This window comes from Enterococcus silesiacus (genome assembly GCF_001886225.1).
Classification (GTDB): Bacteria; Bacillota; Bacilli; order Lactobacillales; family Enterococcaceae; genus Enterococcus_L; species Enterococcus_L silesiacus.
Genome location: NZ_JXLC01000001.1, coordinates 173,015 through 259,589, shown reverse-complemented (window position 1 = coordinate 259,589; position 86,575 = coordinate 173,015). Strand labels below are relative to the sequence as shown.

The 86,575-nt window shown below is 37.7% G+C and carries 78 protein-coding genes and 2 tRNA genes; 53 read left to right on the top strand and 27 right to left on the bottom strand.

What is annotated here, in order from left to right; genetic code table 11:
- Positions 1 to 59 precede the first annotated feature (59 nt).
- The 7 genes from RV15_RS01170 to gor all read left to right on the top strand — a co-directional run bounded on the left by RV15_RS01170 (position 60) and on the right by gor (position 7,612).
- Positions 60 to 133: transfer RNA gene (locus tag RV15_RS01170), tRNA-Arg, on the top strand.
- An 84-nt stretch (positions 134 to 217) separates the two neighbouring features.
- Positions 218 to 291, top strand: a tRNA-Pro gene (locus RV15_RS01165).
- A 161-nt stretch (positions 292 to 452) separates the two neighbouring features.
- Positions 453 to 920 (top strand): CtsR family transcriptional regulator, encoded by a 468-nt coding sequence (locus RV15_RS01160; protein ID WP_071876220.1) that lies wholly within the window; start codon positions 453 to 455, stop codon positions 918 to 920.
- Between the two features lie 4 nt (positions 921 to 924).
- On the top strand, positions 925 to 3,414 hold the full coding sequence (locus RV15_RS01155; RefSeq protein ID WP_071876219.1) for an ATP-dependent Clp protease ATP-binding subunit: 2,490 nt from the start codon (positions 925 to 927) through the stop codon (positions 3,412 to 3,414).
- Between the two features lie 602 nt (positions 3,415 to 4,016).
- Positions 4,017 to 4,937 (top strand): peptidase U32 family protein, encoded by a 921-nt coding sequence (locus tag RV15_RS01150; protein WP_071876218.1) that lies wholly within the window; start codon positions 4,017 to 4,019, stop codon positions 4,935 to 4,937.
- A 14-nt stretch (positions 4,938 to 4,951) separates the two neighbouring features.
- Positions 4,952 to 6,193 (top strand): peptidase U32 family protein, encoded by a 1,242-nt coding sequence (locus RV15_RS01145; RefSeq protein ID WP_071876217.1) that lies wholly within the window; start codon positions 4,952 to 4,954, stop codon positions 6,191 to 6,193.
- 66 nt (positions 6,194 to 6,259) lie between these two features.
- On the top strand, positions 6,260 to 7,612 hold the full coding sequence (gene gor, locus RV15_RS01140; protein ID WP_071876216.1) for a glutathione-disulfide reductase: 1,353 nt from the start codon (positions 6,260 to 6,262) through the stop codon (positions 7,610 to 7,612).
- A 39-nt stretch (positions 7,613 to 7,651) separates the two neighbouring features.
- On the opposite strand, the gene RV15_RS01135 is transcribed toward gor, so the two are convergent.
- The 4 genes from RV15_RS01135 to RV15_RS01120 form a co-directional block, all read right to left on the bottom strand.
- Positions 7,652 to 8,638, bottom strand: coding sequence for a polyprenyl synthetase family protein (locus RV15_RS01135; protein ID WP_071876215.1), 987 nt, complete (start codon positions 8,636 to 8,638; stop codon positions 7,652 to 7,654).
- 38 nt (positions 8,639 to 8,676) lie between these two features.
- Positions 8,677 to 9,237 (bottom strand): Gx transporter family protein, encoded by a 561-nt coding sequence (locus RV15_RS01130; protein ID WP_071876214.1) that lies wholly within the window; start codon positions 9,235 to 9,237, stop codon positions 8,677 to 8,679.
- A 15-nt stretch (positions 9,238 to 9,252) separates the two neighbouring features.
- Positions 9,253 to 9,657: a NusG domain II-containing protein gene (locus tag RV15_RS01125; protein ID WP_071876213.1), complete on the bottom strand. Its 405-nt coding sequence runs from the start codon at positions 9,655 to 9,657 to the stop codon at positions 9,253 to 9,255.
- Positions 9,658 to 9,765: 108 nt separating this feature from the next.
- Positions 9,766 to 11,673, bottom strand: coding sequence for an NAD(P)/FAD-dependent oxidoreductase (locus RV15_RS01120; RefSeq protein WP_071876212.1), 1,908 nt, complete (start codon positions 11,671 to 11,673; stop codon positions 9,766 to 9,768).
- 266 nt (positions 11,674 to 11,939) lie between these two features.
- Between RV15_RS01120 and pplA the strand changes: the two genes are divergently transcribed.
- The 4 genes from pplA to menA all read left to right on the top strand — a co-directional run bounded on the left by pplA (position 11,940) and on the right by menA (position 15,239).
- A complete protein-coding gene (gene pplA / locus RV15_RS01115) occupies positions 11,940 to 12,869 on the top strand; it encodes an extracellular electron transfer flavoprotein PplA (RefSeq protein ID WP_071876211.1) in 930 nt (309 codons plus the stop codon).
- 118 nt (positions 12,870 to 12,987) lie between these two features.
- Positions 12,988 to 13,122, top strand: a complete 135-nt coding sequence (locus RV15_RS19030) for a hypothetical protein (RefSeq protein WP_281246815.1) — start codon at positions 12,988 to 12,990, stop codon at positions 13,120 to 13,122.
- Positions 13,123 to 13,194: 72 nt separating this feature from the next.
- Entirely contained in the window at positions 13,195 to 14,274 is a 1,080-nt protein-coding gene (locus tag RV15_RS01110; protein ID WP_071876210.1) for an FAD:protein FMN transferase, read from the top strand.
- A gap of 11 nt (positions 14,275 to 14,285) precedes the next feature.
- Positions 14,286 to 15,239, top strand: coding sequence for a 1,4-dihydroxy-2-naphthoate polyprenyltransferase (menA, locus tag RV15_RS01105; protein WP_071876209.1), 954 nt, complete (start codon positions 14,286 to 14,288; stop codon positions 15,237 to 15,239).
- Between the two features lie 83 nt (positions 15,240 to 15,322).
- Here menA and RV15_RS01100 read toward each other — a convergent pair whose 3' ends face one another.
- Positions 15,323 to 16,300: an LPXTG cell wall anchor domain-containing protein gene (locus tag RV15_RS01100; RefSeq protein WP_071876208.1), complete on the bottom strand. Its 978-nt coding sequence runs from the start codon at positions 16,298 to 16,300 to the stop codon at positions 15,323 to 15,325.
- Between the two features lie 132 nt (positions 16,301 to 16,432).
- Entirely contained in the window at positions 16,433 to 17,419 is a 987-nt protein-coding gene (locus RV15_RS01095; RefSeq protein ID WP_071876207.1) for a biotin--[acetyl-CoA-carboxylase] ligase, read from the bottom strand.
- Between the two features lie 184 nt (positions 17,420 to 17,603).
- Between RV15_RS01095 and RV15_RS01090 the strand changes: the two genes are divergently transcribed.
- Complete coding sequence (locus RV15_RS01090; RefSeq protein WP_071876206.1) at positions 17,604 to 17,816, top strand: zinc ribbon domain-containing protein; 213 nt, start codon at positions 17,604 to 17,606, stop codon at positions 17,814 to 17,816.
- Positions 17,817 to 17,886: 70 nt separating this feature from the next.
- On the opposite strand, the gene RV15_RS01085 is transcribed toward RV15_RS01090, so the two are convergent.
- The 3 genes from RV15_RS01085 to RV15_RS01075 form a co-directional block, all read right to left on the bottom strand.
- On the bottom strand, positions 17,887 to 18,690 hold the full coding sequence (locus tag RV15_RS01085; protein WP_071876205.1) for an ABC transporter ATP-binding protein: 804 nt from the start codon (positions 18,688 to 18,690) through the stop codon (positions 17,887 to 17,889).
- Positions 18,690 to 19,640 carry an ABC transporter permease gene (locus RV15_RS01080; protein WP_071876204.1) on the bottom strand — a complete coding sequence of 317 codons (951 nt, stop codon included), beginning with the start codon at positions 19,638 to 19,640 and terminating at the stop codon, positions 18,690 to 18,692. Before RV15_RS01080 ends, RV15_RS01085 begins: the two co-directional genes overlap by 1 nt.
- A gap of 81 nt (positions 19,641 to 19,721) precedes the next feature.
- A complete protein-coding gene (locus tag RV15_RS01075; RefSeq protein WP_071876203.1) occupies positions 19,722 to 20,699 on the bottom strand; it encodes an ABC transporter substrate-binding protein in 978 nt (325 codons plus the stop codon).
- A gap of 512 nt (positions 20,700 to 21,211) precedes the next feature.
- On the opposite strand from RV15_RS01075, the gene RV15_RS01070 reads away from it, so the two are divergent.
- The 3 genes from RV15_RS01070 (at position 21,212) to rpoC (ending at position 29,558) form a co-directional block, all read left to right on the top strand.
- On the top strand, positions 21,212 to 21,784 hold the full coding sequence (locus tag RV15_RS01070) for a hypothetical protein (RefSeq protein ID WP_071876202.1): 573 nt from the start codon (positions 21,212 to 21,214) through the stop codon (positions 21,782 to 21,784).
- A gap of 364 nt (positions 21,785 to 22,148) precedes the next feature.
- On the top strand, positions 22,149 to 25,766 hold the full coding sequence (rpoB, locus tag RV15_RS01060) for a DNA-directed RNA polymerase subunit beta (RefSeq protein WP_083429056.1): 3,618 nt from the start codon (positions 22,149 to 22,151) through the stop codon (positions 25,764 to 25,766).
- A gap of 138 nt (positions 25,767 to 25,904) precedes the next feature.
- The gene (gene rpoC, locus RV15_RS01055; protein WP_071876199.1) at positions 25,905 to 29,558 is read left to right on the top strand and encodes a DNA-directed RNA polymerase subunit beta'; all 3,654 of its coding nucleotides are present in this window, start codon (positions 25,905 to 25,907) and stop codon (positions 29,556 to 29,558) included.
- Positions 29,559 to 29,605: 47 nt separating this feature from the next.
- On the opposite strand, the gene RV15_RS01050 is transcribed toward rpoC, so the two are convergent.
- The gene (locus RV15_RS01050; protein ID WP_071876198.1) at positions 29,606 to 30,325 is read right to left on the bottom strand and encodes a glucosamine-6-phosphate deaminase; all 720 of its coding nucleotides are present in this window, start codon (positions 30,323 to 30,325) and stop codon (positions 29,606 to 29,608) included.
- A 135-nt stretch (positions 30,326 to 30,460) separates the two neighbouring features.
- Here RV15_RS01050 and msrA point away from each other — a divergent pair, with 135 nt between their 5' ends.
- A complete protein-coding gene (gene msrA, locus RV15_RS01045; RefSeq protein ID WP_071876197.1) occupies positions 30,461 to 30,994 on the top strand; it encodes a peptide-methionine (S)-S-oxide reductase MsrA in 534 nt (177 codons plus the stop codon).
- Between the two features lie 44 nt (positions 30,995 to 31,038).
- Here the strand turns inward: msrA and RV15_RS01040 are convergent, their stop codons facing one another.
- A complete protein-coding gene (locus tag RV15_RS01040) occupies positions 31,039 to 31,725 on the bottom strand; it encodes a prepilin peptidase (protein WP_071876196.1) in 687 nt (228 codons plus the stop codon).
- A 101-nt stretch (positions 31,726 to 31,826) separates the two neighbouring features.
- Between RV15_RS01040 and RV15_RS01035 the strand changes: the two genes are divergently transcribed.
- The 3 genes from RV15_RS01035 to RV15_RS01025 all read left to right on the top strand — a co-directional run bounded on the left by RV15_RS01035 (position 31,827) and on the right by RV15_RS01025 (position 34,767).
- Positions 31,827 to 33,356 (top strand): gluconokinase, encoded by a 1,530-nt coding sequence (locus RV15_RS01035; protein ID WP_071876195.1) that lies wholly within the window; start codon positions 31,827 to 31,829, stop codon positions 33,354 to 33,356.
- 62 nt (positions 33,357 to 33,418) lie between these two features.
- Positions 33,419 to 34,156 carry a DUF5105 domain-containing protein gene (locus RV15_RS01030; protein WP_071876194.1) on the top strand — a complete coding sequence of 246 codons (738 nt, stop codon included), beginning with the start codon at positions 33,419 to 33,421 and terminating at the stop codon, positions 34,154 to 34,156.
- 122 nt (positions 34,157 to 34,278) lie between these two features.
- A complete protein-coding gene (locus tag RV15_RS01025; protein ID WP_010762221.1) occupies positions 34,279 to 34,767 on the top strand; it encodes a Dps family protein in 489 nt (162 codons plus the stop codon).
- Positions 34,768 to 34,820: 53 nt separating this feature from the next.
- On the opposite strand, the gene argH is transcribed toward RV15_RS01025, so the two are convergent.
- Positions 34,821 to 36,206: an argininosuccinate lyase gene (gene argH / locus RV15_RS01020; RefSeq protein ID WP_071876193.1), complete on the bottom strand. Its 1,386-nt coding sequence runs from the start codon at positions 36,204 to 36,206 to the stop codon at positions 34,821 to 34,823.
- 290 nt (positions 36,207 to 36,496) lie between these two features.
- The gene (locus RV15_RS01015) at positions 36,497 to 37,699 is read right to left on the bottom strand and encodes an argininosuccinate synthase (protein WP_071876192.1); all 1,203 of its coding nucleotides are present in this window, start codon (positions 37,697 to 37,699) and stop codon (positions 36,497 to 36,499) included.
- Between the two features lie 364 nt (positions 37,700 to 38,063).
- On the opposite strand from RV15_RS01015, the gene rplM reads away from it, so the two are divergent.
- The 7 genes from rplM to RV15_RS00980 all read left to right on the top strand — a co-directional run bounded on the left by rplM (position 38,064) and on the right by RV15_RS00980 (position 42,476).
- Entirely contained in the window at positions 38,064 to 38,510 is a 447-nt protein-coding gene (gene rplM / locus RV15_RS01010; protein ID WP_303393681.1) for a 50S ribosomal protein L13, read from the top strand.
- A 13-nt stretch (positions 38,511 to 38,523) separates the two neighbouring features.
- Positions 38,524 to 38,916, top strand: a complete 393-nt coding sequence (gene rpsI, locus RV15_RS01005) for a 30S ribosomal protein S9 (protein WP_010762225.1) — start codon at positions 38,524 to 38,526, stop codon at positions 38,914 to 38,916.
- Positions 38,917 to 39,423: 507 nt separating this feature from the next.
- Positions 39,424 to 39,708 carry a hypothetical protein gene (locus tag RV15_RS01000; RefSeq protein ID WP_071876191.1) on the top strand — a complete coding sequence of 95 codons (285 nt, stop codon included), beginning with the start codon at positions 39,424 to 39,426 and terminating at the stop codon, positions 39,706 to 39,708.
- 10 nt (positions 39,709 to 39,718) lie between these two features.
- On the top strand, positions 39,719 to 40,078 hold the full coding sequence (locus RV15_RS00995; protein WP_071876190.1) for a hypothetical protein: 360 nt from the start codon (positions 39,719 to 39,721) through the stop codon (positions 40,076 to 40,078).
- Positions 40,062 to 41,330 (top strand): T7SS effector LXG polymorphic toxin, encoded by a 1,269-nt coding sequence (locus RV15_RS00990; RefSeq protein ID WP_071876189.1) that lies wholly within the window; start codon positions 40,062 to 40,064, stop codon positions 41,328 to 41,330. Before RV15_RS00995 ends, RV15_RS00990 begins: the two co-directional genes overlap by 17 nt.
- A 17-nt stretch (positions 41,331 to 41,347) precedes the next feature.
- Entirely contained in the window at positions 41,348 to 41,779 is a 432-nt protein-coding gene (locus RV15_RS00985) for a hypothetical protein (RefSeq protein ID WP_071876188.1), read from the top strand.
- Positions 41,772 to 42,476 (top strand): hypothetical protein, encoded by a 705-nt coding sequence (locus RV15_RS00980; RefSeq protein ID WP_071876187.1) that lies wholly within the window; start codon positions 41,772 to 41,774, stop codon positions 42,474 to 42,476. The genes RV15_RS00985 and RV15_RS00980 overlap by 8 nt, the downstream gene beginning before the upstream one ends.
- A gap of 374 nt (positions 42,477 to 42,850) precedes the next feature.
- Here the strand turns inward: RV15_RS00980 and RV15_RS00975 are convergent, their stop codons facing one another.
- The 5 genes from RV15_RS00975 to RV15_RS00955 form a co-directional block, all read right to left on the bottom strand.
- On the bottom strand, positions 42,851 to 44,176 hold the full coding sequence (locus RV15_RS00975; protein ID WP_071876186.1) for an MATE family efflux transporter: 1,326 nt from the start codon (positions 44,174 to 44,176) through the stop codon (positions 42,851 to 42,853).
- A gap of 292 nt (positions 44,177 to 44,468) precedes the next feature.
- Positions 44,469 to 45,302, bottom strand: a complete 834-nt coding sequence (locus tag RV15_RS00970) for an alpha/beta hydrolase (RefSeq protein WP_071876185.1) — start codon at positions 45,300 to 45,302, stop codon at positions 44,469 to 44,471.
- Positions 45,302 to 46,522, bottom strand: coding sequence for an MFS transporter (locus RV15_RS00965; protein ID WP_071876184.1), 1,221 nt, complete (start codon positions 46,520 to 46,522; stop codon positions 45,302 to 45,304). Before RV15_RS00965 ends, RV15_RS00970 begins: the two co-directional genes overlap by 1 nt.
- A gap of 93 nt (positions 46,523 to 46,615) precedes the next feature.
- The gene (locus RV15_RS00960) at positions 46,616 to 47,485 is read right to left on the bottom strand and encodes an AraC family transcriptional regulator (protein WP_071876183.1); all 870 of its coding nucleotides are present in this window, start codon (positions 47,483 to 47,485) and stop codon (positions 46,616 to 46,618) included.
- A gap of 12 nt (positions 47,486 to 47,497) precedes the next feature.
- The gene (locus RV15_RS00955) at positions 47,498 to 48,577 is read right to left on the bottom strand and encodes a helix-turn-helix domain-containing protein (RefSeq protein ID WP_245791176.1); all 1,080 of its coding nucleotides are present in this window, start codon (positions 48,575 to 48,577) and stop codon (positions 47,498 to 47,500) included.
- 151 nt (positions 48,578 to 48,728) lie between these two features.
- Here RV15_RS00955 and RV15_RS00950 point away from each other — a divergent pair, with 151 nt between their 5' ends.
- From RV15_RS00950 to RV15_RS18830, 4 genes are all read left to right on the top strand, one after another.
- A complete protein-coding gene (locus tag RV15_RS00950; protein WP_071876181.1) occupies positions 48,729 to 49,646 on the top strand; it encodes an ROK family protein in 918 nt (305 codons plus the stop codon).
- 26 nt (positions 49,647 to 49,672) lie between these two features.
- A complete protein-coding gene (locus tag RV15_RS00945; RefSeq protein ID WP_071876180.1) occupies positions 49,673 to 50,782 on the top strand; it encodes an alpha/beta hydrolase in 1,110 nt (369 codons plus the stop codon).
- Between the two features lie 3 nt (positions 50,783 to 50,785).
- Complete coding sequence (locus RV15_RS00940) at positions 50,786 to 51,595, top strand: phosphatase PAP2 family protein (RefSeq protein WP_071876179.1); 810 nt, start codon at positions 50,786 to 50,788, stop codon at positions 51,593 to 51,595.
- A 149-nt stretch (positions 51,596 to 51,744) separates the two neighbouring features.
- A complete protein-coding gene (locus RV15_RS18830) occupies positions 51,745 to 52,446 on the top strand; it encodes a DUF6287 domain-containing protein (RefSeq protein WP_245791175.1) in 702 nt (233 codons plus the stop codon).
- Between the two features lie 162 nt (positions 52,447 to 52,608).
- On the opposite strand, the gene RV15_RS00930 is transcribed toward RV15_RS18830, so the two are convergent.
- The 4 genes from RV15_RS00930 to RV15_RS00915 form a co-directional block, all read right to left on the bottom strand.
- On the bottom strand, positions 52,609 to 53,592 hold the full coding sequence (locus tag RV15_RS00930; RefSeq protein ID WP_071876178.1) for a tRNA dihydrouridine synthase: 984 nt from the start codon (positions 53,590 to 53,592) through the stop codon (positions 52,609 to 52,611).
- 133 nt (positions 53,593 to 53,725) lie between these two features.
- Positions 53,726 to 54,652, bottom strand: a complete 927-nt coding sequence (locus RV15_RS00925; RefSeq protein ID WP_071876177.1) for a dimethylarginine dimethylaminohydrolase family protein — start codon at positions 54,650 to 54,652, stop codon at positions 53,726 to 53,728.
- A 21-nt stretch (positions 54,653 to 54,673) separates the two neighbouring features.
- On the bottom strand, positions 54,674 to 55,576 hold the full coding sequence (locus RV15_RS00920; protein ID WP_071876176.1) for a cation transporter: 903 nt from the start codon (positions 55,574 to 55,576) through the stop codon (positions 54,674 to 54,676).
- Positions 55,577 to 55,585: 9 nt separating this feature from the next.
- On the bottom strand, positions 55,586 to 56,005 hold the full coding sequence (locus RV15_RS00915; RefSeq protein ID WP_071876175.1) for a MarR family winged helix-turn-helix transcriptional regulator: 420 nt from the start codon (positions 56,003 to 56,005) through the stop codon (positions 55,586 to 55,588).
- Between the two features lie 211 nt (positions 56,006 to 56,216).
- Here RV15_RS00915 and RV15_RS00910 point away from each other — a divergent pair, with 211 nt between their 5' ends.
- The 5 genes from RV15_RS00910 to RV15_RS00890 all read left to right on the top strand — a co-directional run bounded on the left by RV15_RS00910 (position 56,217) and on the right by RV15_RS00890 (position 59,587).
- Positions 56,217 to 56,642, top strand: coding sequence for a MarR family winged helix-turn-helix transcriptional regulator (locus RV15_RS00910; protein ID WP_071876174.1), 426 nt, complete (start codon positions 56,217 to 56,219; stop codon positions 56,640 to 56,642).
- Positions 56,643 to 56,676: 34 nt separating this feature from the next.
- Positions 56,677 to 57,756 carry an LLM class flavin-dependent oxidoreductase gene (locus RV15_RS00905; RefSeq protein WP_071876173.1) on the top strand — a complete coding sequence of 360 codons (1,080 nt, stop codon included), beginning with the start codon at positions 56,677 to 56,679 and terminating at the stop codon, positions 57,754 to 57,756.
- Between the two features lie 11 nt (positions 57,757 to 57,767).
- Positions 57,768 to 58,334, top strand: a complete 567-nt coding sequence (locus RV15_RS00900) for an NADPH-dependent FMN reductase (RefSeq protein WP_071876172.1) — start codon at positions 57,768 to 57,770, stop codon at positions 58,332 to 58,334.
- Between the two features lie 161 nt (positions 58,335 to 58,495).
- Positions 58,496 to 59,086 (top strand): bis(5'-nucleosyl)-tetraphosphatase (symmetrical) YqeK, encoded by a 591-nt coding sequence (gene yqeK, locus RV15_RS00895; protein ID WP_083429054.1) that lies wholly within the window; start codon positions 58,496 to 58,498, stop codon positions 59,084 to 59,086.
- A 129-nt stretch (positions 59,087 to 59,215) separates the two neighbouring features.
- Complete coding sequence (locus RV15_RS00890) at positions 59,216 to 59,587, top strand: arsenic metallochaperone ArsD family protein (RefSeq protein ID WP_139242950.1); 372 nt, start codon at positions 59,216 to 59,218, stop codon at positions 59,585 to 59,587.
- A 326-nt stretch (positions 59,588 to 59,913) separates the two neighbouring features.
- Here the strand turns inward: RV15_RS00890 and RV15_RS00885 are convergent, their stop codons facing one another.
- From RV15_RS00885 to RV15_RS00875, 3 genes are all read right to left on the bottom strand, one after another.
- Positions 59,914 to 60,276 (bottom strand): winged helix-turn-helix transcriptional regulator, encoded by a 363-nt coding sequence (locus RV15_RS00885; protein ID WP_071876170.1) that lies wholly within the window; start codon positions 60,274 to 60,276, stop codon positions 59,914 to 59,916.
- 73 nt (positions 60,277 to 60,349) lie between these two features.
- Entirely contained in the window at positions 60,350 to 60,898 is a 549-nt protein-coding gene (locus RV15_RS00880; RefSeq protein ID WP_245791173.1) for a YbhB/YbcL family Raf kinase inhibitor-like protein, read from the bottom strand.
- Positions 60,899 to 60,950: 52 nt separating this feature from the next.
- On the bottom strand, positions 60,951 to 61,760 hold the full coding sequence (locus RV15_RS00875; protein WP_071876168.1) for a hypothetical protein: 810 nt from the start codon (positions 61,758 to 61,760) through the stop codon (positions 60,951 to 60,953).
- Positions 61,761 to 62,248: 488 nt separating this feature from the next.
- Here RV15_RS00875 and RV15_RS00870 point away from each other — a divergent pair, with 488 nt between their 5' ends.
- The 4 genes from RV15_RS00870 to RV15_RS00855 all read left to right on the top strand — a co-directional run bounded on the left by RV15_RS00870 (position 62,249) and on the right by RV15_RS00855 (position 68,061).
- Positions 62,249 to 64,000, top strand: a complete 1,752-nt coding sequence (locus RV15_RS00870; RefSeq protein WP_071876167.1) for a DUF2264 domain-containing protein — start codon at positions 62,249 to 62,251, stop codon at positions 63,998 to 64,000.
- Positions 63,987 to 64,814, top strand: coding sequence for a hypothetical protein (locus tag RV15_RS00865; protein WP_071876166.1), 828 nt, complete (start codon positions 63,987 to 63,989; stop codon positions 64,812 to 64,814). The genes RV15_RS00870 and RV15_RS00865 overlap by 14 nt, the downstream gene beginning before the upstream one ends.
- A gap of 280 nt (positions 64,815 to 65,094) precedes the next feature.
- The gene (locus RV15_RS00860) at positions 65,095 to 66,258 is read left to right on the top strand and encodes a glycoside hydrolase family 88 protein (RefSeq protein WP_071876165.1); all 1,164 of its coding nucleotides are present in this window, start codon (positions 65,095 to 65,097) and stop codon (positions 66,256 to 66,258) included.
- Positions 66,259 to 66,270: 12 nt separating this feature from the next.
- Positions 66,271 to 68,061, top strand: a complete 1,791-nt coding sequence (locus RV15_RS00855; protein WP_071876164.1) for a glycoside hydrolase family 35 protein — start codon at positions 66,271 to 66,273, stop codon at positions 68,059 to 68,061.
- A gap of 78 nt (positions 68,062 to 68,139) precedes the next feature.
- Here RV15_RS00855 and RV15_RS00850 read toward each other — a convergent pair whose 3' ends face one another.
- On the bottom strand, positions 68,140 to 68,847 hold the full coding sequence (locus tag RV15_RS00850; RefSeq protein ID WP_071876163.1) for a GntR family transcriptional regulator: 708 nt from the start codon (positions 68,845 to 68,847) through the stop codon (positions 68,140 to 68,142).
- 234 nt (positions 68,848 to 69,081) lie between these two features.
- On the opposite strand from RV15_RS00850, the gene RV15_RS18495 reads away from it, so the two are divergent.
- The 11 genes from RV15_RS18495 (at position 69,082) to RV15_RS00790 (ending at position 80,765) form a co-directional block, all read left to right on the top strand.
- Positions 69,082 to 70,008, top strand: a complete 927-nt coding sequence (locus RV15_RS18495; protein ID WP_139242949.1) for a PTS sugar transporter subunit IIAB — start codon at positions 69,082 to 69,084, stop codon at positions 70,006 to 70,008.
- A gap of 413 nt (positions 70,009 to 70,421) precedes the next feature.
- Positions 70,422 to 71,213 carry a PTS mannose/fructose/sorbose/N-acetylgalactosamine transporter subunit IIC gene (locus RV15_RS00835; protein WP_071876162.1) on the top strand — a complete coding sequence of 264 codons (792 nt, stop codon included), beginning with the start codon at positions 70,422 to 70,424 and terminating at the stop codon, positions 71,211 to 71,213.
- Complete coding sequence (locus RV15_RS00830) at positions 71,206 to 72,006, top strand: PTS system mannose/fructose/sorbose family transporter subunit IID (protein WP_139242948.1); 801 nt, start codon at positions 71,206 to 71,208, stop codon at positions 72,004 to 72,006. The genes RV15_RS00835 and RV15_RS00830 overlap by 8 nt, the downstream gene beginning before the upstream one ends.
- A gap of 24 nt (positions 72,007 to 72,030) precedes the next feature.
- Positions 72,031 to 72,675, top strand: coding sequence for a bifunctional 4-hydroxy-2-oxoglutarate aldolase/2-dehydro-3-deoxy-phosphogluconate aldolase (locus RV15_RS00825; RefSeq protein WP_071876160.1), 645 nt, complete (start codon positions 72,031 to 72,033; stop codon positions 72,673 to 72,675).
- A 4-nt stretch (positions 72,676 to 72,679) separates the two neighbouring features.
- Positions 72,680 to 73,687, top strand: coding sequence for a sugar kinase (locus RV15_RS00820; protein ID WP_071876159.1), 1,008 nt, complete (start codon positions 72,680 to 72,682; stop codon positions 73,685 to 73,687).
- Positions 73,688 to 73,700: 13 nt separating this feature from the next.
- On the top strand, positions 73,701 to 74,543 hold the full coding sequence (kduI, locus tag RV15_RS00815) for a 5-dehydro-4-deoxy-D-glucuronate isomerase (RefSeq protein ID WP_071876158.1): 843 nt from the start codon (positions 73,701 to 73,703) through the stop codon (positions 74,541 to 74,543).
- Between the two features lie 15 nt (positions 74,544 to 74,558).
- A complete protein-coding gene (locus tag RV15_RS00810) occupies positions 74,559 to 75,362 on the top strand; it encodes a gluconate 5-dehydrogenase (RefSeq protein ID WP_071876157.1) in 804 nt (267 codons plus the stop codon).
- Positions 75,363 to 75,484: 122 nt separating this feature from the next.
- Positions 75,485 to 78,505 (top strand): hyaluronate lyase HylB, encoded by a 3,021-nt coding sequence (hylB, locus tag RV15_RS00805; RefSeq protein WP_071876234.1) that lies wholly within the window; start codon positions 75,485 to 75,487, stop codon positions 78,503 to 78,505.
- 177 nt (positions 78,506 to 78,682) lie between these two features.
- On the top strand, positions 78,683 to 79,105 hold the full coding sequence (locus tag RV15_RS00800) for an Rrf2 family transcriptional regulator (RefSeq protein WP_071876156.1): 423 nt from the start codon (positions 78,683 to 78,685) through the stop codon (positions 79,103 to 79,105).
- Positions 79,106 to 79,175: 70 nt separating this feature from the next.
- Positions 79,176 to 79,799, top strand: coding sequence for an NAD(P)-dependent oxidoreductase (locus tag RV15_RS00795; protein WP_071876155.1), 624 nt, complete (start codon positions 79,176 to 79,178; stop codon positions 79,797 to 79,799).
- Positions 79,800 to 79,976: 177 nt separating this feature from the next.
- The gene (locus RV15_RS00790) at positions 79,977 to 80,765 is read left to right on the top strand and encodes a TraX family protein (protein ID WP_071876154.1); all 789 of its coding nucleotides are present in this window, start codon (positions 79,977 to 79,979) and stop codon (positions 80,763 to 80,765) included.
- 62 nt (positions 80,766 to 80,827) lie between these two features.
- On the opposite strand, the gene RV15_RS00785 is transcribed toward RV15_RS00790, so the two are convergent.
- A complete protein-coding gene (locus RV15_RS00785; RefSeq protein WP_071876153.1) occupies positions 80,828 to 82,003 on the bottom strand; it encodes a hypothetical protein in 1,176 nt (391 codons plus the stop codon).
- A 184-nt stretch (positions 82,004 to 82,187) separates the two neighbouring features.
- Between RV15_RS00785 and RV15_RS00780 the strand changes: the two genes are divergently transcribed.
- From RV15_RS00780 to rny, 3 genes are all read left to right on the top strand, one after another.
- Positions 82,188 to 83,435: a competence/damage-inducible protein A gene (locus tag RV15_RS00780; protein ID WP_071876152.1), complete on the top strand. Its 1,248-nt coding sequence runs from the start codon at positions 82,188 to 82,190 to the stop codon at positions 83,433 to 83,435.
- Positions 83,436 to 83,542: 107 nt separating this feature from the next.
- On the top strand, positions 83,543 to 84,592 hold the full coding sequence (recA, locus tag RV15_RS00775) for a recombinase RecA (protein WP_071876151.1): 1,050 nt from the start codon (positions 83,543 to 83,545) through the stop codon (positions 84,590 to 84,592).
- 276 nt (positions 84,593 to 84,868) lie between these two features.
- A complete protein-coding gene (rny, locus tag RV15_RS00770) occupies positions 84,869 to 86,425 on the top strand; it encodes a ribonuclease Y (protein ID WP_071876150.1) in 1,557 nt (518 codons plus the stop codon).
- Positions 86,426 to 86,575: the final 150 nt, after the last annotated feature.

The following is an 86,575-nucleotide window of genomic DNA, read 5'->3' as shown; positions in this document are numbered from 1 at the left end:
CAGAATAGATGTTGGCAAGTACGAAGCAGATAAGATATCTGACTTTGATCCTTGTTTTAGCACCCATAGCTCAACTGGATAGAGTGCTTGACTACGAATCAAGAGGTTAGGGGTTCGACTCCCTTTGGGTGCATAGTTGAAATATTGACTGCGCTTTAGAAGGTAATGAAGTATTAGTTCCTTTTAAACGTTTAGTCTTTTTTTATTATTATAGCTACGGGAAGTAGCTCAGCTTGGTAGAGCACTTGGTTTGGGACCAAGGGGTCGCAGGTTCGAATCCTGTCTTCCCGATTTAAAGAACAGAGCAAATGCTCTGTTCTTTTTTCTTCTACTATTTAAATCTAAGAATAAATATTTATCTTTTCTTATCAAATCAGGCATTCCTCTTTATTAAACAGTTGAAGTTATGTATAATTAAGGTCAGTATTAGTCAAGGGAAAAGGATGAGTGTGATGAGTAATCAAAATACTTCAGATTTAATAGAAGCATATCTAAAGAAGATTCTTGAAGAAAGCAGTAAGATTGAGATTCGCAGAGCTGAAATGGCTCATTTGTTCAATTGTGTTCCTTCCCAGATTAATTATGTTATCAATACTCGTTTTACGATTCAACGAGGTTATTCGGTTGAGAGTAAGCGTGGAGGCGGTGGATATATTCGGATTGCCAAAGTACAAATTTCTGATAGTGATCAATTATTAAAACAAATTGCTCAGTTCACGGGTAATGAACTTTCAGAAAAAGATGCGTTGATTTTTGTACAGAAGTTATATGAAGAAGAAGTCATCACTAAAAGAGAAGGAAATCTGATGTTGTCTGTTCTTGGAAAATCAGTTTTAGGCAAAGCAGGATCAAATGAAGATTATTTACGTGCTCAATTGATGCATTCATTTTTAGAACGTTTGAGTTACGAGGAGGAATGATAATATGGATGAATTATTTACAGAAAGTGCCAAGGCGGTATTAGCTATTGCACAAGAAGAAGCAAAATATTTTAGGCATCAATCCGTGGGCTCAGAACATTTATTGTTAGCACTAGTTTTAGAGCCAAATGGAATTGCTGGGAAGTCATTACGCCAGTTGAACGCAGATAAAAATGATATTCGTGAAGAAATCGAACACTTAACTGGCTATGGAACTGTTAAGGCTTATCCTAAAGGTGCGTATTTACCTTATTCCCCTCGTGCAAAACAAATATTTGCTTATGCAGGTGATGAGGCAAAACGTTTAGGCGCACCAAATATTGGAACGGAACATATCTTATTAGGATTATTAAGAGATGAAGATATATTAGCTTCACGTATTTTATTGAATTTAGGTTTAAGTTTATCTAAGATGCGTCAGTTGCTGATGAAGAAAATAGGTATTACTGATCCGCAAATGAGTGGAAATGTAGGACGTCGTCGCAATAATCAAGCTCAAAAAGCTGCGCCGAAAGGAACACCAACGTTAGATTCATTAGCACGTGATTTAACGAAATTAGCCCGTGAAAAAGATCTTGATCCAGTTGTGGGACGTTCACAAGAGGTTAGACGTTTGATTCAAATTCTAAGTCGCCGTACAAAAAATAATCCAGTTTTAGTTGGCGAGCCTGGTGTCGGTAAAACGGCAATCGCTGAAGGTTTGGCACAAAAAATTGTGAACGGTGAAGTGCCTGAAGATATGCAGGAAAAACGCTTGATGATGTTAGATATGGGCGCTTTGGTAGCTGGTACTAAATATCGTGGAGAGTTTGAGGATCGATTAAAGAAAGTTATTGATGAAATATATCAAGATGGTGAAGTGATTTTGTTTATCGATGAATTGCATACCTTAATTGGTGCTGGCGGTGCTGAAGGGGCAATTGATGCATCGAATATTTTAAAACCAGCACTTGCAAGAGGAGAACTGCAAACAATCGGTGCAACAACTTTGGATGAGTATCAAAAATATATCGAAAAAGATTCTGCTTTGGAACGCCGTTTTGCCCGTGTGCAAGTTGATGAACCAACACCAGAAGAAGCCGAAGAAATTTTAAAAGGACTCCGTTCTCGTTATGAAGAACATCATGGTGTGGAAATCACAGATGACGCTCTGCATGCAGCAGTTCAATTATCTGTTCGTTATATCAATTCACGTCAATTACCGGATAAAGCCATCGATTTGATGGATGAGTCTTCAGCTAAAGTTCGTTTAGATTTAGCCGACGAACCTTCCGAAATTAATAATTTACGTGTTGAAATTGCTCGTTTAGTTCAAGAAAAAGAAGAAGCAATCCAATCGCAGTCATTTGAAAGCGCAGCGAGATTGCGTCAAAAAGAGAAAAAGCTAGTGCGTAAATTGGAAAATATTTTACTGTTAGAAGAAAAAGAAGCTTCAGGTTACGCTAATCGTGTAACAGAAGAAGATGTTGCTAACGTCGTTTCACAATGGACAGGCGTGCCGTTACAGCAGTTAGAGAAAAAAGAAAGCGAACGGTTACTTGAATTAGAAAGTATCTTACATCATCGAGTAGTTGGACAAGATGATGCCGTTCAAGCTGTATCACGTGCAATTCGTAGAGCCCGTAGTGGCTTGAAAGATCCAGACAGACCAATTGGTTCATTTATGTTCTTAGGACCGACAGGTGTAGGTAAGACAGAGCTTGCTAAAGCTTTAGCTGAAACAATGTTTGGTAGTGAAGATGCACTGGTTCGAGTGGATATGTCTGAATTTATGGAAAAATACAGCACCAGTCGTTTGATTGGTTCACCTCCAGGTTATGTGGGTTATGAAGAAGGTGGCCAATTGACTGAAAAAATTCGTCAAAAACCGTACTCTGTTATTTTATTAGATGAAGTAGAAAAAGCCCATCCAGATGTGTTCAATATCTTGTTACAAGTATTAGACGATGGACACTTAACTGATTCTAAAGGACGTAAAGTTGATTTTAGAAATACTATTTTGATCATGACATCAAATATTGGTGCAACTGCCATTCGTGATGAGAAGAATGTTGGCTTCAACGTACAAGACCTGACAAAAGATTACGGGGCAATGCAAAAACGAATCTTGGAAGAGTTGAAAAAAGCCTTCCGTCCAGAATTCTTGAATCGTGTGGATGAAACAGTCGTTTTCCGTTCATTGGACCAAGAAGAAATCCATGAAATCGTGAAAATCATGAGTAAATCCATCATGCAACGTTTGAGAGAGCAAGATGTGAACGTGAAAATCACTGCAGCTGCCATAGAAGTGATTGGAAAAGTTGGTTTTGATCCGGAATATGGTGCACGTCCAATCCGTAGAGCTTTACAAAAAGAAGTAGAGGATCGCTTAAGTGAAGCATTACTTTCTGGTCAGATCCATCTTGGGGATAAGGTAACGATTGGGGCAAGTAAGGGCAAGATAACTCTGAATGTCAAATCACCTAAACCAGAACAAGTATTACAAACAATTTAAGTCTAAATCAATAATTCGCTGTGCAAAACGAATCTGTTTTGTACAGCTTTTTTATTTTAATAAAAACTGAACTTGAGTAGGATTTTTGTGAAAAATAGGTGTTAAAATAAAGAGAGACTATTGGAAAGTTTGTGAACCTGTGCTACTATAAAACAGTTGTTAGAAGACTGTGTGGAAAGGCTCAAAGCATTATTTTTAATTGATATTGTTGGATACTGAACAAGTTAGTCTAGCTTTACGGGTTAGCCTTTCGGAAAAAAAGGTAAAATATGTCTGTGGCAAAAAATACCACATTCCATATTTCCTATTTTTCAGTCAAGGCTAAACGAAATTGCTACGCTTTTAAAATTATCCAGCTTCATGAACCAGCGTCTCGGAAAAAAGATAAAATTAGTCTGTGACTAAGACCGTCACATTCAAATTTTCCTATTTTTCGGTCGATGCTAAATGGGTTCATTCAGCTTTTAAATTATCTAGCTCCATGGGCTAGCTCTTCGGAAAAAAGATAAATATGGATGGTGGCAAAAAACACCACATTCCATATTTCCTATTTTTCAGTCAGAGCTGAACAAGCCCATTCAGCTTTTAAAGGAGGATACAAAATGATTGAACTTATTGCAACTGCTGAGTCTGTTGAACAGGCCGAGGCATTATTAGCAGTAGGGGTAGACACTTTATACATCGGAGAAGAGGCATTCGGGTTACGCTTGCCAGTATCGTTTTCTCGTGAGGAACAACGGGCTATTACCGAAAAAGCGCATGCAGCTGGTAAAAAAGTAACTGTCGCATTAAATGGGATCATGCATCCAGAAAAAATGAAGAAAGTCCCTGAATATTTGGCATTTTTAGAAGAAATTAACGTGGACCAGGTGACGGTCGGTGATCCTGGCGTTGTATTTGTGATGCAACGTGATGGAATCGATATTCCCTACATCTATGATGGAGAGACTTTGGTGACTAGTTCTCGCCAAATCAACTTTTGGGCCAAACGTGGAGCAATCGGTGCTATCTTAGCGCGTGAAGTGCCTTTTGAAGAAATGAAAGCAATGCAGGACAATTTGATGGTTCCAGCTGAAGTGCTTGTTTATGGAGCTACCTGTATTCATCAATCAAAACGACCATTATTGCAAAATTACTACAATTTTACTAAAAACGATGAATCAGCTAGTAGAGAACGTGGGCTGTTTATATCTGAACCTAAAAAAGAAGAAACCCATTACTCGATTTATGAAGATAGTCATGGCACACATATATTTGCGGACAATGATGTAAATTTAATTGGCGAACTAGATAAGCTTCATGAGCACAATTACGCAAAATGGAAACTTGATGGCATTTATACACCGGGGGAAAACTTTGTGAAAGTCGCTAAATTGTTCGTAGAAGCTAGAGAAAAACTAGAATCAGGTATTTGGTCCAGTGAGCAAGCACAAAAAGCAATTGAACAAATTGAGACCCTTCACCCAGAAAATCGTGGGTTAGATATCGGATTCTTTGATTTGGATCCAGACGAGATAAAATAAGGAGAAAAAAACACATGACAAACGAACGAACATTGAAGCGTCCTGAGGTCTTAGCACCAGCAGGGACGCTAGAAAAACTAAAAACAGCCATTCATTACGGTGCAGATGCAGTATATATTGGTGGAAATGCTTATGGGTTACGCAGCCGAGCAGGTAATTTCACAAAAGAAGATATGATCGAAGGCGTAGCATTCGCTAATGAGCATGGAGCAAAAGTTTATGTAGCAGCAAATATGGTCACTCATGAAGGCAATCAAGAAGGAGCAGGAGACTTTTTCAGAGAAATTCGCGATGTTGGTATTTCTGCAGTAATCGTTTCTGATCCGGCCTTGATTGAAATTTGTGCAGCAGAAGCGCCGGGCTTGCCGATCCATTTGTCTACACAAGCGTCAGCTACCAATTATGAAACATTAGAATTTTGGAAAAATGAGGGGCTGGAACGTGTTGTTTTAGCACGTGAAGTATCGATGGACGAAGTAGCAGAAATCCGTAAAAATACAGATGTTGAAATCGAAGCATTTATCCACGGAGCAATGTGTATTTCTTATTCTGGTAGATGCACGTTATCTAACCACATGTCGATGCGGGATGCGAACCGCGGCGGTTGTTCACAATCTTGCCGCTGGAAATATGAGCTTTATGATTTGCCTTTTGGCGCTGAACGTACAAACTTGACAGATAAAGGTGAAGTTGAAGAAGAATTTTCAATGAGTGCAGTCGATATGGCGATGATCCAGCATATTCCTGAGCTGATTCAAAACGGTGTTGATAGCTTTAAAATCGAAGGACGGATGAAATCTATTCATTATGTTTCAACTGTAGCAAATGTGTACAAAAAAGCAGTAGATACCTATATGGAAGATCCTGAAAATTATGAATGCAAACAAGAATGGATCGATGAACTCTGGAAAGTGGCACAAAGAGAACTTTCAACTGGTTTTTATTATCATGTACCGACAGACGAAGAACAATTATTTGGAGAACGTCGTAAAATTCCTCAATATAAGTTTATTGGGGAAGTGATGGCGTATGATCCTGAGACAAAAGTTGCAACAATTCGCCAGAGAAATCATTTTAGTGTAGGTGATGAAATTGAATTTTATGGTCCTGGGTTCAATCACTTCCATCAAACAGTAGAAGTTATGTATAATGAAGAGGGCGAATCGATCGATCGGGCACCAAATCCAATGATGATTTTAACGATGCCGGTTGTAGAACCAGTAGCAGTTGGCGATATGATTCGTAAGAAGAAATAAATAATTTGAGTGAGGGATTGGCTTTTAATAGCTTATCCCTTTCATTGCAGAAAGGATAAGTGAATAATGGTAAAACAATATGATTATATTGTAATTGGAGGCGGTAGTGGCGGAATTGCTTCTGCTAATCGTGCAGGTATGCATGGGGCTAAGGTTTTATTGATTGAAGCCGCAGATATTGGCGGAACGTGTGTCAATGTTGGCTGTGTGCCTAAAAAAGTAATGTGGCAAGCAAGTTCAATGATGGAAATGATGAAGCGTGATACAGAAGGATATGGATTTGACGTAGATGTGAAAGCATTTAGTTTTAACAAACTCGTTCAAAATCGTGAAACCTACATCAGTAACTTACATGCAGCCTATCACCGCGGATTAGATAGTAACAAAGTAGAAGTTTTATCTGAATATGCAACATTTATTGATGATCACACAATCGAAGCAGGTGGCGAAATTTACACAGCACCACATATTTTGATTGCGACTGGCGGACGTCCCAAAAAGTTGGGCATTCCTGGTGAAGAATATGCGATAGATTCTAATGGCTTTTTTGCTTTAGAAGAACTGCCGAAGCGAGTTGTATTTGTCGGTGCAGGTTATATAGCGGCCGAACTTGCTGGAACGATCCATGGTTTAGGTGCTGAAACGCATTGGGCATTTAGAAAAGAGCGTCCATTACGAGAATTTGATGAAATGCTTTCTGAAAAAGTCGTTGAGCATTATATTGAAGATGGTATGCATGTTTATCCGCATTCAACACCTCGTTCGATTGAGAAGTTTGAATCTGGAGAGCTAATGATCACCTTTGAAAATGGGACTAAAATTACAGCGGATAGTATTGTGTTTGGAACTGGACGACAACCTAATACTGATACTTTAGGTTTAGAAAATACTCATATTGAGTTAACAGATAAAGGCTACGTAAAAGTTGATAAATTCCAAAATACAACGCAATCTGGCGTATATGCTGTTGGCGATGTCATCGGTAAAATAGATTTGACTCCTGTGGCCATTGCAGCAGGAAGAAGGCTATCAGAACGTTTATTCAATGGGAAAGAAAACGAGCACTTGGACTATGAAACAATTCCTACTGTGGTCTTTACACATCCGCCAGTTGCGACAGTCGGATTAACTGAAGCTGCCGCAGAAGAAAAATATGGCGATGAGAATATCAAGATTTATCAATCAAGTTTTACGCCAATGTATTTTGCACTAGGAGAATATCGTCAAAAGTGCGATATGAAATTAGTGTGTGTTGGTGAAGAGGAGAAAATCGTTGGACTTCACGGGATCGGTTTAGGTGTGGATGAAATGCTGCAAGGATTTGCAGTAGCTATCAAAATGGGCGCTACGAAGAAGGACTTTGATAATACAGTAGCGATTCATCCGACAGGATCAGAAGAATTTGTAACAATGAGATAAAAAATAAGGATAAAACGCTAGCCGTTTTATCCTTATTTTTTAATTTGTGCGAGCAAGGATTGCTTGTGTGATCACGAGCAACTGATTTTTAGCATCTGTAGATGTTTCAGGCAACTTGTTGATCCCTTTTAACGCTTGTTGGGTATACTTTTCAGCAAGTTTTTGTGCTTTAGCAACTCCGTTGAAGGAGTGGACAAGTTCATAGACTTTATTTGTTTCGGTATCTGTTAGCGCCTCGCCTTTTTCAAGATAAGGAAGTAAAGCCTCACGTCCTTCTTCTAAAGCATATAAGAGCGGCAGTGAATAGATACCTTGTCGGACATCCTCTAACACTGGTTTGCCGATTTGTTCAGGTGTTTGTGTGTAATCTAAAACATCATCGATAATTTGAAAGGCAATACCAATATTTTCTCCGATTTTCCCGCAGTTTTTAGCAAAACGTTCTGAAGTTCCACTTTCGTAAGCTCCTACAAAACAGCTAAGTGAAAAAAGTTCAGCCGTTTTTCCAGAAATATTTTCAAGGTATTGATTGATCGTCATCTCAAGATTGTAGCGGTTATCCATTTGGCCTAATTCACCGCTCAATATTTTTTCCATACTTCTGGAATTCAGCTGGATACTTTTTAAAGAAGAAGAGTAGTCAGCTAATAGTTTAAAACAGCTGACAAACAAATAGTCACCAGCGTAGACAGCGGTACTATTGCCAAATTGAGAACGAATCGTAGGTAGACTGCGTCTGATATCTGCATCATCTACAATATCATCATGAATCAAAGTTGCGGTATGCAATAATTCAATAGCAGCAGCTAACGCAACAGCTTTTTTTGGCTCTCTTTTTTCTCCGAATTGTGAAAATAAAAGTTGATACGCTGGCCGTAAAAGTTTGCCGCCGGAATGAATCATCGATAAGACAGCCTCTTCAACGTCTTTGTTTTTTAAATTGACACTATTTTCCATCAGCATTAGCGTGTTGTTCAATTCTTTAGCTAATTCAGGATATGTTTTCCACATTGGATGAATGTTCATAAAATGACTCCTTTATTATACTCGGTCAGACTAAAATGTTACTGAAAATATTGGCTCCATTTTTGGTTTGAGGTACGCTCATAATTTAATTGAAACTGCTGCATAGTGCGCACATGACGCAATAGATAATTGGCAGTGATACCTATAGCAGTACCAGAAAGAATACCGAAAAAAGATAGAAATGGTAGATAGGACATCATTAACCAGGATTGGGAAAAGAAGCACATGGCTAGTAACTGACCTACATTATGTAAAAAACCACCGGCTGCACTGATTCCGATAATACTGACACGCTTTGGACCTAACTGTTTGAGTGTAAGCATGCCAAAATAACTAAGGAAAGCACCGCAGACACTAAAAGCTAAAGTCATGATTGTTCCACCCAAAAAAGTAGTTAGCGCCAAACGCATACAAACTAAAAGAAAACTTTCTCTTTTTCTCATTGTAAAAATAGCGATGATCGTAATTAAATTTGCTAGGCCTAATTTGGTACCAGGGGCAAATGAGAAGGGAGAAGGAATCATATTTTCAATCAAGCCTAAAACAAGGCCTTGGGCTACCAACATGGATATATAGATATCTTTTTGTGTTTTACTCATAGTTTTCGGCTTTGTTTAATAAATTAAACTGCCATCCTCACTCCCATCAGAAGCTTCAATTATGATAAATAAATTGTGGGGCAGACAAGCAATCGGCGTTTCACCCGCTTTTGATTTCCAGCCTTGTTGGACACAGATCTGATCACCGCAGTTTGTTTCTACGATCCGAATTTTATCACCTTTTACCTCAATTAAATTATAATCACCATCAGAAGCTTCGTATTTATATGTATAGGTTGGTCCGTCTTCAACTAGATCAAAGACTTTGATTACTTCTCCATCTACTTTCAATACGGCTGTGTTCCCAGGTTGATGGCTAAAAACAACAAGGGGCAAGAAAGAACTGATGATCAATAGTAGAATAATGGCGATATCCCATGGTCTTAAATAACTTTTATTAATAAATTCTTTAAAATCCAACTCTTTCCTCTCCTTTGTAGTTTTTAGTTTAATATATTCTATCATAATGAGAAAAGAAAGTTCTAGGAGTAAACCTAGAACTCTCTTAGATTTTTACTATAAACGTAATTATTTACTGCCGTATCTAGATTTAGGTGTACCATACCACCATTTACCTAATGTACGTTGTACCCAAGGGATAACCCAGCGGTCTAAACCAAGTGCACGTCCAGAGCCGTTCATTAAAGCAAAGGCTACGAAGATAAACCAAATATTTACCCAGTAGAACATACCTGATAGACAGAAAGCAATCGTTAAACCAATTGTAGCGGCACTACTTAACCAAGTGAATAATCCAGCGATCAAGGCTAAAGCGATCAACACTTCAACGATCGTCATGAATTTTTGCATGAACAAAGCAACTTCTTGGTTTGGCATCATGAATTTCATCACACTTTCAAACCACTTAGGCATATGATCGAAGACTTGCATTGGTTCTTCACCATAAGCATAGCTTAAACCAAATTGAGCGGCTTTAGCTGTTGTTTCAGTCGCTTCGGCTCCGCCACCTGCTGCAGATGCACCTGTTGTTACCTGTTCTTGTAACCATGGGAATGGGAATGCTACTTTATCAGTGAACCATGAACCATCACCAAACCAAGTACTTGGTTTTAAGTAATCGCCAGTTCCGACAATTTTCTTCATAGATTCGACTAACCAAACCATACCATAGAATACACGTAATGGAACACTCCATAAAACATTACCATAACGAGATGAATGTCCGCGTGTTACGTTGCGGTCATCTTTAATATGGAAGAACTCATGCATAATATATTGGAACATGTAATAACCAGAACGGATATCAAAGAAATATTTCAAGTTAACGATGTGTTTCATAATGATTGCTAAGAAACCGCTAAGATGAATTTTATCAAATAAGTTTGCCACGCCCCATTTAGCGCCGACAGAAACCATGAATCCTTGATAATTTCCTTTAAATTTGTGTTTTTCACTGCCTTTGATGTCAGCTACAATATTTGCAGCAGCTGTGTGACCAGTTTGTTCAGCAGCTTGAACGATTTGTGGTGTTGGTGTTTCAGGGAATTCTTCGTAATACACCAAGTCACCAACGATATAAATGTTTTTATCTTCATATCCTTTGGCTTGCATAAATTCATTTGCAATCAAACGATTGCCACGAGCTGATTCTAAACCGAAGTCAGCAGCATCAGAAGTTGCTTTAACACCAGCAGTCCAGATCAATGTGTGCGTTGGAACTGTCGAACCATCTTTTAATTTGATATGATCTGCAGCTACTTCAACGATCGGTGCATTAAGCAATAATTTCACATTTTTCTTCTCTAAATAACGTTCAGCTTTGGCTGCGTCATTACGAGATAACATGTTTAAGATTGTCGGCATTGCTTCAACGACCATTAATGTAAATTCATTAGGGTCAAGTTTGAAGTCTTTTGCAAGACGATCTTTCCAGTCGATCAGTTCGCCGACCATTTCGATACCAGTAAATCCTGAACCACAGACAACAAATGTCAGCATTGCTTTACGAACTTCTGGATCAGGTTCGATTGCTGCTTTTTCAACTGTTTCCAAGATATGTTCACGAATTTTCAGAGAGTTTTCAAAAGACCACAGAGTAAATCCATGTTCTTTAACTCCAGGGGTACCAAAGTCATTTGGTTCGCCACCCATACCGATGATCAATTGGTCAAATTCATAAGAACCTAACTTCGTTTGAACGACTTTTTTGTCTTTGTCGATACCAGTTACAGTGTCTGTTACAAGAGTAACGTTCTTTTTGCGTGAGAATAAACGTTGCAGGTCATATTGGATCGCAGAAGGTTCAACACGTCCTCCAGCTACTTCATGCAACTCAGTCATCATGGTGTGGTAAGAATGACGATCAATTAAAGTAATCTCAACGTCAGAATCTTTTTTCAATTTTTTTGCTAAAAATTTAGTAGCTGAAACTCCAGCATAACCAGCTCCCACAACGACAATTTTTTGCTTTGTCATTGATAATCCGCTCCTTAAAAAAATAAAATAGAAAATGATAATAATTACACAATCGATTTCATTATATAGCGATTTATAGGTTTTGTCTAATAACAATTCTTAAATATAGGAAATAAATTTTTATTATTAAAAAAGCGTGAAAAATGGGTAAAATTTTGTCTTTCTTTTATAACTTTAATTGACATACTTGTAATTTTCTATAGAATGTAAATTATATCACAAACAAATTTTGTGGAATGTTTAAGAAAAGGAAAAGGTGAACAAAAATGAAAATGAACAAAATTGTAAAGGGCTTCACAGCTATCGCACTGTCATCTCTTTTATTAGCAGCATGTGGATCAGATCAAAAGAAAGATACAGCAAAATCATCTGACTCAAGCACTGCAACATCAAAAACAGCTGAATCTTCTAAAGCAACAGAAAAAGAAGCGGGTGCAGATTTACAAGATGGTACGTATAAATTAGAAGAAAAAAATGAATCAAACGGTTACCGTGCAACATTTGAAATGACTGTTAAAGACGGTAAAATCACTGAATCTAACTATGACAATATCAATGCTGATGGCAAATCAAAAGCAGATGATAAAGACTACAACAAAAATATGAAAGACAAATCAGGTGTAGGTCCAGATGAATACATCAAAGAATTAAACGAGTCTTTTGTTAAAGCACAAAGCGCTGACGGTGTAGAAGTTGTAACTGGTGCGACTCACTCTAGTGAATCATTCCAAAACTATGCACAACAATTGATCCAAGCGGCTCAAGCTGGAGACACTAAAACAATCGAAATCGACAATGGTGCTGACCTTAAAGATGGTACGTATTCATTGAAAGAAAAAAATAATTCAAATGGCTACCACACTGAATTTTCAATCGTTGTTAAAGATGGCAAAGTAACTGAATCTAACTACGATAACGTGAATGATGAAGGCAAATCTAAAAAAGATGACGCTGACTACAACAAAAACATGAAAGACAAATCAGGCGTAGGTCCAGCTGAATACATTAAAACATTGAACGAAGAATTAGTTAAAGCAATGAATGAAGAAGACGGCTCAGCTGCAAATGTTGAAGTAGTAACAGGCGCAACTCACAGCTCTCACTCATTCGTAATGTATGCAGAACAACTAGTTAATGCTGCTGAAAAAGGCAGCACTGACGAAATCGTTGTAGACAACATCGTAATGAAAAAATAATTTTTCACATAAATAAAACAAAAAATATATACGTGCAGAATTCAGAGAGATCTCTGAATTCTGCTTTTTGCTGTGAATCACCACGACTGGCTCTGCCAGAGTGGATGATGAACAGTACTTGGCGACCAGAGGGAGAGAAGTAACCGTGCAAAGAATCACCACGACTGGCTCTGCCAGAGTGGATGATGAACAGTACTTGGCGACCGAAGGGAGAAAAGTGACCATTTTTACTAAATCACCTCACAAAAAATAGAAAACCCTTCCCATTCACGAAAAAAAGCGCTACTATAAATAAGACAATTTTCTATGTAGAAAGAGGGATATGATGAAAAACAAAAAATCATTAGTTATCTTAATAGCTGTACTATTTTTAGTCATTTTAGCAGGATGCAACTCCAAAGCGAAAACAGAAGAGTCAAAAATTAATAAGGAGCCTTACACAGATCAACAATCACTGCTAGGGACCTACGTGCAAGTAAGAATATATGACGACGGTAAAAAAGATGTGCTAGAAAAAGCTTTTGCCAGAGTCAAAGAATTAGGCAACAAAATCACGGTTAATGAAAAAGGATCAGAGGTCGATGAAATTAACGAACAGGCAGGAATCAAACCAGTCAAAGTTTCCGATGATATTTATCCATTACTGAAACGTGCATATGAGTACAGCGAGGATTCTGCTGGCGGTTTTGATATGGCCATTGGACCAATCACACAATTATGGCATATTGGCTTTGATGATGCCCGCAAACCTTCACAAGAAGAAATCGACCAAGCTTTAAAATTAGTTGATTACCATAAAGTGAAACTAAATGATGAAGATCAAACAGTCTATCTTGAAGAAAAAGGTATGCAGCTTGATTTAGGGGCGATTGCCAAAGGGTTTATCACGGATGAAGTCGTTAAAGTGTTAAAAGACAACGGTGTAACGACTGCAATCGTCGATTTAGGCGGAAATGTTTATGTGCTGGGGCATAGTCCTCGTGGCAAGGATATGGATTGGAATGTAGGAATCCAAGATCCAAACAAAGCACGTAATACAGTGGTTGGAACGGTCCAAGAGAGTAATAAAACCTTGGTAACTTCCGGCATCTATGAGCGCTTTTTAGAAGTAGATGGAAAAAGCTATCATCATTTATTCGATCCGAAAACGGGTTATCCTTTTGACAATGATATTGCTGGTGTAACGGTAATCACAAATAAATCGATCGATGGAGATGGGCTATCAACAGCGGTCTTTGCTATGGGCGTCAAAAAAGGCTTAGAATATGCTGAAGGGCTGAAAGATGTTGATGTGATTTTTGTTACTAAAGATGATCAGGTATTTGTGAGTAAAGATATTGAAAAAGTTTTTGAGTTAGGAAAAGATTCAGGTTACACGATGGGTGATCGTAAAGACCTGAAATAAGGAGAACGGATATGTCGTTGAAAGTATTTTTGCAAGTTGTGGAAATTCAGACGAAATTAGCGAGTCTATTTCCCTTTGCAGTTGGGGTACTATTTTCTATTGCGTACTTTAATCAGTTTCAAATAGGGTACACAGTATTGTTTTTTATTGGGATGCTGGTTTTTGATATGGCAACAACTGCAATCAATAATTATATGGATTTTAAAAAAGCCAAGTCTGAAGTGTATAAATATGAAGAGAATATTATAGGTAGTTCTGGAATCGCACCAACACTCGTTAGAAATATGATTTTTGGAATGATTGCTTTTTCAGCAGTTATTGGTATCTTTTTAACGGTCAAAACGGGTTGGCTATTCTTAGTGATGGGCGGTGTGTGCTGTTTTATTGGTATATTTTACACATTTGGGCCGATTCCGCTTTCTCGAATGCCTTTAGGTGAAGTGTTTAGTGGATTTACCATGGGACTGGGAATTTTTGCGATGACGATTTATTTAAATGTTCAAGAAAATCGCCCATTTTACTTATTGTTGGATTGGCAGCGAGGAACATTTGCTTTGACAGGGAATTTGTGGGCAGTACTCGCAATTATTTGGGCCTCTTTACCGATGGTCTTTACGATTGCGAATATCATGCTGGCAAATAATTTGAGAGATTTAGATACAGATATTGAAAATCATCGTTATACGTTGGTTTACTACATTGGTCGGGAGCATGGAGTGGTTTTATTCCAAATGTTGATGCTAGCGTGCTACGCAGTTGTTTTACTTGGATTACCGTTTGGCGTATATCGCTGGCCGATTTTGACCGTTTTTGTATCATTACCAGTTGTTTGGAAAAATCTTCAGCTATTCAAAAAAGAATTGCCACAGCCTAAAAGCTTTGGTTATTCGATAAAAAACTTGATGGCATTTAACGGAAGTTATTTAGTAGGTTTATTGCTAACGATTATTTTAGAAAAAATATAAATAAAAAGAAGGAAGCAGTAACCAACAACGACTCTGCTTTCTTCTTTTTTTACGATCTATTTTAACAACCCTTTTTTCAAAAACTACTTTTTATCCTTTTTACTTTTAATAAATAGAAATAGCACAGCTAGTAAAATAATAGCAATTCCGGCAATTGAAAAGTAAACATTTTTCTTTTCTCCTGTGTTTGGGAATAAGCCCTTTTTCTGCTCTTCTTTTTTCTCGGGAGCGGACTCTGAACTTTTAACAGGTGTAGATGTGTCTGTTGTTGCAGATGCACCAGCAAATGTTTTATCGTTTAATGTGTAGACAGGTGAATAGTCGCTAGTTTCACTGTTAAAAGCAAAGAAACTGTAATTGTCTTGGTAAGGAAGTGTAAAGTAACCTTCAGCATCTGTTGAAACAGGATTATTTAGATCAACAAATTGATAAAATCCTGTTATGTTTGCAGGTACTGAATTATAGCTAGCAGTATTGTCTCCGTAGATAAGAACGTTACTTGCTGGCACGCCATCTACTGATAATACTTTTCCTTTAACTTGTTTGTTATCAGAATCGTAAGAAATAAACTGGATATTGTAAGCTGGTGCAGTTTTTACTACCGTATACGCCATATTTAGAGTGACTTCTTGTTTTTCTCCTTCATCTTCTTCCCAAGGATAAAGCATGAAACTAACCTTGACTAAATTTTTTCCTAAATTTTTTGTTGAAGCATCTTCTAACAGTTTGAGATCTCTAAAGGCAGCACCGTGATAACCTCCATCTTGGTAGAGCATTTCAGCCGTCACTTTTTCTCCTTGAAATACAACGAGTGTTGTGTTGATAAGATCACCATACATATTTCCAATTGTGTTGGATGTTTCAGAGGAACTTGAATCTAAAGTGGAAGAAGAACTACTGTCTACAGTTTTTTCATTATTTTTTTCTGTATCCTGTGTTGAAGCTGAGGTTGAAGAGCTTTCAACTTTTGAATCTTCAGTCGTAGATAGTGTTTCCTCAGCAAAGCTTGTGATTGGTAGAGCAAACGATAATGCAACCAAACAAAAAACTATTTTTTTCATAAATATTCTCCTTTTGTAATATTTGTATCATTCGCAATACAAATGTAACGTAAGTGAAATATTTAGCAAATAGTTGTAAGAAAAAATTCTTTTTTCTTAAGGAATTCTTAATAACTTTGTTTGGCAAGTGGTTTAAATCGTCGGATTTATGTTACTCAGGCTGATTTCTCCTGAAGAGAGTACTTTTTCTGTTTTGTCATGAAGTTGAACTATCAATTCGCCATGATCGTTGATAGCTGTGGCGATTCCTTCATAGTCGGTTCCCGCTTGTGTAAATGAAACTGTCTTGCCAAGTACAAAAGATTTTTGGCGGTATTCTTCTAAGAAAGCTTGTTCAGGGATTTGATTTAGTATAGTGTAAAATTGATTCCAAATTGCTCCAATCAATTCGTTTCTTGTAACAGTTGGTTCAGCTTCTGGAAATAGAGAGGTCGCTTTTTCTCTTATGTCCTTAGGGAATTCATTTTGTTTCACAGAAAAATTAATACCCATGCCGATAATAACATTTGAGATTTGCCCAGATTCAACATCACTCATGGCTTCTGATAAAATACCGCAGACTTTTTTTCCGTTGAGATAGATGTCGTTGACCCATTTAATCTCGGTTTGGACCTTGATCAAATCATCCATTGCACGAGTGATTGCGACAGCCATGATTACAGTATATTGCGCCATTTCCTCGAAATTTTGATTAGGCCTTAATAGCATGCTCATGTAGATACCGCTGCCAGCTTTTGAAAAGAAAGGACGGCCAAATCGTCCTTTTGGGGCTTCTTGGATATCTGCTACGATCAATGTGTTATTTGGTTCACCGTTGATTGCTGCTAGCTTAGCGTCTTTCATTGTAGACTCTGAGGAGTTTAAAACCGTGATTGAAAGATTAGGCGTTGCCGGCTCTAAAGCCAAACGAATCCCCTCTGCGGATAAAACATCTGATTTATCATAGCAGTATCCTTTGTTGCGGCTGCTGGAAATAATGTGTCCTTCTTTTTTTAATTCATTGATTGCTTTCCAAATGGCAGTTCGAGATAAAGAAAGTTTCTGCGCCATTTCTTCACCTGAAATAAACGCTGGTGCTTGTTTCATTAATAAGGTTAACACCTGGCTTTTTGTAGACATAACATCCGCTCCTTTATAGTAATTTCATTGTAGCTGATGAATAGAGCGAGGGTCAACCACAATACGACTGGAAGAGGAGGGGAAAATCCTTCTTAGGATGTATGATTTCTTTTGAGAAACTTGTTATACTTGTGTGGTAGGAATGAACGATGATCGTTAGAATTAGAGAGATGGAGTGGGAAATATGGAAAAGCAACAATACGTTTGTGATAAATGTGGCAACATGCATTATATATCAGATCAGTTTCAAGCCACAGGAGGAAACTTTTCAAAGATCTTTGATATTCAAAATAAAAAATTTATCACAGTCAGCTGTACGAGATGCGGATTTACGGAATTATACCGTGGGCAAACATCAGATGGTTGGAATGTTTTAGACTTTTTAATGGGTGGTTAATAACTGCTTAAATAAATGAAAAGAAGGTGAGGCAAAAGTATTTTTTACTTTTGCCTCACCTTCTTTGTGTTTAAACTAATAATAGTTGATCGTCTTTTAATTCAGCGCCGCTATTTTGATGGAACATTTCCATCAATTCATTAACAGTTAAATCTTTTTTCTGATCAGCAGGTACATCTACCACGACTTGCCCTTGATGAAGCATGATCAGGCGATTGCCGTAACGAATCGCATCTTCCATGTCATGTGTCACCATAAATGCGGTTAAATTTTGTTCCTGAATCAATTTTTCAGTCAGTTCCATGACCGTGATCGATGTTTTAGGGTCAAGTGCTGCGGTATGTTCGTCTAATAAAATCAACTCGGGACGAATCAAGGTAGCCATGAGTAACGTGATTGCCTGACGTTGTCCACCAGATAACAAACCGATTTCCGCGCCTAGACGATTCTCTAGTCCTAAATTCAAACTAGCTAATTGTTCTTTGAAGAAACTACGGTCATTTTTGCGAACACCATTTCCTAAACCACGTTTTTTCCCTCGTTTCATGGCTAGAGCCATGTTTTCTTCTACAGTTAAACGAACAGCAGTCCCCATCTTAGGATCTTGGAACACGCGGCTGATTTGTTTTGAGCGGGCGACAACACGTTGCTTGGTGATATCTTTGTTATTTAAGGTTAGGTGACCTTCTTCAATAGGTAAAGTACCAGCTATGCTATTGAGTAAAGTAGACTTTCCGGCACCATTACCGCCGATGATCGTAATGAATTCACCTTGGTTGATCGTCAAATCAATGCCTTTTAGCACATGATTTTCGTTGACTGTGCCGCGTTCGAAATAGTGATGTAAGTTTTTAATTGTTAGTACAGGCTGCATCAATTTATCCCTCCTTTACGTTTTCTTAGTTTAGAAAAGCCTAATTTTTTTTGAATCAGTGGTGAAGATAGACAGATGACTAAAATGATTGCTGAAAATAATTTTAAATCAGCTGGATCAACACGCAGTTCTAAGACACAGGCAAGAATAAAGCGGTAAAGAATGGCTCCGATCACGATCGTGATTAGGCGTAGGCCAAGTGATTTATTTTTAAAGAGAACTTCTGCGATGATGATTGAAGCAAGTCCGATCACGATCGTTCCGATACCAGAATTCAAATCAGCGAAGTTGTTGTTTTGAACAAGTAAAGCACCGGATAAAGCAATACAACCGTTAGAAAGCATATAGCCAATAATTTTCATATTGTCCGTTTTGATCCCGTTGGCTTCACTCATATCAAGGTTGTCTCCAGTTGCCCGTGTTGCTAATCCAATTTCTGTTTTAAAGAATAAGACAAGTAGGACGATGACTAACAGTACGATGATCAAACCAACGAGGATAGTACTGTTGATTTTAGTCAATCCTAGTGACTGAGCATGAGAGAAAATCGAATCGGTACCGATCAAAGAAATATTTGGAGCGCCCATGATACGTGAGTTGATGCTATAAAGACCCGTCATAGTGATGATCCCTGCTAACAAAGCGGGGATTTTTAATTTTGTGTGTAAAAGTCCGGACACAAGACCTGCCAACATACCAGCAATAAAAGCAATGATCAATGCCACGATCGGCGCTATCATATAATGAATGTCAAATAAGGACTGGAGCGGTGTGGGCCAAGTAGTAGGATCTTTTGCTAAAATAACTGCGGCTACAGCGCCACCTAAAGGAAAGCTCCCTTCAGTGGTCAAGTCCGCAATATCTAAAATACGGTAAGTGAGAAAGACTCCAATGGCGAGTAAGGACCAAAGAAGACCTTGAGAGGTTGAGGATAGTAATATGTCTAACAATAAAATCAGCTTCTTTCAATAATATTTATGTAGAGGTTGAGAAAAAAGTGAGTTACTTTTTTCTCAACGTTTATTTAGGAATTAAGGTGCCTTGATAGCATCAGGATCGATATCTAGTGCTTGTGCCATCTCTTTGTTTACGAACAGCTCTAAATCTTTCGCTTTTTCAACAGGCATGTCCTCTGGTTTTGCTTCGCCTTTTAGAATTTTTGCGGCCATTGCGCCAGTTTGTTTACCTAGTGATTTATAATCGATTCCCACAGTTGCTAGACCGCCTTCTTCGACTTGTTCAATCGAACCTGCGATAACAGGAGTTTTGTGTTCTTTCGCTACCTCACCGATAACAGCCGCCGCAGAAGCAAACGTATTGTCTGTTGGGATATAGATTGCGTCAACATCTTTCGCTAAACTTGTAGTAACCTGTTGCACATCGTTTGTTGAATTAGCTGTCAGAACTTTGGTTTTGACCCCGGCCTCTTTCAACGCTTTTTCAGCCATATCTGCTTGGATTTTAGAATTTGCTTCACCAGCGTTATACATAATACCGACTGTTTTTGCATCGGGGACGATCGTCAATAATAAATCAATCTGTTTATCGATCGGTACAATATCGGTTGTTCCAGTTACGTTACCGCCAGGCTTTTCATCGGATTGAACTAATTTAGCGCTGACTAAGTCAGTAACGGCTGTAACTAAAATTGGAATATCAGTTGTTTCATTCAATAATGATTGAGCAGCAGGTGTTGCGATACCTAATAACAAGTCTGGTTTTTCTTTGACCAATTTTTCGCTCATGCTTTTTAGTTGAGCTTGATCATTTTGGGCATTGCTGTATTCGATTGTTAGGTTTTCGCCATCTTTGAAGCCATTATCTGCTAAACCTTCTTTAAAGCCTTCAAAAGCAGCATCTAATGAGCCGTGTTGGACGGGCTGTAAAACACCGATTTTCTTGTTGTCACTGTTTGATCCATCGTTTGCTTCTTTGCTATTGCCGCACGCGCCAAGTGTTAATAGTGCGACTGCTGATATAATACTTAGTCCTACTAGTTTCTTTTTCATCTTGATTCCTCCAATTATAGTTGATAAAACAAAAAATCCATTCAGACAATATGCCTAAATGGATTGATAAAAGTCGTAGGTAAACACTTCTTTATTCGCCACTTAGGATTGTCTACGTGGCTGTTTGTTCAATACAAAGCGCTCTAGCCATCATAGATACAAAAACAGGTTTTTGCTGTTTGTACCCACGATTGCATGAATACAAAACTATCTAAAGTAGCTAAAGTAAGCTTTATTCAGTTGTGGGTTGATTGAGTGTGTCATAAAAATCCCTCCGCAAATTGAATTGTGTTTAGTATAAAGGAAAGATGAGTCTGCTGTCAACAGATTATTTTAAATTTTCTGAACATTTGTATAATAGAGTTAAAGGAAAATGCATAAAGGTAGAAAAACTTTGTGATTTTTTTAAGTTGATGCGGATAAAATACGTAACGATGGATATCTTTGTGAAATTTTATGGGTTCATGATATTATTTAATTAAAGTAAATAGTCAATAATTAGGAGGATGTATATGATTTCGAAAAAATTGATCACATTAGGAACACTAGCAGCAACAGTATTGGTATTAGGTGCATGTAATAGTGATAATAAAGCTTCTAAAGATAGCTCATCTGATAGTAAAACAGAAACATCAATGAGCTCAAGTGTTGATGCAGTAAGTGGAGCTTCCATCAGCGATAAACCAGAAGTAATCGAAAAAGCGTTGAGCAAAGATGGAAACTGGATCGTTGCTGCAACAGCAGATCTGACTTTTGATAAAGATGTGACTGTTTCCGGTGAGTTCCACGACAAAGGCGAAAAATCAGGTGACATTTATAGAAAATTAGCATTATACGCACAAGACTCCGATAAAAAAGTTACGGCTGAATATACAGTAACCGTTCCTCAATTGATCGTTGAAACAGAAAACTTCAATATTGTTAACGGAACTGTTAAAGGAGATATCTTGGTTAAAGCGAATGGCTTTGTTTTAAACGGAACAAAAGTTGATGGTAAGGTAACGTTTGAAAAAGAAGAATACAAAACTTCTGCAACTCTTGACAAAGAAGGCGCTGAAGTAACTGGTGACGTGACTGTTCAGTAGACTTGTTGCGTCAAAAAAGGAAGGAGACACTCAATTTTTATTGAGTGTCTTTTTTGAAGAGTTTGAGTCTTTTTAAATGCCCAAAAACCCTTGACTTTTACTATAGAAGGTAGTACAATATATAGATGCAAAAACTATCTGAAAAATGACAAAGCAGGAGCGAAATATTGTCCGTTCCGGTTTTTAATAGGGAAACAAAAGTAGAAACGCACGAGAAATTTTCAAGAGCACATTCTATTTTTGGTTTTTTTTTGCCTAAAAACTGCAAAAAATGCTCAATATTACAGATATTTAATATTTGTAATGTTAAAGAAATATTTTCGGTTAGTGTTTTGATAGACTTTTAATTAGAGGAGTGAAGAGCTTGGCTGGACACGTAGTAAAATACGGAAAACACCGCGAACGTAGAAGTTTCGCCCGGATCAGTGAAGTGTTGGAATTACCCAACTTGATCGAGATTCAAACAGACTCTTACCAATGGTTTTTAGATGAAGGACTAAGAGAAATGTTTGAGGACATTTTACCGATCGACGATTTTCAAGGGAATTTATCTTTGGAATTTGTGGATTATGAATTAAAAGAACCTAAGTATACGGTAGAAGAAGCGCGCGCGCATGACGCAAACTATTCTGCACCGCTACATGTTACTCTACGATTGACAAACCGTGAATCTGGAGAAATCAAATCACAAGAAGTATTCTTCGGTGATTTCCCTCTAATGACTGAAATGGGAACATTTATCATCAATGGTGCAGAACGAGTTATCGTTTCTCAATTAGTACGTTCACCAGGTGTTTATTTCCATGGAAAAGTAGATAAAAATGGTAAAGAAGGCTTTGGCTCAACAGTGATCCCTAACCGTGGCGCATGGTTAGAAATGGAAACTGACGCAAAAGACATCTCTTACGTACGTATCGACCGTACACGTAAAATTCCTTTGACTGTATTAGTTCGTGCTTTAGGTTTTGGCTCTGATGATACAATTTTTGAAATTTTCGGTGAAACACTAAGCTTACGTAATACAATCGAAAAAGATTTACACAAAAATGCGAGCGATTCTCGTACCGAAGAAGGCTTAAAAGACATCTATGAGCGTCTACGACCTGGCGAACCAAAAACAGCTGACAGTTCTCGTAACTTGCTAAACGCTCGTTTCTTCGATCCAAAACGCTATGACTTAGCGAACGTTGGTCGTTACAAAGTCAACAAAAAATTAGATTTAAAAACACGTCTATTGAACCTAACTTTAGGAGAAACCTTGATCGATGCTGAAACTGGCGAAATCATTGTTGAAAAAGGAACGGTATTAACTCACCAAGTAATGGAAACCTTAGGTGAACATATCGATAATGGCTTAAATAGCGTAACGTATTACCCAAGTGAAGATGGTGTGGTTACTGAACCAATGACGGTTCAAGTAATCAAAGTTCTTTCTCCAAAAGATCCAGAACGCATCGTTAACGTAATCGGTAATGGCTACCCAGATACAAGTGTGAAGACTGTTCGTCCTGCGGATGTCGTAGCTTCAATGAGTTATTTCTTTAACTTACAAGAAGACATCGGTAACGTAGATGATATCGATCACTTAGGTAACCGTCGTATTCGTTCAGTTGGTGAATTACTACAAAACCAATTCCGTATCGGTTTAGCTCGTATGGAACGTGTGGTTCGTGAAAGAATGTCGATCCAAGACACTGAAACATTGACACCACAACAATTGATCAATATTCGTCCTGTTGTTGCAAGTATCAAAGAATTCTTTGGTTCTTCTCAGTTATCACAGTTCATGGATCAAACAAATCCTCTAGGTGAGTTGACACACAAACGTCGTCTATCTGCCTTAGGACCTGGTGGTTTGACTCGTGACCGTGCCGGCTATGAAGTTCGAGATGTTCACTATTCCCATTATGGTCGTATGTGTCCGATCGAAACCCCTGAGGGACCAAATATTGGGTTGATCAATAGCTTGTCAAGTTATGCCAAAGTTAACAAATTTGGGTTTATCGAAACACCTTATCGTCGTGTTGATCGTGCAACAGGAAAAGTAACCGATCAAGTGGATTACTTAACTGCTGACACAGAGGATCACTACATCGTAGCGCAAGCAAACTCACGCTTAAATGAAGATGGCTCATTCGCTGAAGAATTAGTAATGGCTCGTCTGCAAAGTGAGAACCTTGAAGTAACGATCGATAGAGTCGATTACATGGACGTTTCACCTAAACAGGTAGTTGCAGTTGCGACTGCATGTATTCCTTTCTTGGAAAACGATGACTCCAACCGTGCCTTGATGGGTGCCAACATGCAACGTCAAGCCGTGCCTTTGATCCAACCTCGTTCACCACTTGTGGGAACGGGTATGGAATACAAATCAGCACATGACTCAGGTGCCGCTTTACTATGTAAACATGATGGTGTCGTTGAATATGTGGATGCATCAGAAGTACGCGTTCGCCGTGACAATGGCGCATTAGATAAATATATGGTCACAAAATTCCGTCGTTCAAATTCAGGAACAAGTTACAACCAACGTCCAATCGTTCTTTTAGGCGAAAAAGTTGAAAAAGGCGATACACTAGCAGATGGACCTTCTATGGAAGAAGGCGAAATGGCGTTAGGACAAAACGTCCTTGTCGGATTCATGACATGGGAAGGGTATAACTACGAGGATGCGATCATCATGAGCCGTCGTTTGGTGAAAGATGATGTCTATACTTCTATCCATATTGAAGAATATGAATCAGAAGCTCGTGATACAAAATTAGGGCCTGAAGAAATCACGCGTGAAATTCCAAACGTCGGGGAAGATGCGTTGAAAGATCTTGACGAAATGGGCATTATCCGTATTGGTGCTGAAGTCAAAGATGGCGACCTATTAGTAGGTAAAGTAACGCCTAAAGGGGTAACTGAGTTATCTGCTGAAGAACGTTTACTACATGCAATCTTTGGTGAAAAAGCGCGTGAAGTTCGTGATACATCGCTACGTGTACCTCACGGTGGCGGCGGGATCGTTCATGATGTGAAAATCTTTACTCGTGAAGCCGGAGACGAATTATCTCCAGGCGTAAACATGTTAGTTCGTGTATATATTGTTCAAAAACGTAAAATCAACGAAGGCGATAAAATGGCCGGACGTCACGGTAATAAAGGGGTTGTATCCCGCATTATGCCGGAAGAAGATATGCCATTCTTACCAGACGGTACACCAATTGATGTCATGTTGAACCCACTAGGGGTACCATCACGTATGAATATCGGACAAGTACTAGAATTACACTTGGGTATGGCTGCTCGTCAGTTAGGTATCCACATTGCAACACCAGTATTCGATGGCGCCAATGATGATGACGTTTGGGAAACAGTTCGTGAAGCGGGTATGGCTCGTGATGCGAAAACAGTTCTTTATGACGGACGTACGGGTGAACCATTTGATAACCGTATCTCTGTTGGTGTGATGTACATGATCAAATTGGCCCACATGGTTGATGATAAATTACATGCCCGTTCTATTGGACCATACTCACTTGTTACCCAACAACCACTTGGAGGTAAAGCTCAATTTGGTGGACAACGTTTTGGGGAAATGGAAGTATGGGCACTGGAAGCATACGGTGCAGCTTACACATTACAAGAAATCTTAACGTACAAATCTGATGACGTAGTTGGTCGTGTGAAAACATACGAAGCAATCGTTAAGGGTGAACCAATTCCAAAACCAGGCGTGCCAGAATCATTCCGCGTATTGGTGAAAGAATTACAATCACTTGGATTAGATATGCGCGTATTGGACATTGAAGAACAAGAAATCGAATTGCGTGATATGGACGATGATGATGATGACTTGATCACCGTTGATGCCCTAACAAAATTCGCAGAACAACAATCAGCGAAACAATTAGAAAAAGAAGCAGCGGAAGCAAAAGAAGCAGCTGATGCAGTGCTTGAACAAGAAATAGAAACTGCTGAAGATACAAAAGACTAATTGTTTTACATTTTGTATAAAGTGCCAATGAAATCCGTTAGTTATGGGCTAGAAAGATCAACATGATTTTTTCTAGTTCAAAACTACGGTGAATAGCTCATTCAGCTTTTCTAACTAATTGAATGGAGGGAATCCCTTTTGATCGATGTAAATAAATTCGAAAGTATGCAAATAGGTTTAGCTTCTCCAGAAAAGATCAGAAGCTGGTCTTACGGTGAAGTAAAGAAACCCGAAACGATTAACTACCGTACGTTAAAACCTGAACGTGAAGGTTTGTTCTGTGAACGTATTTTCGGCCCAACTAAAGACTGGGAATGTGCGTGTGGAAAATATAAACGTATTCGTTATAAAGGTATCGTTTGTGACCGTTGTGGTGTAGAGGTAACTCGTTCTAAAGTGCGTCGTGAACGTATGGGACATATCGAGTTAGCAGCACCTGTTTCACATATCTGGTATTTCAAAGGTATTCCATCTCGTATGGGTCTTGTTTTAGACATGAGTCCACGTGCTCTGGAAGAGATCATTTACTTTGCGTCATACGTAGTAATTGATGCCGGAGATACATCTTTAGAGAAAAAACAATTATTAACAGAGCGTGAATACCGCGATAAACGTGATCAATATGGTCAAGGGTTTACTGCAGCAATGGGTGCAGAAGCGGTTAAACAATTATTAGACAATGTTGATCTTGATGGCGAAGTTGCTGGTTTGAAAGAAGATTTGAAAACAGCATCTGGTCAAAAAAGAACACGTGCGATCCGTCGTTTGGATATTTTAGAAGCATTCCGTGCTTCAGGAAATCAACCAAGCTGGATGGTTATGGATGTTATTCCTGTAATCCCACCAGATTTGCGCCCAATGGTTCAACTAGAAGGTGGACGTTTTGCGACAAGTGATTTGAATGACTTATACCGTCGTGTAATCAACCGTAACAATCGTTTGAAACGTTTATTAGACTTAAATGCGCCAAACATCATTGTTCAAAATGAAAAACGTATGCTGCAAGAAGCCGTCGATGCGTTGATTGATAATGGTCGTCGTGGCCGTCCTGTTACAGGACCAGGTAACCGTCCATTGAAATCTCTTTCTCATATGTTAAAAGGGAAACAAGGTCGTTTCCGTCAAAACTTATTGGGTAAACGTGTGGATTACTCTGGTCGTTCAGTTATCGTCGTAGGACCTAACCTTAAAATGTACCAATGTGGTTTGCCAAAAGAAATGGCGATTGAATTATTTAAACCATTTGTGATGCGTGAATTAGTTCAACGTGAAATTGCAACAAACATCAAAAACGCAAAACGTAAAATCGAACGCGGCGAAGATGAAGTTTGGGATATCTTAGAAGAAGTCATTCAAGAGCATCCAGTATTGCTTAACCGAGCACCTACACTACACAGACTTGGTATCCAAGCCTTTGAACCAGTGTTAGTTGAAGGTCGTGCAATTCGTCTTCACCCATTAGTCTGTGAAGCCTACAATGCCGATTTCGATGGAGACCAAATGGCCGTTCACGTTCCATTGAACGAAGAAGCGCAAGCAGAAGCGCGTATGCTGATGTTAGCTGCTCAAAACATTTTGAATCCAAAAGATGGTAAACCAGTTGTAACACCTTCTCAAGATATGGTCTTAGGGAACTATTACCTAACAATGGAAGAAGACGGACGTGAAGGGGAAGGTATGATCTTCCGCGACATGAACGAAGCTGTGTTAGCATGGCGTAATGGATATGTGCATTTACACTCACGTATCGGTGTTCAAACTACTCTACTTGGCGACAAACCGTTTACGGATTGGCAAAAAGAACGCATTTTGATCACAACTGTAGGTAAGATCATCTTTAATGAAATCATGCCTGTAGAATTCCCTTACTTGAATGAACCAACCGACTACAACTTAACGGTGCAAACACCTGACAAGTATTTTGTAGAAGCTGGTACTGATATTCCTGCTCACATTAAAGAACAAGAATTAGTCTTACCGTTCAAGAAGAAAAACTTAGGAAATATCATTGCTGAAGTCTTCAAGAGATTCCATATCACTGAAACTTCTAAGATGCTTGATAGAATGAAGGACTTAGGGTATAAACATTCTACTCATGCGGGTATGACCGTTGGTATCGCTGATATCATGGTATTGCATGAGAAACAAGAAATCATTGATGATGCCCATAAACAAGTCGAAAATATCACGAAACAATTCCGTCGTGGTCTGATTACAGATGACGAACGTTATGAACGTGTTATTGCTGTTTGGAACAAAGCCAAAGATGAGATCCAACAAAAACTGATCGAAAGTATGGATGCTAAAAACCCAATCTTCATGATGTCAGATTCTGGGGCCCGTGGTAACATCTCCAACTTTACTCAGCTTGCTGGTATGCGTGGTCTGATGGCTGCTCCGAACGGACGTATCATGGAACTGCCGATCATCTCGAACTTCCGTGAAGGTCTTTCTGTCTTAGAAATGTTTATCTCTACCCATGGCGCTCGTAAAGGGATGACCGATACAGCCTTGAAGACAGCCGATTCAGGTTACTTGACTCGTCGTTTAGTTGATGTGGCGCAAGATGTTATTATTCGTGAAGACGATTGTGGAACTGACCGTGGTCTAGTAATCCAATCTATTCGTGAAGGTAATGAAATCATCGAGCCTTTAGAAGAACGTCTACTTGGACGTTACACTCGTAAAGCGGTTATGCATCCTGAAACAGGCAACGTGATTATCGGTGAAGATCAACTGATTTCAGAAGATCTTGCAAGAGAAATCATTGATGCTGGTGTTGAAACAGTAACGATTCGTTCCGTATTTACATGTAATACAAAACATGGTGTATGTAAACACTGTTACGGACGTAACTTAGCAACTGGTTCAGGTGTTGAAGTTGGTGAAGCAGTTGGTACAATTGCCGCTCAATCAATCGGAGAGCCCGGCACTCAATTAACAATGCGTACGTTCCATACAGGTGGGGTTGCCGGAGACGATATTACTCAGGGTCTACCTCGTGTCCAAGAAATTTTTGAAGCACGTAATCCTAAAGGACAAGCAGTTATCACAGAAGTTACCGGTGAAGTGATCGATATTTCTGAAGATCCTGCAACACGTCAAAAAGAAGTAACAATTAAAGGGAAAACAGATACACGTACGTATACAGTTCCTTATACAGCTCGTATGAAAGTTGCTGAAGGCGATACGATCCATCGTGGTGAACCATTGACAGAAGGTTCGATCGACCCTAAACAATTATTACAAGTTCGCGATGTTTTATCTGTTGAAAACTACCTATTACGTGAAGTACAACGTGTTTACCGTATGCAAGGGGTAGAAATTGGTGATAAACATATTGAAGTAATGGTTCGTCAAATGCTTCGTAAAGTTCGTGTCATGGATCCAGGTGACACTGAAATCTTACCAGGTACATTATTAGATATCGCTGAATTTAAAGATCGTAACTACGACACATTAGTAGCCGGTGGCGTTCCAGCAACAAGCCGTCCAGTCTTACTAGGAATCACAAAAGCATCATTAGAAACAAACAGTTTCTTATCTGCTGCATCATTCCAAGAAACGACTCGTGTGTTAACAGATGCTGCGATTCGTGGCAAAAAAGACCCATTACTTGGTTTGAAAGAAAATGTTATCATCGGTAAGATCATCCCAGCTGGTACTGGTATGGCTCGTTACCGTAACATGGAACCAAAAGAAGTTGGCGTAGCAAGCGAAAATGTCTACAGTATCTCTGATATTGAAGCACAAATGGCTGCTGAAGATGCTTTGAATGAGTTGAATAAATAGTTAAACAGAAAAAGGCTTGAAATCATTTGATTTCAAGCCTTTTTTGCTTAGTAAAGCTCTGAAGCAGCTTCTTGATCTAGTACGATCGTTAAGTTAGGATGTGTTTGTAGTAAAGAAGCTGGTACTTCATTTGTAACTGGACCAAAGAAAGCACGTTTGATGATTGCCGCTTTCTTCTTGCCAGTGGCAAAAAGCACAATTTCTTTGGCCTGCATCACACTTTTTGGTCCCATAGTGACGTAAAAGTCTGGGCGTTCATTTTCATCGCCGCCGACTTCACTTAATAAGATCTCTTTCATATTTTCAGTAGCATCTTCTCCTACATAAGAAGTTAAATCTTCAAATTTTGTTGTTCTAGGAAGATTTCCGCAATAATGACCATCCGCCCCGATGCCTAGTAAAATCAAGTCTAGTCCACCATCTTGTTCAATCCTTTTATCCTGATTTTTGTAGTTTTTTTCGTTTAAAGGATGAATCTGGCTCTCAGGAATTTCTGCTGGTTTAAAGAAGAGATTATTGAGATTTGTCATTGTTACACCATAGCCTTTTTTCTGTTTGAACGGGATCTCATCGAAGTTGTAATAATGAACATTATCGAGATAAGATTTGTTTTTTACATCGGAAACTAAGTATTCATACATTTTAATTGGTGTTGAGCCAGCGGTTATTGCTAAGTTTACTCGTTTTTGTTGGTACATTTTTCCTAACAGGATATTTGCAGCAACCCGACTCATTTTTTCGTAGTTTTCTTCAATGATGATTTTCATTTTTTGTACATCTCCTTCTTTTTGTTCAATTTACCATATGGGAACCATCCCATGTCAAAGGATTTTTATAGGCAAATCAATATCATTATTTTTTTATTCGGCTTATGATAAGGAAAAAGAAGAGGTGAAGTAATAATGGAACATAATTATGAAACAGCAATTTTTGCTGGTGGTTGTTTTTGGTGCATGGTCAAGCCGTTTGACACTCAACCAGGTATTATTTCAGTGGTGTCTGGCTATACAGGTGGACATGTTGAAAATCCAACCTATGAACAGGTTACAACTGGATTGACGGGCCATACAGAGGCAGTTGAAATAACCTATGATCCGGCAATCATTCCATACGAAAAATTAGTGGAAACGTATTGGCAACAGACAGATCCAACTGATGCTTTAGGGCAATTTGCTGATCGTGGCGACTCTTATCGACCTGTTATTTTTTATGCAAACGAATCACAAAAAGAAATTGCGGAAAAATCGAAAGCGTCATTACAAGCAAGTGGTCGTTTTACTCAGCCAATCGTTACAAAAATTGAACCTGCGCAGCCGTTTTATCCAGCCGAAGACTATCATCAAAATTACTATAAAAAGCATAGCGTCCATTACAACCTATATAAAGAAGGTTCTGGGCGAGCCGGTTTTATTCGGAAAAATTGGAAAGATAAATAACTTGTCAGAGCGAGATAGAAGCGGTTTTGCTTTTGTCTCGCCATCTATTTACATAGGAATACAACAAATAATCCAATACTTAAAAATGGTACAAAAGGAAGTTGTCGTATTGTTTTCTTTAAGACGAATCTACAAAATAAAAGAAAAATCAGACCGCTACTGCTAGCAATGAGCAATAAAAAGATAAGTGACTTAGCACCTATTAGCGCTCCCCACAATGTTAGGATAACAATATCTCCACCGCCAATTGAATTTTTAAAGATAAAATTTAGGCTAAGTAAGCTAAGAAAAGTAATCAGACTCGTAAAAAGATAGACTGGCAGTGCTAAATAAATATGTCCAATACATAATATAACGGATAACAAATAAAAAATTTTAGGCTCAACAATTAAATAGAAAATATCTGTCAAAGATAGAACCACTCCGATAAGTAAAAAGAAAAGTGAATACAAAGGATGGATAGTCTTAAACGACACGTTAAGACAAATCAATCCACAAATCAATTCGCTAAAAAAATAAATCCATGATAGTTGATGCCTACAGTAACGACAACGGAAACGCAAAAATAGAATTGAAATAATCGGAATCAATTCAAATATTTTCAACTTAGTCTGGCAATATGAGCAGTGGGAAGCAGGATATACAATAGATTTACCAACGGGCACTCGCTCTGCTACCAAACATAGAAACGAACCAATCACACAGCCGCAAATAAAATAAATAATTAACATCTAAAAGCTCCTTTCATAAATAAATACGCAAATAAATGCTTTTTTAACTAGACAAATATTTTTTTATTAGGAATAATGAAAGTGAGAGATGAGGCGAGAACATGGAAAAAATAGCAATTGGTGTAGATATCGGTACAACACAAACAAAGGCTGTTGCTTTTAGGGAGGATGGGACTGTTCAGGCATCTGCCTATGTTCGTTATCCACTCATTCAGGAAACAGAAGGTATGGCAGAACAAGATGTAAATCAGATTTTCCAAGCAGTAGTGACGTGCATCAAACAAGTAGTGGCTAAAGTTCAACCTTTTGGAATTTCAGTGGTGTCTTTTTCTACTGCGATGCATGGATTGATCATCATGGATAAAAATCATCAAGCTCTAACGCGTGTGATTACATGGGCAGATAATCGTGCAGAAAAGTATGCAGAAGAACTAAAAGATACAGTATTAGGGAAGACACTTTATCAAAATACAGGGTTGCCGATGCATCCGATGACACCTTTTCATAAAATTCGCTGGCTGAAAGAAGAATTTAGTGAGATCTACGAGCAGGCAGAAATGTTTATCGGGATGAAAGAATATGTTTTTTATCGTTTGTTTGATCGATATGTTACAGATATTAGCACTGCTTCTGGAACTGGATTTCTAAACATTCATGACCTGAAATGGGATCAATTAGCTTTAGCAGAGATGGAAATTACCATAGACCAACTACCATTATTAATGACACCAACCCATCAGGTAACTGGCTTAAAAGATGAGTGGGCAGAGCAGTTAGGTTTGACAGCACAAACGATTTTTGTTTTAGGGGGAGCAGATGGGCCACTATCCAATCTAGGATTAGGTGCGGTGACAAAAGGAACAGCCACGTTAACTGTCGGAACAAGTGGTGCTTTGCGTTATATTGTTGACCAACCTCAAATACATCCGCAAGCGGAGACATTTTGTTGTGTGTTAGATGAAAATCATTGGGTAATTGGAGGCGCCACAAGTAATGGAGCCGGAATTTTCGACTGGGCTTGTGAGAATTTATTGAAGGAAGTCCAAACAGAAGCGCTTGCAGCTGGAGAAAATTCGTATGATGCTGTGATGGCTCTTGTAAAAGAGACGCCAGCAGGGGCTAAGGGATTGATGTTTCACCCTTATTTGCTCGGCGAACGTGCACCATTGTGGGATGCAGAGGCTACGGGTAGTTTTGTTGGTTTAAAACGAAATCATGATGATAAATTGATGATGCGAGCCGTGGTTGAGGGAATTTGTTTGAATTTGAAACGTGTTTTAACAGAATTGGAAGAGCTAGGCGGAGCGGTGAAAGAAATTCGTGCTACAGGTGGTTTTGCTGATTCGCAAGTTTTCAAACATGTGATGGCCGATGTTTTAGGATATACGCTTTCATTGACTGAAAGTGTTGAGGCGTCAGCATTAGGTGCTGTTCTATTAGGCTGGCAAAGTCTAGGCAAAATGACTGATTTAAATACAGCTAGTGAACAAGTAGAAATTTATGAAACCGTAGAGCCCAATAGTGAAAATAATCAAATTTATCAACAAATATATCCGCTATTTATTACAACCCAACAACAATTATCTGCGAGCTATCATCAATTAGCAAAACTAAGAGCAGATTTAGATTAAGCTTTTTTTGACAAATAGCACTGAACTTGTTTTACTAGTAGTAAGAGAACGGAGGAAAGGAAATGAAAAAATTATGGATCGCTTCTTTGCTTTTAGTAGGACTTTTCCTAACAAGTTGCGGCTCAAAAGGAATCTCCGCAGAAGATGCTGGCGAATTATTTGTTGATCGCCTTGTCTATCAAAAAAGAGAAAATGAATTTGCAAAAGGATTTCGCGATGGGAAACAAGCAGGCAAAGAGTTAGATGAAAATAGCAAAGCTTTCGAGCAAAATTTTGCGAAAGGACTATCGGCCACAGGCGCAAAAGTCCCGCAAAAAGAGGCAAGTCAATTAACAAAGGAGCTATTACAACAAGCAAAAGAAAAAACATCATATAGGATTATTAAAATAGATGAGACAAAAACTGGAGCTGTGATTTCTTATTATGTAACTGGACTAGACCTAGTGAGTGCAATGCAGGAAATGACTAGACAACTTGTAAAAGAAACCTTGGCTGATCCGGAAATAGCCAAAGATGATCAAAAAACGCTAGAAGCAACGTTTTCTATTTTGGAAGAGCGAGTTAAAACAATTAAAATCAAGACGGATCCTGTTGAACTGGAGTTGCATTTAGAAAAGGAAAAGGGTAAGTGGTTTGTGCCAAAAAATCAAAAAGAGGCTGTATCCAACTTATTCATGGCATTTATTTCTGGTGCTGAAAATACAGAAGCGATGAATAAAGAGCTAGAAGAGGCGATGAATGAAGTAGCCAAAGAAATTGTGGATTCATTGGATACATTGCCAATACCGAATGATAATTGACCTTTCAGTTTATAATTATTATTAAATGATAAATAATATAAAAATGAAAGATTTTAGTGTACTTTTTTTTCATTTCGTACTACAATAATAATGTAGATAAAAATTTAGGAGGATGATGTATAATGAAATTTGAACAAACTAAAGAAGTGTTGAACCAACTAGTTGCAGATTTAAGCCAGTTTTCAGTGGTAATCCACCAAACTCACTGGTATATGCGTGGCCCAGAATTCTTGACATTACACCCTAAAATGGACGAATACATGGACCAAATCAATGATCAGTTAGATGTTATTTCTGAACGCTTGATTACATTAGATGGCGCTCCTTACTCAACGTTACAAGAATTTGCTGATCATACTGGTATTTCAGATGAGATCGGCACATATGAACGTACAATTCCAGAACGCATGGAAAAATTAGTTGAAGGCTACCGCTATTTAGCTGACTTATACCAAAAAGGAATTGAAGTGTCTGGTGAAGAAGGCGATGATTCTACACAAGATATCTTTATTGCAAACAAAACAGATATTGAGAAAAACATTTGGATGCTACAAGCAAAATTAGGCAAAGCGCCTGGTATTGATGCAGATTCACGTGCAAAAACTCGTTAATCAAAAAAAGTTAAAGCTTCTGAAAGATGGCATGCTATCTTTCAGAAGCTTTTTTAGTTTTCTTCGCTTTCTAATTTGCGCTTACTGCGTTCAATTGCGGCTTTGACTTGATCAAACCCAGTTCCGCCATAGGAATGCCGCCGCTCAATGGCTGTTTTTGATGATAAGGTTTGATAAATATCAGATTGGATCAAAGGTGTAATTGCTTGATACTGTTCTAATGGAACCTCTTGTAAATAAATGCCTTGTTTTGTACAATCTAAAACTAACTTTCCGACTATTTCATGAGCTTGTCTAAAAGGCATGCCTTTGCTTGCTAGATAGTCTGCTAGTTCGGTTGCATTTGAAAAATCTTTTTCAGTGGATTGTTCCATGATCGCTTGATTCAGCTTCATCGTCTCTACCATGCCAGCCATGATCTCTAAACTAGTTAAAATCGTGTGAGACGTATCAAACATGCCCTCTTTGTCTTCTTGTAGGTCTTTATTGTAAGCTAGTGGTAATCCTTTTAAAACCGTTAAAAGGCTGAATAAATTGCCATATACGCGACCTGACTTTCCTCGAATCAATTCTGCCATATCTGGATTCTTTTTTTGTGGCATGATCGAGCTGCCTGTAGAAAAAGTATCTGTTAGTTCAACAAATTGAAACTCATGACTGCACCATAAAATGATTTCTTCGCAAAATCTGGAAAGATGCATCATTAGAATGGAGCTATTGCTAAGGAATTCTAAAATGAAATCCCGATCACTTACGCCGTCTAGACTATTTTCGTAAATGGAAGAAAAACCTAGTAATTCAGCTGAATAAGCACGATCGATTGGAAAAGTCGTGCCGGCAAGTGCTGCACAGCCTAAGGGGGAAATATCGATTCGCTTCAGACTTTCAGAAAAACGTTCTTGATCACGTGTCAACATACCGTAATAAGCCATCATATGGTGAGCAAACGAGATTGGTTGTGCATGTTGTAAATGGGTGTAGCCAGGCATAATGGTCTCAATATTGTCTTCGGCTTTGTGGACTAAAACTTGGCGGAATAAGTGGATCTTGCTAATGACTTCTTGAACGATTTCTTTTAAATAAAGATGCATGTCTGTAGCTACTTGATCATTTCTACTGCGGCCTGTATGCAATTTTCCTGCAACTGGACCGATTTCATCATGGAGCAGTTTTTCAATATTTAAATGGATATCTTCATTTTCTATACTGAATGTCAGTTCATCGGCAAACAGTTTTTCTTGAATCGTCGTAAGTCCTGAACTGATTTGTTCGGCTTCATCTGTCATTAAAATCCCTGTCTTAGCTAACATTTTTACATGAGCTAAGCTCCCGATAATATCTTGTTTGGCTAATTTTTGATCAAAAGGAATCGAAGCGCCAAACGCATCGATCCATGCTTCGCTTTTTCCTTCAAAACGTCCACCCCATAATTTTTCCATGCTGCACACCTCATTTATGTATTATTATTCATTGTGATAAGAAAGAAGGTTGGACAGAAGCATTTTACTCCGAGAAAATAAGAAGGAGTGGTTTCTGTGCCAACCGTTTGTTCTGATTTCTTGAGACTAAAATGAAGACGTATCGATTTCCTTATTTTGATCCGCAGACCAAAAAGAAATTCTCCTTGGATAAGTCATTTAAAATAGGTGAATCGGATAACCTTATTTACAACACTGTAAAAGTTAACTCACATATAGATTCAACCTAGAAAAAATAAGCGTATCAGTGATTATTTTTTGTGTAGCGATGCTTGGACTTCTGCGTTGACTTTGGTTGGAAGCCCCCATAGTTTGATAAATCCAATAGCAGCGTCTTGGTCAAAGGTATCAGCAGAGGTATAAGTCGCTAAGTTTTCGTTGTATAAACTGTTTTCAGACTTACGCCCTTCAACGATAGCATGACCCTTGAAGAGTTTTACCCGTACTATGCCATTTACGTATTTTTGGGTAGATTTTAAGAAAGCGATCAAAGCGTCGGTTAACGGGTTGAACCATAATCCGTTATAAATGATTTGTGATAATTGATTTTCAATGATTGGTTTGAAATGAGCTACTTCACGAACAAAGGTCAAGTCCTCCAACTCTTTATGCGCAGTCATTAGTGTGATTGCTGCTGGACATTCATAGACTTCCCGTGATTTGATCCCAACAAGGCGGTTTTCCACATGATCGATTCGACCAATGCCATGCTTACCAGCTAAATCATTCAAGTCCAAAATTAAATCGGATAACAGCATTTCGTTTCCATTGATTGCTGTAGGAACGCCTTCAACAAAAGTTAATTCGATAATATCCGCTTCATCTGGTGCATTCTCTAAACTAGCAGTTAATTCATAAGCACCTTCTGGAGGTGTTGCCCAGGGATCTTCTAAAATGCCACATTCATTGGCACGGCCCCAAAGGTTTTGGTCGACAGAATAAGGATTATCCAAATCGGCAGGGACGGGTATACCTTTTTCTTTGGCATAATTGATTTCTTCTTCACGTGACCATTTCCATTCACGAACTGGTGCAATTACATTGAGCTCAGGTGCAAGGGCGTTGATCGCGACTTCAAAACGGACTTGATCATTCCCTTTTCCTGTACAGCCATGAGCGATTGTGGTTGCACCAGTTTCGTGAGCTAATTCTACTAATTTCTTAGCAATCAGCGGGCGGGATAAAGCGGATACTAGTGGATAAGATTGTTCATAAAAGGTATGACCTTGTAATGCAATCAAAGCAAATTCCTGTGCAAATTCTTCCTTAGCATCAATCGTATAAGAAGCAGAAGCACCAACTTCTAAAGCTTTATTTTTGATAAAATCTAAATCTTTTTTTTCACCGACGTCTAAACAGCAAGCAATCACATCGTATCCTTCATCCACTAACCATTTAACAGCAACAGAGGTATCTAGTCCTCCAGAATAGGCTAAAACAACTTTTTCTTTCATGAGTAACACTCCTTATTTTCTAATTGTCTTTTTTGATTGTTCTCATCATATCACTTGAAAATGCAAAAATCAACACTTTTTATAAATAAATATACATAAAAATAAATATTTTAGGAATAATATACATTTTAGTTTTTAAAAGGTGCGTAATATACATTACGCATATTTAAGTATTTTCTATTTTGAAATTAGAAGTAAAATTTTTTAATCGTAAAAAATTAGAAGAAAAATAGTGGAAAACCTTAGAAATTCATTGACTTTACTAGTGATAGAAGGTATCATATTAAATGGTATTGTTTGCCCCACAATGAGCCCCGGAAACTCAAGTGAATGTCAAACATCGAATAGAAAATTGGAGGAAAGAATCGTGCGTACAACATATATGGCCAAATCTGGCGAAGTAGAACGTAAATGGTATGTAGTAGATGCAACAGATATCCCAATGGGACGTCTTTCAACTGTAGTTGCTTCTATCTTACGTGGAAAAAATAAACCAACATTCACCCCACATGTGGATACTGGAGATTTCGTAATTGTAATTAATGCTGATAAAATCAAATTAACTGGTAACAAAGCAAGTGATAAAATTTACTACCGTCACAGCCAATACCCAGGTGGGTTGAAATCTGTTACTGCTGGTGAATTACGCGATAAAAACTCTCGTCGTTTAATCGAAACTTCTGTAAAAGGTATGCTTCCTAAAAACACTTTAGGCCGTAAACAATTTACTAAGTTAAACGTATACGGTGGAGCTGAGCATCCACATGCTGCACAACAACCAGAAGTATTAGATATTACTAACCTAATTTAAGGAGGGAAATTCATTGGCTCAAGTACAATATATCGGCACTGGCCGTCGTAAAAATGCAGTTGCCCGCGTACGTTTAGTACCTGGTACTGGTAAAATTACTGTAAACAAAAAAGATGTTGAAGAATATATTCCACACGCTGACTTGCGTGAAGTTATCAACCAACCATTTGGCGTAACTGAAACTAAAGGCGCTTATGATGTAATGGTAAACGTTAATGGTGGAGGCTACTCTGGTCAATCAGGTGCGATCCGTCACGGAATCGCTCGTGCATTGTTAGAAGTAGATCCTGATTTCCGTGCTGCTTTAAAACGCGCTGGACTTCTTACTCGTGATGCCCGTATGGTAGAACGTAAAAAACCAGGTCTTAAAAAAGCTCGTAAAGCTTCACAATTCTCAAAACGTTAATTATTGGAATCGTTGCGAATTTATTCGCTTACGAGTACCATTCAATTACAATGTTTCAAGACACTTTCCAAACTTTTGGAGAGTGTCTTTTTTGATTTGGTTAAGAGTTTGGTTTGTCTGTCTATATTCTTCCAAGCGTTTAATTGTGTCAATTTTTGTTTGCTCATTTGTATGTCCGTAAACTTTCTAATCCTGTTAGAAGTTTCTGCATGACCGAAAAGAAATTTAATAATTAGGCAATTAATTCCTTGATTTAGTAAATCTGAAACAAATGTTTGTTGTAAGCTTTGGGAACGGATGTGAGGAACTCTATATTTTTTATTAATTTCAAAGGTTCTTGAACGATTTTTATAGAGTAACATTTTTTCGCTGTTTTTATTCTCGATCTTTTTTATTTTTTAGTCAGATATATTTTTTTATTTGTCGGGTTTCCTAACTATCCAATGATGTTATAATTATTATGGCTGTTTAATTGTTAACGGTAATAATTAATAGGAGTGTGAAAAAATGGGAGAAACGGTCAGTACAGATGGAAATGCAGTTGCTAAATTTGCTGCGGATATTTTAGTTGCAAAGGGAAGTATTGATTTTAAGCCAATAAATAGCATTAATACGTCTACAAGTCCAGCAACAAATGAGTTGAAAACTTTAATAACTAGTTTTCAACATACAATTGATACTTATAAAACCTGTTTAACCACAGAGGTAAGAAATGTACAAGCCGTACATAATGCAATTGAAGAAGCAGATAAAAAAATAAAAGATAGCATATCAACAACGATGCAAGCATGAGGTGGAATAGATGGATAAAAATTTATTTAGCTTGCGTATGAAGGTAGAGGAAGCAGAAGAAGATTTCAACAGTTTGAAAAAGAAAGCTGGAGAGATTCCATTTGCTTATGAAGAGTGCCAAAAAGCGATCAATCGACAAAAAGAGATATGGGAACGTGTCCTACATTATTCTAAAGGGACAGATTCAGAAAGACAAGTCTATCAAAAATTAGATGAACTGGAAGAAAAGCAAAGGGAACTTACAAAAGTTTTTTCTATTGCAGATGAAGAAATTGAAGACGAACTGACGGATAGAAAAGCAGTTTATGAAAAAGCTGAATTACTATATGAAGAAACTAGAAAGGAGGACTCCAATGAAAATAATGTATGAGGAACTAAGTGATGTAAAAAGTAGTATTAGTTCGGAACGTTTAAATGCTGTAGGTAGTTTTAATTCTGTGACAAGTTCAATAGATGGATTAGCAGGAAATAGAAATTTATTAGGTGGTGGTTGGGTTTCAACTGTGAGCCATCTCCAAGCGTATCAAGAGATAGACAAAGCACTATTCAACGTTTATTATGAGATGGACAATAGTTTAAATAACTATTTAACAGATTTTGTTGGTGAAGTTGGCAAGACAGATGAAGTATTAAACACAGACGATTTGGAAGGATTGCTTAGAGATTTACAAACTGCTCAAAATGAATATACTAATTTAATGAGTGATTTGGCTAAATCGATGAAGAATGTTCCAGTATTGGGTGAATTTTTTAAACAACAGAGCATTGATCCTATTAAAGAAGATATTGAGATTTTACAGAAATATCAAGCTTTTGAATCTAGTCATGCCTCTCATTATTCGGAATTATCTAGTTTGATTAGTGACGTAAACACAGGATTAGCACAATTAGGCAATCCAGCAAATTTTCTTAATCCAAGAGACGGATATAGAATTGTTGATTATGGTAATCAACAATGGTTTAAAAATTTAAAAGGATATAATGATAGCCAACCAAAAAGTCGTGTTGAAACGGTGACAGAATTAGATGATGCTGGAAATGTTGTCTATGTTGTTTATACAAATGGTGTAAAAGATGAGAAGCTAACAGCTCAACTAACAGAGGCGATGAAAGGAAGTTGGCTTGATCGAAGCATAGATGCGGTTGCTCAATTTTTGGATATTGTAGGGAATGTTGTTCAAACGACACTAGGTATTGTTACGACAATTACTGGAATTATTGGGACAATCGGTGGTTGTGCTGTTGTAACGTTAGCCACAGGTGGTGTAGGAATCCTTGTAGATGGTGTGATTGTGACAGAAGGTGTAGTCGTTACAACCGCTGGTATTGCTATAACTGTTGATGGGTTTAATGGCTTAACAACGAGTAATTTTTCTGGAAAAGATAGTACAACAAATCAAATTAATAATCAGATCCAGTCGGGTAAAGCACCTAAAGGAGTAAAGAGAGCTGATAAAGGATTTAATGATGTAGAAGATGCGCAAGATCATATTCATTTCGATGATTCTAGGTGGACTCTAAACAGAGATGGTTCATGGGGGCATAATTCTAGTGGTCAGCCACCTAAACTGACTAAAAAGATATTAAAATGGTTACAAGATATAGGTTGGAAACTACCTTAATATGAAGGAGTAATAACATGGAAAATATAGATGAATTTATTGCAGAGTGGCAAGATAGTTCTAATGAAGTTTATTCAGACCACATAGATTTTTTTATAAATAAAACGACATTTGATTATAAAGACTGTTTAATGGTTATGAAGGAAATGAGAAAAAAACTAAACGCTCAAGGGTTCGACAAAATAAAAATAATGATAAAAATACAATGTGGGCAATCAAAAAAAGTACAAATCTGGGGAGAAAATTTTTGGGATTTGGTAGATGCTACCTTAACTCCACCAGAACTTTTTATAGGGGGAAAATTTCCAAAGGATTCTTGGTCGAATTGTCATAAGATTAATCATTCAAATCAAATAGAAGGTATTGAAAATTATATTGTTTCTTATCCTGTTGAAGATGGATTCATTAGATGCCTTAATTTAGTAGAAAATGAGGTGTCGTATGTATAATGTTGCTAATTTTTTAGAAAAAGTAGAAAAGAAAAGTAGTAAGCGGATATCTGCAGATGATGTGTTGAATAAAGATATATTTACTTATAGAGAACTAATATCTTTAATTAATAGTTTTGTTGTGAATTTAAAGAGTGAACAATTTATAGAATGCCAAATCTCATCAGAAACAGAAATAGATACAGGAAGTAAAGAAGCTTTACTAGATGCACATGTAGATACAGAATGGTCTATTCCAGATATTGAAATTAATGAAAACTTAGTGTGGTATCCTCAAAAAAACGAAACAACTATAGAACTTGACGAATTATCAGAATCACTGATTGCTATTTACTCTTCTCAATCGGATTATTGTTTAACAATAGTATCTAAAGAAGTTTTTTATAATAGGAAAGTTTCAGATATGGTCCAGTCGCTATTAACTGATATTTCTTTTGGAGATATTAATCTGGTTAATAGTGGGAAGCTCATTGGAGAGAAAAAATTTAGAGAAATTGTAGATCATTTAATTAAATTAGATTATATTTTTGTAGTCAGAAAAAAACTGGTTAAAGATATGGAAGCAATCATTATAGAAAACGTTGTTGATTGGGAGAATAGAGAAAACTACAGTATTGAATTTACAAAAAAAGGTAGGGAAGATTATTCAAGTAATATAATAGGTCTTGAAGTGATGAGATTTATGAGTTTAACATAGGATCAGTGAATTAATGAATAAAATGTGAACAAAAAATAACCATCAAAAAAAGCTACAGCCACTATGTTAACAAATCGTAGTAGCTGTAGTCTTTTTGTATAAAGATGTTGTGTTCAGAATCTAGTTAAATAGTATGGTTATATTTTAACTTTTGGTCTTGTTTTTAACTCTTCAATTTGTTTTTCCAAAGTATCTGTGCAACCTCTTAAAGGTTAAATTCAAAATTTCCATCTGCGTATTAAAGTTTGATTAAGTAGCAATAAAGAAGCCAACAGCCGCTATATTTTCCCAACGATGCATTTGACTTCTTTTATTGGTTATATGATTTTGTATTAATCCTCACGAACGCACCAAATAATATTCTGAAAACTTGTCTATATATTTTTAGGTACATGATTCTCCCTTTTCAATTTCTTTGTAAAAAAGACACTTAAAACAAAAAAGTTAATAAAATATAAGAAGAAAATTGAATCTAATGTTAGCATTTTTTGAAGACTGATCATCATCATCCCGAAAATACAAAAAGCATTAACTAAAAAAGTGGTTTTAATCACATACTTTTCATGTTCTGTCGATTGAAGGCTATACTTACTTATTTCATATCCCACAGTTGAGATAGAAAAAAGGAAAAGTATAGGCAATTTTTCTGTTGCAAGATTTAATACTGCAGAATCAGTAGAGAAAAAGGACAAAAATGGCTCTTTTGCGAAATAAATAATGAAAGAAAACAAGCAATAACCTAGCAAAGACAAGAGAAAGGAGATTTTAGTGATCTTACCTATTTTTTTAGCTTTTCTTTCTCCGTAAGCTTCGCTGACAAAAACTGTCACAGCATTAGCAAACATAAAAGTAGGCAATTTTATAATAGTTAATCCCTGTGCGATCAATGCATAGGAAGCTAGGTTTAGTTTACCTGATCGAGCGATGATTGCTTCAAATACAATAATAAAGATAACTCCTTCTAATATTTCCTGCCCAAGTAAAGGCAATCCTTTTTTTAAGAGGTTCTTTATATAAATTGGTTTTTCTAAAATAGCTAGTTTAATTTGTTCTTTCACTAAAAAAGTATAAACGAATAAAGTAAACAACATAGAAATGTTTAAAGATAAACCAGCTCCAACTACGCCCATTTTAGGGAATATGAACAAACCGTTGATGAAAGTATAGCTTAGAAATAGTTGTAAAATAGAACTTGCAAGGGAGATTGTAAAAATATACATAGTCTTTTTTTCTACTTTTAAAATATTCGTTAAAGTAAAAGAGTATAGTGTTAATAAAATATACGGAGACATTGAGAGTAAATAGATACTGGCTATTTCTTGTAATTCACCTGTGAATCCATAAATTTGATGAAGAAATGTATTTCCAAATAGAACTATTAAGGCTATAACTCCAAAACCAACGATTGTATTAAGGACTGTAATAGAAGAAATATACTGGTAAAAACTCTTCTTATCTTTCTGTCCCAATGCTTTTGATCCTAACATATTAAAAGCAACGCTTAAGACTCCTAAAATACCACCAACAGAAAATAGTAAACTATCTATTGTATTGACGGAGGATAAAGTTGACGATGAAAGTCTTGAAACAATAGCAAATGAGATTTGTCCTATTAAAAGTTGTAATAAGCTTGAAGCTAATAGGGGTAATGAAAATGAACTTAATTCTTTTGTTAATGACAGATTAGCTTTTTTCTTCATAATTTACTTCCTTAAATGGGGAAATTTCTAAATACAAGTGGCTTTGAATTAGATTAGTATAGATAAGATCTTAAATGTGAATGAAATCACATGTTTTTCTGTGAAGAATAATGTATACTTCTCCTTTATACTATTTATTCATTACTAAAAATGGTATCAAAAAGCTTTTTTGTTGTCAATCTAAGGTGTAAATTACTTGAATACACAAAAAATGGCTTGGACACCATTCTAAAAATGATATCCAAGCCACAAGTGATTAATTCAAATGTAAATAATCCTTTCAAACCAAGTCCTATTCCGCCACATTCCCACTACTCAAATAATTTCCTTTTTCATCCAAAGGTAACCAATCCAAGAAATTTTTCACATATTTATCCCAGAAATCCCACTCATGTCCACCCTCATCTTCAATATAAGTAAGTGGAATTTCTTTATCATCCGCAAATGATTTAAAGCCTCGAACACTTTCAAGTAAGAAATCTTCTGTGCCGATTGGAAGATATATCTTAGGAATGTCTTGTTTGTTTTCGATCAATTGATTGATTAAATAGTAATAATCTTTATCACTATCCTTGATCGTATCAATTCCTCCAAAGGCATTGTCATAAAAGTCTAAACTCCAACCTGTAACGGATAATAATTCAGAACGCGCAATAATTTGATCGATCATCAAACCGGGTGAAAAAGCACCGATATGGCTAAAGGTTTCATGGTATTTCAATCCGTTGATCATAGCACCGTAGCCACCCATTGAAAGTCCTGCGATGAAAGTATCTTCTTTTTTATGAGACAAAGGAAACATGTTTCTCGTAAATTCAACGAGTTCATCTACCACGTAGGCACCGTAGTTTTCACCACGATTTGGTTTATCGACGTAAAATTGATTTTCACCGGATGGCATGATAACAGCTAGATTATGCTCTTCAGCCCAGCGTTGGATTCGGGTACCAGATAAATAATCCGTATAATTGCCAAAAGCGCCGTGTAATAAATACAATGTTTTTAGTGGTTTTTGTTGAGCCACTTCTTCTTTTCCAAATGAGATATGATCTAAAGGAATAATTGCGTTAAAGGTTACCGTGCGTGATAACATTTTCGAGATAAAGTTTACTTGTACTAAAGCCATTATGCATCCTCTTTTCTAATTTTTATCGTATCTTTTTGTATAGCAGTTTGCGCATTCTTTTTCTTTTGAACACTTAACAGAATAAAAGAGCATGCACTTAATAGAATGAGACCTATTCCACTCATTAAAAAGCTATCGGAAGCGGTTGTCATTCCAAAGGTTTTACTTAAAAAACTATTGATTGTGGGAGATAAAAAGACGCCTAAGTTGATCCCGACTAATAACACACCTGTCGCTAAGTTAGCGGAATTCTTCGGTGCAATTTGCCCGACTAACATAAACATGAAGGGAGCCGCTAAACTAAAGGCTAAACCTGAAACAATAGCACCAAGGGTTACAATCGCAACTGAATTGGCGGATAAAATAATGATAAAGCCAAGACCGATACCCAATAGTCCAATTGGCAGTACTAGCTGTTTTAACCACTTGAAAATCTTGCCATAGAAAACACCGACAACAATCCCAACAATTGTAACGGAGCCTAAAATACTTGCGGCAGTTTCTGGTTTGCCAATGCCAGTTTCCACCAGTAAAGTAGCTGTTTTTAACATGATCACAAAAAATAAAGCGTATACAATTAAAGCGAAAAGCATTAAGCCGATGGTCGCTCCGTTGATACTTTCTTTTTCTTTTTTAGTGTTAGCGGTTGGATCGTCTAGTTTTTCCGCTGCAGGTAAGGTCACAAAAAGAGCGAATAATGCTAATGGTAAAACGGTGATTGCGTAAACTAAAAAAGAATTCTGCCAACCAAATTTAGTAAAGTAGCCAACTAATAAGGTCATCACAGTGCTGCCAATCGACCCCATTGCTCCTTGAAGCCCCATTAAACTAGCCTGCTCATCCCCAGAATAAAGTTCAGTAATTAAACTTACGGCAAGGGCATTAAATAAACCGACTCCTGCTCCAAACATAAAGCGTGAGGCTAAGATAACTGTATAGTTTTCTATAAAAACAGGAATAAGGCCAGAGATCAACGCAAGGATGAGCCCTAATAAAACCGTCTTTTTCTTGCCTAGAAATTTAACGAAAATATTGCTTAACAAAACAAAAATTAAAATCCCAAAGTTTGGAACCGTGGCAATAAGTTCAATTGACGAGGTGCTTTGATCTGGAAAAGCCTGCTGCATCAAAGGGATGAGTGATGATACGGCGGGTCCCGCTACCAAAACTAATGAGATAGACAGTAGTGATGCTTTAAATAAAAAGCTGTTTTTATTCATGATAGGTCCTCCGATAGATTATTGTAATCGATTACAAATAAAGAATATCACGAATTCACAAATTAAAAGGGGCGGAATCTATCGAAAAAAAGGTCATTTTCTGCCATTCTGTTTTGTTCGATAGTCCAATTGATATTTTTTGGGTGTTTGATGGAAAACATCTTCGAAGGTTCTTCTGAATGATTTCTCATTGGGGAACCCAACGACATCAGAAATCACATGAATTGGTTTGTCACTATGAAGTAATAGTTCTTGTCCTCGATTGATTCGAACCAACTGGACGTATTTCATGACACTTAATCCAAGACTTTTCTTAAAAAGTTTGCTTAAGTAATTTGTCGATACGTGAAAATGATCAGCTAGGCTCCCGACAGATAATTCTTGCTGATAATTTTTTTGAATAAACGATATGATGGGCTGCATTTGACCTAAATGTTGCTGATAGATATTAGAATTGATCGGCATTTTTTCACGATGCATCCAATCTTTTGCCATTAGGTAGATTATTTCGTAAGTTAAACGGATTAATTGTAGCTCTAAAAACTCTTTCGGTTCCCGTCTGACTAGATGATAAAACTGACTTAGCGCTTCCCGTAATTGATTGACTTGCGCAAGTTTTCCAGAAGGGAGATTATCAAAACGCATAAACTCAAAGTGAGGAATCAGCTTACTTAAAAAGTCATAAGGTATCTGGATCGTCAATGCTTCAAGATCGGCGCAATAACTGGAAACAGCACCGTGAACCTCTGCTGAATTAATGAATAAAATGGTGCCAGGTTCTGTTTGATAGGTCACATTATTGATTGTATAGTTTTCGATTTTTCCAGAATAAGTGTAGGAAATCTCGAAAGAAGTGTGCCAATGTGGCAATACTGTTCCTGCTGAGTGATCCGCGCCATGAACAATCCAATTGACGGGGATCAATTCGTGTGTATATTCAATAAATTCATGCTCAAAAACCATAATTGCAACTCCTTAATTTTTTTCATGCCAATAGCACTTTGGGGTCATATGTTCATATTTTTTGAATACTTTGATAAAATAACTTGCATCATTAAAGTGAAGCAAGGAACTGATCATATTTAAATCGTACTGTTTAAATTCCAATAGTCGTTTGCTTTCTTCTATTTTTTGTTTCATCACGTATTGATTGAGTGAAAGTCCTACTTCTTTTTTAAACAATTTAGATAAATGAGGGACAGAGTAATTTGTGTAAGCCGCAATCATTGGGACAGATAAATTCGAGTAGATATTTTTATGGATGAACTCACATGTTTTTTTGACAGTGGTAGAGTACTTGATATAGTTGTATTTACGTACCTCTTTACAAAATAATAGGAGTATTTCTAATACGGGCGGTTGGGCTCCATGAAAGTGATTTTTTCGTTCAATGTCTTGAATCAAGTTGTCGCTTAAAGTATACGCTCGTTCATACGGAACGCCGCCTTTAATCGCATATCTTGTGGAAACCGCTACGGCTACAATTAGGATGTTTTTTTGATTTCTCAATTCTGATTCAGTTGAAAGTATGCCAGTCTGGCTATTTTTTTGAAAAGCGTAATAGTATCTTTTTAATCCTTCTTCATTGCCGTTCATGACTTCGATAAACATAGCCTCTTCGCTTTCGAAGTCGTGATGATAAAGTTGTTGTTCGATTTGCTCACTTAGCACTTTTTCAATGATCGTTTCTCTTAGGTAGAGAATGTTTTGATTGAGAGACTGAACTTCTTTAGCTGTGAATTCTTTTTCCTTCATAAATAGATGAATGGTTTCAGAAATCTTCAATAACCGGTCGTTGTGAGAAATGAAATTGCCGACTTCATCATCAATGAATAGACAAACCAATTGATTTAACTCGTCGGTATCGTAAGCGAATAGTAGCAATTTCTGCTCTTTGAAATAATAATTATGAATGACACTTGTTTGCGTGATTATTCGTTGAATTTGTTTCTCTGTCAACTGATGATTGGTAAGATTCTTCTGGTGGCTGATCTGTCCATTTGTTTTATCCACAACAATATAAGAAAAAATAGCGATATCGGATAGATGATTCAAAAATTTTATAAGCGCTATCATTTTTTTCAGCTCCTTTGATATAAAAATACCATTAATCATAAAATTATACTATTATTTCTCTCTGAAATGAGTAGAATACAATTGAAAGCGCTATTAAAATCTTTTCAAGAGATAATAGGAGGAAAGCCATATGACTGAATTAACCACTCACTTTTTAAGTATTGATATTGGAGGCACCTACATTAAGCACGCCTTAATTAATCGTAGTGGCCAAATTATTTTTGTGAAAAAGGAAGAGACACCAAAGAATATTGAAGAGTTCAAAAGCTGTTTAACTGGTATTCTTGATCAATACAAAGGACAAGTTAAAGCGGTAGCTGTTAGCTGTCCAGGTAAAATCGATTCTAAAGAAGGGGTTGTTTATCATGGGGGAGCCTTGGTTTACTTACATCAATTCCATTTGAAAGAATTTATTGAATCTTATATGAACCTGCGATGCGCCATAATGAACGACGGTAAATCAGCAGCACTTGCTGAATTGTGGTTAGGGCAGTTAAAAGACATCGAAAATGGTGGTGTGATGACACTTGGTACAGGCATTGGTGGCGGTCTTGTTTTAAATAAAGCACTTCACTCAGGCAGTCATTTCCAAGCAGGGGAGTTAAGTTTCATGCTCCTTTCAACGAATCTTCCAATCAGTTTGGAGACTGTGGCGGGAGCGAAAGGTTCGGCAGTAAATTTCATTCGACAAGCGTCAAACTTATTGAAGTTAGAGGATCCTTTAGATGGTAAAAAAGTATTCGAAGAATTAGAAAAGAAAAATGAATTAATTTATCCATTATTTGAAGAATTCTGTCGCAATGTGGTGATTGTCATCATGAATGTTCAATCAGTCGTTGATTTACAACGAATCGCTATTGGTGGCGGTATCAGCGCACAACCCATTCTTGTGGAAGAAATAAAGCAACAATATCAACAATTACTTGCCTCTGCTCCAGTGTTAGAGACGATGTTGACGCCAGTAGAAATTGTTCCATGTCATTTTAGAAATGAAGCTGGATTGTTGGGAGCCTTGTATCATTTACTTGAAGAATTAGAAGAAAATTAATCATTTCACTTTTGGGAGGAATCATAATGACACGGGAATACGATCTAAAATTAGTAGAAGCGATTAAAAATAAGCAATATACAGAAATACGTCGTGATGTGTCGGTCATCGTAAAACCAATTCCAGATTGCGATATTGATGGTGCGATGGATCCACGGGTGTATAAAGGGGCTAAAAAAATGAGTCTACTGATGAAATTTATCCCCAAAAGTATGCTGAAAATGGATGCTAGTCCAAAATCGATCAAACGTTTGCGAAAAATGTTTAATAGCGTAGATTCAACACCCATGGTTGAAGAAGACATTAAAGAAATGACTTTTACGATTAAAGCAGAAGATGGCTTTGATATTCCCATGACTCGTTTTCAATCGGAAAAACCAATGGCTCATTCACCTGTTCTCTATTTTATTCATGGCGGTGGCTTCTTTGCTGGTAGTACGGATGTTGTTAGAGAAGCCTTGAGGTTATTTGTTAGTCAAACCAATATGATTGCGGTCAGTATCGACTATCGTTTAGCACCTGAAAATCCTTTCCCAATCGGACACACAGATTGTTACACTGGCTTAAGGTGGCTAGCCGACCATGTGGAAGAATGGGGAGCTGATAAGCGGAGTATTTTCGTCGCGGGAGATAGCGCTGGTGGGAACTTAACAGCCTATTGTAGTAACCGAAATATTGAAGAAAATCGTGACGATGTATGTGGTCAAATTTTACTTTATCCGACGCTTAATATGGGTGGGATCAAAGATGAATATACTGAATTTGATATCGATCAGGATGTAGCGATTTATTCGAAACAAGCCAGCGTTATTCGTCCCGGCATTGAGATTTTTGGTGAAATGACGACCAGTTTATCCGATATTTTAGGGACAAAAGATATTTTAAATAAATACTTAACACCCTATATGTCAGTCAGTGAAAAAATGCCAACAACGATGATCACTTCAGGAGAACATGACTTTTTGACCTTTGAAAGTTTAGCATATGCTAAAAAATTGGTTGATTTAGGAGTGGATACGACCTTTACTTTATACAAAGGTATGGGGCATGCATACATTGATCACGTAGGAAATTATCCACAGGCAGAAGATTGCATGCAAGATATTAGTGAATTTATTAAGAAAAATAGGAGATAGAAGATGAAAAAACAAACAAAAATCTTTTTTGGTTTCGTTGCTTGTTTACTACTTATCTTTACTTTTACTGATTTACAGATTTCTGAAATGCTTTACAATCCAAAGAGCACGTTTGGTTGGTTCTTTGAATCGTTTGGAGAAGTGATTATCGCATTGATTGGTTGTTTTAGTACAGTTGGAATGATCAGAACAAGTGGGAAAAAATGGTCTGTTGGCAATATTCTATTAGGAACTCTATTTTTGTTTGATACCTTTATGGCAAGCTTTTTAATTAGGCATTATTTAAAATTACCAACTTTTGCTATGGGGTTATTAGGAATTTGTTGCGTGATTATCTTCCCTTTAATTGGGTTTAACATTCAACCTGCTGATTTTGAAGTGGTTCGGCGAATAGCCAAAGCAGGTGTTGTGATTTCCCTTGCTCCGATCCTCATCGTGACGTTAGTCAAAATGCTGTGGGGGCGTCAACGTTTCCGCTCAATGCTCGATCCAGCAGCCGAGTTTACGCCTTGGTATGTGATAAACGGATTTACCACGAATGATGATTTTATGTCTTTTCCTTCGGGACATTCGGCCAATAGTGCTACCATCATTTGGATCACTTGGTTACCGTTATGGCTAGAAAGATTAAAAGGGAGAGAGACGCTGCTATCTCTTATTTCTGGTATATGGATCATCTGTGTGATGCTAAGTCGTGTCATTATGGGGGCTCACTTTGCTAGTGATGTGTTAATGGGAGCGGCGATCGTGTTGTTTTTAAATATGTATTTAAAGAAGAAATGGTATCCTTCTATTGAACTTGGGACGCATTAAAAATTTGTATGAAAATAGGTATGGCTTTGCGAGAAATGGGCAAAGCCATACCTATTTTCTTTCGGTCAATGTAGACGGAACTCATAATGTATATTACTATGAGACCTATAACGATATACAAAAGACTTGGAGGGTTTGGTGTGGAAAAAATGAAGAGAACTATTTTGTTAGGTTTGAGCCTGGTATTTCTGGGGGTGCTAGTAGGGTGTAATAATTCCGGTAAATCAAGCGTGGATACGGCTACAACATCATCTAGCAGTAGAGAAACTACAGAGTTGACTACTAGTATTAAAGAAACCACAGAACGAACAACTACGCAATCTAGCATAGTTCAGGAGACGAAAGAAACAGATGGATCACAGGAACAAGCAAGAGAAGAGCAAGCAAACGAAGCCATTGAATCGATGAATCTCTCTCAAATTCAACAAGGCGATTTCACAAGCCTCAATGGAACTTGGGTAAATGGATTAGGGAATACAATTTTTGTGGCAAACAATACAATGAGTTTGACAGACATTTCTAACCAGAAGCAAGCCGCAGAAATAACTGGGCTAAATGTAGATATTCCCCAACTAAATTCACCAGAGGGGACGCCTGAGTTAGTATCATATATGAGCGATAGTAACAAAGTTAAATCGTATGAACAACAATTTGGGCTTGAAGAGAACCAAGGGTTTGTTTCTTTACGAAGTAATCTCCCAAGTGCGGTAATCTACGTGTCCTTCTTACCAAAAGGTATAATGGGTGATATATTAGAGGGGGATATCACCAGAGATAAAATTGTTGCTGTGGGTACACAAAACACCGCGACATCTGTTCGAGCAGAATATGTCTATTATAAAGCTGACTAAGTTGTTAGAGACCTTGATAACAAAACATTGCGATATTTTATATGAAGTACCTACAAAAAGTGGGTGCTTTTTTATACTATTTTTTTCGTAATTACTAAATCTCGGTAGTAAAAAGAAAAAGCGCTCTATTCTAGATGCGCTTAAAATAACTATATAACCATATTATTCTGATAAAGACTCATTTGGTTTCACTTTATAAAACTCTCCTAAAATCTCTCGCACTTCATCTGTCGATTTCGTCCCCATCAATTTAACGCGCAAATCACTAGCGCCAGGAAATCCCTTCACGTAAATCTTAAAGAAACGGTGCAAACCAACGATTGAGCGTGGAACCATTTCCGCATAATGATCCTGTAAATCAAGCTGCATCTCTAACAATCCAAGCAACTCTTTCGGCGAATGCTCTTTTGGTTCTTTTTCAAACGCATATGGATTCTTAAAAATTCCGCGGCCGATCATAATGCCATCTACACCATATTGTTCTGCCAGCTTTAATCCTGTTTGCCGATCAGGAATATCACCGTTGATCGTAATCAGCGTTTGTGGCGCAATGCGATCCCGGATTTCCATGATTTGAGGAATCAAGTCCCAATGGGCGTCGACTTTACTCATTTCATTCCGTGTTCGTAAATGAACAGAAAGATTGGCAATATCTTGTTTCAATAAGTGCGTGATCCATCCTTCCAGTTCAGCGATTTCTGCATAGCCGATCCGTGTTTTTACACTAACAGGTAACCCACCAGCTTTGGCTGCTTCAATCAGTTCAGACGCTACTTCTGGTCGTAAAATAAGACCGCTCCCTTTGCCGCGTCCGGCTACATTAGGGACAGGACACCCCATATTGATGTCGACACCTTTAAAACCCATTTCGGCTAAACCAAGGCTCATCTCTCTAAAGAACTCAGGTTTGTCACCCCAAATATGAGCGACCATCGGCTGTTCATCTTCGGTAAACATCAAACGCCCCTGGACGCTTTCTATACCATCAGGATGGCAATAACTATCGGAATTTGTAAATTCAGTAAAAAAGACATCCGGTGCGCCTGCTTCTTTGACAACATGGCGAAAGACAACATCGGTCACATCTTCCATCGGTGCTAAAACAAAAAAAGGCTTCGGTAGTTCTGCCCAAAAATTATTCATCATTCTATAATCTCCACTCTATTGCTTTCGGTTAGGTTCTGAAAAACATACTCATTATACTAATAATACTGAAAAGAATCAAAGGGAAGTTTTGTCCTCCCCTTGATTTTTTTCAGCATTCATCTAGACACCAATATTATTTCCTACGTTCCAAGGGACAGGATGCACATCTGAATGCACCATCTAAAAGAGTATGCCAAGTAAACGATAATGGCAAAACAGTAAAGCCGCGGTTCAGCAATTCTTTTTGTAATGCCTGATGTCGTTTTTGTACAATGACCTTTTTTTCACCAATGACTAGGACATTACCACCCATTTCTTGTCGGGTCTTAGCATTGATTGGAATAAACGTATAGTCCTGTAATTCTTCTGGTAACTGTTTTAAAGAGTCACGATGGATGATCGCTGTCTTAGGTGCGATGATTGTCATACAACAATCTAAATGAAGAATGGCATCATCATTTAAGAAGACAGGAATAATATGCCAGTCACTATTCAACTGTTCCTTTAGCCATGCAATCCCAGCGATATTACTAGCATATTTTCCGATACCGACAAAAACATTTGGATAATCAACTAGTACATCACCGCCTTCTAGAAAGACTGGATCTGACTGAGAAATAGTTGCTACGTTATTCTTTTTTTTGATTTCTTCGATTAATTTTTTATAGCCCAAACGTTCCTTTTTTCTCATTTCAATTTGCAAATGACCTTCTATTAATAGATCTCCAACACACATAACGCTGTCTCTAGCATACATTTGGCCTAAGCCAAATGGTTCCGACTGTCCCAAAGTAATGGGGGCTACCTTTAAAACGGTTATATCATTTTCCAGCAATAATTTTTCGAATTCAGCGAGCTCGTTTCGGAATTTTTGAACTATAAAGCGAGGTACGCGTTTGCCACGGAGTAGACGATAAACAATATTAGTCATAAACTTTTTCCATGTAGGCATATTTTTTTCTTTTTCTATATCATGGCTATCTGGGAAAAATAAGTTCTGTGCATCACCAATAATAACTGTTTTTAATGGATCGTATTCGTTGTAGACATTAATATTCATTGTTTATTTCACTCCTTTTGATTAGTAGATAAATTCGAGTGTAACGAATTCATATTTCTTACCAAGCTCATTTAATATAGACTGCTGTTTTTTATGCAAATAATCAGTGTCAATAGCTTGCATCTGATTACTTAACTTGATACATATCTTAAAAGACATGCCTAGCTTGTAAATGAAACAATGTTTGATTAATGATTTTTGTTTGATATGTGAATGGACACAGTTCTCGATTTCTTCATAAATCGTTTTATCTGCTAAAGTACTACCTAATATTTCAAAAAGTGAATTTTTTAAAATGTTAAACGGTGTTTTTATTGAACTAATAACTAATAATACTGTTACGAAAAAATCTGCTGTATAGAGTAGAAAACCTAGTGAAGAATTTTGGTTAATGAACAACACTAATAAAGCGGCAATTCCTACACCAGCTGACATAATACCATCAATCAACGTATTTTTAGTTTCGGCTAGTAGTAGGGTGCTTGTTGAGTTTGTTGCTTTATTTTGTCGACTATAAAATATGGATAAACTAAAACATAGTATAACCATCACAAGTGCATAAGGGATGATCGGCAAAAGATTAAGAATTTTTCCATGTCCTAGAACAAAATAGGCGTATGCCTTATTACTCACAGAAATAGTTGAGAAAACTAATAGAGCAATTGTGAGCATTGATTTAGCTAAAGCGTAAATAGGTTCTAGAATAAAAAAACCGTTAGGAAAGCGTGTTGTTCTATTTGCACTTACTTTGGAGATGAAAATAGCGAAAGCCCCAGATAACACTGTCATGACTGTAAAATAGGCATCGATAAACAAGGCTTCTACTTTAGTGGTCCGATAAGCAATTAGTCCGGCTATGCCCATTAGTATATTAAAGAAAATCCCGATATATAAAGCACGCTGTTCTATTTTTTTTTGATCCATTCTTCCCTCCTAAATCTTTTCATTTATTTTATGCATAAGACGATGTAACTCTTTTTGTTCGTTTTCAGAAAGAACCGAGAGACATTCAGAAAAAACGTGATCAAATAACTGATAATTTTTTTGGCAATGTTCTTTTAGTTCAGGGCTAAGTTCTAGATACTGGATTCGTTTGTCGACAGGCGAGGGGTGTTTAGTCAAAAAGCCTCGTTCTAAAAAACCGCGTATAATTCGAGTAGAAGCTGGTTTGGAAATTTCAGCTTTTTCAGCAAAGCTTGTCAATGTAGGCTTTTTTAGGCTATATAGGATATCAATGTAGTGCTCATCATTTGCAGATAAGTCAGGGAAGGTGTCACTTCGCTGTGAATTATTTTGAAACTGAATTAACACATTGTCGTAGATTTCTGAAAAAATTTGTCCAATCGGCTGCATCAATAGTTCCCCTTTAGTTAATTAAAGTAATTACCTTTGTTAACTAATTTAATGCAAAATAGCTTGATTGTCAAGTATTATCTTATATTTATCTATTTTAATGAGAAGTATTCTGATTGAAGAAAAGAGTATTTTCAACTTGCTTATTTTTAGTAAGTATATTATACTAGCGTTATCAGTTTAGACCTAAACTAAAAGGGGGATCAGAAAAATGGGGAAGCTATCACTTACAGAAAAAGTAAAATTAAGTTGTTGGATGTCCATCTTGCAGTTCGTTCAAAAGAGCAATCTCCAGTCCAATGAGTTTCTAAAACAATATGACTTGAATGCTTCAAAGTTTGATATGCTTCATCAGATTCAGGAAAACCAACCAATCACACAAAAGGAACTAGGAGAGAAATTACTTATCTCTAAGGGCGGTGTTTCGCAAATGATCAAACAGTTTGAATTGGATGGCTGGATCACACGCCAACAAGAGTGGAAGGAAAAATACATTTCCTTGACTGCTAGAGGGCAAGAACAACTAGATAATTGTTTTATTGCCCAAAGTAAGCTGCAAGCGTCAGCTTTTGATAATTTAACGAAACAAGAAGTCCTTCAATTAGCAAAAATCAGCAAAAAATTGATGAAATCATAACAATAGTTAGAGAATGAAAAAGGAGTGTAGGAAAATGAACAAAAAAATGAATGAAAAATTCGGTATCGATTCTTCAAAAGGTATGGAAATCGGGTTATATTCACTAGGAGATCACGTTAAAAATCCAATGACAGGAAAACTAATCAGTGAGCAACAACGAATCAATGACATTATCGAAGCAGCAAAATTTGCCGATGAAGCAGGAATCGATGTGTTTGGTGTTGGTGAAAGCCATCAAAGTCATTTTATCGGGCAAGCGAACCAAGTGATTCTATCAGCAATCGCAGCGCAAACAAAAGATATTAAGATTTCTAGTTCCGTTACCGTTTTAAGTACTAACGATCCAGTCCGAGTGTATGAAGAGTATGCCACGTTAGATTTAATTTCAAATGGACGTGCTGAAATCGTGGCTGGTCGAGGTTCACGTGTTGGTGTTTATGAACTTCTTGGATTTGATTTAAAAGATTATGAAGAACTGTTTGAAGAAAAAATGCACTTGTTAAAATTATTGAATGAAGCGGCACCAAATGAACGAATGAACTGGGAAGGTGCATTTCGTGCGCCGCTACAAAATGCAGAAATTTTACCTCAACCGCTTCGTGGACAATTACCTGTTTGGCGTGCAGTGGGTGGTCCAGCAGATAGTGCTATCAAGGCTGGATTAGATGGTATTCCAATGATGTTGACGACATTAGCAGGACCTGCACCGATTTTCAAGCGGGCAGTGGATGCGTATCGTTTATCTCTAACAGAAGCAGGGTATGATGAAAAAGAATTTCCACTTGCAACAACAAGTTTATTTTATGTTGCAGAGACTGGTAGCCAAGCGCGGAAAGAAATGTATCCATTCTTAAATGCCGGTTGGTCAGCGATTCGTGGTGGAACGTATCCAAAACAACATTTTGCTCAATCACAAGATACCAGAGATACGCTAATGGTTGGAGGCGTCAATGAAATTATCGAGAAGATGCTTTATCAATACGAGTTATACGGACATCAACGTTTTATGGCGCAAATCGATTTTGGCGGTATACCGCTTGATCTAGTGAAGAAAAATATTGAATTGATTGCGACAAAAGTGATGCCGGAAGTTAAAAAATATACCAAAGAATAGGATGATCCCTTATGAAAATCGTTGCGATAATCGGATCCGCTTTTGGTAGTAAATCAAGAGTGGCTGTCAATTATACGATCAATAAAATAAAAGAAGTGCGGGAAGATGCTGTTGTGGATGTTATTGATTTTTCTGAAATCCAATTTCCATTCGCTGACGGGCGGGAATACCTTCAGCATGAAGGCGAAGTTGGGGCAGCATTGAAAAAAATCATGGAGGCAGATGGCTTGATTATTGGTACACCGATTTTCCAAGCATCGATGCCTGGAACGTTGAAAAATTTGTTTGATATGTTGCCAGTTAATGCTTTCCGCAATAAAGTAGCAGGAATGATCGTCACTGCGGGGTCAGACAAACACTTTTTGATTCCTGAGCAACAAATCCGTCCTGTACTAAGTTATATGAAGGCTAATTTAGTCCCGAATTATGTGTTTATTACAGATCAAGATATTATTCGCCAAGAAATTAAAAATCCCGATATTGAATTTCGATTGGATCGATTCGTGGATGACTTTTTCTTATTGCTAGATACGTATCAAACGATGATTCAGCAAAAAGAAGCAGAATATGATTTTTAAAAATAGTTAGTTATTTTAGGGTTTAGAACAAAAGTGAATGTTACTTTTGTTCTAAACTCTTTTTTATATCGTAAAAAGCATAAGCTAGCGCTTACTAGAAATGGTATCATGAAGATAACTTGTCTAATAATGAATAAATGATGTGTAAGGAGACTCATAATATGGAAACATTGGATCAGAATCATTTAAAAAGTTTAGTAAAGAAATTTCTTGTTGAACATAATTGTTTAAAAACGTATGATCACTGTATTTCTGTAGGGGAGTATGCTTATGAATTAGGAAAAAATTACTTAGATGAACCAGATAAAGCTCGAATTGCAGGCTATCTACATGATATCTCGGCAATTTATCCAGATGATCAACGAATCGCTGTAGCCAAGAAGATGGGAATTGATTTATACAAAGAAGAAATAGAGCTTCCGATGATCATTCATCAAAAAATTTCAAAGGAAATTGCCTTTAACGAATTTAACGTGACGGACCCAGTAATCTTATCGGCTATTGAATGTCATACGACGTTAAAAGAGGACTACTCTGATTTAGATCTAGTTGTATTTATAGCAGATAAAATAAAGTGGGATCAACAAGGGGAACCACCTTATATTGAAGGTCTGATGATCGCTTTGGATCATTCGTTGGAAGCTGCGGCTTTTTATTATATTGATTATTTATTGAATCATGGTATTCAGGTGCTTCATCCATGGCTGAATGAAGCTTATGTGAAATTGAAATATGATTTAGGCTATAACTAGGTTTATGAAAAAGTAGAGTGGAAATAGATCCGTAAAAGTGATTGTGGGTGTCTGGGTTATGGTTATCGTTCTTAGTGCTCATCTCTTTTTTGTTAAAACCTGTAAAAAAATGAAACAGTTTTAGGAATCATGAGACAAACAAGATTTGCTAGAGGTGTAATAAATTTAATGATAAAAATAGAGTATTTTATTCTAAATAAGAATTTTAGTAATAATATTGATTTTGACATTTTTGAAAGTATAAACAGTAGCAAATTTAAAGAAAATTATTTCTATTTAAAGGGTAAAAGTTTAGAGACAGAAATTATCTTTCTTGATGAAAGTAAGAAATTGCTATTAAAAAATAAAGTAGTGCAGAAATATTATGATAAAAATGATGCAAGTGTTTTTCCGTTAGTATTTTTGAATGACAGAGTAATTAAACAGGGAAGCTTTTTGAGTTCCGATGAGTTGTCAGATATCTTAGATATTGGTCTATCAATACAACAGAATCCAGAATAATAATTAGAATTTTAAACTAGTGAGATACGTCTCTGTTTTTACTAGTTTTTTTATAGGCTAAGAAACACTTTTTCTAATAGAATTTGTTATTTATCGTTTTGGTTAGTTAAAAACACCGAATATATTTGTAGTCATAGTATTTCTACCTGTTTAAATCAAATCGGAGTCCTTCAAAATATCCCCAATAAAGGAAGCGATGTGTCCTTCAGACACATTGTATTGTAACTCATCGACTCATGCTGTTCTTTGCGAGTTACAACAATGAGATCGAAGTGTAATGTAGTGGAGTAGCTTTTTCTCGTCGTTTATTCGCACTCTGGATACATTTATGCATGTGAAATAGTGACTGTATTTTCTGCTGATGTACAGCTCGAATCACTAAGGATTTTTGATCCAAGATCTTGCATGATTTTCAAAGCTTCTAGTAACTCTAAGCCAGAACTACTCAAGCTATATTCGACCTTTAAAGGGTAACCCTGATGACTATTCTTTATTACAAGGCCGCAGTCAGTTAATTCTGAAAGCTGTTGTAAAAGCATTTTTTCAGTGATATTCTCAATATCTTTGTGAAGCTTGGATAAACGTGTGGGGCCTAATCTTAGCCTCCATAAAATGATCGTTTTCCATTTGTCTCGTAACATATCAGTAACAACTTCGATAGGGCAAGTGTATTCGCTTCTTATTTTCATCGTACAATCCTCTCATGACTGATTAAACGGTGAGAAATAAGCAGCTCTGTTATCGAAAATAACTATGTTTATCTCAGTCAAGTTTTCTATATTTTCCGTCAATTTCTGCAGTAGCTAAAATACGGCCTTTCATTTTGGCGACTAAATCGTTTAGGTAAAAACCAGATTTTAAGTCTAATTGTGTATCTAAAGCAACGATCTTTAGCGTATAAACATGTGTTTTGTCAGGTGGTGTCATACCGCCGTAGTAGGCTGATAATTCTTTTGACTGGTTTGCACCAAGTGTGCTGTGCCAACTATTGATTCCTTGAACGAAATCAGTGGCTGTTTGACTTTCGTTTTCCAAAATTTCTTGTCTAGTTAGATTTCCAATCACCCAATGAATCCACGGAAACCCCTTGGTTGTTTCAAACGCGTCTAGATCATATAAAATGACCGCAAAGCTTTTAGTATTTTCAGGAGCCTCTTCTATTTTAAAGGGAATCGAGTAAGTAGGGACGCCCGTTTCATTAAAAGCTGTACCGTGACCACCATAACTATCTAAAAAATAACCATTTTCAATTACTGTACTACTAATCTTCATCATATCATCCTTTGCTGCTTTATTTTGTAAATTAATCATAAAGGAAAATACTGTAATTGAAAATTACTTACTTTTCAGTGGGTATACTTATTTATGCGACAACTGTCCATTCGTTAAGTGTTTTTCCATTGGCATCAACCAATTCTAGCCAACTATTTGTCCCACCAAAATATAAAAATAAGCCCACTTCATTGACGCTTTTTAAAATGATATCTTCAGTTGTAACGAAATTCTTGATTTTATCTACGTGATCTGCCCGGATTCTCTCACCCATTTTAGCTGAGAAACCTAATGAACCATCTTTATTGAGTGGCGGAGTTGGCATCATTGTAGCCCCAGATTTTAGCAGCATTTCATTGCGCTTGTGCCAAAGAGCAGTTGCTTGGCTGTCTCTTGTATCAATAAAAAATTCTATTTGACTAACTTCTTTGGTCCATTTGTGTCGAGCTTTAGCAGGTTTTGCTTTGGCTTTTTTAGGTTCTTCCTGTTGTTTAAAATAGTAGCCAAATTTCTCTAGAATAAGCAGGATTTCGTCTTTGTAATTTGCAACAGTTTTGTTAGAGCTTGTCGGAATGTTGAGTTCTGCTTGGGAGGTATGAGCGAGCGTTAACCCATTTTCTGCAGCTTCTGTAAGAAAACTTTGTTCTAAGTAATTTAATTCGATATCCCATGGTGGAGTGATCGTAATCAGCTTATTGAAGTCTGCAGCGTCTTGGAACAGCCCGGCTTCGGTTTGACCTATTGAAACAATTGTATTGTTTTTTAATGAGAGATAGACAGTGGGCTGATTTAATTTGATTTCGTTGTCTACATATTCATATATATCGATTGTTCCTTGAGTGTGATTAAATGTGATGCTCGTTTTGGTTTCTGTAATAAGTACTTCTAGTTTGATTTCCATGCTAGGCTCCTTTTAAGGTTATTGATTGGGGCTACTGTCATTTATGTAGTAAATAGATTTTATCATGAAAATAGCAATAAGTCTTACAGCAAAGACCTTATTGTCTGATTATTAGTGAGTAGAAGATAAGGGCTTAAGAGGATAAGGTGCGTTATTTATTTTTCTGATCGAGATCTAGTTAAAGTGGTATGAAACAGGTGTGTAGAGTGTTTTATAGATGGTTGGATCAGTTAAGTAATTTTATGAGAATGATTCTAATTTCATTGCACTTTAATTTCTTTTTATTCTCATTTTCAACAAGTTAAGTCGGGAAAAAATAGTATGTTTTTTGAAGAATTATAAGGTTTTTTTGATTAGAATATCAGGTTAACTGTAAAAAAGAAAATGAGAGTAAACTCATTTGGTTTTCGTTTGATTATAAAATCATAGTTGAAAAAGCTTCTGCCTCTTGTTATTCTGTTCAGTAAAATAGTACAGGAGGTTTTTTGATGGATGTGTTAAGAAATAACCATTTTTTGTCTCAAGAAGACTATCAAATTGCTTTGGCAAAAATCATCGAACCATTAAGAAATAGTGTACTTGTAACAGATCTTGCTGGGCTTCATTTAGGGAGCAGCGGAGCCGTCTACGATCAGCAACGGGCAGATATGGAAGCGCTTGTTCGTCCTTTGTGGGGAATTGCTCCTGCTTGGAAATTTCAGGAAGATGATGAGTTAAGAGATGCATATTTAGACAAATTAACTAAGGGAACAGATCCACAAAGCGCTGATTACTGGGGAGCAATCCAAGATTATGATCAATATATGGTTGAAACGGCTGCGTTGTCAGTCACGTTGCTACTTCACAAAGATTATTTTTGGGCATTATTGTCAGAGCAGGCTCAAAGAAATGTTGTGAACTGGCTGACACATGGGCTAGAACAGAAAGTTCCTAAAAATAATTGGACTTTCTTTAAAGTTTTGATTCGAGTTGCGTTGTTTTATTGCGGTGAGAAACTGGATCGTAAACGATTAACAGAAGAGCTTCAGCTGATTGATTCAATGTATGTTGGAAACGGCTGGTATGTGGATGGAAAAAAGACACAAAGAGATTATTATGTTGCGTTTGCGTTTCATTATTATGGCTTGATCTATGCAACTTTTATGAAAGAAGAAGACCCTGAATGGTCGGATCGTTTTATTGAAAGAGCGACAGTATTTGCCCAAGATTTTATTTATTATTTTGATGGCGACGGGGAAGCATTGCCGTATGGTCGGAGTTTAACGTATCGATTTGCGCAGGGAGCTTTTTTTTCAGCACTCGTTTTTGCCGATGTTGAAGCTATTCCGTGGGGAGAAATGAAAATGCTCTTGGCAACGCATTTAAGGACTTGGATGAAGCATGATATTTTTACCTTTGATGGTCGACTTTCAATTGGTTATCATTATGAAAATTTAGTCATGGCAGAAGGCTATAATGCGCCAGGCTCACCTTATTGGGCGTTAAAGACTTTTTTACTTTTAGCTGTTCGAGCGGATCACCCTTTTTGGCAAGCAGAGCCTGTCAAGATCAAGAAAAAGCCGAAGCAGCTGATTCAAAATGGAAATATCCTTTTATTACAGGAAAATGATGGAGCACAAGTATTGGGCTTTCCAGTTGGTATGCTAGTTGAAGGTCAAGCGCATGCGGAAGCAAAATATAGCAAGTTCGTTTATTCAACAAAATTTGGTTTTAGTGTGCCAAAAGCAGGTGTCCTTTATGAAGAAGGGGCATTTGACAACACCTTGGCAGTTTCTTGTGATGGCCGATACTTTAGAACCAAGAGAGAAGTAAGTAACTATCGACTGACTGAGGATTCTGTTTTCCAGAAGTGGTCCCCATTTACTGGCGTAACGATCGAGACAGAGGTCTATCCTTTTGGGCAGTGGCATCTACGTGTTCACACGATTGATACTGAGATTTCTCTAGAAATTAGAGAAGGTGGCTTTAGCTTACCGTTATTAGAAAGAAAACCCAAAGGAGCGGTCGGCGAAAATTGGGTGTTTGTAACAGAGGGAAATTTAACTTCGCAAATCGTTGGGATCGAAGGCTATGAAGAAGCTATGTTAGTAAGGCCAGAAGTCAATACTTCTCTATTTTTCCCTAGAACGAGTTTGCCTGTTTTGAGAAAAATATTGCCAGCTGGAAAGCATCGGGTAATGTGCCTTGTCGGCGGCATCGTTATGCGTGATGAAGGGATGGAAAAACATGATAAAAATTGAATTGAAAAACAAAGAGAACCAACCGATCATTGGACGAATCGATCATGAAAAAGAAGTCCAGCCATTTATGGCACAAGGAGAAGACTTAGCGGTGCTTGCAATTAAAGACTACTCATATGAATTAGGGGATAAAATCGTTGTAACAACACCTGAAAAAGATCGTTATTTTGCGGTGCAATTGGATGAAACGATGCCAATTTCGATCATTTACCTCCCTCAAGAAGTATGGGAATATCAAATTCCATTGACCGAAGCGGCTCGAAAGGCATCGGTTGAGACAGCTTTCCACTCAAAGCGTCATCATTTGATAGTGCGAAAGGCGTTTGACTTTGAAATCACGAATTATCAAAATCTTTCTTTTAATCCACATGATCAAAAAATGCTGTCGGGTGCTTATCCTCACGCAAAGGCAAATGTAGAGACGAGAGATGATGCTGTTTTCTTTGCTAAAAATGCCATTGATGGCAAGTATGGGAATTTGTCTCACGGTTCCTATCCGTTTGCGTCTTGGGGAATCAATCAACAAGCGGATGCAGCATTAACGATCGATTTTGGTCGGAAAGTTGCGATTGATTGGATTCGGTTATTGTTTCGTGCCGATTATCCGCATGATAGTTATTGGACCAAAGTGACGTTTGAATTTTCTGATGGTGAAGAATTGGTCCTGCCAACAACCAATGCAACGATATTTCAAGAAATCAAGTTCCCGTTAAAGGAAACGAGTAGTTTGACGATTAAAAACCTGATCAAAGCTGAGGATGCTTCGCCATTTCCAGCGCTGACTCAAATCGAAGTTTTTGGAAAAAATAAATAAATTAAGCAGCAGGTTGGGACAGAAGTGTTTAACTCTGAGAAATAAGAAGGAATTCACGAAAATTGCTCTTCAAATTTTTGTGAATTTCAGCTTACTTCCGAAAGAGTTGCTTCTGCTCCCACCGTTTATCCGGATTCAATGTGGCTAGGATGTGACTCGCAGAGTTATGTCCCGGCCGTTTTTTTTTGAAAGAACAATTTTAGAAAAATTCGCTTTTTACCTTTATTTACGTTATACTGTTTTTAGTTAATATGTTAACAAGTTAAGAGGAGTGAGTAATATGAAGCTTCAAGAAAATAAAAAAAGATTAATCGATTTAGGGGGTAACATCTCTCAACAATGGCTGGCGGATCAAATTGAGAGCTGTATTGCCCAAATTGAGCAGAACATGGAGCGTTTTGGTGAAGAATTTCCTTCAGCCTGTGCTACAAATGGAAAATATCGTATCAAACCCAATGATGATTGGACGAATGGCTTCTGGACAGGAATGCTTTGGTTAGCTTATGAATGGACAGGGAAAAATAAATTTTTGGAACGAGCTATGGCGAATGTTGCTAGTTTTCAAAAACGTTTAGATGACCATTTTGTGCTGGATCATCATGATATCGGTTTCTTATATAGTTTGTCAGCTGGGGCTGGGTATCGAATCACAGGCAGTGAGCGTTGTAAAAAGGAATTGTTGCAAGCAGCAGATGTCTTGTTGGCCCGCTTTCAAGCACAAGGAAACTTTATTCAAGCCTGGGGACAATATGGCGACCCTAAAGAGTATCGTTTAATCATTGATTCATTGATCAACTTACCCTTATTGTTCCAAGCAACGGAAATTTCTGGGGACCCGCGTTATTCAGCTGTAGGAGCGAAGCATTATCATACGCTGATGAAGACTGTGATCAGAAAGAATGCAACAACTTTTCATACGTACTATTTTGATCCAGAGACAGGTAAACCAAGTCACGGGGCGACTCATCAAGGAAATAGCGATGAATCAATTTGGGCAAGAGGACAAAGTTGGGCGGTTTTGGGAATTCCGTTAAATGAACATTATCTTCATTCAGAGCCGTTTCCAGAAAATTATTCAGATATTGTGTCTGTCTTTTTGGAGAATTTACCTGGAGATTTGGTCCCTTATTGGGATTTTGATTTTGATGATCAACACCCTTCCGACAAAGATAGCTCTTCACTGGCAATCGCTGCTTGCGGATTGTTAGAAGCTCAAAAGCTGAATGCTTATCCGAATGCGGAGGACATTGCCAAAGGAATGCTTTATCAACTAGGTGAATATTATTCAGCTAAGGAATCACCAGAGAATGAAGGGCTACTGCTACACGGTGTTTACGCGCATTCAGAGGGGAAAGGCATCGATGAACCGAATTTGTGGGGCGATTATTTTTACTTAGAAGCGTTGATCAGATTAGCAAACGCAAAGTGGCAAAGATACTGGTAAAGGGGAATGAAAATGCAAACGTTTGAGATAAAAGAAGATTTTTTACTAGATGGCAAACCAATCAAATTGATCAGCGGAGCAATTCATTATTTTCGAATGACACCTGCTCAATGGGAAGATAGTTTATATAATTTAAAGGCACTTGGCGCCAATACTGTGGAAACCTATATTCCTTGGAACATCCATGAACCAATCGAAGGTAGTTATGATTTTGAGGGCTTAAAAAATATTGAGGCTTTTGTCACACTTGCAAAACAAATCGGTTTAATGGTCATTTTACGTCCATCTGTTTATATCTGCGCGGAATGGGAATTCGGTGGCTTGCCAGCTTGGTTGTTGAAAGAAAAGGGAATTCGTCTTCGTTCGACTGATCCACGTTTTATGGCAAAAATTCGTCAGTATTTCAGTGTTTTGATTCCAAGGCTAGTCCCGTTACAGATAACTCAGGGCGGTCCTGTTATCATGATGCAGGTTGAAAATGAATACGGGTCTTACGGTATGGAAAAAGCATACCTGCGCCAAACAAAACAATTAATGGAAGAATTTGGGATAGATGTCCCTTTGTTTACATCGGATGGCGCTTGGGAAGAAGTGCTGGATGCTGGGACTTTAATCGAAGATGATGTATTTGTGACAGGAAATTTTGGGAGCCATTCAAAAGAAAACGCCATAGTGATGAGAAATTTTATGGAACGTCACGGGAAAAAATGGCCGATTATGTGTATGGAATACTGGGATGGCTGGTTTAATCGTTGGAATGAACCGATCATCAAGCGAGATGGATCAGATCTAGCTGCAGAAGTTAAAGCTATGCTGGAAGTCGGATCACTGAATTTATACATGTTTCATGGTGGAACAAACTTCGGTTTTTACAATGGCTGTTCTGCACGTGGTGCGCTTGATCTGCCACAAGTCACGAGCTATGATTATGATGCATTATTAACTGAAGCGGGTGAACCGACCGAAAAATATTATCACGTTCAAAGGGCAATCAAAGAAGTTTGTCCAGATGTTTGGCAAGCAGAACCACGAAAAAAAGTATTAACTAATTTAGGTTCATACCCTGTAAATGCCAGTGTTTCCTTATTTGCAACGAAAGATAAAATGATCAAGGCTCAGCAGACAATGTATCCGCTAAGCATGGAAGAAGCGGGTGATGGGTATGGCTATATGCTCTATTCAGCAAATCTAAAAAATTATTTCCATGAAAACAAATTAAAAGTCATAGAAGCTAGCGATCGTGTTCAAATCTACATTGATGGTGAGCATAAGGCGACGCAATACCAAGAAACAGTTGGAGAAGAATTGACGATAAGTGGTCAAGTAGCTCAAAAGGAAATCAGCCTAGATGTATTGGTAGAGAATCTTGGCCGAGTAAATTATGGCTTCAAGCTAAATAGCCCCACACAATCGAAAGGTATTCGCGGCGGGATCATGCAGGATATTCATTTTCACCAAGGGTATCAGCAGTATCCTTTGACCTTATCAGAAGAACAGCTACAGGCAATTGATTATGCGGCAGGTAAAGCTCCTCAACAGCCTTCATTTTATCAAGTGAAGCTGGAATTAAATGATATCGGAGATACCTTTATTGATTGCTCTAGCTATGGTAAAGGAGTTATTGTAGTCAATGGAATCAATCTTGGCCGCTACTGGGATATAGGACCGAATCAATCGTTATATTGTCCGCAAGAGTTTTTGAAAAAGGGACTCAACGAGGTCGTGATTTTTGAAACAGAGGGAAAAGAGATCAAAGAAGTCGTCTTTTCAGAGCAACCAATTTATAAAAAAGTAACTGATTAAAAATCAAAGTAATACTTTGAATAATAAAAACAAAAGCAACGCCCTCGGAAATAATCGGGGGTTGCTTTTGTTTTTATTTTATTCAGCTTCTACTTCGATTTTCGTTTTGAAATATCGCCAATGTTTATAACTAACGATGTACTCAGCAACGCTGCCATCTGGTAAGTAGGAGTGTTTGACTTGTTTAACTGCTGGTTCGCGAAAGCTTAACTGTAATAGATTTAGTAATTCTGCATCGTCAGGAAAGACGATTTCATTAGTTTCTATAGAAGCTAGTGAAAAAAGATCGATATCAAAATCTTTACGGACGCGTTCATAAACACTAGCGTAGGCAGCCAGTTTTTTTGAAATCGGTTCTTTGACTAATTTTTTTGGCAAGTGGGTGATATGAATTAAAAAAGGAACATCGCCAAAAGAGCGGACGCGGATGATTTTATAATAGGAGCTACTAGCTGGCAAGCCGAGCTCTTTTAAAATTTCAGGTTGTTTTTCTTCTTCAACTGACACGACTTGGATTTTTTCAGTATCTAAAGAATGAAGTTCTATATCAGAAAATTTAACGCTTTGAGAAACCTTCGATTTTGAAACGAAGGTTCCTTTACCTTGAATACGATAAAGATAGCCCGCACTGGTCAGTTCATTTAACGCTTTGACAGCCGTGATGGAGCTGACTGAATATCTTCTTTTGATGTCTGCTTCTGAATAGAATTTATCACCCGGTATGAATGTATGATTCTTTATTTCGCTTAAGAGATCTTGTTTGATCTGTTCATATTTTGGGAGCACGAATGCTTACCTCCGTTCGCTTAACATAGTTAGTTAAGCATAACATGTTAATTTTACTTTAGCAATTGCTTTATTCCCTTTCTTGTTAGTAAATGCGAACAATAAGTCAGGTCATAATAAAAAACTCAACATATTAAGATATTAGGTTTACGGATGAGTTAGCATGTGTTATAGTATATTCGTAAGAGACATAACATGTTAAGTAGGGGGACCTGCATTTTAGGAGGGAATCGAGTGGAAAATATTGTATTGATCAGCCATGGCGGGATGGCGGAAGGAGTTAAAGTCAGTCTTGAGATGATTGTTGGACAGCAAGAAAATGTTCATACCGTGTCTTTGCGACCTGATGGAGATAATATCCAGTTTGAAAATGAGTTAAATGAAAAAATGAAAGCCCTTAACGGATCAACACTTATTATTGCAGATTTATTAGGCGGAACACCTTGTAATGTTGCAGTGAAGAACTATTTAAATACAGCAGACGTTGAAATCATTGCGGGCATGACTCTTTCGATTGTAATTGAAGCAGTTGTGAACCAACAAGTCACTGTGGGAGAACTTGTCTGTTTAGCAAAAGAAAATATTGTCGATGTCAAAGCAGGAATGAATAAGGCGGAAAAAGATATTATAGAAGCTAGTTTGGAAACTGAGATTAGCAACTTTAGCGAATATGCTGGTCAAGCGAATATTGTCAATACCCGTATCGATGAACGTTTGATTCATGGACAAGTTGCTGGAATTTGGTCAACAAGTTTGGACACACAGCGAATTATTGTTGCAAATGATGAAGCAGCCTCAGATCCGCTGCAAAAATCCTCTCTTAGAATGGCAGCGCCTACTTCTATGCGTTTATCAGTGTTACCTGTTGCTAAAGCGGCAGAAAATATTTGTGCTGGAAAGTATGGAAAACAACGTCTCTTCCTACTATTTAAAAATCCAACAGATGTTCTGAAATTTTTAGATGCTGGGGGACCGATTGAGACTGTCAATGTCGGCAATATGAGCTATAAAGAGGGTGCTCGTGAAGTGACGAAAAGTATCCAGGTTTTAGAAGCTGAAGAAGCGGTCTTTGAGTCGATTACTTCAAAAGGAGTAAATATCACAGCTCAATTGGTGCCGAACGATCCAGCAATCGATTTTATGAAGAAATTAAGAAGTTGAAAAATATAAAGATAAAGTAAAGCGGAACGTTGTTACCATATCTAGCTTCAAGAGCTAGCCTCTCGGGAAAAAGATAAAATCTGATTGTGGCAAAAAGCGCCACCCTCTGATTTTCCTATTTTCCTGTCAAGGCTGGATGAGCCCGCTACGCTTTTAAATTATCTAGCTGCGCGAAACAGTTCCCTCAACAATTAGATAACTCATCTGAAAGACCAAAAACGTCTTTAAGATGAGTTCCTAAATTGTTCAGGAACTTAACGTTTCGCTACGCTTTTATACTATCTAGCTGCACAAATCAATCCTTAGGAAAATAGATAAATTGTCAGTGAAACAAAGAACGTTTCAATGCTAATTTCCTAATTTTCTACAGGATTAACCGATTTGTTCCGCTTTTAAAATTAGGAGGAAAATTCATGCATTTAGCGGCGTATCAAATTATTCTTATTACGGTTTATGCTTTTATTGCGATTAATGATTCACTTATTTCAAATACATTGACACAGCCGGCGATCGCTGGAATGATCTCAGGAATGATCATGGGCGATCTCAAAACAGGATTGATGGTCGGAGGAACGTTGCAGCTTATGCGTTTGGGGATTGCAGCATTCGGTGGTGCTTCTGTTCCAGATTACTTTACGGGTGCAGTGTTAGGAACGGCTTTTGCGGTGATTTCTGGAAAAGGTGCAGAATACGGGATCGGTTTAGCTGTCCCAGTATCTTTATTGATGCTTCAATTAGACGTTGTCGCTCGGTTTTGTAATGTGTTTCTTTTACACCGTGTCGATAAAGCAATCGATAATATGCAGATTAAACGGATTCCTCGTTTAGTTCTTTCAGGTTCATTTTTATGGGGCCTATCTCGTGCTATCCCGATTTTATTGATGTTGCTAGTCGGAGATGTTGCGGTTACAACGATAACTGAAAATACGCCAGAATGGTTAATGACTGGTTTAAAAACAGCGGGCGGTGTTTTACCAGTTGTCGGGGTAGCGATTTTACTACGTTACTTGCCGACTAAACAATATATCCCCTATTTACTTTTAGGCTTTTTCTTAGCCGCTTATCTACAAGTGCCAATGTTGGGTGTTTCGATCATTGGGATGGTTGCAGCAATGTTAGTGTTTAAACGAGATAGTGAGAAATCAGTCACTCAAACAGTTTCTGGTACAAGCAACTTTGAAGGAGGATTTGATGGGGATGAGTAATCAAAAACTAACAAAACAAGAATTAAATGCAATTAGCTGGCGTTATATTGTAGGTAGTCAATTGAATTGGAACTACGAACGTATGATGAGTTCAGGTTATTTATATGGTATTTTACCTGTATTAAAAAAATTCTATGGACATGATGAAAAACAATTTCAAGATATGATGCGCACGCACAATCAATTTTTTAATACCAATGCTATTTTTGGAAACTTGATCATGGGGATCGATGTTGCGATTGAAGAACAAGACGGTTACAAAGCTAAAGACACGATCGTAGCGTTAAAAACAGCGTTGATGGGTTCACTAGCTGGTGTTGGCGATTCATTATTCCATGTGATTTGGGGAACGATTTTTGGCTCAGTTGCTGGAACACTTGCACAAAATGGTTCCGTTGTAGGCTGTGTGATTTGGATCGTAGCCAATATCGCTTTGTTGTTTGGGCGGGCGGCGTTATTGCCACTTGGGTACAAACAAGGGGTCAAATTAGTGACAACTTTAAAAGATAAATTATCAGCATTTACGAATGCAGCGACAGTTTTAGGAGTGACTGTGATAGGTGCGTTGATTCCTTCTGTGATCAAAGCCACAGTGCCGTTTGTATATAAAAAAGATGGTGTTGAATTAGTCATTCAAGATACATTAGATGCAATTTTACCTTCGTTGGTCCCGATTCTTTTAGTGCTTTTGACGTATTGGATGTTAGGGCAAAAAAAATTAAACTCCACACGAGTGATTTGGATCATTTTGATTCTTTCAATTGCGTTAAGTGCGTTTGGAATTTTAGGATAATAAAACGAAGGAATAGGTGATTAGATGAAACGAGTCGAAATCTTATCTCGTTTAGAGAAAACAGGCGTGGTTGCGGTTGTGCGCGGTGCGACGAAAGAAGAAGCTTTAAAAGCTAGTCACGCGATCATTGAAGGTGGCATGACAGGGATTGAATTGACCTTCACTGTGCCGCAAGCTGATGAAGTGATCAAGGAATTAGTGGCAGTTTACAGTGATCGTTTGGACATTGTGATTGGTGCAGGTACTGTGTTAGATGCGGTAACAGCTCGACTAGCGATTATGGCAGGAGCAGAATATGTCGTTAGCCCAAGCTTTAATCGGGAAACAGCGGAACTTTGTAATTTGTACCAAGTTCCATATTTACCAGGCTGTATGACGATTACTGAAGTGCAAGAAGCGTTGAAAAGCGGAGCGGATATCGTGAAATTATTTCCAGGAAGCGTGTATGGACCAAGTATCATCTCTGCCTTTATGGCACCGATGCCACAAGTGAGCATTATGCCGACAGGCGGTGTCAATTTAGACAATATGGCCGATTGGTTTAAGGCTGGAGCAGTAACGGTTGGCGTTGGTGGCGATTTATTAGCGCCAGTGGCCATCGGAGATTTTCAAAAAGTGACAGAAACAGCCCGTCACTATGCAGCAAAATTAAAAGAAATTAAGGGATGAGCAAATGGGGAAAGTGGTGACTTTAGGTGAAATCATGCTGCGCTTTTCAACGCAGGCGGGAAATCGTTTCGTTCAAAGCGACTCTTTACAGGCTCATTATGGCGGCGGTGAGGCCAATGTTGGGATTTCTTTGGCGAATTACGGACATGAAGTTGTTTTTGCGAGTAAAGTACCAGATACGACTTTAGGTGAAGCGGTCCGTCAACATTTATGGAAGTATCATGTGGATACGCGTTATCTGCTTGCAGGCGGCAAGCGCTTAGGTACTTATTATCTGGAAACAGGGATCGGTGAACGGTCAGCATCAGTTATTTATGACCGAGCAGGTTCTAGTTTTGCTGAAATGGAAGGACTTGAATGGGATTTAGCTACTTTATTTAATGATGTGGATATTTTTCATATCTCAGGAATTACGCCAGCGCTATCAAAGTCTTGGCAGACAATGACTCTTGAACTAATCAAGCAAGCTCGAAAATTTGGCTGTAAAGTTAGTTTTGATATCAATTATCGTAGTAAATTGTGGAGTCAAAAAGAAGCAGGACAAACCATCCGGCAACTGTTGCCATATGTCGATTATTGTTCAGCTGGAAAATTAGATGCAGTTAATTTATTGGGAATTGCAAATGAGCCAGATGATGAAGAGCATGAAGTAGCTTTTTATTATGAAAAAATGCAAAAACTGTTTCCCAATATCCAACTATTTTATTCAACGAAACGAACAGTCCATTCAGCCAGTGCCAACCAATTGATTGGGACACTTTGGCACAATCAACAGTATTACGAATCAGCAATCCATGAAATCGATCCGATCGTAGACCGAGTGGGAGCAGGCGATGCTTTTGCTGGCGGGATCTTGCACGGAATGCTAGAAAAAATGCAGCCTCAAGCAATCGTCGATTTTGCTACGGCAGCAGCGGCATTGAAGCATACAGTTTATGGAGATTGTAATCAATTCAGTAAAGAAGAAGTCGCTGACTTTTTAACATGCGGCTCAGGAAAAATAATGCGATAGAGGAGTATGAATCATGCAAAATATGGATAATAGATACACACATAGCCCGGAGGATATCCGTCACTATTCAACAGAAGAATTACGTAGAGAGTTTTTAGTCGAAAAAGTGTTTACACCAGGTGAAATCAGTTTGACCTATACTCATAATGACCGGATGATCTTTGGCGGTGTAACACCGACAACAGAACCATTAGAAATTGTATTAACAAAAGAATTAGGTGTGGATTATTTCTTGGAGCGCAGAGAACTCGGTGTAATCAATATCGGCGGTCCAGGCTCGATCACAATTGATGGTCAAACAGAATCTATGAAAAAACAAGATGGCTATTATATCGGAAAAGAAACCAAACAAGTAGTTTTTCAGTCAGATGATCCAAAAAATCCAGCTAAATTCTATGTCAATAGCGTGCCTGCACATCATAAATACCCGAATGTGAAAATCAGTATCGACCAAATCAAACCGATGGAAACGGGCGAAGCATTATCACTAAATAAACGCAGAATCTATCAATATATTCATCCAAATGTTTGTGAAAGCTGCCAGCTACAAATGGGATATACAGTTTTAGAACCGGGAAGCTCATGGAATACGATGCCGTGTCATACTCATGAACGTCGCATGGAAGCCTATCTTTATTTTGACTATGCAAGCGAAGATACTCGTGTATTCCATATGATGGGCAAACCCGATGAAACCAAGCATTTAGTTGTCGCTAATGAACAAGCAATCATTTCACCTAGCTGGTCGATCCACTCAGGTGTGGGAACAGGCGATTATACCTTTATCTGGTCAATGTGCGGCGAAAATATTACCTATACGGACATGGATATGGTGCCGATGGATCAACTAAAATAGAAAAGAGGTAGGAAAATGGATTTCAATATGGACATGTTTCGTTTAGATGGAAAAGTAGCGTTGGTTACAGGAGCCGTTCATGGGATCGGCTTAGAGATTGCGAAATCATTAGCTACTGCAGGAGCAACGATTGTTTTTAATAACTTATCTCAAGAATCTGTCGATAAAGGACTTGCCATTTACCAAGAAGCTGGCATTGAGGCGCGAGGCTATGCTTGTGATGTAACCGATGAAGAAGCAGTTCAAGCAACGGTCAAGCAAATCAAAGAAGAGGTTGGTTCAATCGATATTTTAGTGAATAATGCAGGAATCATCAAACGCATTCCAATGATCGAAATGTCGGCAGCTGAATTTAGACAAGTGGTAGACGTAGATTTGAATGCACCATTTATCATGGCTAAAGCAGTTATTCCAGATATGATTGAAAAAGGCGGCGGCAAAATCATCAATATCTGCTCAATGATGAGTGAGTTAGGTAGAGAAACGGTGAGTGCCTATGCAGCGGCTAAAGGTGGGCTTAAGATGCTGACGAAAAATATTGCTGCTGAGTATGGTCAATATAATATTCAGTGCAATGGTATTGGACCAGGTTACATTGCTACACCACAAACAGCACCGCTAAGAGAAAAACAAGACAATGGTGAACGTCATCCTTTTGATCAATTTATCGTAGGAAGAACACCAGCAGCGCGTTGGGGAGAACCAGTCGATCTAAGTGGTCCAGCAGTCTTTTTAGCGTCAAGTGCTTCAGATTTTGTGAATGGTCATATTTTATATGTAGATGGTGGCATTTTAGCTTACATTGGCAAACAACCATAAGCAGTTTATAATAATAGTAGAACGAGCAACCCATAGTCGTAAGGTCGTATTATGGGTGCTCGATTATGAATCGAAATGAAAGCGGTTGCTTTTTTAACTTGAAAGATGGAGGGAACAAAATGATGAATGTGCACAAAAAAATGCTGTATTTGATGGGCTGTTCGCTTTTAATTGGCAGTTTTTCTTATGGATTGAGTGGTGAGAGTTTTGCTGAAGAGGTAACAGAAATAACCCAAGCGGATACGGTTATTTACGAATCAGATTTTACGCAACAACTTGGTGAGTGGCAAGATGTGGTCGGAAAAACTGACAAAACGATTGGCAGCAATGGTCTGACGATTGGAAATACCAAACAAGGAACGAATCTAGAATCTGTTTCGCTAAATAAAAATGCAGGGGTGAAAAGTGCAGGTGATTTGGAATATACGTTTTTATATGAAGGACAAACTAACTTCGGATTAGTATTTCGTGGTGATTTGCAAGATTCAAAAAAATGGCAATCCTTCGCATATACTCGTGATGGACAATGGCAACTGGGGCAGCCTGGTGGAAAGTGGATCACGAATATCACAGGAGCAAAATTAATTTCAGGTCAGCGTTACAAATTGATGATTCGTTATGAAGGAAAAAGTATCAAAGCTTTTCTAAATGATCAACTTCTGTATGAAAACAATGAAGTGGTTTATCCGAATACTTCAGCAATGATCGATGGTGATTGGGAAGGGTATGTAGGGATTCGTCTTTTTGGGAATCTGTCAAAACTGAATGTCCTTTCAATGCGTAGCGGCATAGTTGGAAGTATTACTGTTGAGGATAATGCAAGCGATTATGCAAAACTAAAAGAGAAATGGAAGAATCAATTGGTTTCTGACCAGTATGATGAAACGAATACAACCGTTGTGAGCTACGTAAATAAACTGTCAGAAGAAGCCGAGCAATTATATCAAACATTGAATAAAGAACCAAACAGAACCTATCTCTGGTCGATTGAACAAGGCAACACTGCATCGGCTGATTTGACCACGCAATTTACGAAATTACAGAAATTAGCGTTAGCATACGGAACGAAAGGTAGTGCATTGTATCATGAGCCACAGATAGCTGCCGCAATCAATGATGGATTGGATTTCATGGTGACGAAAAAAGGCTATGATGGGAAAAAGTACCACGGTAATTGGTGGGATTGGCAGATCGGTGTGCCACAAAAATTTATCAGTATTTTAATGATTCTTGGAGATGAAATACCACAGGCTAAACAGCAACAATACACGGATGCGATGAGTGGTTATGTCCCTGATCCATTTAAACAGCTGTATACCAAAGCGCAAGGAACATTTGTGGATTTAGCATTTATTCCCAATTTTGTGACGTCTGGAGCTAATCGAACAGATTTAGCTCAAACCGTTTTAGCGTTAGGGATTTTACAAGGAAATGATGGGAAAATCAGCCAAGCTTCAAGTAGTATTGTTGATGTGTTTAAATTAGTGACAAAAGGCGATGGCTTTTATCAAGATGGCTCGTTTATTCAGCATAACAATATTCCCTACACAGGTTCATATGGAAACGTACTGATGAAAGGCGTGGGGCAAATTTTAGCTATCACTAAAGACTCTAAATTTGAAATGGAACCAGAAATCGTCCGATCATTCGTTGAAAATGTAGACCGAGCCTTTATTCCATTGATCTATCAAGGCGAAATGTTACCTATCGTCAATGGTCGCTCGATCTCAAGAGCGCCAGCTAAAACCAAAGTCGGTTATGGCTCTACAACGCTTTACAATTTATTGATCGTCTCAAAATTTGCACCAACAGAATACCAAACGAAATTTAAAGAAGCGGCAAAATATTGGATGAAAGAAAATCCAACGTATTATTTAACGAATGCAAGAGATTATAACGATTTGCAAATGACGATGTCTGTATTGGATGATTCGTCAATTATTGGAGATACATTGCCGTTTGTTGGCGCAAAATTGTATGCGTCAATGGACCGTTTCGTTCAAAGAACGCCCAATTATATGGTGAGCTTAGGCTTATATTCTAGCAGGATCTCTTCATTTGAAGCGGGTAATAAAGAGAATAAACGCGGTTGGCATACAGCTGATGGTATGCTGTATTTATATAATGATGACGAAGTACAATTTAATTCAGCCTATTGGCCGACAGTCGACCCATATCGATTACCTGGCACAACAGTCGATACTGTTCCTTTGAAAGATGAAGTATCAGCCTTTACAACCGTTACTTCAAAAGAAAAATGGGTTGGTGGTGTAGCATTAGAGGATCAAGCGGTTATAGGAATGGCGTTGAACAAAGTTGGGACAAAAAATAATGGCACTGTGTTACCAATGAACCTACAAGGGAAAAAATCATGGTTTATGGTAGATGGACAAATTGTAGCATTAGGTGCAGGTATTAAAGGGGATACAACTGCTTCAATTGAAACAATCGTAGATAATCGTCTATTAAATGATAAGTACAACTATGAAGTATTATCAAACAATGGTGTGATCCAACAAGCAAAAGAACGCAGTGCTAAAGAATGGCTACTCTTAAAGTCGGATCATCAAAATGCAAATATCGGGTACTATTTCCCAGAAAATACAACAGTGGATGTGATCAGCGAAGTTCGTAAAGGAACCTATACGGAAATCAACGAAGCTTTTCCTAGTAATGATCAATACACTGGTAACTATCGCAAGTTTGTACTAGATCACGGGAAAAATCCAACGAACGAGCAGTACGCATACGTAACATTGCCAGGAATTGATGAAACAGGATTAAAAACATATGCAGCGGAAAAACCAGTAACGATTTTAGCCAATTCTGCAGATGTCCAAGCTGTTGAATTGAAAAAAGCGAATTATCTAGGCGTAAATATCTGGAAAGACACGGGTGGTAGTGTTTCTGGCATCACTTCTAACAAGGCCGTTTCTTTGCTTAGAAAAACGAACGAAGGAAAGAAAACTTATGTATTAGCAGATCCAACTCAGTCAAATGTTGTGATGACTGTTAAATTACCTAAGGATTTCAATCAGATTTTGACGATGAGTGACGGCATCACGTATGATGAAACCAGCGAAACATTTACCATTCATTTTGAAAATTCAGGTGGAAGTAGTAAACAAATCATTGTAGAATAACGAAATAAAAATGATTTTCAGTGTATATCTTTGCCAGGCAAGAGGACAAGAAAACATTGGAAATCATTTTTATTGAGTAGAATAAACCAAACTGAAACTTATCTATTGACAATTCCAAGAAATCGCAGTAAGATTTAAATGTAACTTAGAATGTTACTAAGAGTTGGAGTGATAGACATGGCCATGTCGACGAAATTAAGTGTAGCGATCCATATTCTCAGTTTGATCGAAATCGGTCCGCCCGATCGTGTCAATTCTGAATTGATCGCAGCAAGTGTCAATACGAATCCAGTTGTCGTCAGACGATTGATGAGCAAGCTGAAAAAGGCTGGACTCATTCATACAAGCAGAGGCGCAACTCAAACCTATTTGTTGAAAAAACCAGAAGATATTTCTCTTTATGATGTTTATGAAGCAGTCGAGTTAGATCATGAAGTATTCAATATTCATCAAAACCCTAATCCAAACTGTCTTGTTGGAGCGAATATCCAATCTGTTTTAGAAAAACAATATGTAAAAGTGCAGCAAAGTATGGAATCAGAATTAAAAGAAATTGCTTTATCTGATGTGATCCATCAAATCAAGCAGCAAGAGACTTAAACATGTCTCTTCTCTTTTTAAATGTAAATGTAACAAAAAAAGTTTCATTATAAGAAAGGAAGAATAAAACATGAAAGTAGCAATTTTAGGAGCAAACGGTAAAGCAGGTTCAGCAATTTTGAAAGAAGCAGAAAAACGCGGATTAGACGTAACAGCGATCGTTCGTGATGCAGCAAAAATCACAGATGGCACACCGGTTATCGAAAAAGATGTCTATAATTTAACAACAGAAGATGTGAAAGGCTTTGATGTTTTAGTCAGTGCTTTGGGGTTCTGGGGCGACGTTAGTGAATTTACTGGCTCAACACAACATTTGATCGATATTTTGACAAATACAAACACACGCTTATTGGTAGTAGGTGGCGCTGGAAGTTTATTTGTAAATCCAGAACACACTGTTCGTTTAAGTGAAACACCAGATTTTCCTGACGCATTTAAACCATTAGCTACGGCAATGGGCAAAGGGCTAGATTTACTAGAATCTGCTAAAGATGTTAACTGGACCTACATTAGTCCAGCAGCAGAATTCGATGCTGAAGGTGCAAAAACTGGTAAATATGTTGTGGCTGGCGAAGAATTAGAAACAGATAAAGAGGGTAAAAGCTATATCTCTTATGCCGATTATGCAATTGCGATGGTTGATGAAATTGAGAAAAATGCACATCCAAACCAACGTTTTAGCGTTCATCAATAGAAAATAGTTCTAGGAGTTAAAACAAAGCTGTGAAAAGGTTTGTTTTAACTCTTTTTTTATTTTGAACGAACATTTCTCGTATGACAAAATTGATAAACGCCTGAAAGGTGATTCTAAGGTAAAAAAAGTTCCTTTATTTTATAATACGTTAGGTTAATAAGTGAGGAGTGTATCATAATGAATAGTTTAACAGCGAGTAAGTTTAAGGGTTTTACTACATTTGATTTAAAAATAATGGGGATCGTTCTAATGTTTATCGATCATATTCATCAAATGTTTGTTCCGATGGGTGCACCGAATTGGTTGGATTGGTTTGGTCGACCGGTTGCGACACTGTTCTTCTTTGTTAGTGTGGTTGGTTTTAGTCATACAAGAAGCAAAGAAAAATATATGGTGCGTTTGTATTTAGGCATGGTGCTCATGACATTGGGAAGTTTAGTTTTACAGAAGATTGTCGGGTATGAGGAAGTTCAGCTGATGAATAATATTTTCCGTGATCTTTTAGTCGGAACGCTGATGATGTATGGAATCGATAAAATTTCTGAAGGTCGCTCAAGTAAAGAGTTCAGTAAGATAATAGTGGGAATTATCATTATCTTATTCCCACTATTATCTTCTGGCATTTTAATGATGCTTATGTCAAATCCAAGTACGATCATGGCAGCAGTCTGGGGTGTTAATTTTATTCCAGCCTTACTGTTTACGGAAAATAGTTTGATGGTATTATTGATTCCGTTGATGTATTTAGCAAAAAATCAACGTTGGTTACAATGTGTGATGATTGCGTTAGTAGCGGTACTTTTCTTTTTCCAAGGCTCCACACAATGGATGATGATTTTTGCCGTAATTCCTATTATGTTGTTTAATGGTGAAAAAGGAAGAGGGATGAAGAACTTCTTTTATTTCTTCTATCCACTGCATATTTGGTTGTTGTATTTGATTTCAGCATATATGTTTATGCATTGATTTATTGGTAAAAAAATAGGCCTTCCTACGATTGGAAGTGCCTATTTTTTATTTATATAGTGCTAATAGCATTTAGAGCAAGGTGTTAAACCTCTTGCTTGTGCCTCTTCTAGCGTTGCTGGAGTATAAGTTCCGTTGCCGCACTTGCGATTATGGTATTTTTCTCCTGTTCGAGTAACTAGGACCATTTCTTCAGTTCCCAGTGTATCTGGTGCAGGGGTTTCCGGTGTTTGAGCGGCAGCAGCTTGTGCTTGTTGCTGTTCAATAGCAGCTTTTTGCGCTTCTTGTTCGGCTTTCTTTTGCGCTTCAGCTACTTTTTTTGCTTCTTCTTTTTGGGCTGTAAGTGTTTGTTTAACCGCATTTGCTCGATTGGTTAAGTCTGTATTGCCGTTTGGCAGTTCTTTGATTCTGGCTATTGCCTGATTGTAATGATCATCTGTTGGTTCCTGTTCCGCTTTTTCGACTGCTTCGCGGGCGGACGCAATTTGTTTCTCTGTTTTTTCTTTCTCAGTAATTTTTTGTTGAACAGTGGTTAAACGTTTTAGTAAAGAATCTTTATTTAAGGTTGCTTTGGCGACTAAGGCCGCGGCTGAATCGACTTGTTCTTTTGTTTGTTTCGTTTCCGCTAATTCGACTGCTTCGTAGATGGGCACATTTTCTTTTATAATGGCTAAACGCTTGGTGAAGTCATCTCGTTCCTTAGTTAGAGAATTAATGCGGGTTACAGCTTCATCATAATTTTTTTGAGTCGGTTTACTTTCAGCTAAAACTAAAGCCGTTTCGGCCTGTTCTAATGTTTCTTGCTCTTGTTTTTCTTCGTTTAAAAAAGCGACGAACGCTTTTGATGGTTTGACTTCGACTGTTTCAGCTTTATCCGTATCACCGATGGAAGCGACAAAAGTTAGTTTTTGCGGTTGATCGTCTTTTAGGGTAACTTTGTAAGAAAATTCACCGTTTTTTGTTTCGATTTTTTCTCCATCAAGTGTGATGTTACTTTGATCATTCGTTTTTCCTTCGATTATTGCGGTTCCTTGTTCGTTTGTTTCAATTGATTTTTCGGCGATGTCAACGCGTGGTGATGCGGGTGTTAAGGCAAGTGCACCGATCATTACAATAAAACTAGCTCCTGTTAAAATTAAGGCCTTCTTTTTCGGTTGTTTTTTGAAAACGGCTTTTAATGAAAGAACGCCTCCAATTATTATTCCTAAAAAACTTAATAATCCAATAAATGCTGTCATTTGTATATTTTTCCTCCTTTTTTCAACTCAACAAACAAATTGTATCATATTATTATATAAATGATAATTATTTTGCTGTATCAAAATATAAGTAAATAAAGCCGTTTCACAGTAACAAAAAATTTTCCTGTGATAAAATGAAATAAGAATCGTTTTACGTATCTTATTAGAGAAGAGGAGAAAAATGAAAGCAGAGATCATTGCAGTTGGTACAGAGTTGTTATTAGGACAAGTCGTCAATACAAATGCAACTTTTCTATCAGAAGAATTAGCAAATTTAGGAATCGAGGTGTATTATCATACCGTTGTAGGAGACAATCCGAAACGTCTGGAACAATTGTTGGTTGAAGCTGAGGGTCGCAGTGATCTAATCGTTTTATGTGGTGGGTTAGGACCAACAGATGATGATTTAACCAAAGATACAGTTGCCGCACATATTCATCGTCCTTTAGTTCAAGATGAACAGGCCCTTGCTCGCCTTCATGAATTTTTTACTTTTTCAAAAAACAAAATGACCGAAAATAATTTAAGACAAACCTTGATGATCGAAGGTGGAATCGCTGTTCAAAATCCTACAGGGCTGGCAGTGGGCACGTTGATCACGGAAAATAAAACGACGTATTTATTATTACCAGGACCACCCAACGAATTAAAACCCATGTTTCAGCAAAACGCCCGTCCATTACTAGAAGAGCTTTTCCCGCAAGCGGAGCAACTGATTTCTAGAGTGTTGAGGTTTTATGGGATTGGTGAATCACAATTAGTGACAGAATTAAAAGAACTGATCGACACGCAAACCAATCCAACGATTGCGCCTTACGCTAAACCAAATGAAGTGACCTTACGCTTAACGGCTAAGATCGCTGATGAGCTAATGGGGCAGCAGTTATTGGATAAGTTGGAAGCTGAGGTCATGGCTAAAGTTGGTGCGTATTTCTATGGATATGGCGACGAGAACAGTTTAGTAAAAGTTACCGTCGACGCATTAAAGAAACATGGAAAAACGGTAACAGCTGCAGAGAGTCTAACAGCCGGACTCTTTCAAAGTACCTTAGGAGATATCGCAGGTGTTTCAGAAGTATTTAAGGGCGGTTTTGTCACCTATTCCGCTGAAACAAAAGCACATTTTTTAGGGATTGATCCTGAATTACTTGAAAAAGAAGGAACGGTAAGTGAGGCTTGTGCGATCGCGATGGCAGAACAAGCAAGAACATTATCCGATGCAGATTTTGCTGTATCATTTACAGGTGTAGCAGGCCCCGAGGAGTTAGAAGGACAGCCGGCAGGGACAGTCTGGATCGGCTTAGCAGAAAAAGGGCAACCAACTATCGCTGTGCTCCAACATTTTAATCGTGATCGCAGTTATATTCGCCAAGGTGCTGTGATGAAAGGCTTGGACTTGATTTTAAGAGCAGTAACTAAGAAAAAATAAAAAGGCGAATGTTTGTTCGTTTTTCTCTTGCTTTTTTTAAATAAACCAGTTATGATATATTTATTGAAAAGGAATTTAAATCGTTTATATATAAGGAGGATTATCGATTGGCAGATGATCGTAAAGTGGCCTTAGATGCCGCACTAAAAAAAATCGAAAAGAACTTTGGTAAAGGTTCAGTAATGAAATTAGGGGAAAAGATCGATCAGCAAATTTCGACTATTCCTAGTGGTTCACTCGCATTGGATGTTGCATTAGGTGTAGGCGGTTATCCTCGCGGAAGAATCGTTGAAGTTTACGGGCCAGAAAGTTCTGGTAAAACGACGGTTGCATTGCATGCAATCGCATCTGTACAACAACAAGGCGGAACAGCTGCATTTATCGATGCAGAGCACGCTTTGGATCCTCAATACGCACAAGCATTGGGTGTAAATATCGATGAACTACTTCTTTCACAACCAGATACTGGTGAACAAGGATTGGAAATCGCAGATGCATTAGTTTCCAGTGGCGCAATCGATATTGTTGTTATTGACTCTGTAGCGGCTCTAGTACCTCGTGCAGAGATCGATGGTGAGATGGGCGCAAGTCACGTCGGCTTGCAAGCACGTTTGATGTCACAGGCCTTACGTAAGCTTTCAGGTTCCATCAACAAGACGAAGACGATTGCGATTTTCATTAACCAAATTCGTGAAAAAGTCGGTGTTATGTTTGGTAATCCTGAAACGACTCCTGGTGGTCGTGCCTTGAAATTCTATGCAACTGTTCGTTTAGAAGTCAGACGTGCAGAGCAATTAAAACAAGGAACAGACATCATTGGTAACCGTACAAAAATCAAAGTCGTTAAAAATAAAGTAGCACCACCATTTAAAGTCGCAGAAGTAGATATTATGTACGGTCATGGGATTTCTCAAGAAGGAGAATTACTTGATATGGCTGTCGAAAAAGATATTGTCGATAAGAGTGGTGCGTGGTATAGCTACAAAGAAGAACGCATCGGTCAAGGACGTGAAAATGTTAAAGTTTATATGACTGAGCATCCAGAAATGGTTGAAGAAGTTTCTAAACGTGTCCGTGATGCATTCGGCATCGGTGATGGCACAGCTATCGTTGAAGAAGAACAAGCGCAAGAAGAACTTCCTCTTGACGAAGAATAATACAGTTTAAGAGACAAACCAATAAGGGCTTTCAAAAGCTTTTTATTGGTTTGTTTTATGTTGTAGTGGAAAATCTTTTCACCACCAGAGCCCTTTCGTCGGGAAAGGGCTTTTTTAAGTTGACACACTGGTGTACAAACATTAGAATAAAGTTGTATACAAATATTAGTATATAACTTTTACATGTATGCAAGTAGACATATTGATAATTGATTATAGTTTATCAGAAAACTACATGAATATTGAAAATTTGAAGATAGTACGGAGGTGGAAACAATGGGTTTAGAAATTCTCCTCGCTATCATCGGTGTAATTGTCGGTCTTGGTTTAGGGTTAGTCGTTGCAAAATCACGTCATGAAAAGGCTATAGATGGTGCAAAGTCCTCTGCAGAAGGCATAATTGAAAGTGCCAATAAAGAAGCGGAGACTCTGAAAAAAGAAGCTTTATTAAAAGCTATGGAAGAAAACCAGAAGTATCGGTCAGAAATTGAAAGTGAGTTGAAAGAAAGCAAAGTAGAGCTTAAATCTCAAGAAAATCGTTTATTACAAAGAGAACAAACGTTAGATCGTAAAGATGACTCTCTTGAAAAACGTGAAAACTCACTGGAAGAAAAAGAAGAGAAACTTGGTGCTAGACAGCAATTAATTGATGAGCGAGAAAAAGATGTAGAAGAACTAGTTGAAAAGCAACATCAAGAAATAGAACGTATTGCTTCACTATCTAAAGATGAAGCAAAAGATATCATCATGAAATCAACAGAAGAAGAATTGAGTCATGAATTAACAGTAATGGTTAAAGAATCTGAACAACGTGCGAAAGAAGAATCAGATCGAAAAGCCAAAAACTTGCTCTCTCTGGCGATTCAACGCTGTGCGGCTGATTCAGTTTCCGAAACAACTGTGTCGGTTGTAAGTTTACCAAATGATGAGATGAAAGGAAGAATCATCGGCCGTGAAGGGCGTAACATTCGTACATTAGAGACCTTAACAGGAATCGACTTGATTATTGATGATACGCCGGAAGCTGTGGTACTTTCAGGATTTGATCCAATTCGTAGAGAAATCGCTCGAATGACCCTTGAAAAACTGATTCAAGATGGCCGGATTCATCCAGCCCGTATTGAAGAAATGGTTGAAAAATCTCGTAAGGAAATGGATGAACGTATTCGTGAATACGGTGAACAAGCGGCCTTTGAAGTTGGTGCGCACACCTTACATCCAGATTTGATTAAGATTTTAGGTCGTTTACGTTTCCGTACAAGTTATGGTCAAAACGTATTAAACCACTCAATCGAGGTCGCTAAACTAACAGGTGTCTTGGCTGCAGAAATCGGCGAAGATATTCAATTAGCGAAACGTGCTGGATTACTACATGATATTGGTAAAGCACTAGATCATGAAATCGAAGGCTCTCACGTTGAGATCGGTGCCGAACTGGCTGCTAAATACAAAGAGAATTCAACAGTGATCAATGCGATTGCATCCCATCATGGTGACGTAGAAGCAACTTCTGTTATTTCTGTATTGGTTGCAGCAGCAGATGCTCTATCAGCTGCTAGACCGGGAGCTCGTAGCGAGTCAATGGAAAATTACATTCGACGCTTAGAAAACTTAGAAAATATTTCTAATGGCTTTGAAGGAGTTGAATCTAGTTTCGCTGTACAAGCCGGACGTGAAGTTCGTGTAATGGTCAAACCAGACGAAATTACAGATTTAGAAGCGGTTCGCTTAGTTAGAGATATTCGTAAGAAGATCGAAGACGACCTAGATTACCCAGGTCACATTAAAGTGACCGTTATCCGGGAAACTCGTGCAGTAGACTATGCAAAATAGTTAAATATCAAAAGAAGCAACGCCTTAGGGCAGATTGCTTCTTTTTTTTAATTTACATTAGAAAAAATTCAGAATATTTTTACTAAACCTACCATGGTGTTTTAATTGTGGGCAACTTAGAACTTTGATATATTCGTTGTAGCTTTTATT

Bases quoted from the DNA above. Each gene is read 5' to 3' on its own strand.
- RV15_RS00835 (WP_071876162.1), top strand. From the start codon at position 70,422: ATGCATTTAGCGGCGTATCAAATTATTCTTATTACGGTTTATGCTTTT.
- menA (WP_071876209.1), top strand. From the start codon at position 14,286: ATGTCGTTGAAAGTATTTTTGCAAGTTGTGGAAATTCAGACGAAATTA.
- RV15_RS01050 (WP_071876198.1), bottom strand. From the start codon at position 30,325: ATGAAAATCATCATTGAAGAAAACTACGAAAAAATGAGTCGGGTTGCT.
- RV15_RS00820 (WP_071876159.1), top strand. From the start codon at position 72,680: ATGGGGAAAGTGGTGACTTTAGGTGAAATCATGCTGCGCTTTTCAACG.
- RV15_RS00810 (WP_071876157.1), top strand. From the start codon at position 74,559: ATGGATTTCAATATGGACATGTTTCGTTTAGATGGAAAAGTAGCGTTG.
- RV15_RS01085 (WP_071876205.1), bottom strand. From the start codon at position 18,690: ATGCAGCCTGTACTAACAATTAAAAACTTACATCACTATTTCGAACGC.
- RV15_RS00970 (WP_071876185.1), bottom strand. From the start codon at position 45,302: ATGGCTTTAGTACAAGTAAACTTTATCTCGAAAATGTTATCACGCACG.
- RV15_RS01090 (WP_071876206.1), top strand. From the start codon at position 17,604: ATGGAAAAGCAACAATACGTTTGTGATAAATGTGGCAACATGCATTAT.
- RV15_RS00960 (WP_071876183.1), bottom strand. From the start codon at position 47,485: ATGGTTTTTGAGCATGAATTTATTGAATATACACACGAATTGATCCCC.
- RV15_RS00790 (WP_071876154.1), top strand. From the start codon at position 79,977: ATGAATAGTTTAACAGCGAGTAAGTTTAAGGGTTTTACTACATTTGAT.
- rny (WP_071876150.1), top strand. From the start codon at position 84,869: ATGGGTTTAGAAATTCTCCTCGCTATCATCGGTGTAATTGTCGGTCTT.
- RV15_RS01075 (WP_071876203.1), bottom strand. From the start codon at position 20,699: ATGAAAAAGAAACTAGTAGGACTAAGTATTATATCAGCAGTCGCACTA.
- RV15_RS00780 (WP_071876152.1), top strand. From the start codon at position 82,188: ATGAAAGCAGAGATCATTGCAGTTGGTACAGAGTTGTTATTAGGACAA.
- kduI (WP_071876158.1), top strand. From the start codon at position 73,701: ATGCAAAATATGGATAATAGATACACACATAGCCCGGAGGATATCCGT.
- RV15_RS00825 (WP_071876160.1), top strand. From the start codon at position 72,031: ATGAAACGAGTCGAAATCTTATCTCGTTTAGAGAAAACAGGCGTGGTT.
- argH (WP_071876193.1), bottom strand. From the start codon at position 36,206: ATGGAAAAATTATGGGGTGGACGTTTTGAAGGAAAAAGCGAAGCATGG.
- RV15_RS00965 (WP_071876184.1), bottom strand. From the start codon at position 46,522: ATGAATAAAAACAGCTTTTTATTTAAAGCATCACTACTGTCTATCTCA.
- RV15_RS01145 (WP_071876217.1), top strand. From the start codon at position 4,952: ATGACAAACGAACGAACATTGAAGCGTCCTGAGGTCTTAGCACCAGCA.
- RV15_RS01040 (WP_071876196.1), bottom strand. From the start codon at position 31,725: ATGTTAATTATTTATTTTATTTGCGGCTGTGTGATTGGTTCGTTTCTA.
- RV15_RS00975 (WP_071876186.1), bottom strand. From the start codon at position 44,176: ATGAAGAAAAAAGCTAATCTGTCATTAACAAAAGAATTAAGTTCATTT.
- RV15_RS00920 (WP_071876176.1), bottom strand. From the start codon at position 55,576: ATGGATCAAAAAAAAATAGAACAGCGTGCTTTATATATCGGGATTTTC.
- RV15_RS00930 (WP_071876178.1), bottom strand. From the start codon at position 53,592: ATGATGAATAATTTTTGGGCAGAACTACCGAAGCCTTTTTTTGTTTTA.
- yqeK (WP_083429054.1), top strand. From the start codon at position 58,496: ATGGAAACATTGGATCAGAATCATTTAAAAAGTTTAGTAAAGAAATTT.
- RV15_RS00795 (WP_071876155.1), top strand. From the start codon at position 79,176: ATGAAAGTAGCAATTTTAGGAGCAAACGGTAAAGCAGGTTCAGCAATT.
- RV15_RS00830 (WP_139242948.1), top strand. From the start codon at position 71,206: ATGAGTAATCAAAAACTAACAAAACAAGAATTAAATGCAATTAGCTGG.
- RV15_RS01110 (WP_071876210.1), top strand. From the start codon at position 13,195: ATGAAAAACAAAAAATCATTAGTTATCTTAATAGCTGTACTATTTTTA.
- RV15_RS01030 (WP_071876194.1), top strand. From the start codon at position 33,419: ATGAAAAAATTATGGATCGCTTCTTTGCTTTTAGTAGGACTTTTCCTA.
- RV15_RS00855 (WP_071876164.1), top strand. From the start codon at position 66,271: ATGCAAACGTTTGAGATAAAAGAAGATTTTTTACTAGATGGCAAACCA.
- RV15_RS01070 (WP_071876202.1), top strand. From the start codon at position 21,212: ATGATTTCGAAAAAATTGATCACATTAGGAACACTAGCAGCAACAGTA.
- RV15_RS01100 (WP_071876208.1), bottom strand. From the start codon at position 16,300: ATGAAAAAAATAGTTTTTTGTTTGGTTGCATTATCGTTTGCTCTACCA.
- RV15_RS00870 (WP_071876167.1), top strand. From the start codon at position 62,249: ATGGATGTGTTAAGAAATAACCATTTTTTGTCTCAAGAAGACTATCAA.
- RV15_RS01025 (WP_010762221.1), top strand. From the start codon at position 34,279: ATGAAATTTGAACAAACTAAAGAAGTGTTGAACCAACTAGTTGCAGAT.
- RV15_RS01035 (WP_071876195.1), top strand. From the start codon at position 31,827: ATGGAAAAAATAGCAATTGGTGTAGATATCGGTACAACACAAACAAAG.
- RV15_RS00995 (WP_071876190.1), top strand. From the start codon at position 39,719: ATGGATAAAAATTTATTTAGCTTGCGTATGAAGGTAGAGGAAGCAGAA.
- RV15_RS00890 (WP_139242950.1), top strand. From the start codon at position 59,216: ATGAGACAAACAAGATTTGCTAGAGGTGTAATAAATTTAATGATAAAA.
- RV15_RS00865 (WP_071876166.1), top strand. From the start codon at position 63,987: ATGATAAAAATTGAATTGAAAAACAAAGAGAACCAACCGATCATTGGA.
- RV15_RS00905 (WP_071876173.1), top strand. From the start codon at position 56,677: ATGAACAAAAAAATGAATGAAAAATTCGGTATCGATTCTTCAAAAGGT.
- RV15_RS00860 (WP_071876165.1), top strand. From the start codon at position 65,095: ATGAAGCTTCAAGAAAATAAAAAAAGATTAATCGATTTAGGGGGTAAC.
- RV15_RS01135 (WP_071876215.1), bottom strand. From the start codon at position 8,638: ATGAACATTCATCCAATGTGGAAAACATATCCTGAATTAGCTAAAGAA.
- RV15_RS01000 (WP_071876191.1), top strand. From the start codon at position 39,424: ATGGGAGAAACGGTCAGTACAGATGGAAATGCAGTTGCTAAATTTGCT.
- RV15_RS00990 (WP_071876189.1), top strand. From the start codon at position 40,062: ATGAAAATAATGTATGAGGAACTAAGTGATGTAAAAAGTAGTATTAGT.
- RV15_RS00985 (WP_071876188.1), top strand. From the start codon at position 41,348: ATGGAAAATATAGATGAATTTATTGCAGAGTGGCAAGATAGTTCTAAT.
- RV15_RS01120 (WP_071876212.1), bottom strand. From the start codon at position 11,673: ATGACAAAGCAAAAAATTGTCGTTGTGGGAGCTGGTTATGCTGGAGTT.
- RV15_RS00925 (WP_071876177.1), bottom strand. From the start codon at position 54,652: ATGAATATTAATGTCTACAACGAATACGATCCATTAAAAACAGTTATT.
- RV15_RS00900 (WP_071876172.1), top strand. From the start codon at position 57,768: ATGAAAATCGTTGCGATAATCGGATCCGCTTTTGGTAGTAAATCAAGA.
- RV15_RS18830 (WP_245791175.1), top strand. From the start codon at position 51,745: ATGAAGAGAACTATTTTGTTAGGTTTGAGCCTGGTATTTCTGGGGGTG.
- RV15_RS00785 (WP_071876153.1), bottom strand. From the start codon at position 82,003: ATGACAGCATTTATTGGATTATTAAGTTTTTTAGGAATAATAATTGGA.
- gor (WP_071876216.1), top strand. From the start codon at position 6,260: ATGGTAAAACAATATGATTATATTGTAATTGGAGGCGGTAGTGGCGGA.
- RV15_RS00880 (WP_245791173.1), bottom strand. From the start codon at position 60,898: ATGATTAATTTACAAAATAAAGCAGCAAAGGATGATATGATGAAGATT.
- RV15_RS01150 (WP_071876218.1), top strand. From the start codon at position 4,017: ATGATTGAACTTATTGCAACTGCTGAGTCTGTTGAACAGGCCGAGGCA.
- RV15_RS00945 (WP_071876180.1), top strand. From the start codon at position 49,673: ATGACACGGGAATACGATCTAAAATTAGTAGAAGCGATTAAAAATAAG.
- pplA (WP_071876211.1), top strand. From the start codon at position 11,940: ATGAAAATGAACAAAATTGTAAAGGGCTTCACAGCTATCGCACTGTCA.
- RV15_RS01015 (WP_071876192.1), bottom strand. From the start codon at position 37,699: ATGAAAGAAAAAGTTGTTTTAGCCTATTCTGGAGGACTAGATACCTCT.
- hylB (WP_071876234.1), top strand. From the start codon at position 75,485: ATGAATGTGCACAAAAAAATGCTGTATTTGATGGGCTGTTCGCTTTTA.
- msrA (WP_071876197.1), top strand. From the start codon at position 30,461: ATGGAACATAATTATGAAACAGCAATTTTTGCTGGTGGTTGTTTTTGG.
- RV15_RS00950 (WP_071876181.1), top strand. From the start codon at position 48,729: ATGACTGAATTAACCACTCACTTTTTAAGTATTGATATTGGAGGCACC.
- RV15_RS00800 (WP_071876156.1), top strand. From the start codon at position 78,683: ATGGCCATGTCGACGAAATTAAGTGTAGCGATCCATATTCTCAGTTTG.
- RV15_RS01095 (WP_071876207.1), bottom strand. From the start codon at position 17,419: ATGTCTACAAAAAGCCAGGTGTTAACCTTATTAATGAAACAAGCACCA.
- RV15_RS01160 (WP_071876220.1), top strand. From the start codon at position 453: ATGAGTAATCAAAATACTTCAGATTTAATAGAAGCATATCTAAAGAAG.
- RV15_RS00980 (WP_071876187.1), top strand. From the start codon at position 41,772: ATGTATAATGTTGCTAATTTTTTAGAAAAAGTAGAAAAGAAAAGTAGT.
- RV15_RS00915 (WP_071876175.1), bottom strand. From the start codon at position 56,005: ATGCAGCCGATTGGACAAATTTTTTCAGAAATCTACGACAATGTGTTA.
- RV15_RS00910 (WP_071876174.1), top strand. From the start codon at position 56,217: ATGGGGAAGCTATCACTTACAGAAAAAGTAAAATTAAGTTGTTGGATG.
- RV15_RS01155 (WP_071876219.1), top strand. From the start codon at position 925: ATGGATGAATTATTTACAGAAAGTGCCAAGGCGGTATTAGCTATTGCA.
- RV15_RS00875 (WP_071876168.1), bottom strand. From the start codon at position 61,760: ATGGAAATCAAACTAGAAGTACTTATTACAGAAACCAAAACGAGCATC.
- RV15_RS00940 (WP_071876179.1), top strand. From the start codon at position 50,786: ATGAAAAAACAAACAAAAATCTTTTTTGGTTTCGTTGCTTGTTTACTA.
- RV15_RS00885 (WP_071876170.1), bottom strand. From the start codon at position 60,276: ATGAAAATAAGAAGCGAATACACTTGCCCTATCGAAGTTGTTACTGAT.
- RV15_RS01130 (WP_071876214.1), bottom strand. From the start codon at position 9,237: ATGAGTAAAACACAAAAAGATATCTATATATCCATGTTGGTAGCCCAA.